This is a genomic window from Caulobacter sp. 05L422 (assembly GCF_056397765.1).
Genome location: NZ_JBFTOB010000008.1, coordinates 1 through 111,753, shown reverse-complemented (window position 1 = coordinate 111,753; position 111,753 = coordinate 1). Strand labels below are relative to the sequence as shown.

98 protein-coding genes, 2 tRNA genes and 3 pseudogenes (1 of these 103 only partly in view) are annotated in these 111,753 nt (G+C 68.7%); 55 read left to right on the top strand and 48 right to left on the bottom strand.

From position 1 onward, the window contains the following. Together AC1DMQ_RS09785 and AC1DMQ_RS09780 are read right to left on the bottom strand one after the other, a co-directional pair. On the bottom strand, positions 1-3,455 hold the 5' portion of the coding sequence (locus AC1DMQ_RS09785; RefSeq protein WP_477033363.1) for a LamG-like jellyroll fold domain-containing protein. 2,629 nt of this gene lie to the left of the window's left edge; 3,455 of the gene's 6,084 nt are visible here — the first part of the coding sequence; the start codon lies at positions 3,453-3,455; the stop codon falls past the left edge of the window. Between the two features lie 512 nt (positions 3,456-3,967). Further along, positions 3,968-4,618 carry a Crp/Fnr family transcriptional regulator gene (locus AC1DMQ_RS09780; protein WP_477033362.1) on the bottom strand — a complete coding sequence of 217 codons (651 nt, stop codon included), beginning with the start codon at positions 4,616-4,618 and terminating at the stop codon, positions 3,968-3,970. A gap of 136 nt (positions 4,619-4,754) precedes the next feature. Between AC1DMQ_RS09780 and AC1DMQ_RS09775 the strand changes: the two genes are divergently transcribed. Beyond that, positions 4,755-6,818: a TIR domain-containing protein gene (locus AC1DMQ_RS09775; protein WP_477033361.1), complete on the top strand. Its 2,064-nt coding sequence runs from the start codon at positions 4,755-4,757 to the stop codon at positions 6,816-6,818. After that, positions 6,815-7,213: a hypothetical protein gene (locus tag AC1DMQ_RS09770; protein WP_477033360.1), complete on the top strand. Its 399-nt coding sequence runs from the start codon at positions 6,815-6,817 to the stop codon at positions 7,211-7,213. Before AC1DMQ_RS09775 ends, AC1DMQ_RS09770 begins: the two co-directional genes overlap by 4 nt. Here AC1DMQ_RS09770 and AC1DMQ_RS09765 read toward each other — a convergent pair. Next, positions 7,201-7,338 (bottom strand): hypothetical protein, encoded by a 138-nt coding sequence (locus AC1DMQ_RS09765; RefSeq protein ID WP_477033359.1) that lies wholly within the window; start codon positions 7,336-7,338, stop codon positions 7,201-7,203. The two genes, AC1DMQ_RS09770 and AC1DMQ_RS09765, sit on opposite strands and share 13 nt — an antisense overlap. Here AC1DMQ_RS09765 and AC1DMQ_RS09760 point away from each other — a divergent pair. The 4 genes from AC1DMQ_RS09760 (at position 7,303) to dusA (ending at position 11,350) form a co-directional block, all read left to right on the top strand. Next, complete coding sequence (locus tag AC1DMQ_RS09760; protein WP_477033417.1) at positions 7,303-8,991, top strand: adenylate/guanylate cyclase domain-containing protein; 1,689 nt, start codon at positions 7,303-7,305, stop codon at positions 8,989-8,991. The genes AC1DMQ_RS09765 and AC1DMQ_RS09760 overlap by 36 nt on opposite strands. A 310-nt stretch (positions 8,992-9,301) precedes the next feature. Beyond that, entirely contained in the window at positions 9,302-9,523 is a 222-nt protein-coding gene (locus AC1DMQ_RS09755; protein WP_477033358.1) for a hypothetical protein, read from the top strand. Beyond that, positions 9,516-9,911, top strand: coding sequence for a hypothetical protein (locus tag AC1DMQ_RS09750; protein WP_477033357.1), 396 nt, complete (start codon positions 9,516-9,518; stop codon positions 9,909-9,911). The genes AC1DMQ_RS09755 and AC1DMQ_RS09750 overlap by 8 nt, the downstream gene beginning before the upstream one ends. A gap of 434 nt (positions 9,912-10,345) precedes the next feature. Further along, positions 10,346-11,350, top strand: a complete 1,005-nt coding sequence (gene dusA / locus AC1DMQ_RS09745) for a tRNA dihydrouridine(20/20a) synthase DusA (protein ID WP_477033356.1) — start codon at positions 10,346-10,348, stop codon at positions 11,348-11,350. A 59-nt stretch (positions 11,351-11,409) separates the two neighbouring features. Here dusA and AC1DMQ_RS09740 read toward each other — a convergent pair whose 3' ends face one another. After that, positions 11,410-11,910, bottom strand: coding sequence for a TIGR02281 family clan AA aspartic protease (locus AC1DMQ_RS09740; protein ID WP_029915155.1), 501 nt, complete (start codon positions 11,908-11,910; stop codon positions 11,410-11,412). Positions 11,911-12,185: 275 nt separating this feature from the next. On the opposite strand from AC1DMQ_RS09740, the gene AC1DMQ_RS09735 reads away from it, so the two are divergent. Continuing rightward, a complete protein-coding gene (locus AC1DMQ_RS09735) occupies positions 12,186-12,545 on the top strand; it encodes a hypothetical protein (protein WP_477033355.1) in 360 nt (119 codons plus the stop codon). 7 nt (positions 12,546-12,552) lie between these two features. On the opposite strand, the gene AC1DMQ_RS09730 is transcribed toward AC1DMQ_RS09735, so the two are convergent. Next, positions 12,553-12,810 (bottom strand): DUF1289 domain-containing protein, encoded by a 258-nt coding sequence (locus AC1DMQ_RS09730; RefSeq protein WP_477033354.1) that lies wholly within the window; start codon positions 12,808-12,810, stop codon positions 12,553-12,555. Between the two features lie 106 nt (positions 12,811-12,916). On the opposite strand from AC1DMQ_RS09730, the gene AC1DMQ_RS09725 reads away from it, so the two are divergent. The 6 genes and pseudogenes from AC1DMQ_RS09725 to AC1DMQ_RS09700 all read left to right on the top strand — a co-directional run bounded on the left by AC1DMQ_RS09725 (position 12,917) and on the right by AC1DMQ_RS09700 (position 17,733). Continuing rightward, entirely contained in the window at positions 12,917-13,273 is a 357-nt protein-coding gene (locus AC1DMQ_RS09725) for a hypothetical protein (RefSeq protein WP_477033353.1), read from the top strand. A 51-nt stretch (positions 13,274-13,324) separates the two neighbouring features. Beyond that, positions 13,325-14,218 (top strand): nicotinate-nucleotide--dimethylbenzimidazole phosphoribosyltransferase, encoded by an 894-nt coding sequence (locus AC1DMQ_RS09720; RefSeq protein ID WP_477033352.1) that lies wholly within the window; start codon positions 13,325-13,327, stop codon positions 14,216-14,218. Between the two features lie 135 nt (positions 14,219-14,353). Beyond that, positions 14,354-15,568 (top strand): acyl-CoA dehydrogenase family protein, encoded by a 1,215-nt coding sequence (locus tag AC1DMQ_RS09715; RefSeq protein ID WP_477033351.1) that lies wholly within the window; start codon positions 14,354-14,356, stop codon positions 15,566-15,568. Positions 15,569-15,682: 114 nt separating this feature from the next. After that, positions 15,683-16,840, top strand: coding sequence for an acyl-CoA dehydrogenase family protein (locus tag AC1DMQ_RS09710; RefSeq protein ID WP_477033350.1), 1,158 nt, complete (start codon positions 15,683-15,685; stop codon positions 16,838-16,840). 148 nt (positions 16,841-16,988) lie between these two features. Continuing rightward, positions 16,989-17,357, top strand: a complete 369-nt coding sequence (locus AC1DMQ_RS09705; protein WP_477033349.1) for a hypothetical protein — start codon at positions 16,989-16,991, stop codon at positions 17,355-17,357. Between the two features lie 237 nt (positions 17,358-17,594). Next, a pseudogene (locus AC1DMQ_RS09700) lies at positions 17,595-17,733 on the top strand (hypothetical protein). A gap of 43 nt (positions 17,734-17,776) precedes the next feature. Here AC1DMQ_RS09700 and AC1DMQ_RS09695 read toward each other — a convergent pair. The 3 genes and pseudogenes from AC1DMQ_RS09695 to AC1DMQ_RS09685 all read right to left on the bottom strand — a co-directional run. After that, positions 17,777-18,673 (bottom strand): annotated as a pseudogene (locus tag AC1DMQ_RS09695) (beta-1,6-N-acetylglucosaminyltransferase); the annotation flags it as partial. Between the two features lie 361 nt (positions 18,674-19,034). Continuing rightward, complete coding sequence (locus AC1DMQ_RS09690) at positions 19,035-19,349, bottom strand: DUF8200 family protein (RefSeq protein WP_477033348.1); 315 nt, start codon at positions 19,347-19,349, stop codon at positions 19,035-19,037. Positions 19,350-19,421: 72 nt separating this feature from the next. Further along, a complete protein-coding gene (locus tag AC1DMQ_RS09685) occupies positions 19,422-20,063 on the bottom strand; it encodes an LOG family protein (RefSeq protein ID WP_477033416.1) in 642 nt (213 codons plus the stop codon). Positions 20,064-20,181: 118 nt separating this feature from the next. Between AC1DMQ_RS09685 and AC1DMQ_RS09680 the strand changes: the two genes are divergently transcribed. The 4 genes from AC1DMQ_RS09680 to AC1DMQ_RS09665 all read left to right on the top strand — a co-directional run bounded on the left by AC1DMQ_RS09680 (position 20,182) and on the right by AC1DMQ_RS09665 (position 23,648). Next, complete coding sequence (locus AC1DMQ_RS09680) at positions 20,182-21,015, top strand: hypothetical protein (RefSeq protein WP_477033347.1); 834 nt, start codon at positions 20,182-20,184, stop codon at positions 21,013-21,015. Between the two features lie 5 nt (positions 21,016-21,020). Further along, complete coding sequence (locus tag AC1DMQ_RS09675; protein WP_477033346.1) at positions 21,021-22,880, top strand: ABCB family ABC transporter ATP-binding protein/permease; 1,860 nt, start codon at positions 21,021-21,023, stop codon at positions 22,878-22,880. A 55-nt stretch (positions 22,881-22,935) separates the two neighbouring features. Further along, a complete protein-coding gene (locus AC1DMQ_RS09670; RefSeq protein ID WP_477033345.1) occupies positions 22,936-23,115 on the top strand; it encodes a hypothetical protein in 180 nt (59 codons plus the stop codon). Between the two features lie 95 nt (positions 23,116-23,210). Beyond that, positions 23,211-23,648, top strand: coding sequence for a VOC family protein (locus AC1DMQ_RS09665; RefSeq protein WP_477033344.1), 438 nt, complete (start codon positions 23,211-23,213; stop codon positions 23,646-23,648). A gap of 9 nt (positions 23,649-23,657) precedes the next feature. On the opposite strand, the gene AC1DMQ_RS09660 is transcribed toward AC1DMQ_RS09665, so the two are convergent. Then, positions 23,658-24,092 carry a hypothetical protein gene (locus tag AC1DMQ_RS09660; RefSeq protein WP_477033343.1) on the bottom strand — a complete coding sequence of 145 codons (435 nt, stop codon included), beginning with the start codon at positions 24,090-24,092 and terminating at the stop codon, positions 23,658-23,660. Positions 24,093-24,197: 105 nt separating this feature from the next. After that, positions 24,198-25,274 (bottom strand): alkene reductase, encoded by a 1,077-nt coding sequence (locus AC1DMQ_RS09655; RefSeq protein ID WP_477033342.1) that lies wholly within the window; start codon positions 25,272-25,274, stop codon positions 24,198-24,200. A 176-nt stretch (positions 25,275-25,450) separates the two neighbouring features. On the opposite strand from AC1DMQ_RS09655, the gene AC1DMQ_RS09650 reads away from it, so the two are divergent. The 3 genes from AC1DMQ_RS09650 (at position 25,451) to AC1DMQ_RS09640 (ending at position 26,872) form a co-directional block, all read left to right on the top strand. Next, positions 25,451-25,654 (top strand): hypothetical protein, encoded by a 204-nt coding sequence (locus tag AC1DMQ_RS09650; protein ID WP_477033341.1) that lies wholly within the window; start codon positions 25,451-25,453, stop codon positions 25,652-25,654. Between the two features lie 5 nt (positions 25,655-25,659). After that, positions 25,660-25,866, top strand: a complete 207-nt coding sequence (locus tag AC1DMQ_RS09645) for a DUF6582 domain-containing protein (RefSeq protein ID WP_477033340.1) — start codon at positions 25,660-25,662, stop codon at positions 25,864-25,866. 64 nt (positions 25,867-25,930) lie between these two features. Then, a complete protein-coding gene (locus tag AC1DMQ_RS09640; protein ID WP_477033339.1) occupies positions 25,931-26,872 on the top strand; it encodes a DUF808 domain-containing protein in 942 nt (313 codons plus the stop codon). 33 nt (positions 26,873-26,905) lie between these two features. Here the strand turns inward: AC1DMQ_RS09640 and AC1DMQ_RS09635 are convergent, their stop codons facing one another. From AC1DMQ_RS09635 to AC1DMQ_RS09620, 4 genes are all read right to left on the bottom strand, one after another. Continuing rightward, the gene (locus AC1DMQ_RS09635) at positions 26,906-27,496 is read right to left on the bottom strand and encodes a sigma-70 family RNA polymerase sigma factor (protein ID WP_477033338.1); all 591 of its coding nucleotides are present in this window, start codon (positions 27,494-27,496) and stop codon (positions 26,906-26,908) included. Between the two features lie 82 nt (positions 27,497-27,578). Then, on the bottom strand, positions 27,579-28,226 hold the full coding sequence (locus AC1DMQ_RS09630; RefSeq protein ID WP_477033337.1) for a DsbA family oxidoreductase: 648 nt from the start codon (positions 28,224-28,226) through the stop codon (positions 27,579-27,581). A 70-nt stretch (positions 28,227-28,296) separates the two neighbouring features. Beyond that, the gene (locus AC1DMQ_RS09625; protein WP_477033336.1) at positions 28,297-29,373 is read right to left on the bottom strand and encodes a tartrate dehydrogenase; all 1,077 of its coding nucleotides are present in this window, start codon (positions 29,371-29,373) and stop codon (positions 28,297-28,299) included. Positions 29,374-29,633: 260 nt separating this feature from the next. Then, positions 29,634-30,404 carry a GntR family transcriptional regulator gene (locus AC1DMQ_RS09620; RefSeq protein WP_477033335.1) on the bottom strand — a complete coding sequence of 257 codons (771 nt, stop codon included), beginning with the start codon at positions 30,402-30,404 and terminating at the stop codon, positions 29,634-29,636. A gap of 146 nt (positions 30,405-30,550) precedes the next feature. Here AC1DMQ_RS09620 and AC1DMQ_RS09615 point away from each other — a divergent pair, with 146 nt between their 5' ends. Further along, positions 30,551-31,888, top strand: coding sequence for a CitMHS family transporter (locus tag AC1DMQ_RS09615; RefSeq protein WP_477033334.1), 1,338 nt, complete (start codon positions 30,551-30,553; stop codon positions 31,886-31,888). Between the two features lie 181 nt (positions 31,889-32,069). On the opposite strand, the gene AC1DMQ_RS09610 is transcribed toward AC1DMQ_RS09615, so the two are convergent. Both AC1DMQ_RS09610 and AC1DMQ_RS09605 read right to left on the bottom strand, forming a co-directional pair. Beyond that, positions 32,070-32,993 (bottom strand): LysR family transcriptional regulator, encoded by a 924-nt coding sequence (locus AC1DMQ_RS09610; protein WP_477033333.1) that lies wholly within the window; start codon positions 32,991-32,993, stop codon positions 32,070-32,072. Positions 32,994-33,006: 13 nt separating this feature from the next. After that, on the bottom strand, positions 33,007-34,011 hold the full coding sequence (locus AC1DMQ_RS09605) for a phosphoglycerate dehydrogenase (RefSeq protein WP_477033332.1): 1,005 nt from the start codon (positions 34,009-34,011) through the stop codon (positions 33,007-33,009). Between the two features lie 284 nt (positions 34,012-34,295). Between AC1DMQ_RS09605 and AC1DMQ_RS09600 the strand changes: the two genes are divergently transcribed. Genes AC1DMQ_RS09600 through AC1DMQ_RS09580 form a run of 5 tightly spaced genes read left to right on the top strand, consistent with a single transcriptional unit; the run spans position 34,296 to position 39,044 of the window. Next, positions 34,296-35,681, top strand: a complete 1,386-nt coding sequence (locus tag AC1DMQ_RS09600) for an acyclic terpene utilization AtuA family protein (RefSeq protein WP_477033331.1) — start codon at positions 34,296-34,298, stop codon at positions 35,679-35,681. Beyond that, complete coding sequence (locus AC1DMQ_RS09595) at positions 35,681-35,989, top strand: DUF4387 domain-containing protein (protein ID WP_477033330.1); 309 nt, start codon at positions 35,681-35,683, stop codon at positions 35,987-35,989. The genes AC1DMQ_RS09600 and AC1DMQ_RS09595 overlap by 1 nt, the downstream gene beginning before the upstream one ends. A 12-nt stretch (positions 35,990-36,001) precedes the next feature. Then, positions 36,002-36,763, top strand: a complete 762-nt coding sequence (locus AC1DMQ_RS09590; protein WP_477033329.1) for a class II aldolase/adducin family protein — start codon at positions 36,002-36,004, stop codon at positions 36,761-36,763. Between the two features lie 25 nt (positions 36,764-36,788). Then, a complete protein-coding gene (locus AC1DMQ_RS09585; protein ID WP_477033328.1) occupies positions 36,789-37,838 on the top strand; it encodes an AbrB family transcriptional regulator in 1,050 nt (349 codons plus the stop codon). A 45-nt stretch (positions 37,839-37,883) separates the two neighbouring features. Continuing rightward, positions 37,884-39,044, top strand: a complete 1,161-nt coding sequence (locus AC1DMQ_RS09580) for an alpha-hydroxy-acid oxidizing protein (protein ID WP_477033327.1) — start codon at positions 37,884-37,886, stop codon at positions 39,042-39,044. A 59-nt stretch (positions 39,045-39,103) separates the two neighbouring features. On the opposite strand, the gene AC1DMQ_RS09575 is transcribed toward AC1DMQ_RS09580, so the two are convergent. Continuing rightward, positions 39,104-39,901, bottom strand: coding sequence for a MipA/OmpV family protein (locus tag AC1DMQ_RS09575; protein ID WP_477033326.1), 798 nt, complete (start codon positions 39,899-39,901; stop codon positions 39,104-39,106). A gap of 310 nt (positions 39,902-40,211) precedes the next feature. Here AC1DMQ_RS09575 and AC1DMQ_RS09570 point away from each other — a divergent pair, with 310 nt between their 5' ends. The 4 genes from AC1DMQ_RS09570 (at position 40,212) to AC1DMQ_RS09555 (ending at position 45,580) form a co-directional block, all read left to right on the top strand. After that, on the top strand, positions 40,212-42,377 hold the full coding sequence (locus AC1DMQ_RS09570; RefSeq protein ID WP_477033325.1) for a TonB-dependent receptor: 2,166 nt from the start codon (positions 40,212-40,214) through the stop codon (positions 42,375-42,377). A gap of 439 nt (positions 42,378-42,816) precedes the next feature. Then, positions 42,817-43,926: a putative urea ABC transporter substrate-binding protein gene (locus tag AC1DMQ_RS09565; RefSeq protein WP_477033324.1), complete on the top strand. Its 1,110-nt coding sequence runs from the start codon at positions 42,817-42,819 to the stop codon at positions 43,924-43,926. Positions 43,927-43,998: 72 nt separating this feature from the next. Next, positions 43,999-44,817 (top strand): ABC transporter permease, encoded by an 819-nt coding sequence (locus tag AC1DMQ_RS09560; RefSeq protein WP_477033323.1) that lies wholly within the window; start codon positions 43,999-44,001, stop codon positions 44,815-44,817. A 1-nt stretch (position 44,818) separates the two neighbouring features. Beyond that, positions 44,819-45,580, top strand: coding sequence for an ABC transporter ATP-binding protein (locus tag AC1DMQ_RS09555; protein ID WP_477033322.1), 762 nt, complete (start codon positions 44,819-44,821; stop codon positions 45,578-45,580). On the opposite strand, the gene AC1DMQ_RS09550 is transcribed toward AC1DMQ_RS09555, so the two are convergent. From AC1DMQ_RS09550 to AC1DMQ_RS09510, 9 genes are all read right to left on the bottom strand, one after another. Next, on the bottom strand, positions 45,577-45,900 hold the full coding sequence (locus AC1DMQ_RS09550) for a DUF3892 domain-containing protein (protein WP_477033321.1): 324 nt from the start codon (positions 45,898-45,900) through the stop codon (positions 45,577-45,579). The genes AC1DMQ_RS09555 and AC1DMQ_RS09550 overlap by 4 nt on opposite strands. A gap of 180 nt (positions 45,901-46,080) precedes the next feature. Beyond that, the gene (atzF, locus tag AC1DMQ_RS09545; RefSeq protein WP_477033320.1) at positions 46,081-47,883 is read right to left on the bottom strand and encodes an allophanate hydrolase; all 1,803 of its coding nucleotides are present in this window, start codon (positions 47,881-47,883) and stop codon (positions 46,081-46,083) included. Then, positions 47,880-51,521: an urea carboxylase gene (gene uca / locus AC1DMQ_RS09540; RefSeq protein ID WP_477033319.1), complete on the bottom strand. Its 3,642-nt coding sequence runs from the start codon at positions 51,519-51,521 to the stop codon at positions 47,880-47,882. Before uca ends, atzF begins: the two co-directional genes overlap by 4 nt. A gap of 7 nt (positions 51,522-51,528) precedes the next feature. Further along, complete coding sequence (locus AC1DMQ_RS09535) at positions 51,529-52,158, bottom strand: urea amidolyase associated protein UAAP2 (protein WP_477033318.1); 630 nt, start codon at positions 52,156-52,158, stop codon at positions 51,529-51,531. A 7-nt stretch (positions 52,159-52,165) separates the two neighbouring features. Next, positions 52,166-52,990: an urea amidolyase associated protein UAAP1 gene (locus tag AC1DMQ_RS09530; RefSeq protein WP_477033317.1), complete on the bottom strand. Its 825-nt coding sequence runs from the start codon at positions 52,988-52,990 to the stop codon at positions 52,166-52,168. Continuing rightward, positions 52,990-53,460 (bottom strand): CopG family ribbon-helix-helix protein, encoded by a 471-nt coding sequence (locus tag AC1DMQ_RS09525; RefSeq protein ID WP_477033316.1) that lies wholly within the window; start codon positions 53,458-53,460, stop codon positions 52,990-52,992. The genes AC1DMQ_RS09530 and AC1DMQ_RS09525 overlap by 1 nt, the downstream gene beginning before the upstream one ends. Positions 53,461-53,711: 251 nt before the next feature. After that, a tRNA-Asn gene (locus tag AC1DMQ_RS09520) sits at positions 53,712-53,786 on the bottom strand. A gap of 206 nt (positions 53,787-53,992) precedes the next feature. Then, positions 53,993-56,245, bottom strand: a complete 2,253-nt coding sequence (locus AC1DMQ_RS09515) for a beta-glucosidase (protein ID WP_477033315.1) — start codon at positions 56,243-56,245, stop codon at positions 53,993-53,995. Positions 56,246-56,306: 61 nt separating this feature from the next. After that, positions 56,307-57,329 carry a LacI family DNA-binding transcriptional regulator gene (locus AC1DMQ_RS09510; protein WP_477033314.1) on the bottom strand — a complete coding sequence of 341 codons (1,023 nt, stop codon included), beginning with the start codon at positions 57,327-57,329 and terminating at the stop codon, positions 56,307-56,309. Between the two features lie 676 nt (positions 57,330-58,005). Here AC1DMQ_RS09510 and AC1DMQ_RS09505 point away from each other — a divergent pair. The 3 genes from AC1DMQ_RS09505 to AC1DMQ_RS09495 all read left to right on the top strand — a co-directional run bounded on the left by AC1DMQ_RS09505 (position 58,006) and on the right by AC1DMQ_RS09495 (position 64,280). Further along, positions 58,006-61,065 carry a TonB-dependent receptor gene (locus tag AC1DMQ_RS09505; RefSeq protein WP_477033415.1) on the top strand — a complete coding sequence of 1,020 codons (3,060 nt, stop codon included), beginning with the start codon at positions 58,006-58,008 and terminating at the stop codon, positions 61,063-61,065. 162 nt (positions 61,066-61,227) lie between these two features. Beyond that, entirely contained in the window at positions 61,228-62,754 is a 1,527-nt protein-coding gene (locus AC1DMQ_RS09500; protein WP_477033414.1) for a tryptophan halogenase family protein, read from the top strand. Positions 62,755-62,765: 11 nt separating this feature from the next. Next, entirely contained in the window at positions 62,766-64,280 is a 1,515-nt protein-coding gene (locus tag AC1DMQ_RS09495) for a tryptophan halogenase family protein (RefSeq protein ID WP_477033313.1), read from the top strand. On the opposite strand, the gene AC1DMQ_RS09490 is transcribed toward AC1DMQ_RS09495, so the two are convergent. Genes AC1DMQ_RS09490 through AC1DMQ_RS09475 form a run of 4 tightly spaced genes read right to left on the bottom strand, consistent with a single transcriptional unit; the run spans position 64,277 to position 66,752 of the window. Then, positions 64,277-64,963: a class I SAM-dependent methyltransferase gene (locus AC1DMQ_RS09490; protein WP_477033312.1), complete on the bottom strand. Its 687-nt coding sequence runs from the start codon at positions 64,961-64,963 to the stop codon at positions 64,277-64,279. The genes AC1DMQ_RS09495 and AC1DMQ_RS09490 overlap by 4 nt on opposite strands. Continuing rightward, positions 64,963-65,871, bottom strand: a complete 909-nt coding sequence (locus AC1DMQ_RS09485) for an NAD(P)/FAD-dependent oxidoreductase (RefSeq protein WP_477033311.1) — start codon at positions 65,869-65,871, stop codon at positions 64,963-64,965. The genes AC1DMQ_RS09490 and AC1DMQ_RS09485 overlap by 1 nt, the downstream gene beginning before the upstream one ends. Beyond that, on the bottom strand, positions 65,864-66,310 hold the full coding sequence (locus AC1DMQ_RS09480) for an RrF2 family transcriptional regulator (protein WP_477033310.1): 447 nt from the start codon (positions 66,308-66,310) through the stop codon (positions 65,864-65,866). Before AC1DMQ_RS09480 ends, AC1DMQ_RS09485 begins: the two co-directional genes overlap by 8 nt. A 58-nt stretch (positions 66,311-66,368) precedes the next feature. After that, positions 66,369-66,752, bottom strand: a complete 384-nt coding sequence (locus AC1DMQ_RS09475) for a hypothetical protein (protein ID WP_477033309.1) — start codon at positions 66,750-66,752, stop codon at positions 66,369-66,371. A gap of 277 nt (positions 66,753-67,029) precedes the next feature. Between AC1DMQ_RS09475 and AC1DMQ_RS09470 the strand changes: the two genes are divergently transcribed. The 7 genes from AC1DMQ_RS09470 to AC1DMQ_RS09440 all read left to right on the top strand — a co-directional run bounded on the left by AC1DMQ_RS09470 (position 67,030) and on the right by AC1DMQ_RS09440 (position 75,319). Next, entirely contained in the window at positions 67,030-68,409 is a 1,380-nt protein-coding gene (locus AC1DMQ_RS09470; protein ID WP_477033308.1) for a DUF6880 family protein, read from the top strand. Between the two features lie 54 nt (positions 68,410-68,463). Then, positions 68,464-68,970 (top strand): hypothetical protein, encoded by a 507-nt coding sequence (locus AC1DMQ_RS09465; protein WP_477033307.1) that lies wholly within the window; start codon positions 68,464-68,466, stop codon positions 68,968-68,970. A gap of 83 nt (positions 68,971-69,053) precedes the next feature. After that, positions 69,054-69,626 (top strand): protein-L-isoaspartate O-methyltransferase family protein, encoded by a 573-nt coding sequence (locus AC1DMQ_RS09460; protein WP_477033306.1) that lies wholly within the window; start codon positions 69,054-69,056, stop codon positions 69,624-69,626. 141 nt (positions 69,627-69,767) lie between these two features. After that, a complete protein-coding gene (locus tag AC1DMQ_RS09455) occupies positions 69,768-71,258 on the top strand; it encodes a TolC family outer membrane protein (protein ID WP_477033305.1) in 1,491 nt (496 codons plus the stop codon). A gap of 117 nt (positions 71,259-71,375) precedes the next feature. Then, positions 71,376-71,909 carry a pole-organizing protein PopZ gene (gene popZ, locus AC1DMQ_RS09450; protein ID WP_477033304.1) on the top strand — a complete coding sequence of 178 codons (534 nt, stop codon included), beginning with the start codon at positions 71,376-71,378 and terminating at the stop codon, positions 71,907-71,909. Between the two features lie 149 nt (positions 71,910-72,058). After that, entirely contained in the window at positions 72,059-74,782 is a 2,724-nt protein-coding gene (locus AC1DMQ_RS09445) for a valine--tRNA ligase (RefSeq protein WP_477033303.1), read from the top strand. Positions 74,783-74,854: 72 nt separating this feature from the next. Next, positions 74,855-75,319, top strand: coding sequence for a hypothetical protein (locus AC1DMQ_RS09440; RefSeq protein ID WP_477033302.1), 465 nt, complete (start codon positions 74,855-74,857; stop codon positions 75,317-75,319). 24 nt (positions 75,320-75,343) lie between these two features. Here AC1DMQ_RS09440 and AC1DMQ_RS09435 read toward each other — a convergent pair whose 3' ends face one another. The 3 genes from AC1DMQ_RS09435 to AC1DMQ_RS09425 all read right to left on the bottom strand — a co-directional run bounded on the left by AC1DMQ_RS09435 (position 75,344) and on the right by AC1DMQ_RS09425 (position 77,840). Continuing rightward, positions 75,344-75,709 (bottom strand): hypothetical protein, encoded by a 366-nt coding sequence (locus tag AC1DMQ_RS09435; protein ID WP_477033301.1) that lies wholly within the window; start codon positions 75,707-75,709, stop codon positions 75,344-75,346. Positions 75,710-75,824: 115 nt separating this feature from the next. Then, positions 75,825-76,487 (bottom strand): hypothetical protein, encoded by a 663-nt coding sequence (locus AC1DMQ_RS09430; protein WP_477033300.1) that lies wholly within the window; start codon positions 76,485-76,487, stop codon positions 75,825-75,827. A gap of 123 nt (positions 76,488-76,610) precedes the next feature. Further along, positions 76,611-77,840 carry a serine hydrolase domain-containing protein gene (locus AC1DMQ_RS09425; RefSeq protein ID WP_477033299.1) on the bottom strand — a complete coding sequence of 410 codons (1,230 nt, stop codon included), beginning with the start codon at positions 77,838-77,840 and terminating at the stop codon, positions 76,611-76,613. Positions 77,841-78,192: 352 nt separating this feature from the next. Between AC1DMQ_RS09425 and AC1DMQ_RS09420 the strand changes: the two genes are divergently transcribed. Together AC1DMQ_RS09420 and AC1DMQ_RS09415 are read left to right on the top strand one after the other, a co-directional pair. Then, the gene (locus AC1DMQ_RS09420) at positions 78,193-79,980 is read left to right on the top strand and encodes a class I adenylate-forming enzyme family protein (RefSeq protein ID WP_477033298.1); all 1,788 of its coding nucleotides are present in this window, start codon (positions 78,193-78,195) and stop codon (positions 79,978-79,980) included. Between the two features lie 27 nt (positions 79,981-80,007). Then, the gene (locus AC1DMQ_RS09415) at positions 80,008-80,367 is read left to right on the top strand and encodes a DUF1801 domain-containing protein (protein WP_477033297.1); all 360 of its coding nucleotides are present in this window, start codon (positions 80,008-80,010) and stop codon (positions 80,365-80,367) included. Here the strand turns inward: AC1DMQ_RS09415 and AC1DMQ_RS09410 are convergent. Further along, on the bottom strand, positions 80,364-81,866 hold the full coding sequence (locus AC1DMQ_RS09410; protein WP_477033296.1) for an amidase: 1,503 nt from the start codon (positions 81,864-81,866) through the stop codon (positions 80,364-80,366). The genes AC1DMQ_RS09415 and AC1DMQ_RS09410 overlap by 4 nt on opposite strands. A 100-nt stretch (positions 81,867-81,966) precedes the next feature. On the opposite strand from AC1DMQ_RS09410, the gene AC1DMQ_RS09405 reads away from it, so the two are divergent. Then, the gene (locus AC1DMQ_RS09405; RefSeq protein ID WP_477033295.1) at positions 81,967-82,698 is read left to right on the top strand and encodes a TlyA family RNA methyltransferase; all 732 of its coding nucleotides are present in this window, start codon (positions 81,967-81,969) and stop codon (positions 82,696-82,698) included. Positions 82,699-82,765: 67 nt separating this feature from the next. Here AC1DMQ_RS09405 and AC1DMQ_RS09400 read toward each other — a convergent pair whose 3' ends face one another. Further along, positions 82,766-83,407, bottom strand: a complete 642-nt coding sequence (locus AC1DMQ_RS09400) for a hypothetical protein (protein ID WP_477033294.1) — start codon at positions 83,405-83,407, stop codon at positions 82,766-82,768. A gap of 259 nt (positions 83,408-83,666) precedes the next feature. Here AC1DMQ_RS09400 and AC1DMQ_RS09395 point away from each other — a divergent pair, with 259 nt between their 5' ends. From AC1DMQ_RS09395 to AC1DMQ_RS09385, 3 genes are all read left to right on the top strand, one after another. Then, positions 83,667-84,893 carry a class I SAM-dependent RNA methyltransferase gene (locus tag AC1DMQ_RS09395; protein ID WP_477033293.1) on the top strand — a complete coding sequence of 409 codons (1,227 nt, stop codon included), beginning with the start codon at positions 83,667-83,669 and terminating at the stop codon, positions 84,891-84,893. A gap of 43 nt (positions 84,894-84,936) precedes the next feature. After that, a complete protein-coding gene (locus AC1DMQ_RS09390; RefSeq protein ID WP_477033292.1) occupies positions 84,937-86,043 on the top strand; it encodes a class I SAM-dependent methyltransferase in 1,107 nt (368 codons plus the stop codon). A gap of 88 nt (positions 86,044-86,131) precedes the next feature. Beyond that, positions 86,132-86,205, top strand: a tRNA-Cys gene (locus AC1DMQ_RS09385). Between the two features lie 39 nt (positions 86,206-86,244). On the opposite strand, the gene AC1DMQ_RS09380 is transcribed toward AC1DMQ_RS09385, so the two are convergent. From AC1DMQ_RS09380 to AC1DMQ_RS09355, 6 genes are all read right to left on the bottom strand, one after another. Next, complete coding sequence (locus AC1DMQ_RS09380) at positions 86,245-86,790, bottom strand: hypothetical protein (protein WP_477033291.1); 546 nt, start codon at positions 86,788-86,790, stop codon at positions 86,245-86,247. Between the two features lie 87 nt (positions 86,791-86,877). Further along, a complete protein-coding gene (locus tag AC1DMQ_RS09375) occupies positions 86,878-88,086 on the bottom strand; it encodes a glycoside hydrolase family 27 protein (protein ID WP_477033290.1) in 1,209 nt (402 codons plus the stop codon). 30 nt (positions 88,087-88,116) lie between these two features. Beyond that, entirely contained in the window at positions 88,117-89,649 is a 1,533-nt protein-coding gene (locus AC1DMQ_RS09370) for a tryptophan halogenase family protein (RefSeq protein WP_477033289.1), read from the bottom strand. 80 nt (positions 89,650-89,729) lie between these two features. Then, positions 89,730-93,008 carry a TonB-dependent receptor gene (locus AC1DMQ_RS09365; protein WP_477033288.1) on the bottom strand — a complete coding sequence of 1,093 codons (3,279 nt, stop codon included), beginning with the start codon at positions 93,006-93,008 and terminating at the stop codon, positions 89,730-89,732. A gap of 330 nt (positions 93,009-93,338) precedes the next feature. After that, entirely contained in the window at positions 93,339-94,316 is a 978-nt protein-coding gene (locus AC1DMQ_RS09360; protein WP_477033287.1) for a S1C family serine protease, read from the bottom strand. A gap of 77 nt (positions 94,317-94,393) precedes the next feature. Beyond that, on the bottom strand, positions 94,394-94,945 hold the full coding sequence (locus AC1DMQ_RS09355; RefSeq protein ID WP_477033286.1) for a helix-turn-helix domain-containing protein: 552 nt from the start codon (positions 94,943-94,945) through the stop codon (positions 94,394-94,396). A gap of 332 nt (positions 94,946-95,277) precedes the next feature. Here AC1DMQ_RS09355 and AC1DMQ_RS09350 point away from each other — a divergent pair, with 332 nt between their 5' ends. Beyond that, positions 95,278-96,369, top strand: a complete 1,092-nt coding sequence (locus tag AC1DMQ_RS09350) for a PA0069 family radical SAM protein (protein ID WP_477033285.1) — start codon at positions 95,278-95,280, stop codon at positions 96,367-96,369. On the opposite strand, the gene AC1DMQ_RS09345 is transcribed toward AC1DMQ_RS09350, so the two are convergent. Continuing rightward, entirely contained in the window at positions 96,366-97,022 is a 657-nt protein-coding gene (locus tag AC1DMQ_RS09345) for an HAD-IA family hydrolase (RefSeq protein ID WP_477033284.1), read from the bottom strand. The two genes, AC1DMQ_RS09350 and AC1DMQ_RS09345, sit on opposite strands and share 4 nt — an antisense overlap. 74 nt (positions 97,023-97,096) lie before the next feature. On the opposite strand from AC1DMQ_RS09345, the gene AC1DMQ_RS09340 reads away from it, so the two are divergent. Beyond that, the gene (locus AC1DMQ_RS09340) at positions 97,097-97,573 is read left to right on the top strand and encodes a glycosyltransferase (RefSeq protein ID WP_477033283.1); all 477 of its coding nucleotides are present in this window, start codon (positions 97,097-97,099) and stop codon (positions 97,571-97,573) included. 2 nt (positions 97,574-97,575) lie between these two features. Here the strand turns inward: AC1DMQ_RS09340 and AC1DMQ_RS09335 are convergent, their stop codons facing one another. The 3 genes from AC1DMQ_RS09335 to AC1DMQ_RS09325 all read right to left on the bottom strand — a co-directional run bounded on the left by AC1DMQ_RS09335 (position 97,576) and on the right by AC1DMQ_RS09325 (position 100,402). Next, positions 97,576-97,857: a hypothetical protein gene (locus AC1DMQ_RS09335; protein ID WP_477033282.1), complete on the bottom strand. Its 282-nt coding sequence runs from the start codon at positions 97,855-97,857 to the stop codon at positions 97,576-97,578. Positions 97,858-97,946: 89 nt separating this feature from the next. Further along, entirely contained in the window at positions 97,947-99,437 is a 1,491-nt protein-coding gene (locus AC1DMQ_RS09330) for a lytic transglycosylase domain-containing protein (RefSeq protein WP_477033281.1), read from the bottom strand. Positions 99,438-99,580: 143 nt separating this feature from the next. After that, the gene (locus tag AC1DMQ_RS09325) at positions 99,581-100,402 is read right to left on the bottom strand and encodes a uracil-DNA glycosylase (protein WP_477033280.1); all 822 of its coding nucleotides are present in this window, start codon (positions 100,400-100,402) and stop codon (positions 99,581-99,583) included. 162 nt (positions 100,403-100,564) lie between these two features. Here AC1DMQ_RS09325 and AC1DMQ_RS09320 point away from each other — a divergent pair, with 162 nt between their 5' ends. The 3 genes from AC1DMQ_RS09320 to AC1DMQ_RS09310 all read left to right on the top strand — a co-directional run bounded on the left by AC1DMQ_RS09320 (position 100,565) and on the right by AC1DMQ_RS09310 (position 105,010). After that, positions 100,565-102,238, top strand: a complete 1,674-nt coding sequence (locus AC1DMQ_RS09320) for an electron transfer flavoprotein-ubiquinone oxidoreductase (protein ID WP_477033279.1) — start codon at positions 100,565-100,567, stop codon at positions 102,236-102,238. 104 nt (positions 102,239-102,342) lie between these two features. Beyond that, on the top strand, positions 102,343-104,064 hold the full coding sequence (locus AC1DMQ_RS09315) for a tetratricopeptide repeat protein (RefSeq protein WP_477033278.1): 1,722 nt from the start codon (positions 102,343-102,345) through the stop codon (positions 104,062-104,064). 64 nt (positions 104,065-104,128) lie between these two features. Beyond that, positions 104,129-105,010, top strand: coding sequence for a 4-(cytidine 5'-diphospho)-2-C-methyl-D-erythritol kinase (locus AC1DMQ_RS09310; RefSeq protein WP_477033277.1), 882 nt, complete (start codon positions 104,129-104,131; stop codon positions 105,008-105,010). A 179-nt stretch (positions 105,011-105,189) separates the two neighbouring features. On the opposite strand, the gene AC1DMQ_RS09305 is transcribed toward AC1DMQ_RS09310, so the two are convergent. Together AC1DMQ_RS09305 and AC1DMQ_RS09300 are read right to left on the bottom strand one after the other, a co-directional pair. Further along, positions 105,190-106,725 (bottom strand): ammonium transporter, encoded by a 1,536-nt coding sequence (locus AC1DMQ_RS09305; protein WP_477033276.1) that lies wholly within the window; start codon positions 106,723-106,725, stop codon positions 105,190-105,192. A gap of 26 nt (positions 106,726-106,751) precedes the next feature. Beyond that, the gene (locus tag AC1DMQ_RS09300) at positions 106,752-107,090 is read right to left on the bottom strand and encodes a P-II family nitrogen regulator (RefSeq protein WP_007665036.1); all 339 of its coding nucleotides are present in this window, start codon (positions 107,088-107,090) and stop codon (positions 106,752-106,754) included. 324 nt (positions 107,091-107,414) lie between these two features. On the opposite strand from AC1DMQ_RS09300, the gene AC1DMQ_RS09295 reads away from it, so the two are divergent. From AC1DMQ_RS09295 to glyS, 4 genes are all read left to right on the top strand, one after another. Further along, complete coding sequence (locus AC1DMQ_RS09295; RefSeq protein ID WP_477033275.1) at positions 107,415-107,765, top strand: DMT family protein; 351 nt, start codon at positions 107,415-107,417, stop codon at positions 107,763-107,765. A gap of 86 nt (positions 107,766-107,851) precedes the next feature. Then, on the top strand, positions 107,852-108,241 hold the full coding sequence (locus tag AC1DMQ_RS09290; protein WP_477033274.1) for a hypothetical protein: 390 nt from the start codon (positions 107,852-107,854) through the stop codon (positions 108,239-108,241). Positions 108,242-108,328: 87 nt separating this feature from the next. Beyond that, the gene (locus AC1DMQ_RS09285; RefSeq protein ID WP_477033273.1) at positions 108,329-109,240 is read left to right on the top strand and encodes a glycine--tRNA ligase subunit alpha; all 912 of its coding nucleotides are present in this window, start codon (positions 108,329-108,331) and stop codon (positions 109,238-109,240) included. A gap of 5 nt (positions 109,241-109,245) precedes the next feature. Next, positions 109,246-111,375, top strand: coding sequence for a glycine--tRNA ligase subunit beta (glyS, locus tag AC1DMQ_RS09280; RefSeq protein ID WP_477033272.1), 2,130 nt, complete (start codon positions 109,246-109,248; stop codon positions 111,373-111,375). A gap of 293 nt (positions 111,376-111,668) precedes the next feature. Here glyS and AC1DMQ_RS09275 read toward each other — a convergent pair. Beyond that, positions 111,669-111,753, bottom strand: a pseudogene (locus tag AC1DMQ_RS09275) (hypothetical protein); the annotation flags it as partial.

Below are 111,753 nucleotides of genomic sequence, written 5' to 3'. Positions count from 1 at the left end.
GGGGTCTCCGCGAGGGCCGGGGCGGCGGTGACCTGGGCGTAAGCGACCTCGACCCCATCGACGAGCAGGCGGTGGTTGAAGAAGCCCTTGTCGGACTGCACGAAGCCGGCGTTGTTGATCTGGCCGGTGCTATTGCCGGCCAGGTCCATCACGGTCGTGCCGTAGCGGTCGCTCAGCGGCCAGTAGCCGACCAAGCCGCGCTCGCCGCCGTTCAGCTGGGTCATCATGTTCTGACGCACGTCGTCGGTGGTCAGGGCGCGGTTCCAGAGCCGGACCTCGTTCATCAGGCCGCCGAACGCGCTCTGACCGGCCGGGGCGCCCATGCGGTAGGCCGCGCCGCTGGTGATCGGCGGGCCTGACGGCGTGCCTCCGCCCGTGGCCGAATTGGCCAGCTGGCCGTTGACGTAGAGGGACAGGTTTCCGCTCGTGGCGTCGAAAACGCCGGCCAGGTGGGTCCAGTCGCCGACCCGCAGGGCGGTGATCCCCGCGACGGTTCCGGTGTTGGCGTCGAACGAGGGGACGTTGCTGTTCAGATAAAGCGACAGCGGAACCGGATCGGAGCCGTTGGTGCTGGCGAACAGGATCTGGGTGGCGGTCGCGACCGCCTGGTCGGTGATCTGGACCCAGGCCTCAATCGTCGCCGACTGGCTGACCGGATGCGTCAGGGCCGGGATGACGATGTTGCTGCCCGAGGCGGCGTTGAACTGCACCACGGTCTGGCGCTTGTAGGCCACGTCGTAGACGCCGGCCACGTGCTTCCAGCTGCCGACCGGCAGCGAGCCGCCCGATACGCTGCTGACCGCGCCGCCGGTGTCGGGAACGCAGGTTACGTCGAAGGTCGGCTTGCCCGAGGCGTCGACATACAGCGCCCAGGTCTGGCCGGTGTCGTCGGCCTTGGCGGCGATCGTCTGCCGGGCGCCCGTGCTGTCGAGCTTGACCCAGCCTTCGATGGTCAGGGCCTCGGGGGTGTCGAGGGTCGTGTCGGCGCCGGCGTCCATGTACTTGGTGCCGCTCAGCATGACGCCGAAGTCGGTCACGTAGCTGGCGGCCACGTGGGTCCAGGTGTTCAACGCCAGGGCGGAGCCGGTGGCGCGCACCATCTTCAGGTCGTTGCCGGCGAACAGCTTGCCGTCCGGATCCAGCGCCAGCAGGTAATTGCACTTGTGGGTGGTGTTGTTGAAGATCAGGACCGTCGACTGGGTGTTGGGCGTGAGGGCGCTCGGCGACAGCCAAGCCTCCATCGTCAGGTCGCGCGTCATCTGCAGCGGACCCAGATAGGTCTGCATCTGGGTGGCGTCGAGGATACCGACCGAGCCCTGGTCGGCGACCGTCAGGGCCGAGGGCGGGGTGGCCGGGGTCCACCAGGCGTCGACCCCGGCCCGGGTCAGGATCGGCAGCGGCGCGGCGCCGCCCGAAGTGCCGGACACGATCCCGGGATAGCCGTTGGTGGGCAGGGCGTCGGGCAGGACGCTGAAGATGTTGGAGCCCAAGCCCGGAGCCGGGGCGACGCCCTTCTGCACCGGGCCCTGGGTCAGGGTGACGGCGGTGTAGTCGTACATCAGCGCGCCGATGCCGATGGCGACCGGGTCGGTGCTGGTCTGCAGCGCTTCGCCGTTGATCACCTGGGCGCAGGTGGCGATCTCCAGCGGGACCTGCGGCCAGACCTCGACGATGCCGGTGTTGCTGGTGAACGTGACGGTGCCGGTCGGGGTCTTGCCCGAGACGATCGGATTGGGCGTGATCTGCACATAGACGGGGCTGACGGCCGGGTTGACCATCCCCGTGCCGGGCGTGCGGGCCAGGAAGTGCAGCAGGCCCGTTTGGTTTTCGGCGGTCTGGGCGGCGGTCGAGGTCCAGGGCACGGAATAGCGGGCGCGCGCCTGCAGGGTGCTGAAGTGGGCCGCGGTCAGGTTCTTGCCGCCGGCCTGTTGCTGGTAGAGGCGCAGGCTGCCGTCGCTGGCCGCGATCAGGCTGGGGCTGATGCTGCTGAGCGCGAAGTCGAGCAGGCAGGTGGAGACGTCAAGATTGTCGGCGTCCCAGGCCACCGGCGTCATCGACGGCGCTGTGGGGGCGGTGCTGGGCGTCCAATAGGCGCCCGACAGGACGCCGTCGCCGGTCGTGCCGGTGCCTGCGCTGTTGGCCATGGTGGTCAGGCGAGCGGACTCGCCCGGCTCGATCATCCGCCAGTATCCGATCAGGCTGCTCCACGACGGGTCGTTGCTGGCGATCACGCCGGTCATGTGCGCCAGGATGTCGGCGCGCGTGCGGGCCGTGTTCCACAGTCGGGCCTCTTGCAGATCGCCGGCGAAGCCGCCGGCCCCGCCGAACCGGTAGCCGGCGGTCGGCGCCGTGGGCGCGGTCAGGGTGACGCTCGCGGTGTAAGGCTGGCCGTTGACGTAGAGCGTGACGCCCGAGGCGTCGCGCACGCCGGCCAGGTGGGTCCATTGGCCGACCTCGAGCTGCGGGCCACCGACGCTGGCGCCGCCGGCCGAGAACACCGGCGCGCCGTTCTGGGTGGCCAGCAGGACGGTCATCGGGCTGGAGGCGCTCTGGAAGATCGGCACGACGCCGGTTCCGCCCTGGCTGGCGCGCACCCAGCACTCGAACGTGGCCGTCGTGGCCGAGGCGCCAGTCAAGGCTCCGACCGTCACCTGCGTCTGGTGGGCGCCGTTGAAGCTGAGGGCCGTGGTCGGGGTCGGGGCCGAGGCGATCGGCAGCACGCCGGTGACTCCGGCGATGCGGCCGTTCTTGCCCACCGCGAAGTCGAGGATGGCGGTCTTGTTGTCCGGCAGGGTGGGGGTGGCGACCATCACCCGGGTGCTGCGGCCGTAGAGCCGGTGCACGCCCTTGTCGTCCTCCAGCCACTCCTGCCGCTGATAGGTCAGCATGGCGGGGCCGCTGGCGAAGGTCAGGCCGGACGGTGGGGTGTAGCTGGCGCTGGCCGTGACCTGCTTGGTCTTCGGATCGATCGAGTCCGTCAGGTCGAACAGGCCGTTCTCCGAGCGCAGCAGCGACCAGTTGTCGATCGCCTTGGTCACGCTGTTCCAGGCCAGGATCAGCCAGCGCTCGACCCCGGCGACGTCGGTCGGCAGCACCTGCACGCCGAAGCCGCCCGCCTGCAGGTTGCCGATCATCGTCAGCTCGGTGGTCGGTTCGACGAACCGCTCGCCGTTCATGTTGGTGGTGCCGAAGGTGTCCTTGCGGTCGGCGGGCAGGTCGATCTTCTGGCTGCGCCGGTAGCGGACCTCCCAGGCGAAATCGAGCTTCATCAACACTTCGTCCAAGACGAAACGATCGACCAGCAAGGTGTTCGACGTCGATTGTCTGAACAGGTAAATGTACTGGGTGTCGGTGATGACCTGGAACGGCGTGTCGGCCTTGGCGAAATTCGTGTCGCCCGCTTTCAGCGCGATCAGCTGCATGCCGACCGGACGGATCGCGGTCGGAAAGTTCACCAGTTCGAAGTCGCTCCAGAGGTCATCGGTGTTATGTCCAGGCTCGTCGACTCGAAGTATTGAGTAAGCGATCCTATTATCCGTGGTGTTGATGGCGGTTTTCACGTAGCTGAAGCAAATCAGCACGCCATTATGGACCACGAATTGCGAGAATTTGGCGTCAGTAGCTGCAAAAGGCATGGTGACGCCCCTTCGTATTTATCTAGGATGACGTTGTCATTGCAGTCTCTATCGACATGAACTTCTCACACACCAGAAACGTGCAATGTGAAAATATGCACGTCCACGTGCTTTTGGCGAACAATCACGATGCCGCGCTGGTGGGGCGGGGCGGGAAATAGGTCCGCGAGCGAAAGAGCTCTGCGAAAGGCGCTAAGCCCTTGCCGGCTCGTCAGCGCCGAGCTCGGGAAATCGGCCGCGTGTGAAAGCAGCCGGCGACGACAGGAGCCTCTCACAATCGCACGATTGGCGCGGGCTCGTTTCTCGGTGGCCGAGTATCGCTATGGTCGCGACTAGACCTCTCCGCCGATGCGCTCGATCTCGTCGGCCAAGGCCGGCAGGTCGAGGATCCGCAGCGTGCGGCCGGCCTGGGAGACGATCTTGAGACCGGCCAGGCGGTTCAGTTCGCGCGTCACCGGTTCGCGCTGACTGCCAACCAGCACGGCCAGTTCGGCATGGGTGGGGCAGGGGTGGATGACGGCCTGCCGGCCGTCGCCGCCCGCCGAAGCCGCCATGCGCAGAAGCTCGATATCGACGCGACAGGCCACGGAGACGGCGTGCAGCTCGAACAGCCGGTCGGTCAGCGAGCGCGTCAGGCTCGCCAGGTCCTCCAGCATCGCGCGCATGAAGGGGGGCGAGCGCTCGAACAAATCCAGGATCAAGGACTGAGGCAGGCGGGCGACGCGCACGTCTTCCAGCGCCACGATGTTCACGGAGCGGGGCAGTCCGTCGATCGCCGAGATTTCCCCGAAATAGCCGCCCGCCGAAATGCGCCGATAGCCGACCTCGCGGCCCGACCGAGCGTACTGGTTGGCCAACAGCGCGCCTTTCAGCAGCAGATGAACGCCGCCGTTCTCATCCAGTCGTTGGACGATCAGTTCGCCCTTGCCATAGTGAAGATGTTCGATCTGGGGCGCCAAGGCTTCGATCGCGTCACGCGCCATGTAGCGGAACAGCCTGTTGGCGCGATAGTCGCCTTCCGGCGGCGGCGTGACCGACGTATGGCTCGGAGGGGGCGGAGGCGAAGGAGGAATCACGGCCATCGAAAACGCTCCTGCACAGTCGATCTGGGGACGACGAATGGACAGCCGACCGCGCTACCGCGCCTTTATCAGCTATAGCCACCAGGACCGCAAAGCCGCCGAATGGCTGCATCGCGCGCTGGAGACCTATCGTGCGCCGCGCCGCCTGACCACCATCGGCGGCGGGGAGTCGACGCGGCGGCTGACGCCGATCTTCCGGGACCGCGAGGAGCTGAGCGCTTCGCCCGATCTGGGCGGGGTGATCCGCGATGCGCTGGACCGCTCGGACGCGCTGATCGTGCTTTGCTCCCCGGCCGGGGCGGGCTCGCGGTGGGTGGACCAGGAAGTGGCCTACTTCCTGAGGGACCACGGCCTTGGCCAGGTTCTCTGCGTACTCACGCCCGCGACGCCGAAGAGCGCTCCCCTGGCCGAGGTGTTGCCGCCGGCCCTGCGGGCGGCCCTGCCGAGCGGCGTGGAGCCCCTGGCCGTGGACCTGCGGCGTGACGCCGACGGACCGCGCCTTGCGCGGCTGAAGATCGCCGCCCGGTTGCTGGACGTCGGCCTCGACCAGCTGGTCCAGCGCGACGCCCGCCGCAGCATGCGGTTGATGGCCGCCTTCAGCGCCGCGGCCCTGGTGGTGGCCCTGGCCATGGCGGCGATGACCGTCGCCACCCTGAAGTCCCGCCAGGTCGCCCGCGACCAGCGCGACGAGACCGAGGCCCTCGTGGCCTACATGCTGGGTGACCTGCGCGAGCAGTTGGAGCCGGTGGGCCGTCTGGACGTCCTGGACGGCGTCGGCGCCAGGGTGCTGACCTACTACGGCAAGGCGCGCACCGATCAGCTCGACGATAGGGCGCTGGCCCAGCGCGCCAAGGCCCAGACGCTGCTGGGCACCATCCGGGAGCAGCGCGGCGACCTGGCCGGGGCTCGCGACGCCTTCGGTCAGGCCGCCTCCACCACGCACGAACTGGCCGCCCGCGCTCCCAACAACGGCGAGCGGATCTTCGACGAGGCGCAGAACGTCTACTGGCTGGCCTATATGGAATGGCGCCAGGGCAACGCCGTCGGCGCGGAGCGAGGCTTCAAGCGCTACGGCGAGCTCGCCCAGACCCTCGTGAGGCTCGATCCGGCCCGCGCCGACTGGCGGCTGGAAGTCGCCTACGCCAAGAGCAACCTTGGCACCCTGTTGCTGGAGCAAGGGCGGGCGGAAGAGGCGCTGACCACCTTCCGCGCCGCCCTGGCCGCCTTCGAGGCCGAACGCGCCCGGGCGCCCATCGACCAGGACCGCCTGGTCGACGCCGTGGACGCCCACGCCTGGGTGGCCGATTCCCTGGTCCAGCTGGGGCGGCTCCGCGAGGCCCATGCCGAGCGTGAAAGCGGAGCCAACCTGCTGGCCCAGGCCTCGGCTGAGGCGGCGGCAGACAAGCCGCTGGTCGCCCGTCATCTGGCCGCCCAATTGGCCCTGGCCCGGCTGGAGCTGGACCTGGGGCGAACGGCGCAGGCCCGCGCGCGGTCGGACAGGGCCATGGAGGGGCTGCGCAAGTTGGCGGCCCTGGACCCGACCAACACCCGATGGCTGGAATATCTGCTGATCGGGCAAATCGACGCCGTCGACTTGGCGGCCTGGTCGGGCCAACTGCCCGAGGCGCGCGCCGCCCACGCCCGGGCCGCGGTCATGCTGGCCAAGCTGCGCACGGGCGACGAGGCCAAGGCCTGGCGCGCCGACCTGGACGGGCGGCTGGACCAACAGGGCGTCATGCTGGCGCGGCTTGACGGCGACCCCGCACGGACACGGAATCTGGCGCTGGCGCTGCTGGATCATTTGCAGCGCGCCCCGGCGTCGCGCGAAGCCGTGGTTGAGCGGGCGGTGCTCTACGGGGTGGGGCGCCTGGGGGCGGGGCGACCGGCGGAGGCGATCTCGGCCTTGTCACCTCGGCGTGGATCGCTCTCTCCGGCCGGGCGCGACGTCCTGGCGCGCGCCTATCTCGCCCAGGGGAGGCGCGATCTGGCCGACGCGATCGTGCGCGACCTGAAAAAGCAGGGCTACGCCCATCCCGGCTTCCTTGCATTCTGGCGAGAGTCGCCTCTAGCTGGCGCCACCGTCCAAGGGGCTTCCACATGACAGAGTCACTACCGATCATCGAATTGGTCATCGGCATCGCCGACAACATCAACTTCATGAACGTTCTCGATCCCCAGAATCCGGTTCCGCTGTCGTTGAAACTCGATGCTCCGAGCCGATTGGTCTTCCGGCTGAGCGACGACCTCGTCGGAGTCGACTGGACGTTCCAGAAGCGTCCGATCGTCTTCACGGACGACTTCGGGATCAACTTCTCCAGCTATACCTGGATCGAAATGCTTTACGACGTGCCGCAAAAGCCCTTCACGTGCTTCACGCTTGTCTATGAAGACAATCGGGTCGGCGAATACATCTACAGCCTGTACATGACCGACTCGCACAAACAGAACATCATTTTGGATCCAAAGATCGAGAACGGCGCGGGTCACATTCCCTGATCGACCCCGAAGTCTTCGACAAGGACGAGCTCGCCGCGCTGATCCGGCGTGGCGAGATTCTCGCCGCCTACGATCTCGCCCGCGCCGCGCTGGAAGCCGGGGAGACTTCGCGCGACATCGCTCATGCCGCGGTCCTTTGCCTGGCTAGGGCCGGAGCCGTCGATTTCGCGCGGGCCGAATATGTTCGCCTGGGGCTGGACCGGGTTGAAGATGATCCCGACGCCATCGCCTTGGGCGCGCGCCTCCTGAAGGACGTCGCCCTGGCCGCGCGCGGGCCGCGCCGGGCGGCGTTCGCCAAGGCCTCCACGCGCCGCTACCACGCGCTTTTCCAACGCTTTGGCGGCCTTTACGGCGCGGTCAACGCCGCGACCATGACGCTGGTCGCCGGCGATCAGGCGGGCGGAGAGGCCTTGGCGCAGGCGGCCTTGCGGGTTCCGCCGCCGCGGGGCCTGACGGGGGAGGCGGCCTACTACACGGCGGCCAGTCGCGCCGAGGCGAGGTTCCTGACCGGCGATATGGAGGCGGCGCGGGCGGCGATGGCCGAGGCCCTTTCCTACGCGCCGCGGGCCTTCGCCGCCCACGCCTCGACCCTGCGCCAGTTGGAAATGCTGTGTCGCGAGACCGGCGTCGATCCCGCGTGGCTGGCCCCGTTTCGACCGCCGGTCTGCGCTCATTTCACCGGTCACATCCTGAACGCTTCGCGCGAAGGCGCGCTGACCGGCGGATTGGACGGCGACCTGCGTGACGAGGCCGACCGCGTGGTGCGCGAGCAGGGGATCGGCTTTGCCTACGGCGGCCTGGCCGCCGGCGCCGACATCGTCTTCGCCGAGGCGTTGCTGGAGGCCGGCGCCGAACTGCATCTGGTCCTGCCGGTCAATCTTCCCTCCTTCGTCGCTGTGTCGGTCGCGCCGTTCGGGCGCGATTGGGTCGAGCGCTTCGAGCACTGCTTCGCCCGCGCCACGTCCGTGCGCTACGCCTCGCAGGATCCCTATGTCGGCGACGAACAGGTCTTCGCCTACGCTAGCCAGATCGCCATGGGCTGCGCGGTGCTGCGCGCCCAGACACTATCGACCGAGGCGATCCAGGTGGTGGTCTGGGACGGGCACGAGACCAAGGGGCTGGCCGGCGTGGCGGTGGATCTAGCCTATTGGGCGAAGGGCGGTCGCCGGCAGGAGGTCATCGCCGTTCGGCGGCCGCCGCCCAGCCCGCCCAAGCTGTCCGATCGAGACGTTGACGCACCGGCCGCACGAGCAATGAAGGCCATGCTCTTTGCTGACGTGAAGGGGTTCGGGGCTCTGCGCGACGACCAGATTCCGGCCTTCGTCGAAACCGTGATGGGCCAGATGGCCAAGGTCGTCTCGGGTCTCGACGCGCCGCCGCTCCACGTCGAGACCTGGGGTGACGGCGTGTTCCTGGTCTTCGACCACCCGATCGACGCCGCCGTCGCGGCCCTGGCGCTTCAGGAGGCTCATCGGGCGCTGGACCTTCGGGCTCTTGGCTTGCCGCGCAGCCTGGGCCTCAGGATCGGCGGGCACTACGGGCCGGTGCACTTGAGCACCAATCCGCTGACCAAGGCCCTGGCCGTGATCGGCGCCCATGTGGTGGTCGCCGCGCGTATCGAGCCCGACGTCGCGCCCGGCTCGGCGTGTGTGAGCGAAGCCCTGGCCGGAGCGCTGGCGGTCTTCCACGGCGACCGCGTGCGCTGCGGCTATGTCGGGCGGACCCGGGGACGCAAAGGCTTTTCGGCGACCCCGATCTTCAATCTCACGCGAGCCTGATCGCCCCCTCCCGCGGCAAGGTGAACTGGCGCCTTTATTTCTGGCGATGTGCAAATCCGCACATCCGCGCGCCGACCTCTTCGGCATCCTTCAAGCGTAGGCCGCGACGATCACAGTCGAGCGGCTGCAAAACGTCTCTGACGATCGCCATCGCTGGAGTGTCGCTACGACCTACACCGCATTCGGCCAAGCACCGTTGGCCGATTAAGCCGCCTCCGGACCCGACTGCCCCATCGGTCGGGTCCGTCTTCCCCATACTCTACGAAATCGCCGACCGAACGTCTCTCAACGTTGCATCTGGAACCTCGCCATGTCTCTCGACGCAGCTGTCCTTAGAGGACCTCAGACCGCCCTCGACTCATTCTCCAGCGCGCTCGCCGCCGATCCCGCCGCGGGCATCGTCAGGCACGCCATAAAAATCTGGGCCCGTGATCACGGCGTCGCTGAAGACGACATCTCCGGCCTGACCGACAGGGTCGTGGAATTCGCGACTTCGGTGATCCACGAGCACAAGGTCCGGGCGGTTGCCTAGCTCGACGCCGCTCAAGCGCCTTGGCGCCATCCTGGCCCGCGCCAAGAGCCTCATCACTGGCGGCGAGGGGACCGCCGCGCCGATCCGGACGGGGGAGGCGCTGTCCGCGCCTGAATCCGAGGCCGACGCAGGGAGCGTGTGGGAGCCGGCAAAGCAGGACAAAAGCTTCTGGGTCACCATGGCCGGAGCCGACAGGCGGCTGGCCGAGCTCCGACGCGCGATCGATCAGGCCGCCGCCGAAGCGGACACGCGCGAGCTTGGCGTCGAGGCCCAGTGGAGCAACGTGGGGGATTCTTCCCTCGGCGAACGCCGATGCGAGAAGGCCAACCGGATGATTACCGACGCGCTGGGGCGCGGAGAGATTCTGATCCCGCCGTCGGCCGGATGAGTTGACGATGCGCCGCGCGGCGGCGCCGGAAGGTGCTCTGGCGCCGCAGTATAGTTTGGTGCGGCCGATAGCGGAGCCTGAAGTTTTTGGCGGGCGGATCGATACCTGTTGACCGCCCCGCCTTGCCCTTGGGGGAGGGCAGTCGGATGGGCGTGGACCCTTCGCCGTTTCGCCCGGCGAACGGTTCGCGCTCATCCGACCCATTTCGACGACATCGCGATCGTCGTTCACCAGCCCGGATATCGGTTTCGGAACCGGCCGTTGCTGAAAGCCCGTGAGAGCTTCGCCCGCCTTCGGCGCGCTCGGTGAAGTTGGGCGATTTCGGGCGTGTTATTGCACGCGAAATCCTGTAACTCGTTGAAATCGCGCAATAGTCGCTCCAGTTCGACGAAGGCGTGATTCCAGATCAAAATTATGAATAAAATCAAGTATTTATGACGAAGCTTTCCGTTGCGCCGATGATGGACTGGAGTGATCGGCATTGCCGGTCGCTGCATCGGGTGCTGTCGCGCCGGGCGCTGCTGTATTCCGAGATGGTGACCAGCGGCGCGGTGCTGAACGGCGATCGCGAGAAGCTGCTGGGGTTCGACGCCGGCCAACATCCGGTGGCGCTGCAGCTGGGCGGGTCCGAGCCCGCCGACCTGGCCGCCGCCGCGAAGATCGGCGAGGACTACGGCTATGACGAGATCAATCTGAACGTCGGCTGCCCGTCGGACCGCGTGCAGAGCGGCCGGTTCGGCGCCTGCCTGATGCGCGAGCCGCGATTGGTGGCCGACTGCATGGCGGCCATGGCCGCGGCGGTGTCCGTGCCGGTGACGGTCAAGTGCCGGATCGGCGTCGACGACCAGGATCCCGAACAGGCCCTGTTCGAGCTGGTCGACCTGTCGGCTCAGGCCGGCGTCACCACCTTCGTGGTCCATGCCCGCAAGGCGTGGCTGAAGGGGCTGTCGCCGAAGGAAAACCGCGACGTGCCGCCGCTGGACTATCCGCTGGTCCACCGCCTGAAGGTCGAGCGTCCGGACCTGGCCATCGTGATCAACGGCGGCATCCCCGACCTGGACGTGACGCTGGAGCAGCTGGAACACGTCGACGGCGTGATGCTGGGCCGGGCCGCCTATCACGAGCCGGGCATCCTGGGTCAGGTTGATCGGCGAGTGTTCGGCGAGGATGTCGCCGATGTCGACGCCTTCGAGGCGGTCGAGCTCTACAAGCCCTACATGGCCAGCCAGCTGGCGGCGGGCGTGCATCTGGCGGCGATGAGCCGTCATATGCTGGGCCTGTTCCACGGACTGCCGGGCGCGCGCGCCTGGCGTCGGATCCTGACGGTCGAGGGCGTCGCGGCCGGCGCCGGGCTGGAGGTGGTCGACCGCGCCGTGGCGGCCGTGCGCCAAGCGGTCGACGCGCGCGAAGCCCGGACGCTGGAAACGGCCGCGGGCTAGAGCGTGACAGCCGAAAGTGGATGCCGGTTTCGGCGCCCGTCACGCTCCGAAGGGAAATCTTAGGAGCGCAGGACCAAGGCGCGGGGGGTGGCCTGGAAGCTGGACAGCCGGCCCAGATAGCTCATGCCCAGCAGCGAGGTCTCAAGGCCCTTCTCGACCACCAGGGCCTCGACGTCGCGCACCTGGGCGCCGGCCACCGAAACGCTGGCCAGTTTTACCGAAGCCGCGCGGGTCTCGCCTGAGGCGGTCATGACCTTGTAGTTGTAGTCCAGCGCCTTGGTGTCGATGCCCAGACGCTTGGCGTCGGTCTGGCTGAGGGCGACGGCGGTGGCGCCCGTGTCGATCAGGAAGCGCACGGCGCGGCCGTCGACCTTGGCTTCGGCCCAGAAGTGGCCGTCGGCGGCCTTGACGATCTGGGCGGCGCCGTCGTCGACGGAAGCCGCGACGGGGGCGGGACCGCGCAGGTCGGGTTGACGCAGATCGTCCAGCGACACGACGGCTTTCGCCGCCCCGACCGCCGAGAGCGCGCCTACGATCGCGATGGTCGCGAACTTGAGCATCGAAGTCACCCCGCCATACAGGCTTGCTGGCCGTTTCTACGACCGTTGCGGGGAGAATAGTCGCGAATGGGTTTTCAACCGGTGAATCGATCCCGGCGCGACCGTTCGTAGTTAACTAATCGATAATCGATAGGCAAATTAAAAAACTGTAATACTTAGCGATAACATCGTTACATCTGCGTAATGTTCAAGATGACTTCGATTTAACTTAAGGGTCGCAAGTTTTTGCGGCAAATTACCTCTCGCAAGTTCAGTGCTTATCGAGGGAATTAGCCATGAAAACGATCATCGTCGCGAGCGTCGTCGCCGTCTCGGCCCTGGCCGGCGCCGCCCAGGCCGGCACCTCCGCCACCAACTACGAGTTCCTGCAAGCCGCCCGCTGCCGCGGCCTCGCCGCTTCCGAGGGCCTGGGCAAGGTGGACACCGCCAACATCGACGCCTTCCTGCGCGACCAGGGCGCCAGCCGCGAGGGTCCGGTCCGTGTCTCGGCCAAGAACAAGATCGCGGACGCCCAGAAGGAAGGCGACAAGGCCGAGGGCGCCAAGAAGGACAAGCTGCTGGCTGAACGCTCGGGCGCCTGCTCGGCCTGGCTGAGCGGCGCGACGACCGGCGCGGCCGTCAACACGTCGAACTAAGACCCCGCTAGCCCTGGCCGATCGTCAGATTGGCCATCGGGTCCGGGCGATGGGGAAGGGCGGCCATGATCGCCGCTCGTTCCTCGTCGCTCAGGCGGGCCCAGCCGGCGATCTCCGGAAGGGTTCGCCGACACCCCAGGCAAAAGCCGCTCTGTCCGTCCACAGCGCAGACCTTGACGCAAGGCGTCGCGATCGGACGGGGAGGGCGCGGCGCCGAAGTCAGCGTTTCCCCATCCGGGGCTTTCGGGGGCGTGGCCGAGGTCATGACCCGTATGTCGCCGTTCCGGGCCGGCCGCGCAAGACCGGCCGCTTCGGCGTCCTGTTCCAGTGAATCGCGTCCTCCCCGTTCCTCGTTTCACAAGGAGATATCCATGCGTATGTCGAACCTGGCGCTGGCCGCCGCTCTCTGCGCCTTCGCCGCCGCTCCGGCCCTGGCCGCCGACCGCATCAGCGACGGCGAACTGGTGCGCGCCTCGCGCTGCCTGGGCCTGAGCAAGGCCGCCAATCTCGGTTCCGTCGACGCCGCGGCGCTGCAGGCCTTCGTGAAGGTCCAGAGCAAGAGCCGCGACATGCTGGTCCAGGATCGCGCCGAGGCCGCCGAGCGCGCGGCCCGCAGCGAAGGCGACCGGGCCAAGGGGCCGCAGAAGGACGCGCTGGTCGCCGAGCGCGACGGGGCCTGCAAGGCCATGGTCACGACCGCTTCGACGGCGGGTCCCGCCGGGGCCTGATCGACCGACCAGGCTTTGCATCGGGCGCGGGCTGGCTTAAGTCCGCGCCTCATGACCTCTTCTTCTCCCGCCGCTTCCCCCTTCGACGACATCCGCCGCCTGGCCGCCGACGCGCCGGCCGCTCCGCCCCCCAGTTTCGAGGGCGGCGACCGCCTGGCCGAGATCTCGGCCTGGCTGACGGACTGGACGGGCAAGACGCCGCCGGCGGTGCTGCGCCCGGTCGTGGCCCTCTATGCCGGCGCGCGCCAGGGCGTGGGACCGCGCGGCTATGCTCGCGAACGCCTCGAGGCCGTGGCCGCCGGCGGAGCCAATGTCTGCCGCATCGCCGGCGTCCAGGGCGCGGGGCTGGAAGCCTTCGACCTGGCCATCGACCGCCCGACGCCCGACGCGGCCGCCAAGGCCTCGATGAGCGAGAAGGAATGCGCCGCGACCATGGCCTTCGGCATGGAGGCGCTGGCCAAGCAGCCCGACCTGCTGATCCCCGGCGTGATCGCCGCCGAGACCGACCGCGCCGCCGGCGCCATCGCCCTGGCCCTGTTCGGCGGCGAGGCCTCTGACTGGAGCGATGCGCCCGAGCCGATCGCCGCCGCCGTGGACCGCGCGAAAGGCGAGGGCGACCTGTCCGATCCGCTCGAGGCCCTGCGCCAACTGGGCGGGCGCGAGACCGCCGCCCTGGTCGGCGCGATCCTGGCCGCTCGGGTCCAGAAGATCCCGGTGCTGCTGGACGGCTACGCCGCCTGCGCCGCCGCCGCGGTGCTGCACGCGATCGACCCGGCCCTTGTCGCCCACTGCCAGGCCGGCCATGTCGGAACCGCCAAGGGCCACGCCCGCCTGCTGGAAGCGCTGGGCAAGCGGCCGCTGATCGCCCTCGACCTCGCCGAGGAAGAAGGCGTCGGCGGGGTCACCGCCCTGGCCCTGGTCCGGCTGGCCTGCGAGGTCCGCTAGAGCTTCGGACGGCGCAACCTGAACAATGTTTACGTTGACGCTAAGGTCATCTTTCCAAACGCTCGTTCGAACTCTAAGGTGACTCCCGAAAGTCAAAGACGGCCCCCGAAGAGGGCCGATTTCCGGGAGTCCGCCATGAACCTCGATTTCTCGCCCGAAGACGTCGCGTTCCGCGACGAGGTCCGCGCCTTCATCGCCGAGAACTACCCCGCCGGCCTGCGTGAAAAGCAGGAGGAGGGCGAGGAAATGGCCAAGGACGATTTCCTGTCCTGGCACCGCACCCTGGCCAAGAAGGGTTGGGTGGCCCCGGCCTGGCCGGAAAAGTACGGCGGCCCGGGCTGGACCTCGGTTCAGCGCTACATTTGGTCTGAAGAGACCGCCCGCGCCGACTGCGTGCCGATCCTGCCGTTCGGCATCAACATGGTCGGGCCGGTGATCTACACCTTCGGCACCCCGGAGCAGAAGGAACGCTTCCTGCCGCCGACCCTGTCGGGCGGCATCTGGTGGTCGCAGGGCTATTCGGAACCGGGCGCGGGTTCGGACCTAGCCAGCCTGAAGACCAAGGCCGAGCGCTTCACCGGCGACGACGGCAAGGAATACTACCTGGTCAACGGCCAGAAGACCTGGACCACCCTGGCCCAGCACGGCGACTGGATCTTCTGCCTGGTCCGCACCGACCCGGTCGCGAAGATCCAGGAAGGCATCTCGTTCCTGCTGATCGACATGAAGTCGCCGGGCGTCACGGTCCGTCCGATCATCACCCTGGGCGGCGAGCACGAGGTCAACGAGGTCTGGCTCGAGAACGTCAAGGTGCCGGTAGAGAACCGAATCTACGACGAGAACAAGGGCTGGACCTGCGCCAAGTTCCTGCTGGCCCACGAGCGTTCGGGCATCGCCGGCGTGGCGCGCTCCAAGCGCGGCATCGAGCGCATCCGCCAGATCGCCCAGGTCGAGCTGGGCGACGACGGCCAGCCGCTGCTGACCGACCCGGACTTCAAGCGCAAGGTCGCCGATCTCGAGATCGACCTGACCGCCCTGGAATACACCGAGCTGCGCACCCTGGCCGGTGAAGCGGCCGGCAAGGGCCCCGGTCCGGAATCCTCGGTCCTGAAGATCAAGGGCACCGAGATCCAGCAGCGGATCACCGAGCTGGTCCTGGAGGCCGCCGGTCACTACGACGCGCCGTATTTCCGGGGCTTCCCCAAGGACGGCGACAACGCCCACCCGATCGGCCCCGACTTCGCCCATCGCGCCGCCCCGACCTATTTCAACGTCCGCAAGACGTCGATCTACGGCGGCTCCAACGAGATCCAGCGCAACATCATCGCCAAGATGGTGCTGGGGCTCTAGCGACCCGAACCCGACGGCGGGCGGCCGGGCCGCTCGCCGCGACTTCCGACACGATCACCGCAACCCCGAAGCCGGCCGAGCCGCGCGGGGCAAGACAGAGACGGGAAACCTGGGATGGATTTCAACTTCACCGAAGAGCAGTCGATGGTCCGCGACACGGTCGCGAGCTTCCTGCAGGACAAGTACGACTTCGAGACCCGCCGCAAGATCGTCGCCTCCGAGAGCGGCTGGCGCGCCGACTACTGGAAGGCCTTCGCCGAGGAGCTGGGCATCCTGGGCGCCTCGTTCAGCGAGGAGCTGGGCGGCCTGGGCGGCGGCGCCATCGACAACATGATCATCATGGAGGAGTTCGGTAAGGCGCTGGTCATCGAGCCCTACCTGGGCACCGTGGTGATCGGCGGCGGCTTCATGAAGCACTCGGGCTACGCCGGCGCGGCGTCGGTGATCGAGGGCATCGTGGCCGGCACGACCACGATCGCCTTCGCCTATGCCGAGCCACAGGCCCGCTACACCTGGCAGGACCTGAAGACCACGGCCAAGAAGGAAGGCTCGGGCTACGTCCTGAACGGCCACAAGGCCGTGGTGGTCGGCGCGCCGTTCGCCACGCACCTGGTGGTCACCGCCCGCACCGGCGGCGCCCAGCGCGACACCGGCGGCGTGTCGGTGTTCCTGCTCGACAAGACCCTGCCGGGCATCGTCACCCGCGACTATCCGACGGTCGACGGCGGCCGCGCCTCGGAAGTCTATTTCGAGAACGTCTCGATCCCCGCCGACGCCCTGATCGGCGAAGAGGGCGGCGGTCTGCCCCTGGTCAACAAGGTGCTGGACGAGGCCACTGCCGCCGTTGGCGCCGAGGCCGTGGGCGTGCTGCGCAAGCTGCACGAGGGCACCCTGGACTACGCCAAGCAGCGCAAGCAGTTCGGCACCGCCATCTCCAACTTCCAGGTGCTGCAACACCGGATGGTCGACATGTTCATTGAGGTGGAGCAGGCCGTGTCGATGACCTACATGGCCACCATCAAGCTGGACGAAAGCGACGCCGAGCGCGCCAAGGCCGTCTCGGCCGCCAAGGTCCGCATCGGCCGGGCCTGCAAGTTCGTCGGCCAGAACGCCATCCAGATCCACGGCGGCATGGGCATGACCGACGAGCTGGCGATCGGCCACTACTTCAAGCGCGCCTCGATCATCGAAGGCCTGTTCGGCTCGGTCGACCACCATCTGCGGCGCTACGAATCGCTGTCGTTCGGCCCCGTGAGCGGCAAGGCGGCCTAAACCGCCTACGGACGAGCATCGAAAAGAGCAGGAGCCGCCCGCGACACGCCGTCGCGGGCGGCTTTTCTTTTGCGGTCTTGGCTTTTGTTCGCCCTGTTCCTGGGCGCGGGTTCGTTCAACCCGGCAGGACAACTTGCTGGATCTCATCGTGACCGACGCCCGCCTCGAAAACACGGCCCAACCCTTGGCCGAAACCCTGACCGCCATGGACGCCAGCGCCCAGCTTCTGCTGGAGCAGGTACGCGAGGCCAAGGCTAAGGCGGACCGGCTGGAGGTGGCGCTTTCGCTGGTCGTGGGCGTGGTCGCCAACGATCCGGACCTCGAGGAAGGCCTTGTGCTGCAACGGATCGCGGGTCAGCTGCGGCTGTGCGCCGACCTGCCGGAGATGGCCGCCGAGCTGGTCGGCTGCGAGGTCGCGCGCATCGACGAGGCCATGCTGCGCGCCGCCGCCGCGATCATCGGCGCGGCGGGCAAGCCTGAGCCGCTCGGCGCGCCGGAATCTCGGACAATCCACTAGATCGCCCGGCGGGAAAGTGCGGCGTTCCGTGCGCGAACCGTTGCTCCAGCGGGGAAAATCGGGCCTTCCGAACCGTTCGTCCGTACGCGGATTTCGTCAGGGTTCGGATGATTTTTCTTGCGTCCTGTTCCGCTCGGCGCATGCTTGTCGACGACGCGCTGACGACTAGGAGGGTGGGAGCCCCTGTAAGCCGCGCGCGTCTCCTGGTCCAACGGCCTGTTGGTTTTTCAAGCGAGTCTGGGAGACGCCGCCAATGAACGTATCGAGAATGAACCACGCCATGCTGTCCTTCGCCCTGATCGGCGGGATGCTGGTCGGAGGAAGGCAGACGCCCAAGCCGCCGGTCGCCGAGCCGTCGAAGGGTTCGAAGAAGTAGGCGAGAAGGCGGACGGGACGTTCCCCGTCCGCCCGACGTCTGGCTAGGCGGTCAGCAGTTCGCCCAGGACTGGAGCCCGAACCGGGGTCCGATCGACATTGGCGACGTCCTGGGTGCGCAGGTGGGCCTCCAGGATGTCGAGGATCTCGCTGTCGACCTCGGTATCGAACTTGCGGGCGAAGAGGTCCGAGCTGGTCGTCAGCGGCACGGCGTCGACGGCCGTGAAGGTGCGCGGGCGCAGCTTGATGTCGCCGTCCGGAATCCAGTCGATCATCCGCTTGTCGTCATTGACCACCTCGCCATGGGCGGTGGTGTTCATGATCACGGTCTGGAAGAAGCCTTCGTCGGCGATGAAGGTGTTGCGATAGAACGCCTTGTACCGCTCGACCGACGGATCGTGACAGACGAAGTCGCAGAACGTGCGGCTGACGATCTTCCACTGGGTGCCGATATAGGGCGTGGCGCCGTCGAGGAAGAGGCGGGTGGCCAGGGTGTCGATGATGCGACCGCCTAGCTCCTCCACATATTGCAGCACCCGGCCCATGGTGTCGGGACGGACCTTTGCCTGATCCAGCACGCGGATGAACTCCTGGCCCTTGTTGCGGGTCAGGAACGCCTTGATGCGCTTCTGGGTCATCAGCGGGAAGTCCTGGCCGCTGAGGTTGATGAAGTGGGTCCAGTCCTTGCCCATTTCCAGCAGCTTGGCCATGCCGCGCAGTTCGGCGTCGACCAGGCTGTAGCCGCCCCACAGGGCCTTCTTGCCCTCCAGCACGGCGGCGTTTGGATAGGCCGCCAGGAAGCCGCGGATGTCGGCCTCCAAGGCTGGCCCGGAATTCTTGTCGACGTGCACGAGGTATTGGTTGTCGGGGTCGTGGATGGCCTTGAAGAGGCGTTTGAACTGCTCGGGATAGCGGTGAACGAGGACGAGATAGGCGATCAAGGCTGACGCTCCTGGATGACGCCATGCGCGCCAAAAAAATGATTGGGGACGGCAAGCCACGGGGCGCGGATCATCGCGCGTGGGCGTGGCCCGACGGCGGATGTTCGCGCCCGGCGAGGCTCACCGGTCGGCGTCGTGTTTTCAGGGTCGGAAAGAAGCGCCCGTATGTCTGGCGCGTGGCGGGCCGTTACGCCTGGAAGGCGCACGAGCCGATGGCGCGTCTGCGCGCCTTGCGGGGAGCCTTACCATGTCTGGAGGTGCGGCGCGGATAAATCGACGCGCGGGTGGGCGGTCCAGGGCGAGGAGGCGCAAGCCGTTACGCACGCCGCGTCGTTTCGACACGGCGTGCGAGGAGTTCGATCTACGGCTTGGCGGCCGTGTTGCAGTCGGCGACGCCGGCGGCGTCCAGTTCTTGACCGCGATAGTTGAAGGTGGCGATTGCGCCGAGTTCGGCGGCCACCTTGCGGCAGGCGCGGCCGATCGGCAGCGACTTGACCTGGGGCGCGGCGCAGACGTCGCCGTTGCAGCGCCACATGGCGCCGTCCTGGATCAGGGTGGGGGCCTTGCTGGGGGCCTGCAGCTTGAGAACGGCGCCCTCGGCGGCGAAGGCGCTGGTCGCCATGCCAAGAGTGGACAGGGCGGAGGCCGCGACGAGCGCGGTCACGAAGATACGCATGTTTGTTTCCTATTATCCCCTAGGTCGACATTGGGAGGTCGACTACCGGACATAATGCGTTGCATTTCGCAACTAAGTCAACAAACGAACGTTTGAAGACGCGTCTTCTTGCCCGGTTTCCGCAAGCCAGGCCAGTAGGGCGGGCGTTATGTCGCTGGCTTTTTCCGCCACCCGCCAGCAGTCCGCCAGGGAAGGCGGGGTCAGGCCCTGGTCGATCGTGTGCCGCAGCAGGGCGAACAGCGGATCCCAGAAGCCGGCGGGATTGTGGAAGACGATCGGCTTGCGGTGCAGGTCCAGGCGCCGCCAGGACAGAAGCTCGATGATCTCCTCCAAGGTGCCGATGCCGCCGGGCAGCACGACGAAGGCGTCCGAGCGCTCGAACATCATCATCTTGCGCTCGTGCATCGAGGTGACGACCACCGTCTCGACGTCGTCGAACGGTTGCTCGCGGCCCCGCAGGAATTCCGGGATGATGCCCAGCACCTGGCCGCCGGCCGCGTGTGCTCCGCGCGCCGTCGCGCCCATCAGCCCCACGCCGCCGCCGCCGTAGACCAGCTTCAATCCGGCCTTGGCGAAGTCGCCGCCGATCTCGAAGGCCGCCTCGAGGAAGGCCGGGGCGGCCGCGTTCGACGAGCCGCAATAGACGCAGACCGCGAGCTTGGCGTCCTGGGCGGCCTCCGCGGCGGCGGCTTGGCCGCTGGACAGGTCGGGCATCGTCGTCCACTCCAGAAAAATAAACAGCGCGCCGGTCCTTGTGGAGAAGGTCGGCGCGCCGCACGTGAACACCCAAGCAAAATTGGCCGCCGGGGCGTCGTCGGCCGTTGGATACGCCATGATCAGGATTCGCGAGATCGGTTTCAAGTCAGCCAGCTTCAAGTCGGCATGGGTCGTCGCGGCGGTCGCCACCCTGGCGCTCGGAGCCTGCGGCCGCGAGGACAAGGGCTGGCGGCGCGATCCGGCGGCGGCCAAGACCGAACAGCTTTCGCCCCAGGCCGGCTATCTGAAGCCGCCGCGCGTGGTGTCGGCGATCCTTCAGGGAAACGCCGTGGCGCTATCGGGCCAGGCCGAGCCCCAGGCCAGCGTGCGGCTGGGCGCCCCCACCGGCGAGGCGCTGGTCGGCAAGGCCGACGCGGCCGGCGCCTGGCGGCTGGTKACGCCCCTGGCCGCCGAGCCCCGGCTCTATGGCCTGTCGATGACGATGGACGGCCGGACCGTGCAGGCCCAGGGCTATCTGATGGTGGCGCCGACCGGCGCCGCGGTGCTGCTGCGGGCCGGGGCCGGGGCCGAGGTGATGGGGCAGACCTCGCTGTCGCCGCGCATCCTGGCGATCGACTACGACCGGGGCGGCGGCGGCGTGGTTTCCGGCGTCGGCACGCCGGGMGCGGGCCTGGGCGTGCGCGTCGACCGCGCCACGCGCGGCGAAGGCAAGATCGGCGAGGACGGCCGTTTCTCGATCTCCCTCGACCAGCCGCTGACCGAAGGCGCCCACACCATCCAGGTGGCGGGCGAGGGCGGCGAGCAGCAGGTGGTCATCGAGGTCAGCCCGCCGTTGCCGCCCACCGACGGACCGGTGCGCTCGACCCTGACGGCCACGGGCTGGCGCGTCGACTGGATGACGCCGGGCGGGGGCCTGCAGACCACCCAGTTGCTGGGCGGCGCTCAGTGAGAGGCATGGCGTCGCGATCCGGCGCCGCGGCCGGCGCGGTCGCGGCTCCCGAGGTGAAGGCCAACGGCTGGAAGGCCCTGGCCGACCTGTTCAGTTTGGTGATGCGCTCCAAGGCTCCCGGCCTGCGCTGGCGCGTGACCTTGGCCCTGGTGTTCACCTTCGCCGGCAAGTTCCTGGGCGTGATCGCCCCGCTGCTGCTGGGCAAGGCGGTCAACGCGCTGAGCGCGGGGCAGGGGGCCACCGTCCAGGTCGGCCTGACGTTCGCGGCCCTGGCCGGCGGCTGGGCCCTGATCCGCTTCATTTCCGCCGTCGCCCCCCAGGCGCGGGACGCGGTGTTCACGCCGGTGGCCCAGGCGGCCCAGACCCGGGCGGCGGTCGAGACCTTCGCCCACGCCCTGTCGCTGTCGATCGACTTCCACCAGACCAAGCGCACCGGCTCGCTGTCGCGGGTGATCGATCGCGGCGCGCGGTCGATGGACTTCCTGCTGCGCGGCCTGGTGTTCAACATCGCCCCGACGGCGGTCGAGCTGATCATGGCCGCCATCGTGCTGGCCAAGGCCTATGACTGGCGCTTCGCCCTGACGGCGGTGGTCACGGTGGTGATCTACGGCGTGGTGACCTTCACGATCTCGGACTGGCGGATCGGCCACCGGCGGGTGATGAACGAGGCCGACGCGGAAGCCGCCGGCCGGGCCGTGGACGCGCTGTTGAACTACGAGACGGTCAAGGCCTTCGGGGCCGAGGATAGGGCCGTGGGCGGCTACGACGCCGCCCTGACCGCCTACGGCGCGGCCAACATCAAGGCGACCAACTCGCTGACCCTGCTCAACACCGTGCAGTCGGCGGTGATGAGCCTGGGCCTGGGCGTGATGGCCATCCTGGCCGGGGGCGAGGCGGCCGCGGGCCGGATCGGGCCCGGCGACGTCACCGCAGCCATCCTGATCCTGGTCAACCTCTATGGCCCGCTGAACATCCTGGGCTTCGCCTATCGCGAGATCCGCCAGTCGTTCATCGACATGGAGGCCATGCTCGATCTGCGCCGCGCCAAGCCGGACGTGGCCGACGCGGATGACGCCATCGACCTGCCACCGCCCGCCGACCGGCGCGGCGGGGCCGTGGCCTTCGAGGAGGTGTCGTTCCGCCACGGCGCGCGCTCGGAGGGCCTGCAGGGCGTGACCTTCACGGCCCAGCCGGGGACCACCGTGGCTATCGTCGGCCCGTCGGGCGCGGGCAAGACCACCCTGGTGCGGCTGGCCCTGCGGATGATCGATCCCCAGGCCGGGCGGGTCACTCTGGACGGCTACGATCTGAAGGCCCTGAAGCAGGCCTCGCTGCGCCAGGCGGTGGCCCTGGTGCCCCAGGACGTGGCCCTGTTCAACGACAGCCTGATGGCCAACATCGCCTTTGCCCGTCCGTCGGCCTCCGAGGCTGACGTCTGGGCCGCGGCGGAGTCGGCGGAGTTGGGCGAGTTCATCCGCAACCTGCCGGAAGGCATGGCCACCAAGGTCGGCGAGCGCGGGCTGAAGCTGTCGGGCGGCGAGCGCCAGCGCGTGGGCATCGCCCGGGCCCTGCTGGCCGATCCCCGCGTGCTGATCCTGGACGAGGCGACCAGCGCCCTGGACAGCCGCACCGAGGCCGCCATCCAGGCCACCCTGCGCAAGGCGAGGGCGGGGCGTACGACCCTGGTCGTCGCCCACCGCCTGTCGACCATCGCCGACGCCGACGAGATCGTCGTGCTGCGCCGGGGAAAGGTTGTGGAGCGCGGGCCTCACGCAGCGCTTTTGGAGGCCGGCGGCGAATACGCGGCGTTGTGGCGGCGGCAGACTCGGGAGAAACCTGTGGAGGCGGGGGCGGTCGTCGATTGATATCCGAAAACCGCCATTGTAGAACGAATGTAGAACATCAACGGCGATTACGGACATGCTGACGCGAAAGATCGATCGGGCCCTGGACGCCATGGCCGCCTGCAAGGACCGGGTTCCGGCCCTGCGCGACATCTACCGCGCCGACAGCCCCGAGGGCCTGGCCCTGGGCAATCTGATGGAAGCCGTCGAGCGGGCCCAGCAGGTCCTGCAAGGCCAGGGCGCGCGCGCCGAATAGGTCGTCACGGCCGTTCCAGCCGACAAATGTGGGGTGCGGCTTGGCGGGCCGCCGCTGTATCCTGCCTCAAGCCCATCCGACTTCAGGAGCCGCCCATGCGCTATCTGCACACCATGGTCCGCGTGAAGGACCTCGACGCCTCGCTGCGCTTCTATTGCGAAGGCCTGGGCCTGACCGAGGCCTACCGGATGGAGAACGAGAAGGGTCGCTTCACCCTGGTGTTCCTGGCCGCGCCGGAAGACGTCGAACTGGCCAGGGAGCGCAAGGCGCCGCTGGTCGAGCTGACCTACAACTGGGATCCCGAGGACTATCAGGGCGGCCGCAACTTCGGCCACCTGGCCTACAGGGTCGACGACATCTACGAAACCTGCCAGCGGCTGATGGACATGGGCGTGACCATCAACCGCCCGCCGCGCGACGGCCACATGGCGTTCGTCCGCTCGCCCGACAACATCTCGATCGAACTGCTGCAGGACGGCAATCTGGAACCGGCCGAGCCCTGGGCCTCGATGCCCAACACCGGCGCCTGGTAGAGCGGGCGTCTAGACCAGCTTCACCCGGGGCTCCGGCGGCGTGTAGACCGCGGCCAGGGCCTCGAGACGACCGGCCGGGTCGTCGATGATCGCCAGCCAGGCCAGGCGGGCCAGTTCCAGCCGGTAGTCGGCGGCGTAGCCGGTCGAGAACGGCGACTGGGTGCTGCCGGGCGGTTCGGCGGCCTTGGCGTTGGCCAGCTTCTGACGGGTCAGGACGGCGGGACGGTCGATTAGGACCTGGCCTTCGCCGCCCGCCACCCAGCCGTCGACCAGGGCGCACACGGCCACCGCGTGATAGACCATGACCGGCAGGGCGCGCTTCTGGGGCGCCGGCTCGGCGACCATGGTCGGCTTGACGGCGGTGGGCGGGCTGGTGATCCGGAAGGCCAGGGCGTTGGCGCCGCGTTGCAGAACGGTCTTCCAGTGATCGTTGGTCTTGCTCATGGTTAAGCCTGTATCCGCTACGCGGCGCGTGGTGAAGACCCAACGCGGCAATTGGCGCAGCGGATACAGGCTTGGGCGGAAATCCCGCCTTCGGAACGCTTCCGGCTACTCGGCCGCGGCCGTGGCGAGCGTCTTCAGGGCGGGGTAGTCGGTATAGCCCCGGCCGTCGCCGCCATAGAAGGTGGTCGGGTCGGGATCGTTGAGCGGCGCGCCAAGTTGCAGGCGTTCCACCAGGTCCGGATTGGCGATGTAGGCCTTGCCGAAGGCGACGGCGTCGAACTTGCCGGCGTCCAGGGCCGCCTGGGCGGTCTCGCGGGTGAACTTCTCGTTGGCGATATAGACGCCGCCGAACGCCTTCTTGAGATCCGCGCCCAGGCTGTCGGGGCCGTCGTATTCGCGAGCGCAGATGAAGGCGATGCCGCGCTGGCCCAGTTCCTTGGCGACGTAGCCGAAGGTGGCGGCCAGGTCGCTGTCGCCCATCGAGTGGCTGTCGGCGCGCGGAGCCAGGTGCATGCCGACCCGGCCGGGGCCGAACACCGAGGCGGCGGCGTCGGCGACCTCCAGCATCAGGCGGGCGCGGTTCTCGATCGAACCGCCGTAGCGGTCGGTGCGCTGGTTGGAGCCGTCCTGCAGGAATTGGTCGAGCAGATAGCCGTTGGCGCCGTGGATCTCGACGCCGTCGAAGCCGGCGGCCTTGGCGTTCTGCGCGCCCTTGCGGAAGGCCTCGACCACGCCGACCACTTCCTCGGTCGTCAGGGCGCGGGGCGTGGGGTAGGGGCGTTGGGGACGCAGCAGGCTGACGTCGCCCTTGGCCGCGATGGCGCTGGGGCCGACGGGCGCCTCGCCGCCGTGGAACGACGGGTCGGAGACCCGGCCGACGTGCCAGATCTGCATGAAGATGCGGCCGCCCTTGTCGTGCACGGCCTGGGTGACCTGCTTCCAGCCCTCGACCTGCTCCTGCGACCAGATGCCGGGCACGCCCTGGTAGCCGACGCCTTGCGGGACGACGGGCACGCCCTCGGTGATCAGCAGGCCCGCCGAGGCGCGCTGGGCGTAGTAGTCGGCCATCAGGGCGTTGGGGATCTGGGTCGGGCCGGCCCGCAGTCGGGTCAGCGGCGCCATGACGACGCGGTTGGGAAGCTCAAGGTCGCCTACGACGAGCGGATCGAACAGGGTGGGCATGAAACGGTCTCTGAAAGGGCTCGCCGACCCCGCGCCGGCGTCTCGAATATCTGGCGTGCCGCCGCCATATCGCAACTGCCACAGGGGCTGATTTTATTCTGACGAAGGTTGCAGGGAATCTGCGGGAACGTCCTGACCACGGCGGTCGTTGGCTCTGGGAGAGATGGAGAACTGCCATGGCCGAACCCGACGTCACCAACGGCGACGAAGTCGACGACACCTACGATCCCTCGACCGTCGAGGCCAACCTCAACATCCAACACGGCGGGGGCGTCGGCGCCCGCGACCTGGCGCGGCAGGCCGAGCCGGCCGAGATCGTCACCCCCGAGGACGACGACGCGCCCGTCGAAGCGCTGGGGCTGGCCCATCCCAAGGACTGACCGTCATGGCCGAACTGAACACCGAGAAACGCGACAAGCTGCCGGACAAGGCCTTCGCCGAGCCGGAGAAGCGGGCGTATCCGATCGAGGACAAGGCCCACGCCCGCAACGCCAAGGCCCGAGCCAGCCAGGCCGTGAAGGCCGGCCGCATGTCCAAGGCCGAGGAAAAGCGGATCGACAGGAAGGCCGACGCGGTTCTGAAGAAGGGATAGGGCTCGACCGCAGCGCGCGGTCCGGTCTATTCGCGTAGGACGACAACGCGAACAGGAATCCCTCATGCCCTCCGGCCTCGCCGCCCTTCTCGACGACATCGCCGGCATCACCAAGCTGGCGGCCGCCTCGCTGGACGACGTGGGCGCAGCGGCCGGCAAGGCGGGCACCAAGGCCGTGGGCGTGGTGGTCGACGACACCGCGGTCACCCCCGGCTACGCCATGGGGTTCACGCCCGATCGTGAACTGCCGATCGTCTGGAAGATCGCGCTCGGCTCGTTCCGCAACAAGCTGCTGTTCCTGCTGCCGGGCGCGCTGATCCTCAGCGCCTTCGCGCCGTGGGCCGTGACGCCGATCCTGATGGTCGGCGGGGCCTATCTGGCCTTCGAGGCCACCGAGAAGATCATCGAGGCCTTCGCGCACCACGAGGTGGCGGGCGAGGAAATCGAGGACCTGGCGCTGAGCAGCGCCGAGCTCGAGGCCCAGAAGGTGGGCGGTGCGATCCGGACCGATCTCATCCTGTCGGGCGAGATCATGGCCATCGCCCTGGCCGACGTGGCCGACAAGCCGCTGGCCGTCCAGGCCGCCGCCCTGGCGGTGATCGGGGTGGCGCTGACGGTGGCCGTCTACGGCGTCGTCGCGCTGATCGTGAAGATGGACGACATCGGACTGCACATGGCGCAACGGTCAAATCCCGCGACCCGGGCCTTCGGGCGTGGGCTGGTCAAGGCCATGCCGGTGACCATGGAGGCCCTGACCGTGATCGGCACCGCCGCCATGCTGTGGGTCGGCGGCGGGATCATCGTCCACGGGCTGGAGCATTTCCACCTGACCCCCGTGCCGCACTGGGTCGAGGCCGCCTCGCACTGGGCGGGCTCGGTTCCCGGCGTCGGGGCGGTGACCGGCTGGCTGGCCATGGCCGCCTGTTCGGCTGTGGTCGGACTGATCGTCGGCGGCGTGATCGTCGGCGTGATCCACCTGATCCCACGCAAAAAGGCGGCGCACTAGGCGCCGCCTTCAGTTGCTTTCGAGACTGCCCGGTCAGGCGGCTTGGCGCGCCGTCCGGTAGTCGTCGATCTGCCGGAAGATAGACGCCATGGCCGCGTGGGCCGGCTTCTGGTCTTCCGTGATATGGCCTTCGGCGAAGATCAGGGCCAGGCGGTCGCGAGCGCGGCTGACGCGGCTCTTGATGGTGCCCAGCGCCGCGCCGGTCACTTCGCTGACTTCCTCGTACGACATGCCCGCGGCGCCGATCAGGATCAGGGCCTCGCGTTGGTCGGGCGGCAGCATGTCCAGCGCCCGGCGCATCTCGTCCAGTTCCAGGGCGGCCGTCGGGTTGGACGTCGACACCAGGGTGCGCTCGGCGACTTCCGGGTCGAGGGCGCAGGAACGCCACGAGCGGCGCTTTTCCGAATAGAAGACGTTGCGCAGGATCATGAAGGTCCAGGCCTTCATGTTGGTGCCCGGCTGGTAGGAGTTGCGCGAAGCCAGGGCCTTGGCCAGGGCGTCCTGGGCCAGGTCGTCGCCGTGGCTGGCGTTGCCGGTCAGCGAGCGGCCGAAGGCGCGCAGGTGCGGAATCAGGCTGACGAGCTCGCGCTCGAAAGTGGTCTGGGCCGAAGTCGGATTGGTCATGCGATAATCCCCGTTCGGAGAGTAAACGCCCCCGACCCACTAAGGCTCCGCTTTGAAGTAAATAAATTTGACCGAACGCCGGTCAGCCTTCGGCGGCGATCTGGCGCAGGGCCTGCTCGAAGTACTCCGGCGGCTGACCGCCCGAGATCAGGTACCGGTCGTTGATCACCACGGCCGGCACAGAATTGATCCCCGCCGCCTGCCAATGGCGTTCGGCCTCGCGGACCTCTCGGGCGTACTGGCCTGAGGTCAGCACTTGGTGGGCGGCGTGCGGGTCCAGCCCCGCCTTCATGGCCGCGGCCACCAGCACCTCGTGGTCGGACGGATCCTGGTTGTCGGTGAAGTAGGCTTCGAACAGCGCGTGCTTTAGGGCCTTCTGGTCGCCGACCAGCCCGGCCCAGTGCAGCAGGCGATGGGCGTCGAAGGTGTTGTAGATCCGGCTGTTCTCGTCGGTGACCATCGAGAAGCCCACCGAGGCGGCCCGGTCGTGGATGGCCTGGCGGTTGGCCGCCGACTGCTCGCGCGTCGCGCCGTACTTCTCGGCGACGTGCTCGACGATGTTCTGCCCCTCGGGCGGCATGTTCGGATTGAGCTCGAACGGCTGGAAATGGATCTCTGCGTCGACCAGGTCGCCGACCCGCTCGAGCGCGGCCTCGAGCCCGCCCAGGCCGACGATGCACCACGGGCAGGAAACGTCGGAGACGAAGTCGATCTTCAGGGGCTTGGTCATGGCGCGGTCCGTCGTGGCGAGACCCGACATATAGGGCAGGCGGCGCCGATTGCACGACGCAAGGCCCCGCTCAGACCAGCGCGTCGGCGATCGCCCGCCCGCAGGCCTCCGTGGACAGCGGGCCGCCGAGGTCGCGGGTCCGCAGGGCGGGCTGGGCCAGGATGGCTTCGATCGCCGCGACGATGGCGGCGGCGGCCTGGCGTTCTCCCAGATGGTCCAGCATCAGGGCGGCCGACCAGATCTGGCCCACGGGATTGGCGATCCCCTGGCCGGCGATGTCCGGCGCGCTGCCGTGCACGGGTTCGAACAGCGAGGGGAAGGCGCGCTCGGGATTGATGTTGCCGGCCGGCGCGATGCCGATGGTGCCGGTGCAGGCCGGGCCCAGGTCCGACAGGATGTCGCCGAACAGGTTGGAGGCCACCACCACGTCGAACCAGTCGGGATGCTGCACGAAGTGCGCCGTCAGGATGTCGATATGGTACTTGTCCCAGCGCACGTCGGGATAGGCCGGGGCCATGGCTTCGACCCGCTCGTCCCAGTAGGGCATGGTGATGGCGATGCCGTTGGACTTGGTCGCCGAGGTCAGGTGCTTCTTCTCGCGGCGCTGGGCCAGCTCGAAGGCGAACTTCAGGATGCGGTCGACGCCCACCCGCGTCATCACCGTCTCCTGCATCACGATCTCGCGCGGCGTGCCGGGGAAGATCCGTCCGCCGATCGACGAATATTCGCCCTCGGTGTTTTCGCGCACGACGTAGAAGTCGATGTCGCCGGGCGCGCGGTTGGCCAGCGGGCTTGGCACGCCCGGCATCAGCTTGACCGGCCGCAGATTGACGTACTGGTCGAACTCGCGCCGGAACTGGATCAGCGAGCCCCACAGCGAGACGTGGTCGGGCACGGTCTCGGGCCAGCCAACGGCGCCGAAGAAGATCGCGTCATGGCCGCCGATCCGGCTCTTCCAGTCGTCCGGCATCATCTGACCGTGCTTGAGATAGTAGTCGCACGAGGCGAAGTCGAAATGGTCGAACGCGAAGGTGCAGCCGTAGCGCGCCGACACGGCCTCCAGCACCCGCAGCCCCTCGGGGACGACTTCCTTGCCGATCCCGTCGCCGGGAATGACGGCGATGCGGTAGTGGCGCGCTTGGCTCATGAAAACCCCCTCGGACGAGACCCTGGCTGGTTAGGCCAGGGGCGGAGGGGCAGGGCTAATGCGGAATTCGGATGAAACGATGCCGCGGGTGGCGGATCGGGGACCATCGAGCGTCGTAACCGCTTCATCCGCCCGGAAAGCAGGGCCGGAAAGCTGAAAACCGCTCTCGGCGCGCGCCTATTCCGGCATGCCTAAAAATGGATGCAATTGCGAACGTTCTTGGATGACGTTATGGCTGAGGTCCAGAGACTGATGATCGATCAGCGGCGGGTGGCGATCGCATGAAGACGGCGTTTCGTAGAGAGGACATGGTCGGTCATGATCCGGCCCGCCTCGGCGCTGTCCTGGCGCCGGATGGCGTCGAGCAGCCGTTCGTGGTCGCCCTGCGACGACAGCAGGTGCTCGGGGGTGGTCGTGGCGACCTGCCTCAGGCGCAGCGGAACGGCCGCCGCCACGCTGGGGCACAGCCGGGCCGGGTCGCCGAACACTGGATAGATCAGGGTCATCCGGATGGCGTTGCGCAGCACCTTGTTCTGCGACGCGTGATGGATCGAGCGGTGGAAGGCGTGGTTCAGCTCGTACCACTCGATCTCGGCTTTCTCCGACCATTCGCCACGATCCAGGATGGCGCGGCCCCGGTGGACCAGATCGGCCAACCGATCCAGCGCCGGGGTCTCCCAGCCCAGGTCCACCGACATCCGCGCGGCCTGGCCCTCGAGCCCGGCCCGGACCTCGATGGAGTCGAACACGTCGCCGATGGTCACGGCGCGGACGGTGTAGCCGCGATTGATCCCGTAATCGACCAGACCCTCGGCCGACAGCACGGCCAGGGCGCTGCGGATGGGAGTGCGCGACACGGCGAGTTCTGTCGCCAGGCCCTCGGCCCGCAGGCGGGTTTCCGGCGGAATCTGTCCGGTGACGATCATTTCGCGCAGGCGCATCAGGACCGTGTGGGTCGCCGGCTCGGTCTGCGGCGGGTCGGCCAGGGGCGTGCTCAGGTCTGGGCTTTGGCCTGCCGGTTTCGTCGCCATACGTTCCGTATCTCCCAAGGCCGGCTCGAGTCCGGCCCGCTATTCCTTCCTTACACCGCTACCTCGTCGAACGCGCAAGACTTCGGCCGAGCCTTGACCTCAACTCACCTGAAAAGGCGGCCCCTGGCCGGCCCGGAGATCGCCTCGTGATCGAGCTGCTGCTTCAACCCGCCGTGCTTGGTCTGGCGATGGTGGTCACCTTCATGATCCTGATCATGACCAAGCGGATGTCGGCGATCGCCGCGCTGCTGGTCGTGCCGATCGTGTTCGGACTGCTGGCCGGCGCCGGGGCCGGCCTCGGCGAGATGATCCTCAAGGGCGTGGGGCAGGTGGCCCCGACCGCCCTGATGCTGTCGTTCGCGGTGCTCTATTTCGCGATCATGATGGACGCCGGACTGTTCGACCCGCTGGTCAACAAGGTGCTGGCGGTCGTCGGCGAGGATCCGATGCGGATCAGCCTGGGCACGGCCATCCTGGCCATGCTGGTCTCGATCGACGGCGACGGCACGACCACGGCGCTGATCGTGATCACCGCCTTCCTGCCGGTTTATCGCCGGGTGGGCATGAACCCGCTGATCCTGGCGACCTTGCTGGGCCTGTCCAATTCGCTGATGAACTACGTGCCCTGGGGCGGCCCCTCGGCCCGCGCCGCCGCCGCGGTCCATGTCGACCTGGCCGACGTCGTGGGACCGCTGCTGCCGGCCATGGGCGTGGGTCTTCTCGGCATTCTCGGCCTGGCCTGGCTGTTCGGGAAATCGGAACGCAAGCGCCTGGCGTTCACCGGCGTGGCCGGGACCGCCGATCCCAGGGCCGCTGTCACGGCCTTGCCGCCGGCCCTCGACGCCGAGCGCGCCGCCATCCGCCGTCCGAAGCTGTTCTGGTTCAACCTGGTTCTGACCGTCGGCCTGATTCTGGGGATGATCCTGGGCCTGGCCCCGCTGCCGGTGCTGATGATGGGCGCCTTCGCGGTGGCCGCGACGGTCAACTATCCCCGGGTCTCGGACCAGAAGGCCCGGTTGGCGGCCCACGCCGACAATGTCGTCAATGTCGTCGTCCTGCTGTTCGCGGCAGGGGCCTTCACCGGCATCCTCAACGGCACGGGCATGTCCAACGCCATGGCGACCGCCGCCCTGGCGGTCATCCCGCCGCAGATCGGCCCGTTCCTGGCGCCGATCACCGCCTTGGTCAGCATGCCGCTAACCTTCGTGATGTCCAACGACGCCTACTATTTCGGCGTGGTCCCGGTGATCGCCAACGCCGCCGCCGGTTTCGGGATCGAGCCGGCCGCCATCGCCCGCGCCTCGCTGATCGGCCAGCCCGTCCATTCCATGAGCCCGCTGCTGGCGCCCATCTACCTGGCCTGCGGCCTGCTGGGGGTCGACGTCGCCGACGCCCAGAGGTTCGCGCTGACATGGGCCGTGCTGACCAGCCTGCTGGTGCTGGGCGTGGCCATGCTGACGGGCGCGATCCCGGTGGTCGCGTGATCCCAGTCTTCTAATCGAAGACCGGCATGGAACCATGCGCGGCAGGCCGTCGTCCGTCCCCGGCTTCCCGCGTAACGTCCAAGGCGTTTCATCGAGACAATCTTGGACTACCTCGACCTGAACAACTCACCCGGGCGCGCCGTCACCCTCGGTGCGCCCGGCGTCTTTCCGGGCGACCGGCTCAGCCCGGCTCGCCCGAGCGAGCCTTGAGCATCGTCCAGAACGCCTCGGCCGCGGCGGTCTGGCGGGCGCGAGGTCGGTAGAGGCGGATGTCGATGGGGATGTCCCATTGCTTGTCGCCGGCCCGGACCAGCACGCCCAGCTCCAGATCGCGGGCGATCAGGCTCATCGGCATCCAGGCCACGCCGCGCCCGGCCCGGGCCATTTCCGCCAGCACTGTCGCCACATGGGCCGTGAAGGTCGGGGCCAGCCAGACCGACGGCCCCTCCAGGGCGTGGGTGGAGGCCAGGATGCGGCCCATGCCCGAGACCTCGCTGAAGGCCAGATAGGGCACGGGCGCGCCCAAATCGCCCGGCAGTACGAAGCGGGGGCGCTGCGGATCGTCCGGGGCCGGGGCGCTGACCGGAACCAGGGTGTCGGTCCCGAGGTCCACCGAGACGAAGTAGTTCGGCTTGAACGACACCGGCGTCGAGGGGTGATGGTGGCACAGCAGGAACTGAGCCTGGCCCTGCAGCATCATCCGCTCGCAGCCGGCCATGTTGTCGGTGACCAGGCTGACCGTGGAGCCCAGGGGATGCTCGGCCTCGATCTCCTCCAGCCAGCGGGGGAAGAAGGTGATCGACAGGGCGTGGGTCGAGGCGAAGCGCAGGGTGGTGGTCGAGCCCTCGGCGATGGCCCGGGTCTGCTCGCGTCCCAGATAGAGCCGGCGCAGCAGGTCCTCGGCGTTGGGACGCCATTGCTCGCCAGCGAGCGTCAGGGCGACGCGGTGGGTGTCGCGGTTGAACAGCGGCGCGCCCAGCCAAGTCTCCAGAAGCCGGATGCGGCGGCTGAAGGCCGGCTGCGAGACGTTGCGCGCCTCGGCCGCGCGCCCGAAATGCTGATGCTCGACCAGCGCGAGGAAGTCTTCGAGCCAGTCGAGCTCCATGATCGTCCTCCGCCTAGCGGCCTTCGCGGCCGTCGGCGACGACACACTCCGGCGCGGGGTCGTCACCGTCAAGAACGGCGACGATGGACCGCGCCGCCACCATGTTGGTCCGGTCCAGCCCCTCGCGCGACGAGGCCGCGGCATGCGGCGTGCCGATCACGTTGGGCAGGTCCAGCAACGCCTGGGACACCGGCTTGTAGGCGGGGTCGCTCTCGCTGACATAGACATCCAGCCCCGCGCCGGCCAGGCGGCCCGCCCGCAGCGCGTCCAGCAGGTGGGCGTCCTCGACCAAGCCGCCGCGCGCGGTGTTGATCAGGATGGCGGTGGGCTTCATAGCGTCGATCGCCCGCGCGTCGATCAGGAAGCGCGTCTCCGGGGTCAGGGGCGCGTGCAGGCTGACATAGTCGCTGCGGGCCAGCAGTTCGGGCAGGTCGACGAACTGGACGCCGCTCGTCCGGGCGTAGTCGGGATCCGGACGCGGGGTGTGGACCAGGACCTTGCAGTCGAAGCCGGACAGGCGCTTGACGACGCTCTTGCCGATCCGGCCCAGGCCCACCAGGCCGACGGTCTTCTCGCAGAGGTCCGAGCCCATCAGGATCGACCAGTCGCCGTCGATCATCCGCTGCTGGGACTCGCGCAGCCGGCGGCCGACCGCCAGCATCAGGCTGATGGTGTGGTCGGCCACCGAGGCGTCGTTGCCGCCCGCCGCGATGGTCACGACCCGGCCCAGGTCGCGCGCCGCGGCCAGGTCGACCCGCTCATATCCTACGCCCCGGCGCGAGACGATCCGCAGGTCGGGCAGGGCGGTCAGCAGCTCGCGCGTCACCCGCGCATGGCCGACGATCCAGCCCGCCGCGCCGTCCAGCATCTCGACCAAGACATCGTGGCTCAGGTCGCCGTCGGCCTTGCCGGGCGGCAGGGGCGCGATCGTCACCTCGCAGCCGTGGGACCGCAGATAGGCGTGGGCGCGGTCGTCGAAGAAGCGCTGGGTGACTACGACCTTGCGGGCGCCGAGCATGTTTTATCTCCAGGCCTTGAACAGTCGGCGCAGGGGATGCGCCCGGGTGTTTCCGCGCCAGATCGCGGCGCGCATCATTCGATCCAGGTTTCGCAATACGGGCCCTTTGGGGCCGCGTATGGCCGACGGCGTCTCGCCTTTCCGAAGGCGCGCGAGAGAGCGTCTTTCCCATCGCTAGCGAAGTGTCGGCTATTTTGCATCCAAAAACTTGACCCATTGCATCCTGCGGCGCTAGTGGACTCCAGACGGCCGGCAAGGGCCGAAGTTTGTTGGGTGGGAAGCGCATGTTCGAAGGCCCTATCAAGATCATCGTCCCCGTGGGCTCGCTCGGCGCGGGTGTGGTCGAGGAGGAGGTCCGTCGGGGCGTCGCCCTGGGCGCCCACGCCATCGCCACCGACGCCGGTTCGACCGACAGCGGCGCGGCCTACCTGGCCCTGGGCATGTCCAAGAACAATCGCGGCTCGGTGAAGCGCGACCTGGCCATCCTGATGAAGGCCGGCGCCGAGGCGGGCATCCCCGTGATCGTCGGCACCAGCGGTCAGGCGGGCGGCGACAAGAACGTCGACTGGACCCGCGACATCGCCGTCGAGATCGCCCGCGAACTAGGCCTCTCGCCCCGCATCGCGCTGCTGTATTCGGAGCAGGACAAGGCGGTCCTTAAGGCCCGCAACGCCGCCGGCAAGATCACGCCCCTGGCCCCGCTGGGCCCGCTGGACGACGCGACCATCGACAGCTGCGACCACATCGTCGCGGCCATGGGGCCGGAGCCCTACATGGCCGCCTTGCAAGCCGGCGCCGACATCATCCTGGGCGGCCGCACCACCGACACGGCGGTCATCGCCTGCTTCGCCCTGCTGCACGGCGCCCCCGAGGGCGCGTCCTGGCACGCGGGCAAGGTCTCCGAATGCGGTTCGCAATGCGCCGTCTATCGGGATCGCGGCTCCGGCGTCCTGCTGTCCATCGGCCAGGACGGTTTCGAGGTCGAGCCGCTGGCGGCGAACAACCGCTGCGACCCCCACAGCGTGTCGGCCCACATGCTGTACGAGAACAGCGACCCCTTCCGCCTGACCGAGCCCGGCGGCGTGCTGGACGTGACCCATGCGGTGTACACGCCGGCCGATGACCGCACGGTCAAGGTCACGGGCTCGGTCTGGGACCCCAAGCCCTACACGATGAAGCTGGAAGGCGCGGCCGGCGGCCGCTACCAGACCCTGATGCTGGTCGGCATCCAGGACCCGGACGTCCTGGGCCGCGTCGACGAGTTCCACGACAAGATGCTGGCCGCCCTCTACGAGCGCGCCCGCAAGTCGACCGGTCTGGACGACGCCGATTTCCATATCTCGTTGCGGATGTACGGCTGGAACGCGGTGTCGGGCGATCGGCCGCCGCCCGGGACGCCGGCCCCGCGCGAGATCGGCGTGCTGTTCGTCGCCACCGCCGACACCCAGGAACTGGCGACCCAGATCGCCAAGGCCTGCAACGCCTACTTCTTCCACTACCCGATCTCGATGGACAAGGAGCTGCCCAGCTACGGCTTCGCCTTCACGCCGGCCGATGTCGAGCGCGGCCAGGTCTACGAGTTCAAGCTGAACCACGTGGTCCAGGTCGACGATCCCATGGAACTGGTCCGCACCGCCTGGATCGACCTGCGCAAAGAGGAAGCCGCCTAATGACGACCGTCAGCGACGTCTGCCATCACGTGCGCTCCAAGAACGCCGGCCCCTACTGGGTGACGTTCGACCTGTTCTTCAAGGGCCCGGAGGTCTTCGCCAAGTACGGCGACAGCCCGGCCCTGGGGCCCGACCTGCTGCATCGGCTGTTCGGCGCCGATCCGGCGCTGGTGAAGCGCTTTTCGGTGCCCAGCCTGAACGTGGTCAAGATCTCCTACGCCCGGGCCTCGCCGCAGGGCGGGGAGGTCGAGCGCGACATGCACTGCGGCCAGCAATTCGTGCGGCTGCTCGACGTTCAACTGGACTGAGGAGGCACGACGATGAGCGCTCACGCCTTGGACATCACGTCCGACCAGGCCGACGCCCTGGAAGTCGCGGTCCGCATTGATCTCGCCGCGGCCTACCGGCTGGTGGCGCTGTTCGGCTGGGATGACCTGGTCTTCACCCACATCTCGGCCCGCGTGCCGGGGCCCGAGCACCACTTCCTGATCAATCCGTACGGCTGGATGTTCGAGGAGATCACCGCCTCGTCGCTGGTCAAGGTCGACCTGCAGGGCAACGTGGTCGGGGAGAGCCGGGAGATGGTCAATCCGGCCGGCTTCACCATCCATTCGGCCATCCACGACGCGCGGAAGGACGCCGGCTGCGTGATGCACCTGCACACCGTGGCCGGGACCGCCGTCTCGTCCCAGGAGGCGGGCCTGCTGCCGCTGAACCAGACCGCGATGCTGCTGAACGGCCGGGTCGCCTATCATGACTTCGAGGGCGTGGCCCTGAACCACGACGAGCGCCCGCGCCTGGTGGCCGACCTTGGCGACAAGACCGCCATGATCCTGCGCAACCACGGCACCCTGGTGACCGGCCGTTCGGTCGCCGAGGCGTTCACGACCATGTATTTCCTCGAGCGCTCCTGCGAGATGCAGGTGGCGGCCCAGGCGGGCGGTCCGCTGCGCATTCCCCAAGGCGACGTCCAGGACGTTGTCGAGCAGCAGTCGCAGGGGTTGAGCGTGGTGGCGGACAAGCTGGTCTGGCCGGGTCTGCTGCGCCGTCTGGATCGCCAGAACCCCGGCTACGCCGCCTGATGCGACCCGACGATTGGCGGCCTGGGTGAGCCGCCTATTGGATCGGGCCTGGGCGCAATGGACGCTTCTGGTCGTCGTGACCGCGGTGGTGGTGGTGGGGCTGAAGGCGCTGCACGCGCCCGCCGCCCTGCTGCTGGGACCGCTGGCCGTGGGCATCGCGTTCGGGGTGAGCGGCGCGACGATCCGGCCGCCGCCGCTGCTGCGGGTCGCCGGCTCGACCTTGATCGGCTGCCTGGTGGCCGTGGCGCTGGGGTCAGCCATGGGACCGGCCTTGCTGGGACGCCTTCCGGCCTTCCTCTATATCGGCCTGTCGACTCTCGGCCTCAGCCTGGGGCTCGGCTGGCTGCTGGCGAGGGCAGGGTGGTTCGAGGGTTCCACGGCCGTCTGGGGCCTGTCGCCGGGCGGCTCGGCCAGCATGATCGCCTTGGCGCAGGAGACCGGCGCCGACGCTCGGATCGTCGCCCTGATGCAGTATTTCCGGGTGCTGCTGGTGGCGAGCTCGGCCATCGCCCTGGCCCACCTGGCCGCGCCGCTGCCTTCGGGTCATCCGCACAACGTGGGTTGGCTGCCGCCTCTGGATTTCCTGGGTCTGCTGGGCGCGCTCGTCCTCTGCGTGGGCGGCGGGGTGCTGGCCAAGGTCCTGAAGTTTCCGGCCGGCGTCTTCCTGATCCCGGGCCTGACCGGCGCCGCCCTGCTGGCGACGGGCTGGTTCCGTCTGCAGGTTCCCCCGGTCCTGGCCGCCCTGGCCTATGCGGTGGTCGGCTGGACGATCGGCCTCAGCTTCACGCGGCCGACCCTGCTGCACAGCGCGCGCGCCCTGCCCAGGATCGTCGGCTCGGCCCTGGCGCTGATCGTCGTCTGCGCGGCGTCCGGTCTGCTGGTCAGTTGGGCCTGCGATGTCGACCTGCTGACCGGCTATCTGGCCACCAGCCCCGGCGGCGTGGACTCCATCCTAATCATCGCCGCCTCGACGCCGGTGGATCTACCGTTCATCCTGTCCGCCCAGGTGGTGCGCATCATCCTGGTGCTGCTGCTGGGGCCCTACGCCGTGGGGTTCCTGGCGCGGCGTACTTGAAAAATCCGTTCGGCGATCAGCGCCGGCAGTCTTGGAGGGAAGCCCATGGCCTACGGCGACTATCAGAACGAGATTTATTTCAAGGGCCTGCACGGCGTGAAGCCGACCTGGCCCGTGGATTTCGCGACGCTGGAGCAGCGGGCCGCCGCGGCCCTGCCGCCGTCGGTGCTGTCCTATGTCCAGGGCGGCTGCGGCGACGAGTTCACCCAGAACCATAACGCCCACGCGTTCCGGCACTGGGGGCTGGTCCCCCGCATGATGGTCGACTGCACGCGCCGCGACCTGTCGGTGAACCTGTTCGGACTGACGCTGCCCACGCCGCTGTTCATGGCGCCGATCGGCGTGATCGGCCTGTGCACCCAGGACGGCCACGGCGACATCGCCACGGCCCAGGCGGCCGCCGCCACCGGCGTGCCGATGGTCGCCTCGACCCTGACCAACGATCCGATGGAAGACGTCACCGCCGCCATGGGCGATACGCCCGGCTTCTTCCAGCTCTATACGCCCAAGGACAAGGGCGTGGCCGAAAGCCTGGTGCGCCGCGCCGAGGCGGCCGGGTTCAAGGGCATCGTCGTGACCCTGGACACCTGGATCACCGGCTGGCGGCCGCGCGACCTCAACGACGCCAACTTCCCGCAGCTGCGCGGCCACGTCCTGGCCAACTACTTCTCCGACCCGGCGTTCCGCGCGCTGCTGGCCAAGCCGCCGGAAGAGGACCTGCCGACCGCCGTGATGACCTGGGCCCAGACCTTCGGCAAGCCGCTGACCTGGGCCGACCTGCCGTGGCTGCGTTCGCTGACCAAGCTGCCGCTGATCCTCAAGGGCATCTGCCATCCGGACGACGCCCGACGGGCGATCGACGGCGGCGTGGACGGGATCTACTGCTCCAACCACGGCGGTCGCCAGGCCAATGGCGGCGTGGCGGCGATCGACCTGCTGCCGGGGGTGGTCGAGGCCAGCGGCAAGACGCCGGTGCTGTTCGACTCCGGCGTCCGCTCGGGCAGCGACGTGGTCAAGGCGCTGGCCCTGGGCGCGACGGCGGTCGGGGTCGGACGGCCCTATGCCTATGGCGCGGCCCTCGGCGGCGCGGCGGGCGTCACCCATGTCCTGCGCAGCATCCTGGCCGAGGCCGACCTGCTGATGGCCGTCGACGGCTATCCGACCATCGCCGATCTGAAGGCCGCCGGGCTGGTCCGCGTGGCCTGAACGGCGGGGAGGGCGCGCCGGACCGGGCTTCGACGATCCGGCGCGGTAGAGATGGGCGGCTAGAAGCGGTAGGCGACCGCGACGGCGGCCGAGAACTGGTCGGCCGAGCCCTCGGTCTTGACGATCGGGCTGTCGGCGAAATTGCTCATCAGGCGCTTGTAGCTGCCCAGCAGTTGCAGGTCCCACTTGTCGGTCAGGGCGTAGCCGACCTTGGCCGACAGCCCGACATCGCGGACGCCGGCCTTGAGGTTGTAGCCCGGCAGGCCGCTGCGCACCGCGTCGGCGGCGCTGACGCCGAAATAGGTCTGGGCGTACTTCTTGTCGACATAGCTGACCTTGACTCCGCCGCCCACGGTCCAGCGCTTGTCGATGCGCTTGCCGTAGGTCAGCCCCAGGGCCGCCACCGCGCCGTCCGAGGTGTTGGAAGTGTCGGTCAGGTAGCTGGCCTGGAAGCTCAGTTCGTCGTTCTCGGCCAGGATGTCGGGGCGGCTGTATGCGATGAAGCCGCCCGCCTCGAAGGCGTCGTCGATCTCGGCCATCCGGCCCACGCGGACGCTTTTGACGTCGTCCTTGCGGCCGCTCTCGATGTCCATCATCGGCCCGAAGGCCCAGCCCTTGATCGACGAGACGTTTAGCCGGAGCTGCTCGCCCTGAAAGTCGAGATAGTAGGCGCCGTAGTAGATGCGGCCGGCCACGTAGGGCGTGGCCTCCAGGTCGTCGGAGCCCATGTAGTCGGGACGCGCGCCGGCCCCCGCCGCGACGATGCCGGACCATGCCCGCTCCTGGGCCTCGGCGCCCACCGGTATGGCCAGGGCGGGCAGCAACAGCAGCAGCGGATTGAGGGGGAGAAATTGCATCGAGAACTCCTTGGATGCGGGGCGGCACATGCCGGCGATCGGCCGATGACGCCACGGCTCAGCTCAAATTGGATGCAAACGTGGCTATTTATGGATGCCACAAATCGCGGCGACGCTTGATTGGAGCCGTGAGCTCGCCGATCGGCGGAAAACTCGAGGAAATTCAGGGGCTGACCGGAGAGGGCTTGTCGCCACATCATCCAGTGCATCAATTGATTGCATCCAATTTATTGACCCGTGCAATCCAATCCTTCTATGGTTCGATGCCCGGGTCCGCCCGAGGACAAAACAAAAAAGGGGAGGATGCGTGATGACGACCAGTCGAAGGATTCTGGCGTGCGGCGCCGCGATGGCGGCCTTGGCCAGCGCCGGCCAGGCGATGGCCCAGACCGCGCCGGCGGCGGCCGCGACGACGCCGGAAGCCGTTTCGCTCGACGAGATCGTCGTCACCGCGCAACGGCGCAGCGAGCGCCTGCAGGACGTGCCGGTGACGGTGACGGCCTTCGGCGCGGAGGAAGTGCGCCAGGCCCGGATCCGCGAGATCGACGACGTGGCCACCCGGACGCCCGGCCTGAACTTCGACGCCTTCCCGGCCTCGCAGCCGCGCATCGCCATTCGCGGCATCGGCTCGTCCGATCGCGGCGCGGCGGGCGATCCCAGCTCGGCGGTGTTCCTGGACGAAATCTATCTGGGCCGTCCGGCCGCGGTGGCCTTCGACGCCTTCGACGTCTCGCGCATCGAGGTGCTGAAGGGCCCGCAGGGCACGCTCTATGGCCGCAACGTCGTGGGCGGCGCGATCAATGTCGTCACCAACCGTCCCGACTTCGACGCGGTCGACGCCGCGGGCGAAGCGACGGCCGGCAACTACGAGCGCTACGAGGCAGCGGGCTACGTCAACGCGCCGTTCGCCGACGGCAGGGCCGCGTTCCGCGCCAGCGGCAGCTGGCGAACCCACGACGGCTACGTCAAGAACACCTTCACCGGCGGCCGGGTCGAGGACCAGGACACCCGCAGCGGACGCCTGCAGCTGGCCGTTCAGCCCAAGGAGTCCCTGCGTCTGCTGGTGACCGTCGACGGCACGCGCGATCGCGGCGCCGGGCCGGGCCAGCACGTGCTGGATCTGGACGACACCGATCCGCTGTCGGCCTTCTGGACCATCGACCGCGACCGCAAGCACACGGCCGGTTCGACGGACGGCTACCAGAACCGCGACACCTGGGGTGTGCGCGGCCAGATGGACTGGGACCTGTCGTTCGCCACCCTGACCTATCTGGGGGCCTATCGGGACCTGGACTATCACGTCGCCTACGACTTCGACGGCGGCAACCCCAGCACCAACTTCATCGACATCTCGGGCGGCAACGACGAGGACAGCCACTTCTCCAGCCACGAAGTCCGGCTGAGCGCCTTGCCCGACAGCCGCATCCAGTGGGTCGCGGGCTTCTACAAGTACGACAGCAAGACCCTGCGCGACGACATCCTGGCCTTGGACATCGGCGGCCAGGGCGCCGAGATCTACGCTCAGGACGCCAAGCTCGACAGCTACGCGGTGTTCGGCGACGTCACCGTGCCGGTCGGCGACAAGCTCTCGCTGATCGGCGGCCTGCGCTATTCCAAGGACAAGAAGGACTACCGGGTCTCCAACACCGAGGGCGACTCGGTGTTCCGCGCCGACGACTTCTTCGACGTCAGCGTTTCGGGGACCTATGACGCGGTGACCTATCGCGCCGGGGCCAACTACCACCCGGCCGAGGACCAGCTCTACTACGTGATGGTCTCCAAGGGCTTCAAGAGCGGCGGTTTCCAGGACACGCCCAGCTCGGCCGAGGACGCCGCCCAGGGCTTCGAGCCGGAATACGCCACCCAGTACGAGGTGGGCCAGAAGAGCACGTTCCTGAACGGCGCCCTGACCTGGAACAACACGCTCTACGTGATGAAGTACAGCGACCTGCAGACCAAGCGCACGGACGGCCTGAACATCATCACCGACAACGCCGGCAAGGCGACGATCAAGGGCTACGAGACCTATCTCAGCTGGCGGCCGTTCGCCCACGCCCGCCTGGTGGCCAGCTACGGCTACACCGACGCGCGCTTCGACGAGTTCGAGCCGGAGCCGGGCGTCGACTACGCCGGCAACCGGATTTCGCGCACGCCCAAGCACAAGGTGGTGCTGTCGCCGTCCTACGACCTGTCGCTGGGCGAGCGGGGCGAACTGCGGTTCGCCGTCGACTACCGCTACGAGAGCCACATCTACGACGACAACTCCAACACCGGTCCCGAGCAGCGGCCGGCGACCAACTTCTTCGACGGCCGCATCGTCTACAGCGCGCCCTCGGACAAGCTGGCCCTGTCGCTGTGGGGCAAGAACCTGAGCAATGAAGTGACCCGCACCTATCAGGGCACGTTCCTGGGGGCGAACTTCGGCGCCTACAATCCTCCCCGGACCTTCGGCGTCACCTTGAGCGTCAAGATGTAGGCGCGTTCGGGCGGTCGGCTCCGGGGGGCGCCGACCGCCCGCTTTTCACATGATTTCGTTCGCCACCGCGGGGGGCCTCGATCCCCCAAATCCGCGCCGTAGGGCTCGATCAGGTCAGCCAGTAGCGGTCGCCCCGCGCCACGAAGCCTTCGCGGATCAGGCGCCAGAGGTTTGTCGCCAGTTTGGAAAGCATGATCGCGACCTCCCTGCGAAGGCCTCACGCTGGGTGATGAAGGGGATGGTGGCAAACCCGGCCTCGGCGCGGCGTGGAAGCGGGGCGAGAACGGCGCGCGATGCGGCGCCCGCAGGCCCTGGGGCCTGCTTTTTTAGCAGATCGGCGTGGTGGAGGGCGCGCCGACGACCTGCTGTCGGTATTACGATTGCGACAACTCGTAATATGTCGAACGCTGCCTTCAGCGAATTTGGAGGGAGCCCGCTCATGACTGTCTTGTTCACCCGCAAGCGTTTCATCGCGGCCATGGCCGCGTCTTGCCTGGCCCTGGCCTCGTGCGGGCCCAAGCCCGCCGAGAAGGCGGAAACCGCTCCGGCGGCCGCTCCGGCGAAGACCAGCTACAAGATCGGCTGGACGATCTACGCCGGCTGGATGCCGTGGGCCTACGCCCAGCAGTCGGGCATCGTGAAGAAGTGGGCCGACAAGTACGGCGTCGAGATCGAGCTGGTGCAGATCAACGACTACGTGGAGTCCCTCAACCAGTTCTCGGCCGGCAAGCTGGACGGCGTCACCGCCACCAACATGGACGCCCTGACCGTCCCGGCCGCCGCCGGCAAGGACACCACCGTCCTGATGATCGGCGACTATTCCAACGGCAATGACGGGGTGATCCTGAAGAACGGCGCGACGCTGGCCGACATCAAGGGCCGACCGGTCAACCTGGTCGAGCTGTCGGTCTCGCACTACCTGCTGGCCCGGGCGCTGGAGACGGCGGGCCTGAAGATGCCCGACATCAAGACGGTCAACACCTCCGACGCCGACATCGTGGCCGCCTACAGCGCGGCCGACACCAAGGCCCTGGTGACCTGGAACCCGCAGCTGTCGGAAGTGAAGAAGATGCCGGGCGCGACCCTGGTGTTCGACAGCTCCAAGATCCCGGGCGAGATCCTCGACGGCCTGATGGTCAGCACCGACGAGCTGAAGGCCAACCCCAACCTCGGCAAGGCCCTGACCGGCATCTGGTACGAGACCATGGCCCTGACCGTGGCCCAGACCCCGGAGGGCAAGGCCGCCCGCGAGGCGATGGCCAAGGCGTCGGGTTCGGACCTGGCCGGCTTCGAGAGCCAGCTGAAGACGACCTACCTCTACGCCGACCCCAAGGCCGCCCTGGCCGCGACGGTCAGCCCGGACCTGGTCACCGCCAACGACCGCGTTCGCAAGTTCAGCTTCAGCATGGGCCTGTTCGGCCAAGGGGCGAAGTCGGTGGACGACATCGGCATCAGCTTCCCCAATGGCAAGACGCTGGGCGATCCGGCCAATGTGAAGCTGCGCTTCGATCCGACCTATGTGCAGCAGGCGGCGGACGGCAAGCTGTAGCCTGACACCAAACCGCTCCGTCCCGATCCGGGGCGGAGCGGTCCCCGTCACGACAAGGATCCGATCCGCTTCATGCGCCGCTTGTTGAACGTCAGACCGAGGGGCGGCCTCAGCGTCCTGCTGGGCCTGCTGCCGCTGCTGGCGGTGGCGCTGGTCTATCTGATGGCCTCCCAGGCCCGCCACGCCGAGAACCCGCGCGACAAGCTGCTGCCAACCCCGACCGCCATGGTCGAGGCGGTGCAGATGATGGCCAGCGTCGACCCGCTGACCGGCGACGCGCCGCTGGTGGTCGACACCGTCGCCAGCCTCCAGCGGATCGGGACCGCCCTGGCTATCTCGACCACGCTCGCCTTGGTGCTGGGTCTCAGCCTGGGTCTGCTGCCCATGCTGAGGGCCAAGTTCGGGCCGCTGGTGGCGGCCGTAGCCGTGGTGCCGCCGATCGCGGTGCTGCCGATCCTGTTCATCGTCTTCGGCCTGGGCGAGACCGCGAAGATCGCCCTGATCGTGATCGGCATCACCCCGGTCATGGTCCGCGACCTGGCCGCACAGGTCGGCGCCATTCCCGAGGAGCAGCTGGTCAAGGCCCAGACCCTGGGCGCCAGCACCTGGCAGTTGGCCCTGCGCGTGGCGCTGCCCCAGGCCATGCCCCGGCTGATCGACAGCCTGCGCCTGTCGCTGTGCCCGGCCTGGGTCTATCTGATCTCGGCCGAGGCCATCGCCGCCGATGTGGGCCTGGGCTACCGGATCTTCCTGGTCCGCCGCTATCTGTCGATGGACATCATCCTGCCCTATGTCGTCTGGATTTCGATCCTGGCCGTGGCCATGGACGTGGCGCTGAAGCTGGTCAGCCGCCGCTTCTACCCCTGGGCCCATCCGGTGCGGGGGCGTTGAGATGGACTTGCTGACCTTCCGCAACGTCTGGGTGGAGTACGGCGACAAGGTCGTGCTCGAGAACGTCGACCTGTCGATCAAGCAGGGCAGTTTCGTCTCGATCGTCGGGCCGTCCGGCGCCGGCAAGAGCACCTTCCTGCGCCTGGCCCTGGGCCAGGAGGCGCCGAGCAAGGGCGCGATCGACCTGGACGGCCGCAAGCTGCGCGCCGAGCCGGGTCCGGACCGGGGCGTGGTGTTCCAGAAGTATTCGGTGTTCCCGCACCTCAGCGCCCGCGACAACGTGGTGTTCGGCCTGGACTGCGCGGGCTCGATGTTCCGCGGTAGGCTGTCGGGTGCCAAGCGTCGGGCGGCCGAGGAGCAGGCGAACGCCATGCTGGCCGCGGTCGGCCTCGGCGACAGCGGCGACGTCTATCCGGCCCAGATGTCGGGCGGCATGCAGCAGCGCCTGGCCATCGCCCAGGCCCTGATCAAGAAGCCGCGCATCCTGTTGCTGGACGAGCCGTTCGGCGCGTTGGACCCGGGCGTGCGCCTGGACATGCACGAGCTGATCACCGGCCTTTGGCGCGAGCATGGCCTGACCATCATGATGGTCACCCACGACATCAAGGAGGCCTTCAAGCTGGGCACCCGCGTCCTGGCCTTCGACAAGCGCCGCCGCGATCCGCAGGCGCCGCACCGCTACGGCTCGACGGCGGTCTACGACTTCCCGTTGGACAAGCCCGGCGCTGTAGGGCCGGAGGCGCTGGCGGGGCTAGGCGGCTAGGCGACCTGGGCGCTGGCGGCGATCAGCTCGGCCTCGAACTGCGGATTGGCCGGCAGCTCCAGAAGCTTGTGGGGCTCGTTGCGGTCTTCCGCCGTCTTCAGATAGCGGGCGCCCGTGCGGCTGGTCAGGGCCTCGACCTTCACCTCGACGCCGTCGCGCACCACGAAGAACCGCCGCTGGCCGGCGTCCAACAGCTTGATCGCTTGCCGGATCGTCAGCGCCCAGGGCTCCGGCGAGTCGCCGCCGATATGGCTGATCCGCTCGTAGGTGGTGTGACGTCCGTTCTGGGCGATCCAGGTGATTTCGGCGGTTTTGGCCATCGTATTTCCGAGTCCGGGCAGGGCGCGCGGCGAGACCCGGCCAGGCGAAGGTCGCGGGGCCGGAACGTCGAAACGATTGTCTGCTGATGCGAAGGCGCCGAGGTCAGCGCGTGGGCGACCATAGCAGACTCTCGCGATTCCCGGGGAAAAATGCGTCGAAAGGGCCGTCAGGGCCCTCGGTCAGCCCGCCAGCGAGGCGATATAGGCCCGCCAGCCGCCCAGTTCGGTGATGTCCGTCGCGCCGTTCAGGGCGCGGGGTTCGGCGACGAAGCCCTTCACCGACGTCCCGTCTTCCAAGGTCACCGTGCCGATCGCCAGGGGCGCGGGGACCTCGGCGGTGAAGCTGCCGAAGGCCTCGAAATCCAGCTCGTAGACCTCGACCAGGATCGAGCTTCCGCCGTCGCCGACATGGATCAAAGCCGGCTTGGGCGGGGTGGTCTCGGCCATGGCGTAGAGCTTGTAGGCCGGGGCGGTCCTGGTCGCCGCAACCAGCCGGGCCTCGCGCGAGGTCAACTGCCAGTGCAGCGGCATTCCGGCCAGGTGGGCGCCGACCACGGCCAGCTTCACGCCGGGCTTGCGGGGCGTCAGGTCGAGCGGCGGCGTGTCGGCCATGGGGAAGGTCTCCAGATATCGCTCGGCCAGGGCCAGCAGCATGCGGTCGGCGAAGGCCGGTCCGATCAGGGTGACGCCGAACCCGGTCCCGTTCTCACGGAAGCCGGCGGGGACGGCGAGGGCGCTCATGTCGAGCAGGTTCACGAAATTGGTGTAGAGGCCGAGGTTGGCGTTCAGCGCGATGGGCTCGGCCAGCACTTCCTTCAGGCGGTAGATGGTCGGGGCGGTGGGCAGGAGCATCACGTCCGCCGCCTTCCAGATCGCTTCGGCCGCGCGACGATAGGCCTCCAGGGCGTAGAGGCCCTTGAAGGTCTCGACGCCGGTGACCGCCACGCCGCCCTGGACGATGGCCCGCACGGTCGGGTGGATCGCGCCGGGCGCCTCGCGCAGCTGGTCCTCGACGGCGGCGGTGCGTTCGGCCACCCACGGACCGCTGTAGAGCAGCTTGGCGCAGTCCAGCAGCGGGGCGATGTCGATCTCGACGGGCGTCCCGCCGGCGGCGGTCATGCGGTCGATGGCGGCGGCGTAGAGGGCGGCCGATTGGTCGTCGCCCATGAACAGGCGCTGGTCGGATTTGGGAATGCCGAAGCGGAAGGACCCCTCTGGCGCGGCGGGCGGCGAGGCTGGCGTGCGGCGCGAATAGTCGTCTTCCGCATCGAACGCCGTCAGCACCTCGTCCACCAGCGCCGCCCCCGCCAGGTCGGCCGCGAACACGCTGATGCAGTCCAGCGAGCGGCAGGCGGGAACCAGGCCGCGCGTGCTCCAGCGGCCCTTGGACGGCTTGAGGCCGATCAGGTGGTTGAAGGCGGCCGGCACCCGACCCGAGCCGGCGGTGTCGGTGCCCAGGGCGAAGGCCACCAGGCCCGCCGCCACGGCCACCGCCGAGCCGGAGCTGGAGCCGCCGCTGACATAGGCCTGGTCGAACACGCACAGCGGCGCGCCGTAGGGGCTGCGAACGCCCACCAGGCCGGTGGCGAACTGGTCCAGGTTGGTCTTGCCGATCAGCACCGCTCCGGCGGCGACCAGCCGCTCGACCACGGTCGCCGAACGGTCGGGCACGTAGGCGAAGGCCGGGCAGGCGGCGCTGGTGGGCAGGTCGGCGACGTCGATATTGTCCTTCACCGCGAACGGCACGCCGGCCAGGGCCAGGGTCCCGCCGGCCGCGATCCGGGCGTCCACGGCGCGGGCCTGGGCCAGGACCGTCTCGGCGGGCAGGCGCAGGATCCAGGCCTGGGGCTGGATCTCGTCATAGGCCGCGACCGCGTCGAGCGCGGCTTGGGCGACCTCGACCGCGCTGGCGCCGCCCCCTTCTTTCTGGGCGTTGACGGCCTCGGCGATGGCGGTGACCGACAGGCGCTGGAAGTCGCTCACGCGGCGGCCTCCCCAAGGGCGAGCAAGTCGGGCGCGATGGCCACGATCGGCGCGCCGGCGGCGATGGCCTGGGCCGGCTGGGCGTAGACGGCCGTGACCACGCCGGCCGTCGGGCTGTTGACGTCGCATTCGGCCTTCATGGCTTCGATCACGGCGATCACCGCTCCGGCTTCGACCCGCTGGCCGGGCTCGACCAGCACCTTCCAGACATTGCCGCCCAACGGAGCCTCGACCAGGTCGCTGCCGTCGGGGACCGTGACAGCCGCCGCCTCGCCGTCATCGTCGACCACGCTGGACAGGGCCTCGACCCGCGCGAACTCGCCCTTGGCCTCCCAGTCGGCGCGCTCGGCGTCGAAGGCGGCCTGGCGCGTGGCCTGGAAGGCGGCGATGCCGTCGGCGTTCTGCGCCAGCATCTTGCGATAGTCCGACAGGCGGAAGGTCTCTTCTTCGACGCGGATCTGGCGACGCCCCAGCGGGAAGTCGCGGCGCCACTCGACCAGCTCCTCGGCGCTGACCGGGAAGAAGCGGATCTGGTCGAAGAACCGCAGCAGCCACGGCTTGCCGTCGACGAAGGCGTCGGTCTGGCGCCAGGTGTTCCACACCTGGATGGTCCGCCCGAACAGCTGGTAGCCGCCCGGTCCCTCCATGCCGTAGATGCACATATAGGCGCCGCCTATGCCCACGACGTTGGGCGGGGTCCAGGTGCGGGCCGGGTTGTACTTGGTGGTCACCAGCCGGTGGCGCGGGTCGACCGGGGTGGCGACCGGCGCGCCCAGATAGACGTCGCCCAGGCCCATCACCAGGTAGCGGGCGTCGAAGACGATGCGCTGGACGTCGTCGATGCTCTCCAGGCCGTTGACCCGCCGGATGAACTCGATGTTGTCCGGGCACCAAGGCGCGTCGTCGCGGACGGCCTGCATGTACTTGTCGATGGTCTGGTAGATCGCGGGATCCTTCCAGCTCAGCGGCAGATGCACGACGCGCGACGGAATCTCGAAATCGTCCAGCCCGCCGAGGCGCTCCTCGGCCGTGGTCAGGGCTGCCAGCAGGTCGGCTTGGGTCAGGCGGCGGCTGTCGTAGTGCACCTGCAGCGAGCGGATGCCGGGGGTCAGATCGATGACGCCGGGCAGGGCCAGGCCCTGCAGGTCCAGGTACAGGGCGTGGATGCGCAGACGCAGTTCCAGGTCCAGCACGATGGGGCCGTATTCGACGAGCAGGTGCTGGTCGCCCTGGCGGCGGTAGGTGACGTGGGGGCGGTGACCTTGTTCCGGCAGCTCGGCCAGGACGGGGCTGTCGAGCGCCTCGGTCGGGGACGGGCCCGGGGTCGCGACAGGGGGCGCGCGCAGCGTCGCAAGCAGCGCTTCCTGCTCGCCCAGCGCCAGGGCCGCCGCCGCGTCGTCCACGACGTCGAACCGCACCGTGTCCCCCGGCGCCAACTGTCCGGCCTTCCAGAGATCCGCCTGGATGATCACGAACGGACAGACGAACCCGCCCAGCGAAGGTCCGTCCGGACCCAGGATGATCGGCATGTCGCCGGTGAAGTCGACGGCCCCGATGGCGTAGGCGTTGTCGTGGATGTTGGACGGGTGCAGCCCGGCCTCGCCGCCGTCGCGACGGGCCCATTCGGGCTTGGGCCCGACCAGCCGCACGCCGGTGCGGTTGGAGTTGTAGTGCACCTTCCAGTCCGTGCCGCCGATCATCGCCACATCCGCCGGGGTGAAGAAGTCCGGCGCGCCGTGCGGGCCGGGCAGGACGCGGATGGTCCATGCCTTGGTCGTGGCGGGGCGCAAGGGAGGCGGCAGGGCCGAGGCCGGGGACAGCGTGTCCCCGACAGCCAGTCGCAGCACGTCGCCGGCCGTCAGGTTGCGCCCGGCATGGCCGCCGAAGCCGCCCAGGGTGAAGGTCGAGCGGCTGCCCAGATAGACCGGCACGTCCAGCCCGCCCTGGAACAGCAGGTAGCCGCGCAGGCCCGCGCCGACCACGCGGCCGATCTTCAGGGTCTGGCCGGCGGAGACGGCGATCGGGGCGTAGGCCTCGACCGGCGCGCCGTCGAGCTTGGCGTCGAACGCCGCGCCGGTCAGGCACACTATGGCGGCGCGGTTGAACTTCAGCGTCGGGCCGAGGGCGGTGATCTCCAGCCCCGCGGCGTCCTCGCCGTTGCCCAGCAGGCGGTTGCCCAGTCGGAAGGCGAAGGCGTCCATCGGGCCGGACGGCGGCACGCCGACGTCCCAATAGCCCTGGCGGCCGGGCCAGTCCTGAACGGTGGTGGCCGGACCGCCGCTGAGCACCTGGATGGTGTCTGGCCGCCAGCTCACGCTCTCCAGCGCCCGGGTCGAAACCTCGCCGCTGACGAAGGCTTCGGAGCGGACGACGGTGCGCAGCCAGTCGAGATTGGTCTCCAGTCCTGCTAGCCGCGTCCCGTCGAGCGCTGCCTGCAGGGCCGCGACCGCCGCCGGGCGGTCGGCCGCCGTGACGATCAGCTTGGCCAGCAGCGGGTCGTAGAAGGCGCTGACCTCGGTCCCGTCCACCACCCAGCCGTCGGCCCGGACGCCGTCGGGAAACGACACTTGGGTCAGCACGCCGGAACTGGGTCGATAGTCCTGGGCCGGGTCCTCGGCATAGAGCCGCACCTGGATCGACGCGCCCTTCGGCTCGGGCGGTGGGGCGTCGAGGAAGGCGAAGTCGCCTGCCGCGCCGCGCACCATCCACTCGACCAGGTCCACGCTCGTCACCTGCTCGGTGACGCCGTGCTCGACCTGCAGCCGGGTGTTGACCTCCAGGAAGAAGAAGTCGTCGCGCTCGGCGTCGTAGAGGAACTCCACCGTGCCGGCCGAGCGGTAGTTCGCCGCCGAGGCCAGGCGGACGGCGGCATCCAGCAGGGCCGCGCGGGTGGCGGCGGGCAGGCCGGGGGCGGGGGTCTCCTCGACGACCTTCTGGTTGCGCCGCTGCAGCGAGCAGTCGCGCTCGCCCAGGGCCATGACCTTGCCGGCCCCGTCGCCGAACACCTGCACCTCGACGTGGCGGGCCTTGCGCACGTAGCGCTCGAGGAACACGCCGCCGTCGCTGAAATTGCCGGTCGCCAGGCGCTGGACGGCGGCAAAGGCCTCGCTGACCGCCTCGGCCGTCTCGCAGACCCGCATGCCGATGCCGCCACCGCCGGCCGTGGCCTTCAGGATGACGGGGAAGCCGATGCGCTCGGCCGCCTCCAGCGCCGCCGCCGGATCGACCAGCAGGTCCGTGCCGGGCGCCAGCGGCACGCCGTGGGCCTGGGCCAGGTCCCGGGCGGTGTGCTTGAGACCGAAGGCGCGGATGTTGTCGGCGGTCGGGCCGACGAAGGCGATGCCCGCCGCCTCGCAGGCCTCCGCGAAGCCCGCGTTCTCGCTGAGGAAGCCGTAGCCGGGATGGATGGCCTGGGCGCCGGTCGCCTTGGCCGCCGCCAGGATCAGGTCGCCGCGCAGGTAGCTCTCGGCGGCCGGGGCGGGTCCGATCCGCACCGCCTCGTCGGCCAGGCTGACGTGCAGCGAACCGGCGTCGGCGTCGCTGAACACCGCCACCGACTTCACGCCCATGGCCTTGAGCGTGCGGATGATCCGGCAGGCGATGGCGCCGCGGTTGGCGATCAGGACCTTGTCGAACATGGCGGCGCTATTCCGAAACGATCATGCGCACGGGCGTCGGATTGAAGCCGTTGCAGGGGTTGTTGATCTGCGGGCAGTTGGAGACCACGACCACCACGTCCATCTCGGCCCGCAGGTCGACATAGAGGCCCGGCGCCGAGATGCCGTCGACGATGCCCAGGGCCCCGTCGGCCTCGACCGGCACGTTCATGAACCAGTTGACGTTGCTGACCATGTCGCGCTTGCCGCGCCCGTGGCGGGCGTTGGCGGTCAGGAAGTTCTCGACGCAGGCGTGCTGGGCCTTGGTGTGGTGGCCGTAGCGCAGGGTGTTGCTCTCGCACGAGCAGGCCCCGCCGATGGTGTCGTGATAGGCCACGGCCGCGGCGGTGACCGTCATCATCGGCGCGCCCTCGTTGGACAGCAGCACCGAGCCCTCGCGCAGGAAGACGTTGCCCTGGGCGGCGATGGTGTCCTGGGCGCTGTAGCGTTCGGCGTCGTCGGCGGCGCTGTAGGCCAGGAAGTCGACGGCCTGGTTGCCTTCCAGATCGACGATCCGCAAGGTCTGGCCGGCCTTGACCGTGTGCAGCCAGGGCGCGCGGGCGGGCACGACCTCGTCGTGGACGACGGCGCCGGGCAGCGGGGGCGGGGAGTGGGTCATGCGGCCCTCAGCGACGGTAATAGTCTTCGACGTTCAGGAAGGCGCGCAGGCCCTCTGGCGTCGCGTTGCGGATCGGGTCGGCTTCCGGCGTGACCGGGCCGCGCCAGGCGGTGGCTCTCAAAGGCGTGACGGCGTAGGCCCGGCGCGGGTCCAGCACGTGCGGGCAGTTGGCCAGCACCACGATCAGGTCCATCTCGGCCCGCAGGGTGACGAACCGGCCGGGCGGGTAGGGGCCGACATCGATCACCGTCTCGCCGCCCTGGGCGATCCGCACGTCCTTGAACAGGTTCAGGCAGGGATGGATGTCCTTGCGGCCCAGGCCGAACTTAGCCACGCCCAGCGAGAAGCGGTCGCGGGCGTTGGGGTGGGCGCCGTGGTTGAAGCCGTCGCCGTACTTGCGGGCGTTGCTGGCCTGGTTGGACGCGCCGCAGAAGGCGTCGTGAGTTCCGGCGGTGTCCTCGACCAGGCTGGCCAGCACCCGGCCCATGTCCGACAGCAGCAGGCGGCCCTGGCCCAGATAGCCGTTCCACTGGACCTTCAGGGTGTCGGCGATGTTCAGCCGCTCGACCGGGCGCTCGGCGTTGAACAACAGCAGCGACGGGCTGGCGTCGCCGGCCAGGTCGGTCAGGCGCAGGTGGGTCCCGCGGGCGATCTGGCGGCCGGCGTAGCCGCCCGGGGCGATCGTCTCGTCCCAGACCACGTCGGCGGCGACCACGCCTTGCGGCAGGTCGACGGCGTCGGTGGCCGGCACGGTGGGCATGGCCTCGGCCCGGGTCCCGGCCTGGGCGCGGGCGTGGGCCTGGGCGGCGTAGGGATCGGCGGTCTGGCTCATCAGGCCGGCGCTCCGTCTTCGCCGTGGAAATGCAGCGGCGGCAGCAAGGCGGTGGTGGTGACCAGCTTGATCTGCTGGACGCCGCGCACCTTGCGCAGGTCGTCGCACAGCTGCTGCAGGCGCTCGAACGGCCCCTGGACCAGCAGGACCTCCATGGCTTGGTCGTCCTCCAGGAAGACGTTCTGGGCCGAGATCACCTCCTTGACGAAGCTGAGCTGGGTCTGGGCCAGGGCGTGGCGCACCCGGCCGTTCTCGGCGCGGTAGATCAGAGTGATGGTGCCGGCCAGGACGGCGTCGGGACGCTCGGCGCTGTGCTCGGCCAGCTCGTGGCGGATCAGTTCGGCGATCATCTGCGAGCGGCTGGGCAGGCCGCGCTCGGCGACCATGGCGTCCAGCTGCGCCATCAGTTCGGCCGGCAGGCTGATGCTGAGGCGTGCGAGGGTTGAGGAGGGCGTGTCCATGGGAAGCATCCGATCGCGAATATTACGAAGGATGCAATATGTAATACTGGCGGCGGGCCCGGTCGATGCATGGCGCCTCGGTTTTGGGCGGCGCGCGACCGATCGTTACGCAGCCGAAGCGGCGCCAGGGCGTCGTCGCTTGGTCAGGGCAGGCCCGTGCGAAGCCGCGAACCTGGACGCCGCGAGAGCGGGGCGGCGCGATGCTTTGGGGAGAGGTCTTCCTGCCGTCTGATGGACATTCGCCATCGCGTGAAAAGCGATGGCTCCGCGGGTAGGATTCGAACCTACGACCAGCCGGTTAACAGCCGGCTGCTCTACCACTGAGCTACCGCGGAACAGGTCGCCTCAGGAAGAGGCCGGGTGATAGCCGCCGATTTGACTCGGTGCAAGCGCATTCGGACAAAAAAACAGCCCGGCTTGCGGCCGGGCTGTGGAAAGTCAGTGATGGTGGGGTGTCTTCAAGAAAGACCAGTCGAAATTCGGCCCTTATGGTTAATCAGGTCTTAATTTCGGCTGCGACCAAATAGCCTCAAGGGGTCGCTCAAGGCTTCATCAGGCCGACGGGCAGGGACTTGGCGGCGACCGCGACGTCGGCCTTGGCGGCCGTGTCGCGCGACGAGGCGCCCAGGGTGACGGTGTAGTCGCCGGCCGCGACCGACCAGCCGTGGGCCTTCTCGTTCCAGGTGGCCAGCAGGCGCGGATCGACGGTCAGGCTGACCTTGGTGGTCGCGCCGGGCGCCAGTTCGACCTTCTTGAAGCCGGCCAGGCGCTGGGGCGCCTCCCAGCCGCCCGCCTTGGGCGAGACATAGACCTGCGGCACGGCCTTGCCGGTCCGCTTGCCGGTGTTCCTGACGTCGAAGCTGACGGTCAGGGCGCCGCCCTTGGTCTCGGCCTTGAGGTTGTCATAGGCGAAGGTCGTGTAGGACAGGCCGTGGCCGAAGGCGAACAGCGGCTGGTGGCCCTTCTTGTCGAACCACTTGTAGCCGACCGCCGCGCCTTCGATCGTGTAGTCGACCGCGAACAGGTCGTCGGGCTTCTTGGGATCGCCGTCCAGCACCGGGCGGGGCAGTTGGTCCAGGGCGGCGGGGAAGGTGACGGGCAGGCGGCCCGAGGCGTCGACCTCGCCGGTCAGCACGCGGGCGATGGCCTCGCCGCCTTCCGAACCCGGGTACCAGGCCTCGACCACGCCGCCGACCTTGCCGAGCCACGGCATCAGCACCGGACCGCCGGTCTCCAGCACCACCACCGTCTTGCCGTTGGCGGTGGCGACGGCGTCGATCAGGGCGTCCTGGTCGTTCTCCAAGGTCAGCGGGCTGTCGACCGACTCGCCGTTCCACTGGGTGGCGAACACCAGCACCACATCGCTTTCGGCTGCCAGCTTGGCGGCCGCGGCCTTGTCCTTGCCGTCGGCGAAGCGGATGTCGGCGCCGGGCAGGCGGGCCTTCAGCGCCTTCAGGGGCGAGGAGGGGAAGTAGATCATCGGACCGGGCCAGGTGGCCGGGCCTTCGCCGGTCACCGCCCGGCCGCCGATCGGATAGACCTGAGAGGAGCCGCCGCCCGACAGCACGCCCACGTCGGCGTGGCCGCCGATCACGGCGATCTTCCTGGCCGAGGACAGCAGGGGCAGCAGGCCCTTGTCGTTCTTCAGCAGCACGACGCCTTCCTCGGCGTCGGCGCGGGTGACCTTGGCGTGGGCGGCGTAGTCGATCGTCGTGATCTTCACCGGCTTTTCGATCACGCCGCTGGCGAACAGGCCGCGCAGGATGCGGCGGGCCATGTCGTCAAGACGGGCCTGGCTGACCTCGCCCTTGGCCAGGGCGTCCTTCAGCGGGCCGCGGAAGAAGTTCTGCCGGTCGAAGGCCTCGCCGGCGGATTCCTGATCGAGGCCGGCGTTGATCGCCTTGGCGCTGGAGTGCACCGCGCCCCAGTCCGACATCACGTAGTTCTTGTAGGCCCAGTCCTGCTTGAGAACCTTGTTCAGCAGGAACTGGTTCTCGCAGGCGTAGTCGCCGTTGACCCGGTTATAGGCGCACATCACCGAGTGGGGATCGGAGTCCTCGATGGCGAACTGGAAGGCCAGCAGGTCGGAGGTGCGGGCGTCGGCCTCGCCGATCTTGGCGTCCAGCACGAAGCGGCCGGTCTCCTGGCCGTTCAGGGCGTAGTGCTTGATGGTCGAGACGATGGCGTTGGACTGGATGCCCTTGATCTGGGCCCCGACCATCTTGCCGGCCAGCCAGGGATCCTCGCCGCCATATTCGAAGTTGCGGCCGTTGCGCGGCTCGCGGACCAGGTTCACGCCGCCGGCCAGCATGACGTTGAAGCCGGAGTCGCGGGCTTCGGAGCCGATCATCGCGCCGCCGGCCTGGGCCAGTTCGGGGTTCCAGGTGGCGGTGGTGGCCATGCCGGAGGGCAGGGAGGTGCGCTCGCGCTTCTTGGGCTCGCCGCCCTGGGTGGCCACGCCGACGCCGGCGTCCGTCTGGAACTGGGCGGGGATGCCCAGGCGCTCGATCCCCGGCACGTAGCCGGCCGAACCGGCCAGGGCCTCGGGAACGCGCTTGTACTTGGTCCCCATGTCGGCGCCGAAGAAGCCGAAGATGATCGTCAGCTTCTCGTCCTGGGTCATGGCCTTGACCGCGGCGTCCGCGCGCGCGTCGGCGTCCAGCTTGGGATCGAGCCACGGCTTGGCGGCGGGGGCCGGGGCGGGCGCCTGGGCGCAGGCCGTGGTGGCCAGGGCGCCGGCGGACGCGCCGAGCATGAGGGCCAGGGTCAGGCCCCGCCAGGACTGTCGGTTCATAGTACCTCCCACTCTATTGTTGGCGCGGGCGAGAGCTCGCCGACGCGATAGGACTTCAGGTCTAGCCGGCGCGGACCGGGCCGGTGGATTCGCGGATCACCAGGCTGTGCTGGGTGAGGATCGTCGCCGCCGACTTGCCGACCGCCTCGTTGGCGTTCCAGGCGTTGAGGGCTGTGATGGCCCGCTGGGTCATCTGGTCGAAGGGCTGGCGGATGGTGGTCAGGGACGGCCAGATCGCGGCGGCGATCGGCGCGTCGTCGAAGCCCACCACCGACAGATCGTCCGGCAGTTTCAGGCCGCGCCGCTGGGCCTCCATGCAGGTGGCGGCGGCCATGTCGTCGTTGGCCGCGAAGATGGCGGTCGGCGGGTCGGCCATGTCGAGCAGGGCCTGGGCGCCGGCCAGGCCGCCCTTGAAGCTGAAGTCGCCGGGGACGATCAGGGCGGGGTCGGGGCGCGGCTTGCCGGCGGCGGCGTAGGCCTCGTTGAAGCCGTTGCGACGCAGGGTGCTGGCGGCGTGGTCGGGATGGCCGGCGATGTGGCCGATCCGCTCGTGGCCCAGGCTGAACAGGTGCTCGACCACCTCGCGGGCGGCGGCGCGGTCGTCCATGACGATGCTGGGCGACAGGGAATCGGGGCTGGTCGGCGAGATCAGCACGCAGCGCACGTCGTGCTCGCGCAGCAGGGCCTTGAGCGGGGCGAAGTCGCATTCGGGCGGCAGCAGCACCATTTCGCGGATGCCGCCCTCGGTCACGAAGGCGCGGATGCGGTCCTGCCAGCCGGCCATGTCGCCTTCGACCAGCTCGGCCGACAGGTGGCGGCCGTTCTGCAGGCAGGCGACCATCAGGGCGTGGTGGATGCGGGTCTGGTAGCCGCCGCTGGGGTCGCCCATCAGGATGCCGACCGCCGGAGCGGCCTGCGAGCGCAGGACGCGCGCCACGGTGTTGGGGTGGTAGTCGAGCGCCTGCATGGCGCCTCGAACCCGTTCGCGGGTCTTGGCGGTGACGCTCTCGTGATCGTTCAGGACGCGCGAGACGGTCTTGGGCGACACGCCCGCTCGCAGCGCCACATCGTGGATCGTCGCCATAACCTTTGCCGCACCCAACACTAGATGATCGCGCCGCCCGCTCGATCGCGCAGATCGCCGCCGCCCCGTTGATCAAAGCCATAGCTCAGCCCGACAACGATGTCATGTGACAGGACATTTATTTTGTCCGCAAACGTCATCGATGAGGACATTTCAGGTCATGGCGGGACATGCGATTCAGTCGATCCGGTGCGCCGTAAGGGAAATCCGGCGCCGAAACATGGTCGATCTCGTAGGCGGGATGTCTTGCCGTGCTCGGCCGTGTTGCACTTGATATCAGGGGCGTATCGAACTTTAGGTCCGTAAATTACTCAGAAAAAACAACGATTATCGGCGTTTGACTGCGCTGTCGGTGGTCTGGGCGGAGCGCGTTTTTGTACGTCCTGGCCACAAAATGACAACGTTGACATTTTGATTGACACGAGCGGGACATTTATCAATCTTGAGACACGGCTGGGGAGGGCGTGAGCCAGCGTATGCGTCGAGGGGCGCAGGGGTCGCCACAGGTTTTCACTTGAAAACGTTGCTCGCCGGGCAGGCTGGCGACCTCGGCGACAGGCGAAAAACGGATACAGCCCGCGTCGAAACCGGCGGGGGTGAAGAACGGCCATAAAAATATTTTTGGGGAGCGAAGACCTTGTCCAATCCACGAAACCAGTCCGCGTTGGCCCGGGGGATGACCCTGGCGCTGCTGGCGGGCGCCTCGTCCATGGCGCTGGCCACGGGCGCCTACGCCCAGACGTCGGACGCCTCGCAGGTCGAGGAAATCGTCGTCACCGGCATCCGCGGCTCGCAGATGCGCTCGGTCGACGTCAAGCGGCGCGAAGCCTCGATCGTCGACGCGATTTCGTCGGAAGACATCGGCAAGCTGCCCGACACCACCATCGCCGACTCGCTGCAGCGTATTCCCGGCGTGCAGATCAAACGTGACGCCGGCGAAGGCGCGACCGTCAACATCCGCGGCCTGGCCCAGGTCATCACCCTGTTGAACGGCGAACAGTATCTGAGCGCCGGCAACATGGGCTCAGCCCAGCCGAACCTGCTGGACGTTCCCGCCCAGCTGATGAACCAGGTGCTGGTCTACAAGTCGACCGACCCGACCAACGCCCTGTCGGGCATCACCGGCACGATCGACCTGCGCACCCGTCGTCCGTTCCAGATGGAGCAGGGCTTCTCGATCGCCGGCGGCCTGGAAGGCCAGCGCGGCGAGCGGACCAAGGAAAACGACTACCTGATCAACGGCCTGGTCAACTGGCGCAACGAACGCGTCGGCCTGATGATCGCCGCCACCGCCAGCAAGGCCAACCTCGGCAACAACTCGTCGGGCGTCGTGGGTCTGTCGGGCAACAACGACTGGGGCGGTTCGGCCGCCAACAACTTCATCTCGCCGCACGGCTTCGAAAGCTTCCACCGCGAGGTCGAGCGCAAGCGCCTGGGCGTCAACGTGGCCTTCGAGGCCGACCTGGGCGAGGGCTTCACCCTGGTCGCCGAGGGCTTCTACGCCAAGCTCGACGAGTATAACCGCGCCGCCGGCATCAACATCTCTAACCGCTGGGACGGCGGCGCCTTCGGCGTCTGGACGACCCCGACCGTGTTCGATCCCACGGGCCAGAACAGCACCGGCAACGGCCGTCCCTGGGTGGCGGTGGACGAGTACGACATCAACGCCTGGTGGGTGAACAGCTTCTCGGTGAACCGCACCACCAAGTCGGAAACCAAGAACTACAACCTCGAACTGAAGTACGACAACGGCGGCAACTTCACGAGCGAAGTGCGGGCCATCCGCGCCAGCGGCGACCGTCTCAGCATGAACGGCCAGGCCCAGGGCGACCTGAGCAACTGGCAGTACGCCGACGGTCGGTTCAACCTGTTCCGCAACGCGGCCGACCGCACGCGCGGACCGTTCTATCCGGCGGCGATCTGCGCCCAGTATCCGACCTCGCAGCGCAGCAACGCCATCTCCGGCAGCGCCGGCGGCTGCTACCTGAACCCGAACCCGCAGGGCTACGGCGCCAACCCACAGCTGCACTACAACATCGGTGGCAACAAGGCGGTCTGGAGCGGCTTCGACCGCCCGCTGGTCGGCGGCCTGGGTGCGGGCAAGACGCTCAAAGACTACATGGCCAACAAGGACAGCTACGCCATCGGGGCCTTCTCGTCGGAAGGCAACAACGAGGTCGAGTCCGACATGAACGTGTTCCGCGCCGAGGGACACTACAAGTTCGACGACAAGTTCCTGGGCTTCATCACCAAGATCGACGCCGGCGTTCGCCAGAGCGACCGCTCGGTCGACGTCGAGGCGTTCCACCTGTTCTCGCCGTTCTACGGCGGCGTTCCGGGCGCGGTCCAGGCCAACGGCACGCCGGTGCCGGCCGCGGGCTGCTTCGCCCAGTGGAAGGCCATCGACGTCGTCATGGACCAGAACCAGTGCCAGGCGGGCGAGTTCGTGCCCAACCCGGCCGGCGGCGCCCCGATCTTTCAGGGCTACACCGTCAACCGCCCGACCAAGATCGACGCCTACAACAACGTCATCTGGATGGACGACCTGGGCAGCATCACCCAGGGCATCCCGGGCTTCTGGGTCGTCGATCCCCACGACTTCGACGACGTGAAGTCCTTCCAGGAGAAGGTGTTCGGCGCGGCGGTCCGCTATCAGATCCCCGGCGTGACCTATGACGTCACCCTGAAGGAGCAAAGCGCCTACGGCGCGGCCAACTTCGAGATCGGCAAGCTGTCGGGCGACGTCGGCCTGCACGTCATCCAGACGCACCTGCTGGTGAAGCAGAACCTGACGGGCGACACCCAGAACTACGGCGACACCAACCTGGACGTCGGCGACACGGTCACCAGCCGCAAGTACACCGACTGGCTGCCGTCGTTGAACGCCGTCTACGACGCCACCGACAACCTGAAGTTCCGCTTCGCCTATTCCAAGACGATGCAGCCTCTGGACCTGCAGAACTACGGCGGCGGCCTCAGCATCGCCACCGCCGACTGCGGCACCAAGCCGGGCCGCTGCGTGACGGGCGCCAGCTCTTCGGGCAACCCGTACCTGAACCCGTGGCGTTCCACGAACCTGGACGGCGCGGTCGAGTACTACTTCGGCGGCGCCTCGATGGTGAACCTGTCGGTGTTCAAGCTGAAGATCGACAGCTTCGTCACCGGCGGCACCACCCGCGGCACCTTCAAGGACCAGGACGGCACCCCGCGCGAAGTGAACGTCACCCAACCCATCCAGGGCGACGGCGGTTCTGTGAAGGGTCTGGAAGCCGGCACCAAGCTGGCGTTCAGCGACCTGCTGCACGACGGCGGGTTCTTCTCGAACTTCGGTATCGACGCCAACGCCACCTACTCGCCCAGCTCGGAGTCGCGTCTCGGCCTGGACGGCAAGAAGCTGCCGTTCACCGACAACTCCAAGTACCAGTACAACCTCGTGGGCTGGTACCAGGACGACAAGTGGCAGGCCCGTATCGCCTACAACTACCGGACCGATCGCCTCAACAGCGTCACCGGCAGCTCCGGCGACAACCTGGCGGTCTTCCAGGACGCCACGGGCTTCGTCGACGTGAACCTCAGCTACGACGTTCGCGACAACGTGGTCGTCTACCTGAACGGCTCGAACGTGACCGGCGAGATCGAGAATTACTACGTGCGGTTCGCCGACGGTAAGACTCAGTACTTCAGCCAGAACGAGTTCGAGCCGCGCTACACCATCGGCATCCGCGCCAAGTGGTGATCTAGCCTAATCCTTCCCTGCGGGCCGCCGTGACCCCTGTCACGGCGGCTTCTTTTTTCGAGCGGGGCGGCTAGCATGAGGTTCAAGACGGGCGTTCGAAGTCCGCGACGAGAAGCCGTGAAGCGCTTCGATCAAGGGTAGGGAACAACCATGCAGGACAGCATGCGGGATCGGCGGATCCGCGACATCGTCGTCGTCGGCGGCGGCACCGCCGGCTGGATGGCGGCGGCCAGCCTGAAGCACCATTTCGGCGGCGCGCCGGTCGACATCACCCTGATCGAGTCTTCCGAGATCGGCACGATCGGGGTGGGCGAGGCGACGATCCCGACCATCCGTCGCTTCTATCAATCGTTGGGTCTGTCGGACGTTGACGTGCTGCGGGCCACCGGCGGCACCTGTAAGCTGGGTATCCGCTTCAACGACTGGCTGAAGCCCGGCTCATCGTTCATCCATCCGTTCGGCCTGTACGGCCAGGACCTGAAGGGCGTGTCGTTCCATCACTACTGGATGCGCCTGCGGGCCTTGGGCGAGGCCGCGCCGATCGGCGACTATTCGCTGGGCGCCAGCCTGGCCGCCGGCGGCAAGTTCACCACGCCCTCGCGCAATCCGCCCTCGACCCTGTCGGTGTTCGACTGGGCCCTGCATTTCGACGCCAGCCTGTTCGCCCGCCTGATGCGTCAGGTCGCCGAGCAGAACGGCGTGCGGCGCATCGACGCCAAGATCGTCAAGACCAACCTGCGCGCCGAGGACGGCTTCATCGAGTCCGTGTCGCTGGACACCGCCGCGACCGTGGCGGGCGACCTGTTCATCGACTGCTCGGGCTTCCGCGGCCTACTGATCGAGGAGGCCCTGCACACCGGCTACGAGGACTGGAGCCAGTGGCTGCTGTGCGACAGCGCCCTGGCCGTGCAGAGCGAAGGGAAGGGCGCGCCGCCGCCCTATACCGACGTCACCGCCCATGAAGCGGGCTGGCGCTGGCGGATCCCGCTGCAGCACCGCTGGGGCAACGGCTACGTCTATTCCAGCCGCCACACCACCGATGAGGCGGCGAGGGCGGTCCTGACCGGCGCTCTGGACGAGCGCTTGCTGCACGAGCCGCGCAAGATCGGCTTCCATCCGGGCCGCCGCCTGAAGGCCTGGAACAAGAACTGCATCGCCCTGGGCCTGGCCTCCGGCTTCCTGGAGCCGCTGGAGAGCACCAGCATCGCCCTGATCGAGACGGGCATCGAGAAGATCAAGTCGCTTTTCCCCAACCGGGACTTCGATCCGGCGGTGGTCGACGAGTTCAACGAGATGTCGCGCCTGGAGATGGAGCGCGTCCGCGACTTCATCATCCTGCACTACAAGCTGAACCAGCGAACCGATGACCCGACCGGTTTCTGGACCCATTGCCGCGAGATGTCGGTCCCCGACACCCTCCAGAAGAAGATGGACCTGTGGCGCGCCCAGGGGCACTTCGTCCGCTACCGCTGGGAGATGTTCTCCCAGCCCAGCTGGCTGGCCATCTATGCCGGCTTCGATCTGCTGCCGGAAACCTACGACCTCAGCGTCGACGGTTTCGACCCCGGTCAGCTTACGGAAGCCCTGGGGCAGATGCGCAAGGCCGTGGCCGACACCGTCGCCGCCACCCGCACCCACGGCGAATTCATCGAACAGTACGCCCGTCCCCAGCCGGTCGCGGCCGAGTAGGAACAAGACAGATGGCCCACCTGAACAAGATCGTCGTCGTCGGGGGCGGCTCGGCCGGCTGGATCTGCGCGGCCATGCTCAGCCACTATTTCCAGAACGGCCCGACGCAGGTCGAGCTGGTCGAATCCGAGGAGATCGGCACGATCGGCGTGGGGGAATCCACCATCCCGCCGTTCCTCCAACTGATCCGCACCTTGGGGATCAACGAGCAGGAATTCATTCAGGAAACCCAGGCCGCCTTCAAGCTGGGCATCCGGTTCGAGAACTGGCTGGAGAAGGGCGACGTCTACTACCACCCGTTCGGCCAGATCGGCGGTCCGTTGGAGGTCAACGAGTTCTACCAGTGCTGGCTGCGGGCCAAGCAGAACGGCCATCCGTCGAAGCTGCAGGACTTCGCCCCGGCCACGGTGATGGCCGACACGGGCAAGTTCATGTTGCCGGCCAAGGCCCAGCGCACGATGATCGCCAACGCCAACTACGCCCTGCACGTCGATGCGAAGCTGGTGGCCCTCTACCTGCGCCGGTTCGCCGAGGCGCGCGGCGTCAAGCGCACCGAGGGCATCGTCACCGACGTGGCCGCCCGTCCCGACGGCGGCGTCGCCAAGGTGATCATGAAGGACGGCCGCGAGGTGGCCGGCGACTTCTTCATCGACTGCTCGGGCTTCCGGGCACTGCTGATCGGCAAGACCCTGGGCGAGCCGTTCCGCGACTGGGGCGACGTACTGCTGTGCGACCGGGCCATCGCCGCCCAGACCGAGAACGTCGGCGCGCCCCATCCCTACACCCTGGTCCAGGCCCAGGACTTCGGCTGGCGCTGGCGCATCCCGCTGCAGCACCGTTCGGGCAACGGCTACGTCTATGCCAGCAAGTACCTCAGCGACGACGAGGCCACCGCCACGCTGCTCAGCCAGATCAAGGGCGAGGTCGTGCTCGGCCCGACGGTGATCCCGTTCAAGACCGGCGTGCGCGAGCGGCCCTGGGTCAAGAACTGCGTGTCGATCGGCCTCTCCTGCGGCTTCATCGAGCCGCTGGAATCCACGGCCCTGCACCTGATCTACAAGGGCATGGACTACCTGCTGCGGTTCATGCCCGACATGGACGCCGACCCGACCCTGGCGGCCGAGTACAACCGCCGGATGGTCGCCGACTACGAGGAAATCCGCGACTTCATCGTCCTGCACTACGTGACCACCCGGCGCGACGACACGCCGTTCTGGCGCGACTACCAGAAGGTCGATCCGCCGGAGAGCCTCAAGGAGCGCATCGCCCTGTTCAAGGCGGCCGGGGTGCTGCGCGACGGCGTCGACGACATGTTCCGCGCGCCCAGCTGGCAGTCGGTGATGGAGGGCATGGGCGTGCGGCCCGACCGCTACCAGCAGTTGGTCGACCGCATCCCGCTGAGCGTGATCATGAACCTGATGGACAAGTCGGCCCCCATGCTGGCCGACTTCGTGGCGACCCTGCCCAGCCATGAGGAGTTCCTGAGAACCCATTGTCCCGCCGCGCCTTTCAAGCGCTCGGCTTAGGCGGCGTCCGCCTTGCGGGCGACCCAGCCCCGGAAGGTGAAGGCGGCGTAGAACAGGCTGACGTCGACGAACCCCGCCTGCGCCAGCAGCGCTTCGTCTTCCTCGGGCGACAGGATCGGCAGCCTTGCCCCGATGGCCTGGCCGGTGCTTTCGGCCTGGACCGACGGCGTGCCCGAGGCGGCCGCGAACGCGGCGTAGCGTGACAGCCACAGGACCTTGTCGTCGCCTTGCGGGAAGCTGTGATGCGCCACGACAAAGGGCGCGCCGGGCTTCAGCCGCCGGTGGATCTCGGCCAGCGTCGTCCTGCGGTCTTCCTTCGCGATGAAGTGGAAGGTCAGGAGGCAGGCCGCCGCGTCGAACGGCCCCTCGGGCGCGTCCTGGATGTAGCCCTCGTGCAAGGTGGCGCGTGTGTTCAACGGGCCCAGGGTTCGCGTCGCCAGCTTCAGCATCTCCGCCGACGGATCGACGCCGTCGAAGGTCCAACCCGGCTGCATCTCGGCGAAGCGCTTCAATTCCAGCCCGCCGCCGGCCCCGAGCACCAGCACGCGCGCGTCGTCCTCGCAGCGCTCGGCGAGCAGGAGGCCCGCCATGCGCTGGAGGTCAAGGAACCCCGGCACCAGCCTCACGGGGCCCTCGGCATAGCGGGCGACGGCTTCGGGATCGGAGAAGGCCGACACGCTCATCAGGCCGCCAACAGCGCGTCGCGGATCAGCGACTGGTGCGCCCCCACGCCCGCCAGCACGCCGTCGGCCGAGGCCAGGGTGGCGTTCTGCATCGGCCGCGCCGCGTCGCCGGCCGCGAACACGCCGGGCACGGTGGTGGCCTTCCAGTCGTCGGCGCGGATGATCGGACCCAGCGGCCCGTCGTCGAAGGCGCAGCCCAGGGCCTGGGCCAACGGGCTGGCCATCCGCTGGGCCGGGGCCACGAACAGGGCGTTCAGCGGCACGACGCGGCCGTCCGCCAGCTGGACCGCGGCCAGGTCGGGCGCATCGCCCATCAGGGCCGTGATCGGGCTGCGCTCGATGGCGACGCCGCGCGCGTCGAGTAGGGCGCGCTGCTCCTGGTCCGGCTCGAACCGCCCCTGGGTGAACAGCGTGGTCGGGCCCCAGTCCGGGATCATCGCCGCCTGATGCGCCGACATCGGATGACTGGCCAGCACGCCCAGCGGCCGGTCCCGATGCTCGTAGCCGTGGCAGTAGGGGCAGTGCACGACGCTGGCGCCCCAACGCTCCTTCAGGCCCGGCAGGTCGGGCAGGACGTCGACGACGCCGGTGGCCAGGACCAGCTTGCGGGCCCGCACCGTCCGGCCGCCGGCCAGGGTCACCACGAAGCCGCCGGGGACGGCCTCGGCGCTCAGCGCCTCGCCCTTGGCGATCTCGACGGTGGGATAGGCCGCGACCTGGCAGCCGGCCTCGCGCACGATCTGGGCCGGCGGCTTGCCGTCCTGGCCCAGGAAGCCGTGCGAGGCGTCGGCGAAGCGGTTGCGGGGCAGGCCTGCGTCGACGACCAGCACCGTGCGTCGGGCGCGGGCCAACTGCATGGCGGCGGAAAGGCCGGCGAAGCTGCCGCCGACGACGATCACGTCAAGCATGAGGATGATCCTTGGGCTGGGGGATGCGGGAGACGTCGATGCCCTCGAACAGGTCGGCCAGCGAGATCGTGGCCAGCTTGCGGGCCAGCAGGGCGCGGGCTTCCAGCACCGCGTCGTCGAGCGCGGCGTTGACAGCCTTCTCGATCGCGCAGCCGGGCATTTCCTCGGACTTCCCCAGCGCGATGACCGGCTCGTCCAGGGCGTCCTGCACCTGGGCGAGGCTGATGTCGGAAAGCGCCCGGCCCAGTCGCCAGCCGCCGCCGTGGCCTTTTGTCGAGGCGACGATCCCGGCCTCGCGCAGGCCGGCGAAGGTGCGGCGGATGACCACCGGATTGGTCCCCGCGCAGGCGGCCATCTCCTCGGACGTCATGGGGTCGTGGCGCTGGGCCATATGCAGCAGCACGTGCAGGGCGACGGAAAAGCGGCTGTTCGGTTTCATGTAATTTCAAATGTTACATGATGGGGCGTGGCGCAAGGGGGCGGCGAAAATTACGTCGTCAGCGCCAGGCGTTGGCTTGGGTGATCGTGGCGGGTTCGGTCAGCAGGGCGTCCAGCGGGCGGCCGGCCAGGGTGCAAGTCGCGGTCTTCACCGATCCGCCGCCGGTGACCTTGCAGCTCAGGGACTGGGAGAAGGCGGCGGCCATCAGGCGCTGGCGGTCGACGGGCAGGGCGGGGGCGGCCGGCGCTATCCGCAAGGGGATCCACTGATCGGGCGTCGGGCCCTGGGCGATGCAGAGGGTGCGGCCGTCGATGACGTGCAGGACTGGTCCGCTGACGATCTGGCCGGCGGCGGGAGCCGGGGCGCGGCAGGTCTGGGCCAGGAAAGTCTGGGCCAGGGAAGTTTGAGCCAGCGCCGGCGCGCCGAAAGACAGGGCGGCCAAGGCGACGGCCGCCGCTCCCGATCTCGCCCAAGCCCTGGCCATGTGGATAAGTCCTCTGAACGGGGACTCAACACGGTCGCCGACTTCGTGTTCCCTGTGGAGCCCGTTGAAACGACTGGCGTTTGTGGTCTGTTGCCGAGATGACGCAGCTGGGGCGCCGGCGGGATGAGACGGCCGCGCGGACCCCGCCTGGGCCGTCGTGCTAAAGCAGGCTCCAGGACGCGGCGACTCAGGCCTGCGGCGAACGGATACGGACGGGAGAACTCCGCTGGCGACGGTGAAGCGTACGGGATCGCGGAAGACGCTGACGACGGCCAATCTGGCCGCCCTGGGCGCGGAGCGGCTGGCCGAACTGCTGATCGACGTCGCCGAGGGCCACGCCCAGATCAAGCGTCGGCTGCGCCTGGAGCTGGCCGGCGAGATCGGCCCCGAGGACCTGGCCGCCGAACTGGCCAAGCGCATCGACACCGTCGCCGACAGCCGGGCCCGCATCCACTGGCGCAAGCACAAGGAGTTCGTCCGCGAGCTCGACATGCAGCGCGCCCTGATCGCCGGGCGGCTGGCCGAGCTGGACCCGACCCTGGCTCTGCCGACCCTGCTGCGGTTCCTGGCCCTGGCCGAGGGCGTGTTCCACCGCACCGCCGACGCCAAGGGCGAGGTCGAGGCGGTGTTCGACGCCGCCGTCGACGATGTGGCGGCGATCGCGCCCCTGGCCTTGGCCGATCCGCGAGCGCTCGGAGATCAGCTTCTGGACCTGCTGCTGCATGGCCGGGCGGGGCTGGGGCCGCGTGTGCTGAAGAACGCTCTGCCGGCCTTGGGCGCTCAAGGCGTCGCCACGCTGCGGGGGCAGGTCGAGACGACCATGGCCTCGCAGAAGCGGGTCAGCGGCGCGCTGAAGGCCGCCGTCCAGGTGCTGGCCGACGCCCAGGGCGACGTTGACGGCTACATCGCCCAGTTCACCGACTCCCAGGCCGTGCTGCCGCCGATTGGCGCCCAAATCGCCCGGCGGCTGACCGCGGCGGGCCGCCTGGACGAGGCCATCGCGGCGCTGGACCGCTCGACGCCGGGCTCGTTCGCCCAGCTGGTCGGGGCGGTGCTTGGGCGACCCTCGTTGCCTGGGCCGGGCGCCCTGGACTGGGAGGACGCCTATATCGAAGTGCTGGAGGCGCGCGGGCAGGGCGACCTGGCCCAGGACATGCGCTGGGCCAGTTTTGAACGCGGCCTGTCGGTCGAGCGGCTGCGCGACTACCTCAAGCGCCTGCCCGACTTCGACGACGTCGAGGCCGAGGACAAGGCCCTGGCCCATGCCGAGGACTTCCACGACCCGCACGCCGCCCTGGATTTCCTGATCCGCTGGCCGGCCTGGGACCGCGCCGCGCGCCTGGTGCTGCGCCGGTTCGGCGACCTGGACGGCGACCGTCCCGAGTTGCTGGAGCCCGCCGCCCGGGCCATCGAGGGCCGCCACCCGCTGGCCGCCACCCTGCTGCTGCGCGCGATGATCCTGGACACCGCCCGCTACGCCCGCACGGCGCGTTACAAGGACGCCCAGCAACAGCTGCTGGAAGCCGCCTCCCTGGTTCCCGCCATCGCCGACTGGCAGGGCCACGAGGACGCCGAAGCGTTCGCCGCGCGGGTAGCGGGCTATCGGCGCTGGTAGTTTGTCCGGGCCGCCGTATGCTCCGGCGCAAGGTCAAGCTTCGTGGACAAGCTCATGCGTATCCTGCTCGCCGCGTGCCTGGCGCTGACCTGCGGCGCCACCGGCGCCGCCGAAGCGCCGATGAACCGCGACGCCCAGTGGATCTATCGCGAACGCAACGGGGACGGTCGCGGCGAGCCGTCAGCCACTTTCCTGAGCTGGTCCTACACCAGCGTGCTTTTCCAGGCGCGCTGCCAGCGGTCGACCCACACCGTCACCTTGAGCTTTTCGGACAGCTCCGACACGGACTTCCGCAAGGAATGGGATCATCGCCCGCTGACCGTCGTGCTGGGCAAGCGACGGGTGGCGTTCAAGACGTTCGTGGGCATAGCTGAAGACACCAACTCGCCGGAGGCTCGGTCCACGCTGACCGGAACGCTGAAGGTCACCCCCGCCGTCCTGGCCGCCTTCACGCAGTCGGCCGGGACCGAGGTGTCGATCGAGGCCCCGGAAGAGGAGTACGGCGAATGGTTCGTCGGCAAGGCCGAGCCCCTGCGGCGGCTGGTCAAGGCCTGCGCCTGACATTCGACCCAAAGCCCTGATTGCCTAGACGGGAGCGGCGGACCTATAAGCGGGCTGAAAATTCCAGCCCTTCGAGGGATTCCATGAGCTCCGATTTCGTGGCCGCGCGCCTGAACATGGTCGAAAGCCAGATCCGCACGGCCGACGTCACCGATCTGCCCCTGCAGGACGCCCTACGCGTCGTGGCGCGGGAGGCCCTCGTGCCGGCCGGCAAGGGCTATCTGGCCTATGCCGACGCCGACGTCGAATACGCCCCCGGCCGCTGGCTGCTGCGCCCGCGCGAAGTGGGCAAGCTGCTGCAGCACCTGCGTCCGCGCGAGGGCGACAAGGCCCTGGCCATCGCCGCGCCCTACGCGGCCGCCGTGCTGGAGAAGATGGGCCTGCAGGTCACCCGCCTGGACGGCGACGACCTGACCGCCGTGCCCGGCGCGAACTACGACGTGATCATCTGCGAAGGCGCCGTGCCGCGGGCTCCGGCCAGCTGGACCAAGGCCCTGGCCCAGGGCGGCCGCCTGGCGGTGATCGAACGCGACGGCCCGGTCGGGCGCGCCATGATCTACGTGCAGGCCGAGGACGGCGTCGGCCGCCGCGCCGTTTTCGACGCCACCCCGCCGATGCTGGCCGGTTTCACCGTCGAACGGGGCTTTGCGTTCTGACGACTTCCAGTCCAGAAACAACAACGCAACGTCTGCGTGAAAAAAGCTTAACTAGCGGCCTATGGTCTCTCGCCTTACAGCCGATCATATAGGTGCGGCGTCGCGCCGGGTCTGGCGAAGGTTTCGTGGGGAATGAACTTGATGTCGAATAGCCGTCGGGCCGCTTTGCTGGCCGCCGCTTGCAGCATGGGCCTCATGGCGGGCCTGGCTTCGGCCGCCCAGGCCGAGACCCTGGCGGACGCCCTGGCCCTGGCCTATCAGACCAACCCGACCCTGCAGGGCCAGCGCGCCAGCCAGCGCGTCACCGACGAGGGCGTGGTCCAGGCCAAGACCGCCTTCCGCCCGACGTTGAACGCGACCGCCGACGCCACGGTCTCGCGCACGGATCTGGCGAACCCGACCACCGCCATCGTGGGCGGCCAGGTCGTCACGCGCGACCACACGACCGGCAGCGGCAGCGGCGCCAGCCTGGCCCTGCAGCAGCCGCTCTATACGGGCGGCCGCGCCAGCGCCAACCTCACCGCCGCCCAGGCCGACGTGCTGGCCGGCCGCGAAGACCTGCGCAGCGTCGAGCAGTCGGTGCTGGGCAACGTCATCCAGAGCTATGTCGACGTCCGCCGCGACCAGGAACGCCTGCGCATCGCCCAGGAGAACGTCAGCGTCCTGAACCGCCAGCTGGAAGAGTCCAAGGCGCGCTTCGAGGTCGGCGAGATCACCCGCACCGACGTGGCCCAGTCGGAGGCCCGCCTGGCCGCCGCCCAGGCCAGCCAGTCCTCGGCCCAGGCCATCCTGGCCGCCAGCCGCGCGGCCTACGCCGCCGTGGTCGGCCAGAACCCGACCAACCTGGCCCCCGAGCCGTCGCTGGCCGCTTTGCTGCCCAGCAGCGTCGAGCAGGCCTTCGACCTGGTCGACAAGAACAACCCGCAGATCCAGGCCGCCCGCTACGCCGAACAGGCCGCCGCGGCCCGCGTCGCGGTCGCCAAGGCGGCCTATCGCCCGACTGTCGGGGCCCGCGCGGGCTTCGACACCGACGCGACCCGCACCAACGGCACGGGGCGCGATTTCGGCGACTACAACCGCGGCTACACCGCCTCGCTGACCGCCTCGGTGCCGCTGTTCACTGGCGGCCTGATCAGCTCGCAGGTGCGCGCCGCCCAGGAGCGCGAGAACGCCGCCCGCACCCAGGTGGAGGGCGCCCAGCGCTCGGCCCTGCAGCAGATCTCCACCGCCTGGAACAACCTGCTGGCCTCGCGCGCCAACCTGGTCTCGAACGAGGAACAGGTCCGGGCCACGCGCATCGCCTTCGAAGGCGTGCGCCAGGAGCAGCAGGTCGGCCTGCGCACCACCCTGGACGTGCTGAACGCCCAGCTGGAACTGGCCAACGCCGAGGTCGCCCTGGTCGTGGCCCGTCGCGACGAATACGTGGCCAGCGCCAGCGTCCTGCAGGCCATGGGCGTGCTGAACGTCGCCAACCTGGCCCCCGAGGTCGAGCGCTACGATCCGGTCAAGTCGTACGACAAGGTCAACCACGCCTTCGGCTGGGTGCCGTGGGAGCCTATCGTGCAGGTGGTGGACAAGGTCGGCGCCCCCTCGACGGCGGTCAAGGGCGAGCCCAAGCCGGCCGGCAAATAGGGCGAATTGGCGCGCCCGCCATCCTTGAGCTTGCTTAAGGCGCGCAAGTCTGCACCATCGCTGTAAGCGTCCGCCAGGGCGCCTACAGGATTCGTACCCCTTCGAGACGACTCGCACATGTCCGACCAGAGCCCCCAAGAACCGACGATGGAGGAGATCCTCGCCTCCATCCGACGCATCATCTCGGAAGATGACGCGCCGGCGGAGGAGGCGGCGGCGCCCGAAGCGGAAGCCGCGCCCCTCGCCGAGGAAGTCCCGGCCGAGGACGATGTCCTGGAGTTGACCGACCCGATCGAACCGGCCGCGCCGGTCGAGACCATGGGCGACATCGACGTCTATTCGCCGGAGCCCGAGCCGGAACCCGCGCCGGCGCCGCCGCCCGCGCCCGAGCCGGAACAGATCCAGGGCTTCTCCCGCGACGAAGTGGCCGACAACCTGGTGGGCGACCACGCCGCCAGCCTGGCCGCCACCGCGTTCGGCAGCCTGAGCTCGGCCCTGCTGATGCCCAAGGACGGCCGCACCCTGGAAGACGTCGTGCGCGAACTGCTGCGCCCGCTGCTCAAGGAGTGGCTGGACCAGAACCTGCCGCGCATTGTCGAGACCAAGGTCGAGGAAGAAGTCCACCGCATCGCCCGCGGTCGCAGCGTATAATCGACCGTCATCCCCGCCTCGGCGGGCGGTGACGGACCGGAAATTCGAAGGCGGTCGCTCCGGCGACCGCCTTTTTCCGTCTAAAAATCCCAGATGAACCAAGGCCCAAGGTTTCGCCCGGCGGCCGCAGATGGCATATCCCCAGCGCCATGCTTGAAAAGACCTTCGATCCCAAATCCGTCGAGCCCCGTCTGTACGCCGCCTGGGAGGCCTCCGGGGCCTTCAAGCCGAGCGAGGACCCGAACGCCGAGACGTTCACGATCGTCATCCCGCCGCCGAACGTCACCGGCAGCCTGCACATCGGCCACGCGCTGAACAACACGCTGCAGGACGTGCTGACGCGCTTCCACCGCATGCGCGGCAAGTCGGCCCTGTGGCTGCCGGGCACCGACCACGCCGGCATCGCCACCCAGATGGTCGTCGAGCGCCAGCTGGCCGCCGCCGGCAACATCGGCCGTCGCGAGATGGGCCGCGAGGCCTTCGTCGACAAGGTCTGGGAATGGAAGGCCGAGAGCGGCGGGGCGATCACCAACCAGCTGCGCCGCCTGGGCGCCAGCTGCGACTGGTCGCGCGAGCGCTTCACCCTTGACGAGGGCCTGTCGGCCGCCGTCCGCAAGGTGTTCGTCCAGCTGTACAAGCAGAAGCTGCTGTATCGCGACAAGCGCCTGGTCAACTGGGACCCGCAGTTCCAGACCGCCATCTCCGACCTTGAGGTCGAGCAGAAGGAGGTCGACGGCCACTACTGGCACTTCGCCTATCCGCTGGCCGACGGCGTGACCTTCCAGTACCCGGTCACCTTCGACGACGAGGGCAAGGCCACGGAATTCGAGACCCGCGACTTCATCGTCGTGGCCACCACGCGTCCCGAGACGATGCTGGGCGACACCGCAGTGGCCGTCCATCCGTCGGACGAGCGCTACAAGGACCTGGTCGGCAAGGACGTGATCCTGCCGATCGTCGGCCGCCGCATCCCGATCGTCGCCGACGACTACGCCGACCCGACCAAGGGCTCGGGCGCGGTCAAGATCACTCCGGCCCACGACTTCAACGACTTCCAGGTCGGCAAGCGCCATGGCTTGGCCTCGATCAACATCCTGACACCCGACGCCCGCCTGAACGACGAGGTTCCGGAAGCCTATCGCGGCCTGGACCGTTTCGTGGCTCGCAAGGCGATCGTCGCCAAGGCCGAGGAAGACGGCTGGCTGCGCGAGATCGAGAAGACCAAGCACATGGTCCCGCACGGCGACCGCTCGGGCGTGGTCATCGAGCCCTACCTGACCGACCAGTGGTACGTCGACGCCAAGACCCTGGCCCAACCCGCCCTGAAGGCGGTGGAGGAGGGCGCGACGGTCTTCGAGCCGAAGCACTGGGAAAAGACCTACTTCGAGTGGCTGCGCAACATCGAGCCCTGGTGCGTCTCGCGCCAGCTGTGGTGGGGCCACCGCATCCCGGCCTGGTTCGGCCCGGACGGCCACATCTTCGTCGAGGAGACCGAGGAAGAGGCGCTGGCCGCCGCCATGCTGCACTATGGCGACGAAGCCCCGATCCTGAAGCGTGACGAGGACGTGCTGGACACCTGGTTCAGCTCGGCCCTGTGGCCGTTCTCGACCCTGGGCTGGCCCGAGAACACCGACGACCTCAAGCGCTTCTACCCGACCAGCACCCTGGTCACCGGCTTCGACATCATCTTCTTCTGGGTCGCCCGGATGATGATGATGGGCATCCACTTCATGGGCGAAGTCCCGTTCAAGCAAGTGTTCATCAACGCCCTCGTCCGTGACGAGAAGGGCGCCAAGATGAGCAAGTCCAAGGGCAACGTGATGGACCCGCTGGTCCTGATCGACGAACTGGGCTGCGACGCCGTGCGCTTCACAATGACGGCGATGTCGGGCCAGGCGCGCGACATCAAGCTCAGCAAGCAACGCATCGAGGGCTACCGCAACTTCGGCACCAAGCTGTGGAACGCCTCGCGCTTCGCCCAGATGAACGAGTGCGTCCGCGTCGAGGGCTTCGACCCCGGCTCGGTCAAGCAGCCGATCAACAAGTGGATCCGCGGCGAGACGGTCAAGACCGCCGCCGAGGTGACGCGCGCCCTGGAGGCCCCGGCCTTCAACGACGCGGCCGATGCGCTGTACCGGTTCATCTGGAACGTGTTCTGCGACTGGTACGTCGAGCTGGCCAAGCCGATCCTGAACGGTGACGACGCCGAGGCCAAGGCCGAGACCCGCGCCACGGCCGCCTGGGCGCTGGACGTGATCCTGAAGCTGCTGCACCCCGTCATGCCGTTCATCACCGAGGAGCTGTGGGACAAGACCGCCGAGTTCGGCGCGCCCCGCACGGGCATGCTGATCGTCGAGAAGTGGCCCGAGCTGCCGGAAAGCTGGATCGATCCCGAGGCCGAGGCCGAAATCGGCTGGCTGGTCGACACCGTGGGCGAGATCCGCTCGATCCGCGCCGAGATGAACGTCCCGCCGGGCGCCAAGCCGCCGCTGACGGTGATCGGCGCCAGCGCCGAAACCAAGGCGCGTCTGGCCCGCCACCGCGACCTGCTGCTGACCCTGGCCCGCCTGGACAGCGCCCGCGAGGCCGATGCGGCCCCGACCGGTTCGGTCCCGATCGTGCTGGGCGAGGCGACCGGCGCCCTGGCCATCGCAGAGTTCATCGACCTGACGGCCGAGAAGGCGCGGCTGACCAAGGAGATCGCCAACCTGGTCGGCGAGGTCGAGAAGACCGCCAAGAAGCTGAACAACCCCGACTTCCTGGCCCGCGCCAAGGAAGAGGTCGTTGAGGAGAACCGCGAACGCCTAGCCGAGGCCGAAGCGGCCAAGGCCAAGCTGGAAGCGGCCTTGGCGCGGCTCGAAGCGGTGGGCTAGGGCGCCGTCGATTGTGGTCCTCGCGGTTTGGGTTCACCCTCTTCGGGTGAAGCCTGATCGCGGGGGGACGAATTGGCGCGTTCAAAGGCAGGATGGATCGCGGCGGCGCTGACCATGACGGGGGCGCTGATCGCGACGCGCGCGACGGCGATGGACCTCTCGTCCGATTGCGACGGCGGCCGGCTCGCCGACGTGTCACGACTGCTCGACCACGCGGAAACGGCTTGGCTGGGCCAGGTCTCCAGCGTCCGGACGGGGCGGACGACCGGCGGCGGCGGCGCGATGATCGTCACCGTCAACGGCAGCTTTCGCGTTCGCCCGACGCTCGCCCTCAAGGGAAAGCCGCCCAAGCCCGTCACGGGGCGGTGGTTCATGACCTGGATCGATGACGGTCAGATCGTCGGCTACAAGCCCGACAAGGACGAGACCTATCTGGTGCTGGTCGGGCGCGGCGGGCCGTTCCTGGAGCGCGCCGCCTGCGTCAGCGGGCTGGCCAAGCTGGGCGGCGCGGCCGAACCGGCGCCGTCCTCCCCCTAGGACAGGACGGCGCTCGGCCTTCGGTTACTTCTTCACGCCCAGCATGCCCTCGATCTCGGCCTTGCTGGCGTTGATCAGGGTGGCGCCGTCCTGGACAGCCAGGTTGTTGACGGCCACGGCGAAGGTCTTGTCGTCCATCTTGATGGTGGCCATCGACTTGCCGGTGGCGTCGGGCTTGACCTCGGCGACCGAGCCGATGACCACGCCGGTGTTGTCCTTGACCGGCTGGCCGGCCGTCACGGGCGCGGCGGGGGCGGCCGGAGCCGGCGTGGTGGCCGCCGCGGCGGCCGGATCTTGAGCGGGAGCCGCCGGGGCGGTGGTCTGCGCCAGGGCGGGGGCGGCGATGGCGAGCGCGATCGTGGCGGCGCCGAGGGTCAGAAATGAACGCATGCGGTTTCCCATCTAATCGAAACGTCCCCCGACGTTCCGTTAGGCTGACGCGACTTTGGGGCGTCGGCGGGACGATGATGCGGTCAAAATGGGTCGAGGGTTGAACGCGGTTCGCTCAGCGGCTTTCGGGCGGCGGACGCCAGGATGGAGAGGGAGGCGAGGACTGCGACTGCGACTGCGACTGCGACTGGGGCGGGGTCGGGGCCGGGGGCGAGGATGAGCAAGGCATCCAGTAGTACTGGCGGTTTGCCCCATCCCATGCCCATGAGCCGCAGGCCGCCGACGGGGCGTCGCCTTGCGCGGCGGGCCTGTCGCCATAAGCCGGCGGAGGGCCCTCGTCGCGATCGTCGTAGACGGTCTCGGAGCGCTCGATGACCACGGTCGGGGCGGCGTAGTAGCTCGGATAGCCGTAGTAGCCGGGATAGGCGCCCCACCCGTATCCGTACGGATAGGAATAGGCCGACCCCAAGGCCAGACCGAGCCCGACGCCGCCGGCATATCCCCAGTAGCCGCCATAACCGTAGCCATAGCCGCGATGGCCGTAGCCCGCGTAGCCGTAGCCTCCATGGCGGTAACCGCCATAGCCGCCGTGATAACCGCCTCCACCATGGCCGCCGCCTCCGCCATGGTAGCCGCCGCCACCGTGGCCGCCGCCGCCGTGATGACCACCGCCGCCCCCTCGGCCGCCGCGCGATTGCGCCTCGGCCGACGACGGCGCGGCCAGCAGGGGAACCGCCAGCAGGCAGACGGACGCGAGCGCTGTCAGAAGGATTTTCATCTGGACCTCTCCGCGAGGCCGAGGGTCATGCGGCCGACGGCCATGTTGTCGGCGCGGCAGGCGTCGCAACTCCTTCAAGATAGGCCCGATCAGGCTCCAGCGAAAGCGTCTCGCGTCGGACCCTCACCGCCCGTAGACGGCGTCGCGCACCTGGGTCGTGAAAGGCCCGTTCATGCCCTCGAACGCGGTGTTGGTCATGATCACCACCGTCAGGCGGTTCTTGGGATCCACGAACCAGTTGTGGCCGTAGACGCCGCCCCAGGCCAGCGTGCCGGCGCCTTGCGGGGTCTTGGCGACGGCGGGGTCGTCCAGCACCGCCCAGCCATAGCCGAAGCCCCAGCCTGGGCCCTGGGTCGCCGCCTGGACGCCGGCCTGGTCCTTCATCATCTCGGCCGCGGTCGAGGCCTTTAGGATCGGCGCGCCGCCCTGGCGGACGGTCTCCAGCAGCGCCAGGACGTCGCCGGCCGTGCCGACCATGCCCGCGCCGCCGGACGGGAAGGCGGTCTTGTCGGTGGCCCGGCTGGGCGCGAAACGCACGGCGCCGGCGCCCAGCGAGACGTCCAGATTGTCGGTCATCCGCTTGGGCGCGGGCTGGGCGTTGAAATAGGCGGCGGTCAGGCGGGCCGGGTCGCGGGCGACGAAGCCGGCGTCGGTCAGGCCCAGGGGCCGGGTTACGCTCTCGGCCACGACCTGGGGCAGGGGCTTGCCCGTCGCTTTCTCGACCACCGAACCCAGCACGTCGATGGCCAGCGAATAGCGCCAGGTCGAGCCGGGCGGGAAGGCGAGGGGCGCCTGGCCCAGGCGGCGCATGTTCTCGTCCAGGGTCAGGCCCGAATTGTCGATGCCGTCCGAAACGCCGAGCTGGTGGTAAGGGTGCGACGGCTTCTCGGCCAGGCCGTAGGTCAGGCCGCTGGTGTGGTTCAGCAGCTGGCGCAGGGTGATGACCGGCGTGGTCCCGTCGGCCAGCTTCGGCTTGAAGTCCGGCAGCCACTTGGTCACCGGATCGTCCAGCCGCAGCGTGCCGTCCTCGACCAGCTTCATGACCGCGACGCTGACGAACGGCTTGGTCACCGACGAGAACCGGAAGACCGCGTCCTCGCGCATCGGACGGCCCGCCTCGCGGTCGGCCAGGCCCGCCGCGCGGTGGTAGACGACCTTGCCGTCGCGGGCGACCAGCACCACCGTCCCTACCAGCCGCTGCTCGGCGACGGCGGCGTCGACCACCTTGTCGAGCCGGGCGGCGAGGGCGGCGTCTGGCGCGGCGGCGACAGGAACCGACGGCGGGGCGGCCAGGCTGGGAACAGCCAGGGCCAGGGCGGCGGCGACGGCGAGGCTCGAGATCCACGGACGCATGAGGGCGACTCCCTGTTTCGAGTTCTGAGGTAGGGCGATACCGGGGAGGGGGCAAGCTTGCGGTCGCTCACCACTTCCCCCACCTGACCGCTTCGCGGTCTGTCCGCCCCCGTAGGGGGCGGAGGACGCAATGCGCCATTCCTCTCCCCCTATGGGGGAAGACGGTCGCGAAGCGACCCGTAGGGGGCAAGTGCGCGAGCCGCCGTCCACCCCGGCGATGCAATCCACGCATCTAACTTATCATTGTTCCCTTATGTTCGAACGGATGTTTGCATCGCGTCGTCGGCTGTGCTTTTCCTTGCGTGAACGTGCCCGTCGAACAAAGGCGCGACCACATACCGGGAGAGTAACGATGACCCAGGCCGCTTCCGCGACCACTGGCGCGCCCACCGCCGCTCCGATCACCCCCGCCATCCCCTGGCCCGCCATGTCGGTGCAACAGGCCTACGCCATGATCACGGCTCCCGGCTCGCCCGGCGAGATGGAGGAGATCGACATCCGGGGCGTGAAGACCCGGGTGTGGAAGAACTGCCCGCCGACCCTGCGCGACACCCTGCTGGTGGGCCGCGCGCACGGCGACAGGATCTATCTGGTCCATGAGGACGAGCGGGTCAGCTTCGAGGCCTTCTACCGCGCCGCGACCGTGTTCGCCGCCGAGCTGGAAGCGGCCGGGGTCAAGAAGGGCGACCGGGTCGCCGTGATCATGCGCAACCTGCCCGAATGGCCGGTGGCTTTCTATGCGGGCCTGTCGATCGGCGCGATCCTGACGCCGCTGAACGCCTGGTGGACCGGCCAGGAGCTGGAATACGGCCTGGTCGACAGCGGCGCTTCGGTGGCGATCATGGACGTCGAGCGCTACGAGCGTCTCAAGGAGCATTTCGACAACTGCCCCGAGCTGAAGCGGGTCTATGTCAGCCGCTCCAAGGAGGACATCGCCCACCCGTACGTGAAGCGGATGGAGGCGGTGATCGGCTGTCCCAACGACTGGATCAAGCTGGACGAGAAGCCGCTGTCGACCGTCGAGCTGGGCCCGGAGGACGACGCGACGATCTTCTACACGTCAGGCACCACGGGCAAACCCAAGGGCGCGTTGGCGACGCATCGCGCCGTCAACAGCAACATCTTCGCCGCCGCGGCCGCCGGGGCCCGCAGCTTCCTGCGGCGCGGCGAGGCGCCGCCCCAGCCCGATCCCAGCCTGCCGCAGAAGGGCTCGCTGATCTCGGTGCCGTTCTTCCACGCCACAGGCTGTTTCGCGGTGATGAACCCCTCGCTGTTCGGCGGGGCCAAGCTGGCCATGATCCGCAAATGGGATCCGGAAAAGGCCATGCAACTGATCCAGGACGAAAGGCTGACCCAGATGGGCGGCGTGCCGACCATCGCCTGGCAGATCATCGAGCATCCCAGCCGCCCCAACTACGACCTGTCGTCGCTGGAGACCGTGGCCTATGGCGGCGCGCCCTCGGCGCCGGAGCTGGTGCGCAAGATCAAGGAGATCTGGCCCAAGTCGCTGCCGGGCAACGGTTGGGGCATGACCGAGACCTCGGCCACCGCCACCAGCAACTCGGCCGAAGACTACGAGAACCGTCCCGACAGCTGCGGCCCGGCCGTGCCGGTCACCGACCTGAAGATCATGACGTTGGAGGCTCCCTACAAGGAGCTGCCGATCGGCGAGGTCGGCGAGCTGTGGTGCAAGGGCCCGCAGGTGGTGAAGGGCTACTGGAACAAGCCCGAGGCCACCGCCCAGACCTTCATCGACGGCTGGGTGCGCACCGGCGACCTGGCGCGTCTCGATGAAGAGGGCTTCTGCTACATCATCGACCGGGCCAAGGACATGCTGATCCGCGGCGGCGAGAACATCTACTGCATCGAGGTCGAGAACGTCCTCTACGACCACCCGGCGGTGATGGACGCGGCCCTGGTCGGCATCCCGCACAAGACCCTGGGCGAGGAACCGGCCGCCGTCGTCACCCTGAAGCCCGACGCCCACGCCGACGAGGCCGAGCTGCGGGCCTTCGTCGCCGACCGCCTGGCCGCCTTCAAGGTGCCGGTGAAGGTGGTGTTCTGGCCCGAGACCTTGCCACGCAACGCCAATGGCAAGATCATGAAGAACGAGCTGAAGAAGGTGTTCGTCGAGGGATAGGCGAACGCCCATGGTCAGGAGGCGGCGATGGTCCAGTCGAAAGCGGTGAGCGTCGACGCCTTCATGGCCGAGGTCGGCGACGATCGCCGGCCCGCTCTCGAGCGCCTTCGCCAGCTGTGCCGCGAGGAACTGGCCGGCTGGGGCGAGGGCATGACCTACGGCATGCCCGGCTACGGCCCGCCGGGTCCGCCGGTGATCTGCTTCAACAATCAGAAGCAGTACGTGGCCTTCTATGCCGGCGAGACGGCCGTGACCAAGTTCGCCGACCGCCTGGCGGGCGCCGCCGACTGCGGCAAGGGCTGCATCCGCTACCGCAAGCCGGGCGCCATCGACTTCGACCTGGTGCGCGACATCCTGCGGGACGTGCGCGCCAGGAACGAAGCCTAGACACTCACCGGCGGTTTCCGCCAAGCCCAGGGCTGGGCCGCTTCCAGTTCGTAGGCGAGCTGGAGCAGCGTCTTCTCCGCCCCGACCCTTCCAGCGAACTGCACGCCCACCGGCAGGCCGTCGGCGGTCCAGTGCAGGGGCACGCTCATCGACGCCGCCCCGGCCACGTTGTGCAGCGTGGTGTAGCCCACATAGGCGTTCAGGCGCTCGGTCAGGTGGGGGATGTCGACCGTCCCCGACACCCAGCCCAGCGGGGCCGGCGGCAGGCCCAGGACGGGCGAGACGATCACGTCGTAGCGGTCGAACCAACGGTCATAGGCCTGGCCCGCCGCGTTCAGGTCAGCGACGGCCTTTTGCAGGCCGCCCGCCGGCATCTGGCCGACCAGTTCGGCCATGGCCAGGGTGAAGGGCTCCAGCAGGCTGTCGTCCGGCTTGCGACCGATCGCCTTGCCGACCGCGTCGACCAGCTCGGCGGCGCCGCTGGCCCACAAGGCGAGAAAGTCCTGGGCGTAGGCGGCGCCGTCCACCGGCCACTTCGTCGTCTCGACCTTGTGGCCCAGCGACTCCATCAGCTTGGCGGCGTTCTCGGTGGCGGCGCGCACTTCGGGATGGGGTTGGGCGCCGAGCATGGTCTCGACCACCAGCCCGACCCGCAGCCGTCGCTTGTCGGGACTCGTCACCACGCCGATCGGCGGCAGGATCGCCTCGGACCCCTGACGCTCGGTCGCCGCCAGCAGGGTGGCGCTGTCGCGGACGCTGTGGCTGACGCAGTGATAGACCGACAGGTCGACCCCGCGCTGCGCCGGACGGCCCAGCACCATCCGGCCGCGCGAGGGCTTCAGGCCGAACAGGCCGCAGTTGGAGGCCGGGATGCGGATCGAGCCGCCGCCGTCGCTGGCGTGGGCGAAGGCCGTGACCCCGGCCGCCGTCGCCGCCGCCGCGCCGCCGGACGAGCCGCCGCTGGAATGGGCGGGGTTCCAGGGGTTGCGGGTCGGCGGGAAGCCCACCGGTTCGGTGGTCGGCAGGAAGCCGTATTCCGGTGTCGACGACTTGCCGATGACGATCAGCCCGGCCTTGTCGAAACAGTCGACATAGCCGTCTTGGGTCTTGGCCGGCGGATTGCGCAGCATGGCGCGCGAGCCGCTGTAGGTGGGCAGGCCGACATAGTCGTCCAGGTCCTTGACCAGGAACGGCACGCCCGCGAACGGGCCGGCCAGCGGGGACGTGCCCGCGTCCAGGCGCTTGGCCTTGTCGATGGCGCGGTCGAAGTCGGGGGTGACCAGGAAGCCCAGCCTGGGCTGCAGCGCCTCGGCGTCGCGCACGGCCTTTTCCGTCACCTCCAGCGCGCTGACCTCCTTGCGGCGGATGCGGCCGGCGATCTCGACGGCGTCGGGCGTCCAGGGGGCGGAGGATGCGGCCGGCTTGGCGGCGGCCTCGGAAGCGGCGGCGGCGGCGATCGCGGCGGCGCCGGCCACCAGGCCCTGGCGTCTGGACATCATGAGTTTCCCCCTCTGGGTCCGACGTCTGGAGCGCGTCGGTGATCAGTGTTCACTGTGAACCCAAGGGCGCCGGCTCCGCAAGTCGTGCTACAGCCCCCGGATGAAACGCAAACGCGCCGACGTACTGCTGGTCGAGACCGGCCTGTTCGACAGCCGGGCCAAGGCCCGGGCCGCCATCGAGGCCGGAACCGTCAAGGCCGACGGCAAGGTGATCACCAAACCCTCGCAGGAGCTCGAGCAGACCGCCGTGCTGGAAGGCGTCGCCGCCTTCCCCTGGGTGGGACGCGGAGCCCTGAAACTGGTCCACGCCCTGGAGCTATGGCCGATCGTGGTCGAGGGCAAGATCGCCCTGGACGTCGGGGCCTCGACCGGGGGCTTCACCGAGGTGCTGCTGTCTAAGGGCGCGGCCAAGGTGTACGCCGTCGACGTCGGCCGTGAGCAGCTGCATCCCCGCATCGCCGCCGATCCGCGCGTGGTCGACCGCTCGGGCGTCGACGCCCGGGTGCTGGACGAAGGTCACCTGGACGAGGCGCCGAGCCTGGTCGTCAGCGACGTCAGCTTCATCTCGGTGGAGAAGTGCCTGCCCGTGGCCCTGGACCTGGCCGAGCCGGGCGCGGACCTGGTCAGCCTGATCAAGCCGCAGTTCGAGGCCGGCCGCGACCGGGTGGGGAAGGGCGGCCTGGTCAAGGACCCGGCGATCATCGACGACTGCATCGCCTCGGTGCGCGCCTTCGTCGAGGCGTCGGGCTGGACCGTGAAGGCCGTGGCGCCCAGCCCGATCACCGGCGGCGACGGCCAGGTCGAGCACCTGCTCTGGGCGGTCAAGAATTAGCCCAAGAAAAAGGCCGCCGGCGCGAACGCCGGCGGCCCCAGGAAGATCGAATGAGAAATCGGGTCGGTTAGTCGACGACCTGGTAGCGGCCCGAGGCGTCCGGGCAGACGCGGACGAAGCGCTTCTGGGTGCGGCCGTCGGGCAGATAGATCGGGCTTTCGGCCAGGGTGCAGCCGGCGGCGTCGGCCCCACCGGCGGTTCTGCTGTCGGTCACGCTGTAGGAGCGCTCGGACTCGTAGGTGTAGCCGTCGCGACGGTCGCCATAGCGGCTGTCCTCGTAGCGGCCGCGATCGTCGTAGCCGCGGTCGGCGGGCTCGTTATAGGCGCCCTGATTGTAGGCGGGCGGGGGAGGCGGGGGCGGATTGGCGCCCGGCGCGCAGGCGGCCGAGTTGCGGCCGATGGCCGAACCGGCGATCGCGCCCAGCAGGCCGCCGAGCACGGCGCCTTCGGTGCGGGCGCCCTTGGCGGCCACGCCGCTGCCGATCGCCGCGCCGATGCCGGCCCCGGCCAAGCCGCCGCCCGTGCCGCGCTGCGTCGTGCTGCGGCGGCAGGGATCGTAGTAGTAGCCGTTGTTGTCATAGTTGCCGCCACCGCCATAGGCGCCGGCGTTGCCGTAGGCGCCATAGGCTTGGGCCGAGGCCATCGTCGGGGCCAGCGCGCCGGCGAGGGCGGCCGCGGCGGCGACGCCGAGAACGGTCTTGAACATCATGAAAGAAACTCCTCCGACCGGGCCCGGAGATTCACCGCGACCCGCCTTACCGACCCAACTTGCCAAGCTCTTCATGAACGGCTGTTGAGCGACCCGTTCATCTTCGTTCACGCGCATTCGCTTCGAATGCGCTATGAGCGTCCGAAATCTTGTCTGCGTCGATGATGGCGCGGGCATGGCGGGCCTCGCGCCCCTTGAAAATCATCACCAGAAATGGCCGGCGCCCGGTGAAGGTTCCGCCAGACGAATTGGACTATTTATGCGTGAACTGAGGATCCAGGCGGTCGGCGCCCAGGGCGACGGCATCGCCGAGGGCTCTTTCGTCCCCCTGACCCTGCCCGGCGAGCTCATCACCGCCGAGATGGCCGGCAATCGCGGCGAACTGGTCGAGGTGCTGGAGCCCAGCGCCGATCGCGTGATCCCGCCGTGCCGGCACTTCGGCGTCTGCGGCGGTTGCGCCTTCCAGCACTGGGACGCCCAGCCGTACCTGGATTGGAAGCGCGAGCAGATCCAGTTCCAGCTGGCCCGCGAAGGGTTGGAGACCGAGGTCCTGCCGACCTTCGCCTCGCCGCCGGCCTCGCGCCGCCGCGTCGCCCTGCACGCCCGGGGCGGCAAGGGCGGGGCGCGCCTGGGTTTCAAGGAGCGCCGCTCCTGGAACCTGGTGAAGATCGAGGAATGCCCGGTCACCCATCCCAAGCTGGTCGCGGCCTTTCCGGCCCTGGCCCGCCTGGCCGCGCCGTTCCTGGAACACCCCAAGTCGGCCCCGACCCTGCACGTCACCCTGACCGCCACGGGTCTGGACATCGACATCACCGGCGTCGAGGCCAAGAGCGGCGGCCTGTCGGCCGACGCCCGGGTGCGCGCCGCGATGATTGCCGGCGAGCATGATTTCGCCCGGGTCACCATGGCCGGCGAGATGATCTACATGGCCCGCCAACCGATGGTGAAGCTGGGCCCTGCCGTCGTCTCGCTGCCGGCCGGCAGCTTCCTGCAGGCCGTGCCCCAGGCCGAGAAGGCCATGGTCGAGTTCGCGGTCGAGGCGGCCCAGGGCGCCTCGCGCATCGTCGACCTGTTCAGCGGCGTGGGCACCTTCACCTTCCGTCTGGCCGAGATCGGCGGGGTGCATGCCGCCGACAGCTCGGCCCTCGCCATCGCCGCCCTGAAAGGCGCGGTCGGTACGGCTAACGGCCTGAAGGCGATCACCGCCGAGGCGCGCGACCTGACCCGCCGGCCGATGCTGTCGACCGAGCTGAACAAGATCGACGTGGCCGTGCTCGATCCGCCCCGGGCCGGGGCCTACGAGCAGCACGTCGAGATCGCCAAGTCCAAGGTGGCCCGCGTGGTCGGCGTATCGTGCAATCCGGCGACCTTCGCCCGCGACGCCAAGCTGCTGACCGACGCCGGCTTCCGCCTGGAGCGGGTGTTGCCGGTGGACCAGTTCCTGTGGTCGCCGCATATTGAGCTGGTCGGAGTGTTTTCGCGGTAGGACGACGCCTCTTTCGAAAGGCGGACCGTCCTTGGAGACGGCCATGGACGAGCGATCGGGCAAGTCGGGCGAGCCCCGGGAAGAGATTCCCAAGGGACTGGGCCCCAAGGGGCGCGGCGCCTTCGCGTTCGACGGGGCCAGCCAGCGGGCCAAGGCCGCCGTCAAGGCCGCCTGGTGGACCGCCGCCGGCGGCGTGACCCGCGCCCTTGCCCAGCCCACCCGCGGCGCGGCCAAGACCCGGTTCGAACCCCAGGGCCCGCCGGTCTCGGCCGCCCGGTTGCGCAAGGCCTATCTGACCGCCTTCGACAAGGACGCCGCCGACGTCGCGGCCGGCCTTTATCCGCCGACCGGGGACGGCCCGCGCAATCCCGCGGACGCCTTCCGCGAAGCGCTGGACGTCATCGCCGACGCCCGGGCCGTCGACCAGCGCCGCCGCCGGGGCGACGGCGTCGAGGTGCGGGATGAGCCCGAGAGCGAAGGCTATCCCAACTACTACCGGCAGAACTTCCACTATCAGTCGGGAGGCTGGTTCACCGACGCCAGCGCCCGCCGCTACGAGGCCCAGGTCGAGGCGCTGTTCTCCGGCGCGGCCGGGGCCATGCGCCGCCGGGCCCTGTCGCTGCTGGCCCGCCACTGGCGCGGCAAGGACCAGCGGGGGCTGAAGGTGCTCGACCTGGCCTGCGGTTCGGGCGCGTTCCTCGGCGACCTGGACGCGGCCTTTCCCCGCGCCGCCATCGGGGGACTGGACCTGTCGCGGGCCTATCTGGCCGCCGCCCGCAGCCGTTCGGGCCGGGGCGGGGTGCAGGCCAACGCCGAGGCCCTGCCGTTCGCCGACGCCAGCCTGGACGCCGTGACCTGCGTCTACCTGTTCCACGAGCTGCCGCCGCGCGTGCGTCCGGTGGTGGTCGCCGAGATCGCCCGTGTGCTCAAGCCCGGCGGCGTGTTGGCCTTCGCCGATTCCGTGCAGCCCGCCGACGAGCCCGACCTGTCGCGGCTGTTGGAGGCCTTTCCGGCCTATTTCCACGAGCCGTATTATTCAACCTACGCCCAGGCCGACCTGCCGGCCCTGTTCGGCGCGGCGGGGCTAAGCGTGGCCGGACAGGACCAGGCCTTCCTGACCAAGGCGCTGCTGCTCGAAAAGACCCTGTGACCAACCGGCTCATGGCCATTGCCTAGCGCGGCGGGCTCCTGTATTCGAACCGACCTCTTCGCCGACGCTTCTTTGCGTTGACCCGGATGGCCCGGTGGCGGAGTGGTGACGCAGCGGATTGCAAATCCGTGCACCCCGGTTCGATTCCGGGCCGGGCCTCCATTTCTTCAGCCTATCGGTGCTTTCGAGACGCCGGCGGCGTCAGCCGCCCGGACCGATCCCATGCGCCAGGCCGTACAGCGTCAGGGCCCAGAGGGTTTCCGAATCGAGTCCGCCGGTGACCGGGGCGGCGAGGAAGTCGACCAGCAGGATGCCCAGCGGAGCCACCCAGGCCTGGGCCGAGCCGGCGCGGGTGTCCAGGGCCTGGCCGCAGATCTCGAGATAGCGTCGCGCGCGCCTGGCGGCGGGATAGGCCAGCAACGACAAATCCAGCCAAACCCCGCGCTCGATCTCGAACCGCGCCTCGGACAAGGCCTTGAGGTCGAGCTGCGCCAGGGTCAGGGCGAGCTTGCGGCGGACGGGAGCGGCCAGGGGCAGTTTCAGCCCGCCCATGACGGCCACGAACGGCGCGGCGAACTCGGGGAGCAGGCGCAGGGCAGGGTGGCGGGCCCGGTCGGCGTCCGCCACGAGGACCCGCCCCGCCATCGCGCGGTCGGCCACGCTCTGAGGCAGGTCGGCCAGCAGGGCCACCTCACGCCGGGAGAAGACTTCGCCAGAGCGCTCGGGGCGCCGGACGATGCTGGGCATGGACTTAGGACCCTTCGGTGCGCCTGGAGGACAGAACTATAACGTCATGCCCGGCCCCCGACCTCATTCCCAGCCCCTAGACGCCGTCTAGGGCGCGATCCTGACCATCACCACGCCGTGCGAGGGCACGGACGCGGCGAAGCGGCCCTTCATCTTGCCCAGGCCCTTCTTGGCCCAGAGGTCGCGGACTTCGGCCGACAGGCTGGCGGGGTAGCCGAGTTCGGTCCAGTTCACGGCGATCGACTGGCCCTCGGCGCTGCGATTGAACAGGATCACCGCGCGGCTGCCGTCGGCCAGCGGCTTGGACCAGACCTCCAGGTCGCCGTCGTCGCGGATGCGGCGGCCTTGCACGCCCATCGCGTCCTGGTTCACGGCGATGACCTCCTTGTTCAGGAGGATGGCGCGCGTGGCCTCATCCATGTTGGCGATGTCGTTGCCGGCGATCAGCGGGGCGGCCATCAGGGCCCACAGGCTGAAGTGCGACTGGTACTCGGTGGTCGTCAGGCCGCCGTTGCCGACCTCCAGCATGTCCGGATCGTTCCAGTGGCCCGCGCCGGCGAACGGGTAGAGCGGCTCGTTGAGGTCGACGATGCGCAGGACGCCCAGGGCGTAGTCGTGCTTGCCGTCCCATTTGTCGGTGATGTCGCCAGTCGTGCGCCACAGGTTGCCGACGTTCTGGGCCCATAGCCAGGGCTTGGCCGTGCCCCACTCGCACATCGAGAAGACGATGTCGCGGCCGGTCTCGCGCAGGGCGTCGGCCATCAGGGTGTAGGCCTCCTCGGCGTTGCGCGTGCCGGTCGAGCACCAGTCGTATTTGAGGTAGTCCACGCCCCAGTCGGCATAGATCTTGGCGTCCTGGAACTCGTGCCCCTGGCTGCCCGGCCGTCCGCCGCAGGTCAGCCGGCCGGCGTCCGAATAGATGCCGAACTTCAGGCCCTTGGAATGGACGTAGTCGGACAGCGCCTTGATCCCACCGGGAAACCGCTTGGCGTCGTAGGTGATGAAGCCGCCGGCGTCGCGGGCGCCGTGCCAGCAGTCGTCGATCACGATGTACTCGTAGCCGGCCGCCTTCATGCCGTTCGAGGCCATGGCGTCGGCCATGCGGCGAACGGTCTGTTCGTCGATGTTGCAGGCGAACTTGTTCCAGCTGTTCCAGCCCATCGGCGGCTTCTGGGCCAGGCCGTTGGCGACGCGCGGCGGCGGATCCTTGTCGGCGGCCACGGCGAGCGGAGCGCCGGCCAGGGCCAGGGCGCTGGTCATCAGGCAGGCGGCGAGGTGCTTGAACGGCGTGGGCATGGACGTTTCCTCTCGGGGGCGGTCGGCCTGTCAGGCCGTGACGGTCTTGTTCGCGTAGCGCTCCAGCACCTGGGCGTGGAGCGGCATCTGGTCGACGACCTGACGGCAGATCGCGCGGACGTGCTCGATGTTTCCGGCCAGGGTGCGGTCGTCCATCAGGTCGGCCAGCGGGTCGTAGCCTTCCGGCTCTTCGCCCTGGCCCATCATGATCGCCAGCCAGTTCGGCTCCTGGAAGATCGTCTGGCCGGGGAAGATGGTCAGGCCCCGGGTGCGGAACAGCTCGATCTTGTCCCGCAGCGACTCCGGGATCGGCATGTGGCGCATGCGGTCCCAGAACGGCTCTCCGACCCGTCCGTTGACATGGTAGTGATAGACGAGGAAGTCGCGGATCTGCTCCATTTCCTCGCCCATGATCCGGTTGTAGAGGTCCGCCGCCGCCGGGTCGTTCCTCGCCTGGGGGAAGCTGGCCGCCAGCTTGATCAGGCCATGCTGGATCAGGTGGATCGAGGTCGATTCCAGGGGCTCCAGAAACCCGCTCGACAGGCCGATGGCCGCGCAGTTCTTGAAGCGCGACTGCCTGCGCCGCCCGGTCTTGAACCTCAGGAAGCGCGGATCGGCCTCGGGCCTGTTGTCGGGGTGCTCGCGCGCCAGGTTGGCCAGCAGGGTCTCGGCGGCCTGGTCGTCGCCGATGTGCTGGCTGGAATAGACATAGCCGTTGCCGGTGCGATGCTGCAGCGGGATGCGCCACTGCCAGCCGGCGGCCAGGGCGGTGGCGCGGGTGTAGGGGATGGGATCCTCGTACCGGGTCGACGGAACGGCCACCGCGCGGTCGGCCGGCAGCAGCGCCGACCAGTCGTCGTGCCCGACCCCCAGTGCGCCCTCGATCAGCAGCGCCCGAAAGCCCGAGCAGTCGATGAAGAAGTCGCCCTCCAGGGGCTGACCGTCGTCGAGCAGCAGCGAGGCGATCGCGCCGTCCAGCGGATCGAGGTTCACCTCGCGGATGGTCCGCTCCAGCCGCTTGACCCCGCGGCCCTCGGCGACGCGCCGCAGGAGCTTGGCGTAGAGCGAGGCGTCGAAATGGTAGGCGTGGGCCATGGCCGCGCGGGGATCGCGCGGGTCGTCCACGCGCCAGTCGAAGCGGCCGGCCTTGGCGGCCAGGGCGCTGAGCGAGAACTCCGACAGATCGGGCCGGTAGCCGAGCTTGCGCGCCCTCAGCCAATAGGCGTGGAAGGACACCCCGTTGATCGGCCCGCCAAAGGACCCGAACGGGTGGATGTATCGGTGGTCGGGCTCGCGCCAGCCGACGAACTCGATGCCCAGCTTGAAGCTGCCCTGGGTGGCCGACAGCATGTCGGCTTCGTCGACGCCGATCACCTGGTTGAAGAAGGTGATCGGCGGGATCGTGGCCTCGCCGACGCCGATCGTGCCGATCTCGGCGGACTCCACCAGGGTGATCCGCATGTGGTGCGGCGGGAAGATCTTGGAGAAGAAGGCCGCGGCCATCCATCCGGCGGTGCCGCCTCCGGCGATCACCAGGTGCGAGATTTTCCCAGGGTTTCCCATGCCGCCTTCTTGTGTCGTTGGAAGTCGGCCCCGCCGGCGGCGAGCCGGCGGGGCCTTTGGTCCAGAAGATCAGCCCGGGGCTAGAAAGTCCCGCGGATGATGAACGACACGCGGCGATCGCTCACGGTCCAGCTGTGCTTGCGGACCAGGGACTCCGAGAAATTCCCCTGCGTGCCGAGGAACCAGGAATCCCGCTGGTCCATCTCCAGCTCGTACTTGGTGTTGAGCAGGTTGACCGCCTGGATCCCCACCTTCACCTGCGGCGTGACCGAGTAGAGGATCGAGCCGTCCAACTGGCCGTAGTCCTCGGCATAGACCGGCACCATCAGGTTCGAGGCCGAGGCGCTCATCAGGTAACGCGAGCGCCAGTTGTAGGCCAGGCGGGCGTCGATGCCGTATTTGCTGTACAGAAGCGTCGCGTTGTAGGTGTAGCGCGACAACTGTTCCAGCGGCAGGTCCAGCTTCGAAGCATTGATCTGCGAAGCGTCGGTGGTGCTGCTGGTGGCGTTCGCGGTGCCCTTGCTGTCCAGGATCGTCGCGTTGAGTTCCGTGCCCAGGCCCCCGAAGGCGCCCGGCAGGAAGTCGTAGAACTGCTGATACTGCAGCTCGACGCCGTAGATTTCGCCGTGGCCCATGTTCTGGGGCACGGTTCCGACCGCCTGGACGGACTCGCCGTTGTCCTTGGTGATGGTCATCAAGGTCTGGGTCGACTGGATGTAGTCGTAGACGTCCTTCTTGAAGAGACCAGCCGACAGCATGCCGCCGCGGAAGTACCACTCGCCCGACACATCGTACGAGTTGGCGCGCATCGGCTTGAGGTTCGGATTGCCCGAGTAGAAGCCAAAGGCGACGTCGGTGTGGTACTGCACCGCCTGGCCGCCAGCCGCCGCCGTGTCCAGCTGGGCCTGGGTGTAGGGCGTTCCGGTCGTCGGGTTGATGATGTTGTCGGCCGCGGTGGCGTTGCGCGACTGCAGGGTGGCCGACATCGAGACCGACGGGTCCAGCTGGAAGAAGTCGGGCCGGACGATGTTCTTCGAGGCGGCGAACCGGAAGAAGACGTTGGGCTTGGCCTTCAGGCGCAGGTTCAGGCTGGGCAGGACGTCGGTGTAGTCGCTGCCGCCGACCGAGGCGAAGGGCTGGCCGTCGGCGAAGTCGATCTTGGCCTGGGCGGCGGGCGAGGCGAAGCGCTTCTGGGCGGGGTCGATATAGCCGACCGTCCCATAGCCCTGGCCGTCCACCTTGGACTTGACGACCCGCAGGCCGAAGTTGCCGTCCCAGCTCATCGCCTCGCCGCCCCAGGTCATGGGCAGGTTGTCGCCGCCGAAGCGGACCTTGGCGTAGATCGCGCCGGTCTTCTCCCACTGGCGGTTGGTGCCGCGGCCGCCGGAATTGGCGTAGCTGGAGTTCACGCCGTCGAGCGGCTGCCAGTAGTTGATGCTGCCGGTCGGCGCCGCCCAGATGGGCATGTAGCTCATCATGGTGCCCTGCTTGAACGGGCTGTAGGTTCCGCCGGCCGCGCCCCAGGACGGGATCGTGCCGTTCGGGCCGCCCGGCGGGTAATAGCCGTACTCGCCGTCGTTATAGGCCGGCCCGCCGCCGGGGACGGGGCCGTTCCACACCACCTGGTCCAGATAGGTCGCCAGCCCCGAGGTGCTGCGCGCCAGGTCGAACCCCGGCATGATCAGGCCGGGAACGGCGACGTCGCCCTTGAAGAAGTTGTCGAACGCCACCGTTTCCTGGTGCTGGGTGTACTTGTCGGCCGTGGCGGTGACCCGCGTGGCCCAAGGCGCGGAGATGAGCGCCCAGTTGTAGCCCGCGTCGCGCGAAGTCGCGTCGCGCGAGGTGGCGCGGGCGCCGATCTTGAAGTCCTTGATCAGCGAGTCGTCGTCGAAGGTGTAGGTGGCGTCGAACTTGCCCGCGTATTCCCGGGCGTCGTTGTCGTCGAGGTGGTCCATCGCGGCGTAGAGATTGAAGATCGACGGATTGCCCGTGGCGTTCGTCATGGTGATCTTCGGCAGCTTGCCGGTCAGGTCCAGGCCGAACCCGCCAGGCTGGGTGATGGTGTTGTAGACCGTCAGGTCCTTACCTTCACGGTGCGAATAGACGTACTGCAGGTCGCCGTTCACGACCCATCGGTCGTTGGACCAGGTGAAGCCCGCCGAGACGTCGTTGGTGTTGTCCTCGACGGTTCCGTAGCGGGTGCCCAGGTTCAGCAGGAACGAGTTGGCCACGCCGTTGCCGCCGCCGCCGCCGTCGACCAGCTGGCCGCTCAGGAAGTTGCCGTCAGCGTCGTACTTGAACGTGGTGCCGGCCGCCGGTCCCACCACGAACGACTGGTTGTTGGTCGCCGAGCAGCAGGCCGAGGTCTGGGCGAAGCGGTCCTGGAAGGTCTGCTTGGCCTCGGTGCGGAAGAGGGTGGTGTAGAACTCGAGGTTCTCGTTGGGCCGGTACTGGAAGGCCGCGTAGTAGCCCTCGCGCTTCCGGTCCTGGAGGTTGTTGCGGTACTGGATGCCGACCGGCACGAACACGCGGCTCAGGGGCTGGCCGGCGATCGAGTTGTCGCCGTTGAAGTTGAACGTGCTTCCGCCGTCATAGGACGATTGGACCCCGACCCCGTGGGCGTCGTAGGGGTCGATGGCGATGGTGTTCACCGCGGTCTTCAGCTTCGAGCTCGAAAGGCTGAGCAGCACGCCGAACTCGCCGCCGTCCGGGGTGTCGAAGCGGTCGCTGTAGAGCAGGCTGCCCGACGGCGTGCCTTCCTTGCGCAGGTCGCCGCGCGTGTAGTCCGCCGAGAAGGCCAGCTGGCGCTTGGTCTGGTCGAACGGCATGCGCGTGCGCAGGTTCACCGTGCCGCCCAAACCGCCTTCGACGATGTCGGCAGACGGGTTCTTGTAGACGTCCACGCCGGCGAACAGCTCGGGCGTCACGTCTTCCCACGAGATGGCCCGGCCGCCGCGCGCGGAGAAGATGTCGCGTCCGTTGAGCTCGGAGCGGACCCAGGTCAGGCCGCGGATCTGGATGCCGGAGCCTTCGGCGTTGAGGCGGTCGACGTCGCGGGGCTGGGTGGTCCGGCCGATGGTCACGCCGGGCACGCGCTGCAGCGCCTCGGTGACCGAGCGGTCTGGCAGGCCGCCGATGTCCACGGCGGTGATCGAATCGACGATCTGTTCGGAATTCTTCTTCAGTTCCTGCGCCGTCTGGATGGCCTTGCGTTGGCCCACGACGACGACTTCGGAAATCTGTTCGGCGGAGTCCTTGGTTTCGCCCCCGCTGGTCTGGGCCTGCGCCGCCGCCACGAACAGGCTGGACGCCCAGGCCACCGTTGCGGTCGAGACCAGCAACATCTTCTTCTTATTCACTTTTTCCCTCTCCCAATTTCAGCACGCCTTTGGCTGTGCTCGCCCGGTGTTTTTTGACCCTGGGCGCGGTGGTCGACACTGGGTCGCCGCTGCGCTGCCGGGAACACACTTTAATTAACTTGTTTTATTAAACCGGCCCGAATTGTCATACAAGCCACAACATTCAACAATCGTGAGCGGCGGGTCGGGACGACCGCGCGGCGGCGGTCGCGGCCTGTCTCTCGAGCGATCGCAAACGGCCGCCGACAGGCGCTGTCGGGCGGCCGAAAGCGTTTAGCGCCCTCGCGAAGGCGGGGCGGATTTCAGGTCGTGAGGAGGCGGTCGAGCCGGCTAGTTGAGCCTGGGCTTCTTCAGCAGCGCGTTACGGTCGACCGAGCGGATCTCGACCTCGAACACGTCGTGCTCGCGCTGGATGCGCAGCGGGACCGTGACGCCCGCCGGTCCCTGGTCCCAGAGGGCGGTGTAGAACTCGGTCAGGTCGGAGACCTCGTCGCCGGCCACGGCCAGGATCAGGTCGCCGGCGTGCAGTTCGGCGCGGGCGGCGGGGCTGCCCGGCGACACGCCGACCAGGATGACCTGGGATTCGGTCTCCTGGGCGAACACGCCCAGCCAGGGGCGGGGCGGATGGGCGGGGCGGCCGCGCGCCAGGTCGTCCAGGATCGGCGGCAGCAGCTCGGCGGGCACGAACATGTTCATGGGCTTGGCCAGGCCGTCGCGCGACTGACCCGACAGGCTGAGCGAGCCGACGCCGACCAGTTCGCCCTCGGGGCCGATCAGGGCCGCGCCGCTCCAATGCGGATGAGCCGGTTCGGTGATGATCGCCTCGTCCAGCAGGTACTCCCAGTAGCCGGCGAACGGCATGCGGGTCAGCACCCGTCCGGCGGCCGCGTGCGCGCGTCCGCCGGCCCCGGCGATGACCACCGGACTGCCGGACTCCAGGACCTTCGAGGAGCCGATCCGCAGCGCCGGCAGGCCCAGGGGCTCCAGCGCCTGGACCAGGCCCAGCCCGGTCTGGCCGTCGAAGCCCAGGACGTGGGCCTGCACGCGCTTGCCGTCGTTGAGCGTCAGGACGACTTCGCTGGCCTCGGTGATCAGATAGGCCATGGTCAGCACCAGGCCGTTCTCGCTGATCACCACGCCGTTGCCCAACCGCTCGGTCCCGAGGATGCGCGCCGTGAAGGCGTCGGCCGGAACCCGGGATTCCAAGGCGACGACCGAAGACAGCGTGTGATCGAGGTCGAAAGCATAGGCGCTGGCGGCGGGGCGTAGCCGCGCTTCGACCTCGTGCCCTTGGAACGGTGAAGACAAGTCGATCTCCTCTAGGAGATTCAAATCTGGTGCGCGGTGCGCCTTGGACAAGAGGAAAAGAGCAAAGACGAGCGCATTCAGGCGGCCATGGCGGGGGCGTCGGTCGGGCGATCCAGGTGGCTGCGACGCCAGCGGCTGGGCGGCTGGCCCACCAACCCGCCGAAGGATCGGCAGAAGTGGGCCTGATCGGAGAAGCCGCAGGCCAGGGCGATCTGGGCCAGGCTGTCGCGGGTGGTCAGCATCAGCTGCTTGGCCCGGGCGATGCGCCGCTGGATGATGTAGCTCTTGGCCGACAGACCGAAGCTTTCCTTGAAGGCGTGCGAGAAGTAGCTGGGGCTCAGGCGAACCGCCGCGGCCACGTCCCGGACCTGCAGGTTGCGGTCGCTGTTGCGGTCGATGAAGTCGGTCGCCGTGCGCACCTGCCAGGGCGCCAGCTTGCCCGTCTGCTGGTCGCGGGTGAGGCGCTGGACCTCTTCCTCCAGCAACTGGCTGGCGCGCCGCACCAGTTCACGCGCCTCGTCCGGGTCGCGATCGAAGGCGCGCGAGGCGGCGGTGACCAGGCGGGCCAGGATCAGGGTCTGGTCTCGGGGCAGGGTGGAGGAGGTCGAGTTCGCGTTCGTGGAAGTCATGTCCAGCTCGCCACCTCTCGTCCGAAACCGTCAACGGGTCTTCGTATCAGGTCCAGTTTCGATTTTGCTAGCATTGGCAATGCGCAACCGCAACGGTATCTGGTAGAGCTCGGCTATGGCCAAGCTTCGAACGCTCGCGTTGTGGGCAGTGTACTGTCAATTTTTATGACGGTCGGGACCAATTTCTAGACGTCTGACCTCTGGTTTGAGGTTTCGGGGCGGGTTTTTCGAGTGGTTGGTGACGATTCTGGACCATGAGGCGGAATCCCGCGTCGCTGGCTGTCGATGTTTGTGTTCTTGAAATGTTCTCATCGGCGGTTCATGATCGGCCCATGGTCGCTCCCGCCAATCTTCCCGGTCATCCGCCATCCAGTGTTCGGGGGCGCGGCGCCAAGTCCAATCGCACCGGCCGCTTCGAGTCCCAGGTCAGCGAGGCCTTCGACGACGGCTGGGGCGAGGAGGAGGAGCCGGCCCAGATCGCCACCACGGTCCAGCCGATGAAGTCGCGGACCATCATCGCCCGCAACGACAGCCCGGACGTCGGCTTCGAGAGCTCGATCAATCCCTATCGGGGGTGCAGCCACGGCTGCATCTACTGCTACGCCCGGCCGGCCCACGCCTATCTGGGCCACTCGCCGGGCCTGGATTTCGAGACGAAGATCTATTTCAAGCCCGAGGCCGGCAAGCTGCTGGAGCGCGAGCTGTCCAAGCCGAAATACGTCCCCAAGGTCATCCATATCGGCGGCGACACCGATCCCTACCAGCCCGACGAGCGCAAGCTGCGGGTGACGCGGGCGGTGCTTGAGACCCTCCAGCGGTTCCGCCACCCGTTCACGATCATCACCAAGTCGAACCTGATCACCCGCGATCTCGACATCCTGGGGCCGATGGGCCAGGCGGGGCTGGCGCGGGCGGCGGTGTCGATCACCAGCCTGGATCATCGCCTGTCGCGCAGCATGGAGCCGCGCGCCGCCACGCCCAAGCGCCGGATCGACGCCGTGCGCCAGCTCGTGGCGGCCGGCGTGCCGACCACGGTGATGTTCGCCCCGTCCATCCCGTCGCTGAACGACCACGAGATGGAAGGGGTGCTGGAAGCGGCCGCCGCGGCCGGGGCGACCACGGCGGGCTATGTCGCCGTACGCCTGCCGCTGGAGATCAAGGACCTGTTCGAGGAATGGCTGGCGGCCGAGCATCCCGACCGCGCCAAGCGGGTGATGTCGCTGGTCCGCCAGATGCGGGGCGGCGCGGCCTACAGCTCCGAATGGGGCAAGCGCATGACCGGCGAGGGGCCCGTGGCCCAGGTGATGAGCCAGCGGTTCCACCTGGCGCGGACCCGGTTCGGGCTCGACAACAAGCTGCCCCCGCTGGACCTGGCCCAGTTCGCCGTGCCGGCCAAGGCGGGCGACCAGCTCTCCCTGTTCTAGGCCGGAGCGACCGTCAGGCGCAGGCCGTCCTGATCGACCACGACCTGGACGCCTTCGTAGCCGGCGAGGACGGGGTGGGAGGTTTCGAACGGGTCACGGTGCGTGGCGGTGATCACGACCACCTCGGCTCCGGCCGCTTCGCCGGCCAGCAGGCCGGCGGGGGCGTCCTCGAAGACCAGGCAGGCGTCGGCCGCGACGCCCAGGCGCTGGGCGGCGAGGGCGTAGCTGTCCGGCGCGGGCTTGCCGCGCGTGACGTCCTCGGCGGTGATCAGCACGGCGGGGAGGGGCAGGCCGGCGGCGGCCATGCGCCGCAAGGCCAGTTCGCGCTGGGCGGAGGTGACGACGGCCCAGCGATCGGCCGGCAGGGCGCGCAGGAAGGCCTCGGCGCCCGGGATCGGGATCACGCCCTCCACATCGCCGAGCTCGCCCCGCAGGATCGCCTCGGTTTCCAGCGCGATATCGATGTCCGTCAGGTTCTGGCGGCGGATCGTCTCCTCGGCGCGCACGCCGTGGATGGTCGGCAGGAAGGCCTCGACGTCCAGACCGTGACGCAGCGCCCAGGCGCCCCAGACCCGTTCGGCCACCGCGATGGAGTCGAGCACCGTGCCGTCCATGTCGAACAGGAAGGCGGCGTAGGTCTTGTCTGGGGTCATGGGCCGGCTATGCCATGCTTCGCCCGGCGAAGTCTCGGCTTGACCCGCGCCGCGTCGGATCGGAAGCAGGACCCATGATCACCGTCGTCCTGCCCACCCACGACAGCGCCGCGCGCCTGGTCCACGTCCTGCCGCTGCTGGTGCCGGCCGCCGTAGACGGCCTGGTCAAGGCGGTGGTGTTCGCCGACGCCGGCTCGACCGACGCCACCCTGGCCATCGCCGAGGACAGCGGGGCGCGGGTGGTTCAGGCTGCGGGCGACGCCGGGACGCGGCTGGCGGCCGGCTGCGCGGCGGCCAGGAGCGCCTGGATCCTGGCGCTGGGCGAGGACCTGGTCCTGCCGGAAACCTGGCGCACGCCCGTCGAGGCCCACCTGGCGGGCGGCGGTGGCAAGCCGGCCTTCATCGCCGCGCCGGGCCTGTTCGGGCGGCCGTTGGCGGTCCTGGCGTCGCGAGAAGCCGTCGAGGCGGCCGGTGGCTTCAAGCCCGGCGGCGACCCGCTGAAGGCGCTGCTGGGGCGGCTGAAGCCAAGGGCCGTGCGGCTGAAGGTCTGAGCCTATCGTCGCAGCGGCAGTGGAGGGTGACAGTCGTTAGCCGCCATGTAGCGCGAGCCGAAGATGGTTCGCGTTTTCAGGATCGTGATCGGCGAGCCGATATCGCATTCATGGCTCGCGGACAGACCGACGATAATTCGGTTCCCGCCTATATCGACCCAGGCGTTGAAAGCGGGATGATTCTTTCTGTCGTCGAGATGGATCGCGGTGACCACACCGGTCAGCGACGTTGAGCGCCCCACTGGTCGAGCTAGCAATAGAAGCGCAAGCAGAACCAGCACCACCAGAACCAGCCCCGCGCCTCCACCATTGCGGAACCACCAAAACTGAACGGAATCCTTGAGGGAGCCAGCAGTAGGGGCCGCCACTCCGCTTACTGATCCAACCTGAAATCAATCACCCGCGCGCCGCTGGCCACGGCGTCCAGGGTGCGGGTCTCGGCGCCCATCAGCTTGCGATAGGTCCAGTACGAGGCCATGACCTTTTCGACGTAGTTGCGGGTTTCCTGGGCCGGCAGGCTCTCGATCAGCAGCAGCGGATCGCAGTCGGCGCCGCCCAGCTGCTGCTGGGTCTTGATCAGGGTGCCCGGGCCGCCGTTGTAGGCCGCCACAGCGCGGAACAGGTCGGGGCTCTGCAGGCCCCGGTCCATCAGCCAGGTGAAATAGTCCTGGCCGACCCGCAGGTTGAAGCTGGGGTCGAGCAGGGGGCTGGTGTCGGCCAGCAGCTTGTCGTCGCCGGCGGCGCGGGCGGCGGCGATCGGCATCAGCTGCATCAGGCCCACCGCGCCGGCGCCGGAGGTGGCGTAGGGGTCGAAGCGGCTTTCCTGGCGCACCAGGGCGTAGACCATGGCCTTGTCGATCGTGAAGCCGCCCTTGGGTTCCAGCGGGGGCAGGGGATAGTCCTCGCCGCCCACGCGCTTGACCGAGCGGCCGGCGTTCAGCGGGGCCTTCTCGTTCAGGGCCAGGGCCAGGTCGGTCCAGTCGCCCCGGGCCTTGGGATCGTCGCTGGCCAGGGACAGGCCGGCGCGCAGCTCCTGGCCGGCCTCGGCCCAGCGGCCGATCTGGGCCAGGGCGGCGGCGCGGCGGGCGCGGGGATCGGCGGTCAGCAGGCGGGCCAGCGAGGCGGTGTCCGGGCCGTCGTAGGAAACCTTGGTCAGCAGGGCGGCGATCGGGTCGTCCTGGGCCAGGGCCAGGCCGGACAGGGCCAGCTGGCGGGCGGCGATCATGCCGTAGAAGGTGTTGGGCGCGCGGGCGGCGGCGCTGAGCAGGTCCTCGACGTCGCGGGCCTGGCCGCCGGACGCCGCCGAGCGCGCGGCCCAGAAGGCGGCGGCCGAGCGCAGCCATTCGTCCTGGTTGTCGTCGTCGGCGACGCGTTCGAAATAGGTCCGGGCCTGGGCATAGGACTGCAGGCGGAAAGCGGCGAGGCCGGCGATCCAGGGCTCGCCCGCGGCCTGGGCCAGGGTCAGGGCCTTCTTCACGTCGCCGGAATAATAGGCTTCGCGGGCGGCGCGGGCCCTGTCGGCGGGGGCGGGACCCTTGGCGCCGGCCACGAACAGGGCCGGGATCTTCGGCGCGGCGACGCGGGCTGGCTTGCGCTTGACGGCCAGGGCGTAGACCCGGTCCGCGCCGGCCTGGTCGCCGTAGGACGCCAGCCAGTCGGTCAACTCGTCATAGCTGGCCGCATAGGCGCGCGGATGCATGATCTTGGAGAATTCCAGCCGGCCCCGCAGGCTGCGGTCGCGGGCGTTGGCCGCGGCGGCCTCGGCGGCGTCGAAATCACCGTGGTCGGCGGCGGCGAAGGCGGCGCGATAGAATCGGGCGTCGGCCTCGGACAGCGGCTCCAGCGCCGAGGCGCGGGCGCTCATGGGGACGCTGAAAGCGACCGCGAGGCAAAACACGAAGGCCGAGAAAACGGCCAGAGGGCGAGCAAGAAGCTGCAATGCGTTTCCGCGCCCTAGCCCCGAAAGGCTCCCCGACGCGTCCCGTGTCCAACTGGTCGCCCGAATCTCTAGTTGGGACGCTCCGGACGATCAAGCCTCTCGCTGAGCATAAGCATGTCGGCCCAGGCCTTCTTCTTGGCCGCCGGCTGACGCAGCAGGAACGCCGGATGCAAGGTGGGCAAGGCCGGGAGCTCGTTGGCGCCGTCGCTGGAGGTCCATTCGAACCACCGTCCCCGCAGCGACAATATGCCTTCGTCACGACGAAGCATGCTCTTTGCCGAGGCGCCGCCCACCAGCAGCAGGATCTTGGGCTGGACCAGTTGAATCGCCCGCTCGAGGAAGGGCGCGCAGACGGCCTGCTCCTGCGGGGTCGGCGTGCGGTTGCCCGGCGGACGCCAGAACACGGTGTTGGTGACGAAGGCGCGGTCCAGCACGCCGGCCGCCTTGAGCATGCGGTCCAGCAGTTGGCCGGCGCGGCCGACGAACGGCGCGCCCTGCAGGTCCTCGTCGGCCCCGGGGGCCTCGCCGATGATCATCAGGGGCGCGTCGGCCGGCCCGCGCGAAACCACGGCCTGGCGCGCGCCCTGGGTCTTGAGCGGGCAGCCGTCGAAGGCGGCGATGGCGGCGGCCAGGGCGGGCAGGTCGGCGCAGGCGGCGGCCAGGGCCTGGGCCTCGGCGACGGCGGCGCCCAGGTCGGGTCCGCGTCCGAAGGCTGGTGTGGCGACGGGTGTGACGGCGACCGGGGCGGCGGGCTCCTTGCGGGCCCGCAGCAGGGCCGCGCCCTCGGCCAGGCGGTCGATCGGATCGTCCGCGTACGACGCCTCGACGCCCGCATCGGCCCAGAAGGCGAGCAGGCTTTCCACGGCGCGCGGGTCGACGGCGAGGTTCATACGCTTCTCTTAGTACGAAGTTTCGCGGGTCGCCACGCCGGGCCTGCGCTGCATCGCAGCAAAAAACATCTGTTTATTCTTGACCACCTCCGCGTCACCTCACGATAAGCTGCGATTCAAACAGCAAGAACGCGGGCAGCGTGCGCCCGGGCGGGAGATGTTATGGGCGAAGAGCTCGAACGCGAGTCGATGGAATACGACGTCGTCATCGTCGGCGGCGGACCGGCGGGCCTTTCGGCCGCCATCCGACTCAAGCAACTGGCGGCCAGGGCCGGGACCGAGGTTTCGGTGGCCGTGCTGGAAAAGGGCTCGGAAGTCGGCGCCCACATCCTGTCGGGCGCGGTGATCGATCCCAAGGGCCTGGCCGAGCTGTTCCCCGACTGGAAGGAACGCGGCGCGCCGCTGGAGACCCCGGTCACCAAGGACGTCTTCCGGCTGCTGGGCCCGTCGGGCGATCTTTCGCTGCCGATGTTCGCCATGCCGCCGTTCATGCACAACCACGGCTGCTACATCGCCTCGCTGGGCAATCTCTCGCGCTGGCTGGCGGCCCAGGCCGAGGAGCTGGGCGTCGAGATCTATCCGGGCTTCGCCGCCTCGGACATGGTCTGGAACGACGACGGCTCGCTGAAGGGCGTCGTGGTCGGCGTGGTCGGCGTGGCCAAGGACGGCCACCGCAAGCCCGACTACCAGCCGGGCATGGAGCTGCACGGCAAGTACGTGTTCATCGCCGAGGGCGTGCGCGGCTCGCTGGCCAAGCAGCTGATCGCCAAGTTCGACCTGTCGGCGGGCAAGTCGCCGCAGAAGTTCGGCATCGGCATCAAGGAGCTGTGGCAGGTGCCGGCCGACAAGCACCAGCCGGGCCTGGCCGAGCACACCACCGGCTGGCCGCTGGACAACCAGACCGGCGGCGGCAGCTTCATGTACCACTTCGGGGACAACTACGTGGCCATCGGCTACGTCGTGCACCTGAACTACAAGAACCCCTGGCTGTCGCCGTTCGACGAGTTCCAGCGCTTCAAGCACCATGCCGCGGTCAAGCCCCACCTGGAAGGCGGCAAGCGCATCGCCTACGGCGCGCGGGCCATCACCGAGGGCGGCTATCAGTCGGTGCCGAAGCTGACCTTCCCGGGCGGGGCGCTGATCGGCTGCTCGGCCGGCTTCGTCAACGTGCCGCGCATCAAGGGCAGCCACAACGCGGTCAAGACCGGCATGCTGGCCGCCGACGCCGCCTTCGAGGCGCTGGGCGCGGGCCGGGCCAGCGACGAGCTGGTCGCCTACCAGGACCTCTACGAGACGTCGTGGGTGGCCAAGGAACTGAAGGTCGTCCGCAACGCCAAGCCGCTGCTGGGCAAGTTCGGAACCGCCCTGGGCGGCGCGCTGGGCATGTTCGACATGTGGTGCACGCACCTGTTTGGCGGCTTCTCGTTCTTCGGCACCCTGAAGCACGAGAAGACCGACGCGGAATCGACCGGCCTGGCCAAGGACTACAAGCCGCTGGTCTATCCCAAGCCCGACGGCGTGATCAGCTTCGACAAGCTGAGCTCGGTGTTCATCTCGGCCACCAACCACGAGGAAGACCAGCCTGCCCACCTGACGCTGAAGGACCCGACAGTCCCGATCGCGGTGAACCTGCCCAAGTACGGCGAACCGGCCCGGCTGTACTGCCCGGCGGGCGTCTACGAGGTGCTCTACAACGAGCAGGGGACCGATCCGCGCTTCCAGATCAACGCCCAGAACTGCGTCCACTGCAAAACCTGCGACATCAAGGATCCGTCGCAGAACATCGTCTGGACCACGCCCGAGGGCGGCGGCGGGCCGAACTACCCGAACATGTAGCGGCAGGCCTTCGAAAGGCCCCGATGAAAGCCTAGGAGGCGCGGTCCGAACTTGGACCGCGCCTTTTTCTTGCGGCGCGACGGGAAACCGATGAGGGTGCGGACATGACGCGTATCAAGCTTCTCCTTGCCCTCGTTTCGGCCTCGGCCCTGACCGCCTGCGCCGCCGCCAAGCCGGCCCCAGACCTGCGCGGCCAGCTCGTCATGGGCTCCGCCTGGGGCTCGAGCCGGTCGGCCTACGGCCAGTTCCTGGCCGGGCAGGCGGCTCTGCTGAATGGCTCGAACGCCCAGGCCGCGACCTATTTCGACGAGGCGCGCCAGCTGGACGAGGATCCGGGCGTGCTGGCCGACCGGGCCTTCACCGCCGCCCTGCTGGCCGGCGACGTGCAGCGCGCCGCCGCCATGGCCCCGCGCGGAACCGACTCCAACGAGCAGGTCCGCCGGCTGGGCGTCCTGACCCGGGTGGTCGACCTGATGGCCAGCGGCAAGGGCCGCGACGCCCAGACCCTGCTGAAGACCGAGACCCTGGGCTTCCCGCATCGTCCGGCCGCCGTGCTGCTGGCCCCGTGGCTGGCCGCCGCCGCGGGCGACAACAACGGCGCCGTGACGCGGCCGGAGCTGCAGGGCGACCGGTTCGTGCAGTATTTCGGCCAGCTGAGCCAGGCGCGGCTCTACGAGCGCGCCAAGCGCTATGACGAGGCCGAGACCGACTACAAGGCGCTGATGGCGATCGAGAACGCCCGGGGGCTGTTCGTCGAGGACTACGGCGCGTTCCTGGAGCGTCGCAAGCGTCACGCCGACGCCGTGGCGCTGTACGACGCGGCCCTGGCCCGCGATCCCGACGATCAGGGTCTGCGGATGGCCCGGGCCCGGGCCGCGGCGCGCGGCTCGGCGCCGGCCATGGCGACCGACAAGCAGGGCGCCGCCCACATGCTGGTCGCCTGCGCCGCCACCTTCGCCAGCGAGCGCCAGAGCCAGTTCGGCCTGGCCTATCTGCGCCTGGCCCTGAGGTTGGACCCCAAGCGCGACGACGCCTGGCTGCTGGTCGGCGACCTGCTGGCCCAGGACGACGACCATGCCGGAGCCCGCGAGGCCTACGCCAAGGTGGCGCCGACCTCGGCCCGTTATGTCGCGGCCCAGTCCAAGCTGGCCTGGAGCTACCAGACCGCCGGCGACAAGGAGAAGGCCGTCGCCCTGGCCCAGCAGTCGGCCGCCGCCGCGCCCAAGGACCGCGACGCCCAGATCACCTATGCCGACCTGCTGCGGGCCAACGAGCGCTGGGCCGAGTCGGCCGCCGCCCTGGACCCGCTGATCGCCGGCGAGGGCGACAAGCCCGACTGGCGGCTGCTTTACATGCGCGGCATCGCGCTGGAACGGGCCGGCCGCTGGGACGACGCCGAGCATGACCTGCTGACGGCGGTCAAGATCAGCCCGGACGAGCCGGACCTGCTGAACTATCTCGGCTATTCGTGGATCGACCGCGGCCTGCACCTGCCCGAGGCCATCGCCATGGTCCAGAAGGCGGTCGACGCCCGGCCGCAGTCGGGGGCCATGCTCGACTCCCTGGGCTGGGGCTACTACCGCCAGGGCGACTACAAGACCGCCGTGGCCAAGCTGGAACAGGCCGTCGAGCTGGAGCCGGGCGACCCGGACGTCAACGGCCACCTGGGCGACGCCTACTGGCGGGTCGGGCGCACGGTCGAGGCCCGCTACCAGTGGCAGCGCGTGCTGAGCCTCGAACCCGACGCCAAGCAGAAGGCCGAGGCCGAGGCCAAGTTGAAGGACGGCCTGAACGGTCCGCCCGCCAGGATCGCCTCGACCCAGTAGCGCCGCTTGAGCCGCCCGGATAAACCGGGCGACCACGACTTCCAGACGCTTTCAAAGGCCCGCCATGCGCCTCGACGCCTTCGCCCCGGCCAAGGTCAATCTGTTCCTGCACGTCGGCGGGCCCGACGCGGCCGGCTATCATCCGATCTCCAGCCTGATGCTGTTCGCCGACGTCGGCGACCGGGTCAGCCTGCGGGCGGCCGACGCGCCCAGCTTCGAGACCACGGGGCGGTTCGGCCGCGAGATCCCGCTGGACGACGGCAACCTGGTGGTGCGGGCCGCCGACGCCCTCCACGCCCGGCTCGGCGGACCCTTGCCGCCCTTCCGCCTGATCCTCGACAAGGCCCTGCCGATCGCCGCCGGCCTGGGCGGCGGGTCGAGCGACGCCGGCGCGGCCCTGCGGCTGCTGCGCGAGGCCCTGGCTCCCGACCTGTCCGACGCCGACCTGGAAGCCGTGGCGGGAAGCCTGGGCGCGGACGGCGCGGCCTGCCTGTGGGGCGCGCCGGTGATGGCGCAGGGCAGGGGCGAACGCCTGTCGCCCGCGCCGGCCCTGCCGGAGCTGCACGCCGTGTTGGTCAACCCGTTGGTCCCGTCGCCGACCGGCGCGGTCTACCGGGCCTACGACGCGGCCGTCGCGCCGGAGGGCGAGGCCCCGCCGCCGTTGCTGGACGGGCTGGAAAGCGTCGAGGAGGTCTGCGCCTGGCTGGCCGGCTTCACCCGCAACGACCTGCAGGCGCCGGCCGTGGCCCTGGAGCCGCGCATCGGCCAGGTGCTGGACCTGTTGGCCGACGAGCCCGAGACCCTGCTGGCTCGGATGTCCGGCTCCGGCGCCACCTGCTTCGCCCTGTGCGCCGGCGACATAGAGGCCGAGGGGCTGACCGAGCGGCTCGAGCGGATGCGGCCCGACTGGTGGGTGAAGCGCTGCCGGCTGGGCGGGCCGTTCTAAAACGCTGCAGCGCCGTGGATGGCGTTGGGGACACGCACTCACGCCGACTTCGTGACTCGATTGGCCGAGGCCTTGCCGTGAGAGCATGTCCTCCGGGGCGTCGACCCAAAAGAAAAGCGCGGAAGCCGAAGCTTCCGCGCCCTCCCGATCCGAACTTCTGGACCGAACCTGCCTCAGCCTTAGCTGTGGTAGGCGCGTTCGCCGTGTTCGGAGATGTCCAGACCTTCTTCTTCGGCTTCCGGCGAGGCTTTCAGGCCGATCACCAGCTTGATCACGAAGAAGACGATGGCCGAGGCGACCGCCGACCACAGGACGGTCAGGCAGACGGCCTTGGCCTGGATGATCAGCTGGCCGATCGGCGTGTAGGTGGCCAGAGCATCGCAGGTCGAGATGTCGCCGTCCTTGGCGCAGGTGGTGTAGTCGACGATGCCGGCGCCGCCCCAGACGGGGTTGACCAGCAGGCCGGTGCCCAGGGCGCCGACGATGCCGCCGATGCCGTGGATGCCGAAGGCGTCCAGGCTGTCATCGTACTTCAGCGCGTTCTTCACGACCGAGCAGAAGAAGATGCAGATCGGCGAAACGACCAGACCCAGGATCACCGCGCCCATCGGGCCGGCGAAACCGGCGGCGGGGGTGACGGCGACGAGGCCGGCGACCACGCCCGAAGCCAAGCCCAGGGCCGACGGCTTCTTCTTGGTGACCCACTCGACGACGATCCAGGACAGGCCGGCGGCGGCGGTGGCGACGAAGGTGTTGATCATCGCCAGCGAGGCGTAGCCGTTCGATTCCAGGTTGGAGCCGGCGTTGAAGCCGAACCAGCCCACCCACAGCAGGCCAGCGCCAACCAGGGTCAGGGTCAGGGAGTGCGGGGGCATCGGCTCTTTGCCGTAGCCTTGGCGCTTGCCCAGGATCAGGGCGCCGACCAGGGCGGCGATACCGGCGTTGATGTGCACCACGGTGCCGCCGGCGAAGTCCAGCGCGCCCCAGGTCCAGATCTGACCGGCCTTGATGGCGGCGGTCGGCGCTTGAGCGATGGCGTCAGGACCCGGCCACCACCAGACCATGTGGGCCATCGGATAGTACGACAGCAGCGGCCACAGGACGGCGAAGGCGACGATGGCGGCGAACTTCATGCGCTCGACCAGCGAACCGACCACGAGGGCGGCGGTGATCGCGGCGAAGGTCGCCTGGAACGAGATGAAGGTGAACTCGGGGATCACCACGCCGGTCGAGAACGTCGCGACGTTGCTGGCCGGTGTCACGTCCTTGAGGAACAGGCGTCCCAGGCCCCCGACGAAGAGGTCCCAGCTGCCGCCGTCGGTGAAGGCGAGGCTGTAGCCCCACAGCACCCAGGCGACGAAGCCGATGATGGCGACGGTCGAGACCTGCATCATCACCGACAGCATGTTCTTGGAGCGGACCAGGCCGCCGTAGAACAGGGCCAGGCCCGGCAGGATCATCAGCAGGACCAGGACGGTCGAGGTGAGCATCCAGGCGTTGTCGCCCTTGTCGTTCTTGTCGACGATGGCGGCGGGAGCGGCTTCGGCCGGAGCCGGAGCGGCGGCGACGGGCGCGGCCGGAGCCGGCGCGGCCTCGGCGGGCGCGGCGGCGGCCGGAGCCGCTGTCTCCTGAGCGAAGGCGACGGCGCCCAGAGGGGCCCCCGCCAGGGTCGCGGCGAGCACAAGCCCGGCCAGCGGTTTAAAGTGCAGTTTCATCGTTGGTATCCCCTTTTCCCGACGAATTACAAAGCGGCCGGGCCGGTTTCGCCGGTCCGGATGCGAACGGCTTCCTCGACATTGAGGACGAAGATCTTGCCGTCGCCGATCTTGCCCGTGGCGGCGGCGGCCTTGACCGCCTCGACCGCCTTGGCGGCCGACGCGTCGTCGACCACGGCTTCCAGCTTCACCTTCGGCACGAAATTCACTTGGTATTCCGCGCCGCGATAGATTTCGGTCTGGCCCTTCTGCCGGCCGTAGCCCTTGACCTCGGACACCGTCAGGCCTTCGACGCCCGCGGCGACGAGCGCCTCGCGGACCTCGTCGAGCTTGAAGGGTTTGACGATCGCTATGATCAGTTTCATCCGCCTTGCTCCGACCCGCCGACTGAGCGGGCTCCCCTTAGAATTGGTTTTAGAGCGCGTTGCTCACTCGCACCGCGACGCGGACCCATGGGCCCTCATCGTTTCCCCGGCGCCGTTCACGCTATCGGTCGCGCTTCGGACATGGCTGTCGCGCGGTAGGGAATTGGAAACGAAAGGGGCGTGGCGCCTAAAATCCAGGCATCGACAACCTTGGGCGCTCGGAAAGGCGGCGTTTCACCTTCCTGAGAGGTGGGCTGGTCCAGCTTGTCGCGAAGCGAATACAATCAGCGGCTCTCGCATCGCGATTTGGAGTTTCCGCCGCCCATGCCCTCATTCTGGTTCAAGATCGCGCCCTGGGGGCTGCTGATCGCCTCGAACGTCTTCATGACCTTCGCCTGGTACGGGCACCTGAAGAATCGCTCGACGACGATGCTGGTCGCCATCTTCACCAGCTGGCTGATCGCCTTGCCGGAATACTTGCTGGCCGTGCCCGCCAACCGCCTGGGCCACAACGTCTATTCGACCGCGCAGTTGAAGACCGGCCAGGAGGCGATCACCCTGATCGTCTTCACGCTGTTTTCGGTCTTCTACCTGGGCGAGGCGATCAGCTGGAAGACGCTGGTGGGGTTCGGATTCATCTTCATGGGCGTGGCGATCGTGATGTTCTTCAAGTAAAGCGTTCACGAACCCGTGATCGGCGCAACGGAGTCCAAGGTTTGAACGCTGATGTGGCTGTATTTCCTCCAAGAAGGATCAGCCCCATGTTTGTGCGTATCGCTACCGCCGCCGCCGCCCTGGCGCTGATGTCCGGCGCGGCCATGGCCCAGTCGACGGCTCCCCAGGCGGGCGCTCCGGTGAACCCGGACCCGACCGCCGCCGCTCCGGCCGACCAGACCATGCCCGCCGACCCGGCGACCGCCGCCACTCCAACCGACCCGACGGCCGCGACCACCACGCCGGCGCCGACCGGCATGGCGACCGACACCGCCGGCCGCGTCTCGTCGATGCCGGCCGAGCAACAGTCGGCCCTGAAGGCCGGCGACCCCAACGTCGTCTCCAACCCGCCGATCGCCGACACCCCGGAAAACCGCAAGGCCTACGGCGCGCCGCTGTCGAACGCCGGCAAGCGCTCCTCCGCCAAGGGCAACTAAGCCTCCTCAACGGTCTGACTAAGCTTGAAGCACCAGTCGGCGGGCCCTATGGTCCGCCGACTTTTTTCTGGCCCTGTTCGGACCCTGATGTCTTCTGAAAAGCCCCAAGAAAAACCCAGGTCGTTCCAAGACCTGATCCTGACGCTCCATGACTATTGGAGCGCCCAGGGCTGCGTGATCCTGCAGCCGCACGACGTCGAGGTGGGGGCGGGAACCCTGCACCCGGCCACGGTGCTGCGCGCGCTGGGTCCCAAGCCCTGGAACGCGGCCTATGTGCAGCCCTCGCGCCGTCCGGGCGACGGCCGCTACGGCGAGAACCCCAACCGCCTGCAGCACTATTATCAGTACCAGGTGATCCTGAAGCCGAACCCGTCGAACATGCAGGACCTGTATCTGGGTTCGCTGGAGGCTATCGGCCTGGACCTGCGCACCCACGACATCCGCTTCGTCGAGGACGACTGGGAGAACCCCACCGTCGGCGCCTGGGGCCTGGGCTGGGAAGTCTGGTGCGACGGCATGGAAGTGTCGCAGTACACCTACTTCCAGCAGGTGGGCGGCCTGGACGTCTCGCCGGTGGCGGGCGAGCTGACCTACGGCCTGGAGCGCCTGGCCATGTACGTGTTCGGCGTCGACAACGTCTACGACCTGCCGTTCAACGACCCGGACGCGCCGCTGGGCCACCTGACCTATGGCGACGTGTTCCTGGAGAACGAGCGCCAGCAGTCGGAAGCCAACTTCCACGGCTACGACGTGGCCGTGCTCAAGCGCCAGTTCGAGGACATGGAGCAACAGGTGCCGCTGATGCTGGCCCGCTCGTACCAGGGCAAGTCCCTGGTGCTGCCCGCCTACGACATGGTCCTCAAGGCCAGCCACCTTTTCAACCTGATGAACGCCCGCGGCGCGATCGCCGTCGCCGAGCGCGCCTCCTACATCGGCCGCATCCGCGACCTCTGTAAGATGTGCGCCAGCGCCTGGGTCGAGCAGCAGGAAGCCGCGTAAAGTCGATGCCCCAACTCCTTCTCGAACTGTTCTCCGAAGAGATCCCCGCCCGCATGCAGGCCGGCGCCGCGCGCGACCTGGAGCGCATGGCGCGCGACCACCTGGCCGCCGCCGGCTTCCTGCCCGAGGCCCTGAAGACCTTCGCCGGTCCGCGCCGCCTGACCCTGGTGGTCGAGGGCCTGCCGATCGCCCAGGCCGACCGCAAGGAAGAGCTGAAGGGCCCGCGCGTCGGCGCCCCGCCGCAAGCCATGGAAGGCTTCCTGCGCAAGGCGGGCCTGACCCAGGACCAGCTGGTCGAGCGCGACGGCGTCTGGATGGCCTTCATCGAGAAGACCGGACGCGCGACGACCGAGATCGTCGCCGAGATGGTGGAAGCCATCATCCGCGGCTTCCCGTGGCCCAAGTCGATGACCTGGGGCACGAGCAAGCTGCGCTGGGTGCGGCCGCTGAAGCGCATCCTCTGCGTCTTCGACCGCGAGGTCGTGCCGTTCGCCATCGAGGGGATCGAGGCCGGCGACATCACCGAGGGCCACCGCTTCATGCGCGTCGGCTTCGGCTGGGGCGGGCAACCGTTCAAGGTTCGCGACTTTGACGAGTACGCCAAGGGCCTGCTGGAGCACTTCGTCGTGCTGGACGTCGAGGAGCGCAAGGCGCGCATCCTCGAGGGCTGCAAGACCCTGTGCTTCGCGCGCAATCTGGAGCTGGTCGAGGACATCGGCCTGCTCGAGGAAGTCGCCGGCCTGGCCGAATGGCCGACCCCGGTGCTGGGCGACATGGACCCGGCGTTCCTGGACCTGCCGGGCGAGGTGATCCGCACCTCGATGCGCACCCACCAGAAGTACTTCGCCGTGCGCAAGCCGGACGGGGAGGGCCTGGCCCCGCACTTCATCACCATCGCCAACGTCCAGTCGGCGGACGGCGGCAAGGTGATCGCCGAGGGCAACGCCAAGGTGTTGAGCTCGCGCCTGTCCGACGCCCGGTTCTTCTGGGACGAGGACGTCAAGGTCGGGTTCGAGCCGTGGCTGGAAAAGCTGAACGGCGTCACCTTCCACGCCAAGCTCGGCACGATGGCGCGGCGCGTCGAGCGCATCGTCGAGCTCGCTGGTGCGATCGCGCCGCTGGTGGGCGCCGATGCCGAGAAGGCCAAGGAAGCCGCTCGTCTGGCCAAGGCAGACCTGGCTTCGCAGATGGTCGGCGAATTCCCGGAACTCCAGGGCCTGATGGGTGGCTACTACGCTCGTGCGGCTGGCCTGGACCCCGAGATCGCCGACGCCATCCGCGACCACTATAAACCTCAAGGCCCCTCCGACGCAGTCCCGACGACGCCTTTGAGCGTGGCCGTGGCGCTCGCTGACAAGCTCGATACACTGGTCGGGTTCTGGGTGATCGACGAGAAGCCGACGGGCAGCAAAGACCCGTTCGCTTTGCGCCGAGCGGCGCTGGGCGTGATCAGGACGATTCTGGAAGGTGGCTATCGCCTACCGCTGCTGATGGCCACCGGCGGCGCGCTAATGGGCTTCAGCTATCTGTTCAAGCAGGACAACTTCTCGCTCTCGCTGCGGCCGAACGCGCCGCTTCCCGAGGACGAGAACTCCAAGGCGATGCACGCCTTGGTCCATGATCTGCTGGCCTTTTTTGGCGACCGCCTGAAGGTCACGCTGAAGGACCAAGGCAAGCGCCATGACCTCGTCGACGCCGTGTTCGCGCTTGGCGACGACGACCTGGTGCGCATCGTCGCTCGGGTCGAGGCGCTGGACGGGTTCCTCAAGACCGACGACGGCAAGAACCTGCTGGCCGGCTACAAGCGCGCCTCCAACATCCTCAAGGCCGAGGAGAAGAAGGGCTGGAAGGCCGAGGGCGGTCGCGAGATCCTGCCCGACGCCTCGGCTCCGGAAGTGCAGCTGCACGACGCCCTGCGGATGATCGAAAAGCCGCTGGCGTCCGCCTTGGAGGCGGAAGACTTCACCGCCGCCATGCAGGAACTGGCCGGCCTGCGCGGCCCGGTCGACGCCTTCCTGGACGGCGTGTTCGTCAATTCGGACGTCGCCGCCGAACGCGACAACCGCCTGAAGACCCTGGCCGCCGTCCGCGACGCCATGGGCCAGGTCGCCGACTTCTCGCTGGTCGGCGGGTAGGCGGTTTCTTGAACCCTCTCCCAGAGGGAGAGGGCGGGGCCCGCGCCGCAGGCGTGGGAGGGTGAGGGGTTACACCCTCACCGCAGTTCTCACTGACGCCCTGCCGGCACGCCGTCTGGCGGTGAACCCTCTCACCCTCCCACCGCTTCGCGGCGGGCCCCTCCCTCTCTCCATGAGAGAGGGGGCAAGGGGCTTGTCCTCGGCGTTCAGCCAACAAACCCCCACGATTTCAACGCCCTGAACTTTCTCGACCCGATTTGGTCCTCACCCTTTCGCGGCGCCCGTATCCTTGACCCACCTCGCCGCAGGGAAAGGGCGCAAGGCCAGCGACCGATGCGGCGGCGGGGGGCGATCGAGCGGGACTGGGCTGGAGTGGAG

Bases quoted from the DNA above. Each gene is read 5' to 3' on its own strand.
- AC1DMQ_RS09780 (WP_477033362.1), bottom strand. From the start codon at position 4,618: ATGGCGCGTGACGCGATCGAAGCCTTGGCGCCCCAGATCGAACATCTT.
- AC1DMQ_RS09775 (WP_477033361.1), top strand. From the start codon at position 4,755: ATGGACAGCCGACCGCGCTACCGCGCCTTTATCAGCTATAGCCACCAG.
- AC1DMQ_RS09770 (WP_477033360.1), top strand. From the start codon at position 6,815: ATGACAGAGTCACTACCGATCATCGAATTGGTCATCGGCATCGCCGAC.
- AC1DMQ_RS09765 (WP_477033359.1), bottom strand. From the start codon at position 7,338: ATGAGCGATGTCGCGCGAAGTCTCCCCGGCTTCCAGCGCGGCGCGGGC.
- AC1DMQ_RS09755 (WP_477033358.1), top strand. From the start codon at position 9,302: ATGTCTCTCGACGCAGCTGTCCTTAGAGGACCTCAGACCGCCCTCGAC.
- dusA (WP_477033356.1), top strand. From the start codon at position 10,346: ATGACGAAGCTTTCCGTTGCGCCGATGATGGACTGGAGTGATCGGCAT.
- AC1DMQ_RS09740 (WP_029915155.1), bottom strand. From the start codon at position 11,910: ATGCTCAAGTTCGCGACCATCGCGATCGTAGGCGCGCTCTCGGCGGTC.
- AC1DMQ_RS09735 (WP_477033355.1), top strand. From the start codon at position 12,186: ATGAAAACGATCATCGTCGCGAGCGTCGTCGCCGTCTCGGCCCTGGCC.
- AC1DMQ_RS09730 (WP_477033354.1), bottom strand. From the start codon at position 12,810: ATGACCTCGGCCACGCCCCCGAAAGCCCCGGATGGGGAAACGCTGACT.
- AC1DMQ_RS09725 (WP_477033353.1), top strand. From the start codon at position 12,917: ATGCGTATGTCGAACCTGGCGCTGGCCGCCGCTCTCTGCGCCTTCGCC.
- AC1DMQ_RS09720 (WP_477033352.1), top strand. From the start codon at position 13,325: ATGACCTCTTCTTCTCCCGCCGCTTCCCCCTTCGACGACATCCGCCGC.
- AC1DMQ_RS09715 (WP_477033351.1), top strand. From the start codon at position 14,354: ATGAACCTCGATTTCTCGCCCGAAGACGTCGCGTTCCGCGACGAGGTC.
- AC1DMQ_RS09710 (WP_477033350.1), top strand. From the start codon at position 15,683: ATGGATTTCAACTTCACCGAAGAGCAGTCGATGGTCCGCGACACGGTC.
- AC1DMQ_RS09690 (WP_477033348.1), bottom strand. From the start codon at position 19,349: ATGCGTATCTTCGTGACCGCGCTCGTCGCGGCCTCCGCCCTGTCCACT.
- AC1DMQ_RS09685 (WP_477033416.1), bottom strand. From the start codon at position 20,063: ATGCCCGACCTGTCCAGCGGCCAAGCCGCCGCCGCGGAGGCCGCCCAG.
- AC1DMQ_RS09675 (WP_477033346.1), top strand. From the start codon at position 21,021: ATGGCGTCGCGATCCGGCGCCGCGGCCGGCGCGGTCGCGGCTCCCGAG.
- AC1DMQ_RS09670 (WP_477033345.1), top strand. From the start codon at position 22,936: ATGCTGACGCGAAAGATCGATCGGGCCCTGGACGCCATGGCCGCCTGC.
- AC1DMQ_RS09665 (WP_477033344.1), top strand. From the start codon at position 23,211: ATGCGCTATCTGCACACCATGGTCCGCGTGAAGGACCTCGACGCCTCG.
- AC1DMQ_RS09660 (WP_477033343.1), bottom strand. From the start codon at position 24,092: ATGAGCAAGACCAACGATCACTGGAAGACCGTTCTGCAACGCGGCGCC.
- AC1DMQ_RS09655 (WP_477033342.1), bottom strand. From the start codon at position 25,274: ATGCCCACCCTGTTCGATCCGCTCGTCGTAGGCGACCTTGAGCTTCCC.
- AC1DMQ_RS09650 (WP_477033341.1), top strand. From the start codon at position 25,451: ATGGCCGAACCCGACGTCACCAACGGCGACGAAGTCGACGACACCTAC.
- AC1DMQ_RS09645 (WP_477033340.1), top strand. From the start codon at position 25,660: ATGGCCGAACTGAACACCGAGAAACGCGACAAGCTGCCGGACAAGGCC.
- AC1DMQ_RS09640 (WP_477033339.1), top strand. From the start codon at position 25,931: ATGCCCTCCGGCCTCGCCGCCCTTCTCGACGACATCGCCGGCATCACC.
- AC1DMQ_RS09635 (WP_477033338.1), bottom strand. From the start codon at position 27,496: ATGACCAATCCGACTTCGGCCCAGACCACTTTCGAGCGCGAGCTCGTC.
- AC1DMQ_RS09630 (WP_477033337.1), bottom strand. From the start codon at position 28,226: ATGACCAAGCCCCTGAAGATCGACTTCGTCTCCGACGTTTCCTGCCCG.
- AC1DMQ_RS09625 (WP_477033336.1), bottom strand. From the start codon at position 29,373: ATGAGCCAAGCGCGCCACTACCGCATCGCCGTCATTCCCGGCGACGGG.
- AC1DMQ_RS09620 (WP_477033335.1), bottom strand. From the start codon at position 30,404: ATGGCGACGAAACCGGCAGGCCAAAGCCCAGACCTGAGCACGCCCCTG.
- AC1DMQ_RS09610 (WP_477033333.1), bottom strand. From the start codon at position 32,993: ATGGAGCTCGACTGGCTCGAAGACTTCCTCGCGCTGGTCGAGCATCAG.
- AC1DMQ_RS09605 (WP_477033332.1), bottom strand. From the start codon at position 34,011: ATGCTCGGCGCCCGCAAGGTCGTAGTCACCCAGCGCTTCTTCGACGAC.
- AC1DMQ_RS09600 (WP_477033331.1), top strand. From the start codon at position 34,296: ATGTTCGAAGGCCCTATCAAGATCATCGTCCCCGTGGGCTCGCTCGGC.
- AC1DMQ_RS09595 (WP_477033330.1), top strand. From the start codon at position 35,681: ATGACGACCGTCAGCGACGTCTGCCATCACGTGCGCTCCAAGAACGCC.
- AC1DMQ_RS09590 (WP_477033329.1), top strand. From the start codon at position 36,002: ATGAGCGCTCACGCCTTGGACATCACGTCCGACCAGGCCGACGCCCTG.
- AC1DMQ_RS09580 (WP_477033327.1), top strand. From the start codon at position 37,884: ATGGCCTACGGCGACTATCAGAACGAGATTTATTTCAAGGGCCTGCAC.
- AC1DMQ_RS09575 (WP_477033326.1), bottom strand. From the start codon at position 39,901: ATGCAATTTCTCCCCCTCAATCCGCTGCTGCTGTTGCTGCCCGCCCTG.
- AC1DMQ_RS09570 (WP_477033325.1), top strand. From the start codon at position 40,212: ATGACGACCAGTCGAAGGATTCTGGCGTGCGGCGCCGCGATGGCGGCC.
- AC1DMQ_RS09565 (WP_477033324.1), top strand. From the start codon at position 42,817: ATGACTGTCTTGTTCACCCGCAAGCGTTTCATCGCGGCCATGGCCGCG.
- AC1DMQ_RS09560 (WP_477033323.1), top strand. From the start codon at position 43,999: ATGCGCCGCTTGTTGAACGTCAGACCGAGGGGCGGCCTCAGCGTCCTG.
- AC1DMQ_RS09555 (WP_477033322.1), top strand. From the start codon at position 44,819: ATGGACTTGCTGACCTTCCGCAACGTCTGGGTGGAGTACGGCGACAAG.
- AC1DMQ_RS09550 (WP_477033321.1), bottom strand. From the start codon at position 45,900: ATGGCCAAAACCGCCGAAATCACCTGGATCGCCCAGAACGGACGTCAC.
- uca (WP_477033319.1), bottom strand. From the start codon at position 51,521: ATGTTCGACAAGGTCCTGATCGCCAACCGCGGCGCCATCGCCTGCCGG.
- AC1DMQ_RS09535 (WP_477033318.1), bottom strand. From the start codon at position 52,158: ATGACCCACTCCCCGCCCCCGCTGCCCGGCGCCGTCGTCCACGACGAG.
- AC1DMQ_RS09530 (WP_477033317.1), bottom strand. From the start codon at position 52,990: ATGAGCCAGACCGCCGATCCCTACGCCGCCCAGGCCCACGCCCGCGCC.
- AC1DMQ_RS09525 (WP_477033316.1), bottom strand. From the start codon at position 53,460: ATGCTTCCCATGGACACGCCCTCCTCAACCCTCGCACGCCTCAGCATC.
- AC1DMQ_RS09515 (WP_477033315.1), bottom strand. From the start codon at position 56,245: ATGAACCGACAGTCCTGGCGGGGCCTGACCCTGGCCCTCATGCTCGGC.
- AC1DMQ_RS09510 (WP_477033314.1), bottom strand. From the start codon at position 57,329: ATGGCGACGATCCACGATGTGGCGCTGCGAGCGGGCGTGTCGCCCAAG.
- AC1DMQ_RS09505 (WP_477033415.1), top strand. From the start codon at position 58,006: ATGACCCTGGCGCTGCTGGCGGGCGCCTCGTCCATGGCGCTGGCCACG.
- AC1DMQ_RS09500 (WP_477033414.1), top strand. From the start codon at position 61,228: ATGCGGGATCGGCGGATCCGCGACATCGTCGTCGTCGGCGGCGGCACC.
- AC1DMQ_RS09495 (WP_477033313.1), top strand. From the start codon at position 62,766: ATGGCCCACCTGAACAAGATCGTCGTCGTCGGGGGCGGCTCGGCCGGC.
- AC1DMQ_RS09490 (WP_477033312.1), bottom strand. From the start codon at position 64,963: ATGAGCGTGTCGGCCTTCTCCGATCCCGAAGCCGTCGCCCGCTATGCC.
- AC1DMQ_RS09485 (WP_477033311.1), bottom strand. From the start codon at position 65,871: ATGCTTGACGTGATCGTCGTCGGCGGCAGCTTCGCCGGCCTTTCCGCC.
- AC1DMQ_RS09480 (WP_477033310.1), bottom strand. From the start codon at position 66,310: ATGAAACCGAACAGCCGCTTTTCCGTCGCCCTGCACGTGCTGCTGCAT.
- AC1DMQ_RS09465 (WP_477033307.1), top strand. From the start codon at position 68,464: ATGCGTATCCTGCTCGCCGCGTGCCTGGCGCTGACCTGCGGCGCCACC.
- AC1DMQ_RS09460 (WP_477033306.1), top strand. From the start codon at position 69,054: ATGAGCTCCGATTTCGTGGCCGCGCGCCTGAACATGGTCGAAAGCCAG.
- AC1DMQ_RS09455 (WP_477033305.1), top strand. From the start codon at position 69,768: ATGTCGAATAGCCGTCGGGCCGCTTTGCTGGCCGCCGCTTGCAGCATG.
- popZ (WP_477033304.1), top strand. From the start codon at position 71,376: ATGTCCGACCAGAGCCCCCAAGAACCGACGATGGAGGAGATCCTCGCC.
- AC1DMQ_RS09445 (WP_477033303.1), top strand. From the start codon at position 72,059: ATGCTTGAAAAGACCTTCGATCCCAAATCCGTCGAGCCCCGTCTGTAC.
- AC1DMQ_RS09435 (WP_477033301.1), bottom strand. From the start codon at position 75,709: ATGCGTTCATTTCTGACCCTCGGCGCCGCCACGATCGCGCTCGCCATC.
- AC1DMQ_RS09430 (WP_477033300.1), bottom strand. From the start codon at position 76,487: ATGAAAATCCTTCTGACAGCGCTCGCGTCCGTCTGCCTGCTGGCGGTT.
- AC1DMQ_RS09425 (WP_477033299.1), bottom strand. From the start codon at position 77,840: ATGCGTCCGTGGATCTCGAGCCTCGCCGTCGCCGCCGCCCTGGCCCTG.
- AC1DMQ_RS09420 (WP_477033298.1), top strand. From the start codon at position 78,193: ATGACCCAGGCCGCTTCCGCGACCACTGGCGCGCCCACCGCCGCTCCG.
- AC1DMQ_RS09415 (WP_477033297.1), top strand. From the start codon at position 80,008: ATGGTCCAGTCGAAAGCGGTGAGCGTCGACGCCTTCATGGCCGAGGTC.
- AC1DMQ_RS09410 (WP_477033296.1), bottom strand. From the start codon at position 81,866: ATGATGTCCAGACGCCAGGGCCTGGTGGCCGGCGCCGCCGCGATCGCC.
- AC1DMQ_RS09405 (WP_477033295.1), top strand. From the start codon at position 81,967: ATGAAACGCAAACGCGCCGACGTACTGCTGGTCGAGACCGGCCTGTTC.
- AC1DMQ_RS09400 (WP_477033294.1), bottom strand. From the start codon at position 83,407: ATGATGTTCAAGACCGTTCTCGGCGTCGCCGCCGCGGCCGCCCTCGCC.
- AC1DMQ_RS09395 (WP_477033293.1), top strand. From the start codon at position 83,667: ATGCGTGAACTGAGGATCCAGGCGGTCGGCGCCCAGGGCGACGGCATC.
- AC1DMQ_RS09390 (WP_477033292.1), top strand. From the start codon at position 84,937: ATGGACGAGCGATCGGGCAAGTCGGGCGAGCCCCGGGAAGAGATTCCC.
- AC1DMQ_RS09380 (WP_477033291.1), bottom strand. From the start codon at position 86,790: ATGCCCAGCATCGTCCGGCGCCCCGAGCGCTCTGGCGAAGTCTTCTCC.
- AC1DMQ_RS09375 (WP_477033290.1), bottom strand. From the start codon at position 88,086: ATGCCCACGCCGTTCAAGCACCTCGCCGCCTGCCTGATGACCAGCGCC.
- AC1DMQ_RS09370 (WP_477033289.1), bottom strand. From the start codon at position 89,649: ATGGGAAACCCTGGGAAAATCTCGCACCTGGTGATCGCCGGAGGCGGC.
- AC1DMQ_RS09355 (WP_477033286.1), bottom strand. From the start codon at position 94,945: ATGACTTCCACGAACGCGAACTCGACCTCCTCCACCCTGCCCCGAGAC.
- AC1DMQ_RS09350 (WP_477033285.1), top strand. From the start codon at position 95,278: ATGGTCGCTCCCGCCAATCTTCCCGGTCATCCGCCATCCAGTGTTCGG.
- AC1DMQ_RS09345 (WP_477033284.1), bottom strand. From the start codon at position 97,022: ATGACCCCAGACAAGACCTACGCCGCCTTCCTGTTCGACATGGACGGC.
- AC1DMQ_RS09340 (WP_477033283.1), top strand. From the start codon at position 97,097: ATGATCACCGTCGTCCTGCCCACCCACGACAGCGCCGCGCGCCTGGTC.
- AC1DMQ_RS09330 (WP_477033281.1), bottom strand. From the start codon at position 99,437: ATGAGCGCCCGCGCCTCGGCGCTGGAGCCGCTGTCCGAGGCCGACGCC.
- AC1DMQ_RS09325 (WP_477033280.1), bottom strand. From the start codon at position 100,402: ATGAACCTCGCCGTCGACCCGCGCGCCGTGGAAAGCCTGCTCGCCTTC.
- AC1DMQ_RS09320 (WP_477033279.1), top strand. From the start codon at position 100,565: ATGGGCGAAGAGCTCGAACGCGAGTCGATGGAATACGACGTCGTCATC.
- AC1DMQ_RS09315 (WP_477033278.1), top strand. From the start codon at position 102,343: ATGACGCGTATCAAGCTTCTCCTTGCCCTCGTTTCGGCCTCGGCCCTG.
- AC1DMQ_RS09310 (WP_477033277.1), top strand. From the start codon at position 104,129: ATGCGCCTCGACGCCTTCGCCCCGGCCAAGGTCAATCTGTTCCTGCAC.
- AC1DMQ_RS09305 (WP_477033276.1), bottom strand. From the start codon at position 106,725: ATGAAACTGCACTTTAAACCGCTGGCCGGGCTTGTGCTCGCCGCGACC.
- AC1DMQ_RS09300 (WP_007665036.1), bottom strand. From the start codon at position 107,090: ATGAAACTGATCATAGCGATCGTCAAACCCTTCAAGCTCGACGAGGTC.
- AC1DMQ_RS09295 (WP_477033275.1), top strand. From the start codon at position 107,415: ATGCCCTCATTCTGGTTCAAGATCGCGCCCTGGGGGCTGCTGATCGCC.
- AC1DMQ_RS09290 (WP_477033274.1), top strand. From the start codon at position 107,852: ATGTTTGTGCGTATCGCTACCGCCGCCGCCGCCCTGGCGCTGATGTCC.
- AC1DMQ_RS09285 (WP_477033273.1), top strand. From the start codon at position 108,329: ATGTCTTCTGAAAAGCCCCAAGAAAAACCCAGGTCGTTCCAAGACCTG.
- glyS (WP_477033272.1), top strand. From the start codon at position 109,246: ATGCCCCAACTCCTTCTCGAACTGTTCTCCGAAGAGATCCCCGCCCGC.